Annotated in this window: 83 protein-coding genes, 1 tRNA gene and 1 other RNA gene; 52 read left to right on the top strand and 33 right to left on the bottom strand. The window is 64.0% G+C overall.

The window, feature by feature from the left end; translation table 11 throughout:
• Window positions 1–103: 103 nt before the first annotated feature.
• The 3 genes from AC097O_RS22545 to AC097O_RS22535 form a co-directional block, all read right to left on the bottom strand.
• Window positions 104–733 (bottom strand): hypothetical protein, encoded by a 630-nt coding sequence (locus AC097O_RS22545; protein ID WP_479595201.1) that lies wholly within the window; start codon window positions 731–733, stop codon window positions 104–106.
• 72 nt (window positions 734–805) lie between these two features.
• Window positions 806–1,216 (bottom strand): PIN domain-containing protein, encoded by a 411-nt coding sequence (locus AC097O_RS22540; protein WP_479595200.1) that lies wholly within the window; start codon window positions 1,214–1,216, stop codon window positions 806–808.
• Window positions 1,213–1,524 carry a DUF6364 family protein gene (locus AC097O_RS22535; protein ID WP_479595199.1) on the bottom strand — a complete coding sequence of 104 codons (312 nt, stop codon included), beginning with the start codon at window positions 1,522–1,524 and terminating at the stop codon, window positions 1,213–1,215. The genes AC097O_RS22540 and AC097O_RS22535 overlap by 4 nt, the downstream gene beginning before the upstream one ends.
• A 389-nt stretch (window positions 1,525–1,913) precedes the next feature.
• Between AC097O_RS22535 and AC097O_RS22530 the strand changes: the two genes are divergently transcribed.
• The 8 genes from AC097O_RS22530 to AC097O_RS22495 all read left to right on the top strand — a co-directional run bounded on the left by AC097O_RS22530 (window position 1,914) and on the right by AC097O_RS22495 (window position 16,536).
• Complete coding sequence (locus tag AC097O_RS22530; RefSeq protein ID WP_479595198.1) at window positions 1,914–3,779, top strand: Ig-like domain-containing protein; 1,866 nt, start codon at window positions 1,914–1,916, stop codon at window positions 3,777–3,779.
• Window positions 3,780–3,815: 36 nt separating this feature from the next.
• A complete protein-coding gene (locus AC097O_RS22525) occupies window positions 3,816–4,964 on the top strand; it encodes an OmpA family protein (RefSeq protein WP_479595197.1) in 1,149 nt (382 codons plus the stop codon).
• Between the two features lie 62 nt (window positions 4,965–5,026).
• Window positions 5,027–8,905 (top strand): ATP-dependent RNA helicase HrpA, encoded by a 3,879-nt coding sequence (gene hrpA, locus AC097O_RS22520; RefSeq protein WP_479595196.1) that lies wholly within the window; start codon window positions 5,027–5,029, stop codon window positions 8,903–8,905.
• Window positions 8,906–8,959: 54 nt separating this feature from the next.
• Window positions 8,960–9,748 (top strand): substrate-binding periplasmic protein, encoded by a 789-nt coding sequence (locus AC097O_RS22515; protein ID WP_479595195.1) that lies wholly within the window; start codon window positions 8,960–8,962, stop codon window positions 9,746–9,748.
• A 347-nt stretch (window positions 9,749–10,095) separates the two neighbouring features.
• A complete protein-coding gene (locus AC097O_RS22510) occupies window positions 10,096–12,378 on the top strand; it encodes a DUF6351 family protein (protein ID WP_479595194.1) in 2,283 nt (760 codons plus the stop codon).
• Window positions 12,379–12,401: 23 nt separating this feature from the next.
• Complete coding sequence (locus tag AC097O_RS22505) at window positions 12,402–14,285, top strand: sensor histidine kinase (RefSeq protein WP_479595193.1); 1,884 nt, start codon at window positions 12,402–12,404, stop codon at window positions 14,283–14,285.
• Entirely contained in the window at window positions 14,278–15,612 is a 1,335-nt protein-coding gene (locus AC097O_RS22500; protein ID WP_479595192.1) for a sigma-54-dependent transcriptional regulator, read from the top strand. The genes AC097O_RS22505 and AC097O_RS22500 overlap by 8 nt, the downstream gene beginning before the upstream one ends.
• Window positions 15,613–15,765: 153 nt before the next feature.
• The gene (locus AC097O_RS22495) at window positions 15,766–16,536 is read left to right on the top strand and encodes a 3-hydroxybutyrate dehydrogenase (protein WP_479595191.1); all 771 of its coding nucleotides are present in this window, start codon (window positions 15,766–15,768) and stop codon (window positions 16,534–16,536) included.
• A gap of 105 nt (window positions 16,537–16,641) precedes the next feature.
• Here the strand turns inward: AC097O_RS22495 and AC097O_RS22490 are convergent, their stop codons facing one another.
• From AC097O_RS22490 to lptF, 5 genes are all read right to left on the bottom strand, one after another.
• Entirely contained in the window at window positions 16,642–17,811 is a 1,170-nt protein-coding gene (locus AC097O_RS22490) for a pyridoxal phosphate-dependent aminotransferase (protein WP_479595190.1), read from the bottom strand.
• Entirely contained in the window at window positions 17,801–18,742 is a 942-nt protein-coding gene (locus AC097O_RS22485) for a CysB family HTH-type transcriptional regulator (RefSeq protein ID WP_315204741.1), read from the bottom strand. Before AC097O_RS22485 ends, AC097O_RS22490 begins: the two co-directional genes overlap by 11 nt.
• A gap of 103 nt (window positions 18,743–18,845) precedes the next feature.
• Window positions 18,846–19,220, bottom strand: coding sequence for a sirohydrochlorin chelatase (locus AC097O_RS22480; RefSeq protein WP_479595189.1), 375 nt, complete (start codon window positions 19,218–19,220; stop codon window positions 18,846–18,848).
• Window positions 19,221–19,383: 163 nt separating this feature from the next.
• Window positions 19,384–20,499 carry an LPS export ABC transporter permease LptG gene (gene lptG / locus AC097O_RS22475; RefSeq protein WP_479595188.1) on the bottom strand — a complete coding sequence of 372 codons (1,116 nt, stop codon included), beginning with the start codon at window positions 20,497–20,499 and terminating at the stop codon, window positions 19,384–19,386.
• Window positions 20,496–21,611 (bottom strand): LPS export ABC transporter permease LptF, encoded by a 1,116-nt coding sequence (lptF, locus tag AC097O_RS22470; protein WP_479595187.1) that lies wholly within the window; start codon window positions 21,609–21,611, stop codon window positions 20,496–20,498. Before lptF ends, lptG begins: the two co-directional genes overlap by 4 nt.
• A gap of 71 nt (window positions 21,612–21,682) precedes the next feature.
• Between lptF and AC097O_RS22465 the strand changes: the two genes are divergently transcribed.
• The 4 genes from AC097O_RS22465 (at window position 21,683) to AC097O_RS22450 (ending at window position 25,314) form a co-directional block, all read left to right on the top strand.
• On the top strand, window positions 21,683–23,254 hold the full coding sequence (locus AC097O_RS22465) for a leucyl aminopeptidase (protein WP_479595186.1): 1,572 nt from the start codon (window positions 21,683–21,685) through the stop codon (window positions 23,252–23,254).
• 16 nt (window positions 23,255–23,270) lie between these two features.
• Entirely contained in the window at window positions 23,271–23,705 is a 435-nt protein-coding gene (locus AC097O_RS22460) for a DNA polymerase III subunit chi (protein WP_479595185.1), read from the top strand.
• A complete protein-coding gene (locus tag AC097O_RS22455) occupies window positions 23,705–24,019 on the top strand; it encodes a hypothetical protein (RefSeq protein ID WP_315183250.1) in 315 nt (104 codons plus the stop codon). The genes AC097O_RS22460 and AC097O_RS22455 overlap by 1 nt, the downstream gene beginning before the upstream one ends.
• Window positions 24,020–24,180: 161 nt before the next feature.
• Window positions 24,181–25,314, top strand: a complete 1,134-nt coding sequence (locus AC097O_RS22450; protein ID WP_479595184.1) for a branched-chain amino acid ABC transporter substrate-binding protein — start codon at window positions 24,181–24,183, stop codon at window positions 25,312–25,314.
• 124 nt (window positions 25,315–25,438) lie between these two features.
• On the opposite strand, the gene AC097O_RS22445 is transcribed toward AC097O_RS22450, so the two are convergent.
• The 5 genes from AC097O_RS22445 to AC097O_RS22425 all read right to left on the bottom strand — a co-directional run bounded on the left by AC097O_RS22445 (window position 25,439) and on the right by AC097O_RS22425 (window position 28,632).
• Entirely contained in the window at window positions 25,439–26,542 is a 1,104-nt protein-coding gene (locus AC097O_RS22445; protein ID WP_479595183.1) for a nucleotidyltransferase family protein, read from the bottom strand.
• Between the two features lie 210 nt (window positions 26,543–26,752).
• Window positions 26,753–26,843, bottom strand: a tRNA-Ser gene (locus tag AC097O_RS22440).
• 20 nt (window positions 26,844–26,863) lie between these two features.
• The gene (locus AC097O_RS22435) at window positions 26,864–27,256 is read right to left on the bottom strand and encodes a DUF2237 family protein (RefSeq protein ID WP_479595182.1); all 393 of its coding nucleotides are present in this window, start codon (window positions 27,254–27,256) and stop codon (window positions 26,864–26,866) included.
• A 7-nt stretch (window positions 27,257–27,263) separates the two neighbouring features.
• Window positions 27,264–28,178, bottom strand: a complete 915-nt coding sequence (locus AC097O_RS22430; protein ID WP_479595181.1) for an SPFH domain-containing protein — start codon at window positions 28,176–28,178, stop codon at window positions 27,264–27,266.
• Window positions 28,179–28,206: 28 nt separating this feature from the next.
• Window positions 28,207–28,632 carry an NfeD family protein gene (locus AC097O_RS22425; RefSeq protein ID WP_479595180.1) on the bottom strand — a complete coding sequence of 142 codons (426 nt, stop codon included), beginning with the start codon at window positions 28,630–28,632 and terminating at the stop codon, window positions 28,207–28,209.
• 137 nt (window positions 28,633–28,769) lie between these two features.
• On the opposite strand from AC097O_RS22425, the gene AC097O_RS22420 reads away from it, so the two are divergent.
• Window positions 28,770–31,040: an Orn/Lys/Arg family decarboxylase gene (locus tag AC097O_RS22420; RefSeq protein WP_479595179.1), complete on the top strand. Its 2,271-nt coding sequence runs from the start codon at window positions 28,770–28,772 to the stop codon at window positions 31,038–31,040.
• 318 nt (window positions 31,041–31,358) lie between these two features.
• Window positions 31,359–31,925 (top strand): fasciclin domain-containing protein, encoded by a 567-nt coding sequence (locus AC097O_RS22415; protein WP_479595178.1) that lies wholly within the window; start codon window positions 31,359–31,361, stop codon window positions 31,923–31,925.
• Here the strand turns inward: AC097O_RS22415 and AC097O_RS22410 are convergent, their stop codons facing one another.
• Window positions 31,926–32,795 (bottom strand): DNA ligase, encoded by an 870-nt coding sequence (locus AC097O_RS22410; RefSeq protein ID WP_479595177.1) that lies wholly within the window; start codon window positions 32,793–32,795, stop codon window positions 31,926–31,928.
• Between the two features lie 143 nt (window positions 32,796–32,938).
• Between AC097O_RS22410 and ggt the strand changes: the two genes are divergently transcribed.
• Window positions 32,939–34,660, top strand: a complete 1,722-nt coding sequence (ggt, locus tag AC097O_RS22405) for a gamma-glutamyltransferase (protein ID WP_479595176.1) — start codon at window positions 32,939–32,941, stop codon at window positions 34,658–34,660.
• Between the two features lie 219 nt (window positions 34,661–34,879).
• Window positions 34,880–36,124, top strand: coding sequence for a TIGR03862 family flavoprotein (locus AC097O_RS22400; RefSeq protein WP_479595175.1), 1,245 nt, complete (start codon window positions 34,880–34,882; stop codon window positions 36,122–36,124).
• 72 nt (window positions 36,125–36,196) lie between these two features.
• Here AC097O_RS22400 and nhaA read toward each other — a convergent pair whose 3' ends face one another.
• The 3 genes from nhaA to AC097O_RS22385 form a co-directional block, all read right to left on the bottom strand.
• Window positions 36,197–37,546, bottom strand: a complete 1,350-nt coding sequence (nhaA, locus tag AC097O_RS22395; RefSeq protein WP_479595174.1) for a Na+/H+ antiporter NhaA — start codon at window positions 37,544–37,546, stop codon at window positions 36,197–36,199.
• Window positions 37,547–37,734: 188 nt separating this feature from the next.
• Window positions 37,735–38,760 carry a GGDEF domain-containing protein gene (locus AC097O_RS22390; RefSeq protein ID WP_479595173.1) on the bottom strand — a complete coding sequence of 342 codons (1,026 nt, stop codon included), beginning with the start codon at window positions 38,758–38,760 and terminating at the stop codon, window positions 37,735–37,737.
• A 121-nt stretch (window positions 38,761–38,881) separates the two neighbouring features.
• Complete coding sequence (locus tag AC097O_RS22385) at window positions 38,882–39,772, bottom strand: DMT family transporter (RefSeq protein ID WP_479595172.1); 891 nt, start codon at window positions 39,770–39,772, stop codon at window positions 38,882–38,884.
• A 163-nt stretch (window positions 39,773–39,935) separates the two neighbouring features.
• Here AC097O_RS22385 and AC097O_RS22380 point away from each other — a divergent pair, with 163 nt between their 5' ends.
• Window positions 39,936–43,655 carry a hypothetical protein gene (locus AC097O_RS22380; RefSeq protein WP_479595171.1) on the top strand — a complete coding sequence of 1,240 codons (3,720 nt, stop codon included), beginning with the start codon at window positions 39,936–39,938 and terminating at the stop codon, window positions 43,653–43,655.
• 29 nt (window positions 43,656–43,684) lie between these two features.
• Here the strand turns inward: AC097O_RS22380 and AC097O_RS22375 are convergent, their stop codons facing one another.
• The 3 genes from AC097O_RS22375 to ffs form a co-directional block, all read right to left on the bottom strand.
• Complete coding sequence (locus AC097O_RS22375) at window positions 43,685–44,032, bottom strand: addiction module antidote protein (RefSeq protein WP_479595170.1); 348 nt, start codon at window positions 44,030–44,032, stop codon at window positions 43,685–43,687.
• Window positions 44,029–44,358, bottom strand: a complete 330-nt coding sequence (locus tag AC097O_RS22370; protein ID WP_479595169.1) for a type II toxin-antitoxin system RelE/ParE family toxin — start codon at window positions 44,356–44,358, stop codon at window positions 44,029–44,031. The genes AC097O_RS22375 and AC097O_RS22370 overlap by 4 nt, the downstream gene beginning before the upstream one ends.
• A gap of 195 nt (window positions 44,359–44,553) precedes the next feature.
• Window positions 44,554–44,649: signal recognition particle sRNA small type (ffs, locus tag AC097O_RS22365), an RNA gene on the bottom strand.
• A 45-nt stretch (window positions 44,650–44,694) separates the two neighbouring features.
• Between ffs and AC097O_RS22360 the strand changes: the two genes are divergently transcribed.
• The 10 genes from AC097O_RS22360 to AC097O_RS22315 all read left to right on the top strand — a co-directional run bounded on the left by AC097O_RS22360 (window position 44,695) and on the right by AC097O_RS22315 (window position 55,457).
• On the top strand, window positions 44,695–45,723 hold the full coding sequence (locus tag AC097O_RS22360) for a LacI family DNA-binding transcriptional regulator (RefSeq protein WP_479595168.1): 1,029 nt from the start codon (window positions 44,695–44,697) through the stop codon (window positions 45,721–45,723).
• 138 nt (window positions 45,724–45,861) lie between these two features.
• Window positions 45,862–46,824: a Bug family tripartite tricarboxylate transporter substrate binding protein gene (locus AC097O_RS22355; protein ID WP_479595167.1), complete on the top strand. Its 963-nt coding sequence runs from the start codon at window positions 45,862–45,864 to the stop codon at window positions 46,822–46,824.
• A gap of 27 nt (window positions 46,825–46,851) precedes the next feature.
• Window positions 46,852–48,186, top strand: a complete 1,335-nt coding sequence (gudD, locus tag AC097O_RS22350; RefSeq protein ID WP_479595166.1) for a glucarate dehydratase — start codon at window positions 46,852–46,854, stop codon at window positions 48,184–48,186.
• A 166-nt stretch (window positions 48,187–48,352) separates the two neighbouring features.
• Entirely contained in the window at window positions 48,353–49,141 is a 789-nt protein-coding gene (locus AC097O_RS22345) for an HpcH/HpaI aldolase family protein (protein ID WP_479595165.1), read from the top strand.
• 192 nt (window positions 49,142–49,333) lie between these two features.
• Window positions 49,334–50,248 (top strand): 2-hydroxy-3-oxopropionate reductase, encoded by a 915-nt coding sequence (locus AC097O_RS22340; RefSeq protein WP_479595164.1) that lies wholly within the window; start codon window positions 49,334–49,336, stop codon window positions 50,246–50,248.
• Window positions 50,249–50,264: 16 nt separating this feature from the next.
• Window positions 50,265–51,533, top strand: coding sequence for a glycerate kinase type-2 family protein (locus tag AC097O_RS22335; RefSeq protein WP_479595163.1), 1,269 nt, complete (start codon window positions 50,265–50,267; stop codon window positions 51,531–51,533).
• A 42-nt stretch (window positions 51,534–51,575) separates the two neighbouring features.
• Window positions 51,576–53,291, top strand: coding sequence for a DNA polymerase III subunit gamma/tau (dnaX, locus tag AC097O_RS22330; RefSeq protein WP_479595162.1), 1,716 nt, complete (start codon window positions 51,576–51,578; stop codon window positions 53,289–53,291).
• Between the two features lie 26 nt (window positions 53,292–53,317).
• Window positions 53,318–53,650 (top strand): YbaB/EbfC family nucleoid-associated protein, encoded by a 333-nt coding sequence (locus tag AC097O_RS22325; RefSeq protein ID WP_315184245.1) that lies wholly within the window; start codon window positions 53,318–53,320, stop codon window positions 53,648–53,650.
• Between the two features lie 78 nt (window positions 53,651–53,728).
• Window positions 53,729–54,319 carry a recombination mediator RecR gene (gene recR / locus AC097O_RS22320; RefSeq protein WP_315184249.1) on the top strand — a complete coding sequence of 197 codons (591 nt, stop codon included), beginning with the start codon at window positions 53,729–53,731 and terminating at the stop codon, window positions 54,317–54,319.
• Between the two features lie 94 nt (window positions 54,320–54,413).
• Window positions 54,414–55,457, top strand: a complete 1,044-nt coding sequence (locus tag AC097O_RS22315; protein WP_479595161.1) for an ABC transporter substrate-binding protein — start codon at window positions 54,414–54,416, stop codon at window positions 55,455–55,457.
• Window positions 55,458–55,532: 75 nt separating this feature from the next.
• Here the strand turns inward: AC097O_RS22315 and AC097O_RS22310 are convergent, their stop codons facing one another.
• The gene (locus AC097O_RS22310) at window positions 55,533–57,113 is read right to left on the bottom strand and encodes a transglycosylase SLT domain-containing protein (protein ID WP_479595160.1); all 1,581 of its coding nucleotides are present in this window, start codon (window positions 57,111–57,113) and stop codon (window positions 55,533–55,535) included.
• Window positions 57,110–57,880, bottom strand: coding sequence for a hydroxyacylglutathione hydrolase (gloB, locus tag AC097O_RS22305; protein WP_479595159.1), 771 nt, complete (start codon window positions 57,878–57,880; stop codon window positions 57,110–57,112). The genes AC097O_RS22310 and gloB overlap by 4 nt, the downstream gene beginning before the upstream one ends.
• On the opposite strand from gloB, the gene AC097O_RS22300 reads away from it, so the two are divergent.
• The 10 genes from AC097O_RS22300 to AC097O_RS22255 all read left to right on the top strand — a co-directional run bounded on the left by AC097O_RS22300 (window position 57,879) and on the right by AC097O_RS22255 (window position 68,319).
• Window positions 57,879–58,652, top strand: coding sequence for a methyltransferase domain-containing protein (locus AC097O_RS22300; RefSeq protein WP_479595158.1), 774 nt, complete (start codon window positions 57,879–57,881; stop codon window positions 58,650–58,652). The genes gloB and AC097O_RS22300 overlap by 2 nt on opposite strands.
• A gap of 48 nt (window positions 58,653–58,700) precedes the next feature.
• Window positions 58,701–59,150, top strand: a complete 450-nt coding sequence (gene rnhA / locus AC097O_RS22295; protein ID WP_479595157.1) for a ribonuclease HI — start codon at window positions 58,701–58,703, stop codon at window positions 59,148–59,150.
• 8 nt (window positions 59,151–59,158) lie between these two features.
• Complete coding sequence (gene sbcB / locus AC097O_RS22290) at window positions 59,159–60,604, top strand: exodeoxyribonuclease I (RefSeq protein ID WP_479595156.1); 1,446 nt, start codon at window positions 59,159–59,161, stop codon at window positions 60,602–60,604.
• An 18-nt stretch (window positions 60,605–60,622) separates the two neighbouring features.
• The gene (locus tag AC097O_RS22285) at window positions 60,623–61,789 is read left to right on the top strand and encodes an extracellular catalytic domain type 1 short-chain-length polyhydroxyalkanoate depolymerase (protein ID WP_479595155.1); all 1,167 of its coding nucleotides are present in this window, start codon (window positions 60,623–60,625) and stop codon (window positions 61,787–61,789) included.
• Between the two features lie 197 nt (window positions 61,790–61,986).
• Window positions 61,987–63,624 carry an acyl-CoA synthetase gene (locus AC097O_RS22280; protein WP_479595154.1) on the top strand — a complete coding sequence of 546 codons (1,638 nt, stop codon included), beginning with the start codon at window positions 61,987–61,989 and terminating at the stop codon, window positions 63,622–63,624.
• A 7-nt stretch (window positions 63,625–63,631) separates the two neighbouring features.
• On the top strand, window positions 63,632–64,384 hold the full coding sequence (locus tag AC097O_RS22275; RefSeq protein ID WP_479595153.1) for an ABC transporter ATP-binding protein: 753 nt from the start codon (window positions 63,632–63,634) through the stop codon (window positions 64,382–64,384).
• Window positions 64,381–65,100, top strand: coding sequence for an ABC transporter ATP-binding protein (locus tag AC097O_RS22270; protein ID WP_479595152.1), 720 nt, complete (start codon window positions 64,381–64,383; stop codon window positions 65,098–65,100). Before AC097O_RS22275 ends, AC097O_RS22270 begins: the two co-directional genes overlap by 4 nt.
• 31 nt (window positions 65,101–65,131) lie before the next feature.
• Complete coding sequence (locus AC097O_RS22265; RefSeq protein WP_479595151.1) at window positions 65,132–66,346, top strand: ABC transporter substrate-binding protein; 1,215 nt, start codon at window positions 65,132–65,134, stop codon at window positions 66,344–66,346.
• 117 nt (window positions 66,347–66,463) lie between these two features.
• The gene (locus AC097O_RS22260) at window positions 66,464–67,348 is read left to right on the top strand and encodes an ABC transporter permease subunit (protein WP_315184282.1); all 885 of its coding nucleotides are present in this window, start codon (window positions 66,464–66,466) and stop codon (window positions 67,346–67,348) included.
• 17 nt (window positions 67,349–67,365) lie between these two features.
• Entirely contained in the window at window positions 67,366–68,319 is a 954-nt protein-coding gene (locus AC097O_RS22255; protein ID WP_479595203.1) for a branched-chain amino acid ABC transporter permease, read from the top strand.
• A 113-nt stretch (window positions 68,320–68,432) separates the two neighbouring features.
• On the opposite strand, the gene AC097O_RS22250 is transcribed toward AC097O_RS22255, so the two are convergent.
• Together AC097O_RS22250 and AC097O_RS22245 are read right to left on the bottom strand one after the other, a co-directional pair.
• Window positions 68,433–69,443 carry an AraC family transcriptional regulator gene (locus tag AC097O_RS22250; protein WP_479595150.1) on the bottom strand — a complete coding sequence of 337 codons (1,011 nt, stop codon included), beginning with the start codon at window positions 69,441–69,443 and terminating at the stop codon, window positions 68,433–68,435.
• A gap of 225 nt (window positions 69,444–69,668) precedes the next feature.
• On the bottom strand, window positions 69,669–70,277 hold the full coding sequence (locus tag AC097O_RS22245) for an AraC family transcriptional regulator (protein WP_479595149.1): 609 nt from the start codon (window positions 70,275–70,277) through the stop codon (window positions 69,669–69,671).
• Between the two features lie 258 nt (window positions 70,278–70,535).
• On the opposite strand from AC097O_RS22245, the gene AC097O_RS22240 reads away from it, so the two are divergent.
• Window positions 70,536–72,164: a methyl-accepting chemotaxis protein gene (locus AC097O_RS22240; RefSeq protein WP_479595148.1), complete on the top strand. Its 1,629-nt coding sequence runs from the start codon at window positions 70,536–70,538 to the stop codon at window positions 72,162–72,164.
• Between the two features lie 33 nt (window positions 72,165–72,197).
• The gene (locus tag AC097O_RS22235; RefSeq protein ID WP_479595147.1) at window positions 72,198–72,503 is read left to right on the top strand and encodes a hypothetical protein; all 306 of its coding nucleotides are present in this window, start codon (window positions 72,198–72,200) and stop codon (window positions 72,501–72,503) included.
• 113 nt (window positions 72,504–72,616) lie between these two features.
• Here the strand turns inward: AC097O_RS22235 and AC097O_RS22230 are convergent, their stop codons facing one another.
• Window positions 72,617–73,432, bottom strand: a complete 816-nt coding sequence (locus tag AC097O_RS22230; protein ID WP_479595146.1) for a class II aldolase/adducin family protein — start codon at window positions 73,430–73,432, stop codon at window positions 72,617–72,619.
• 131 nt (window positions 73,433–73,563) lie between these two features.
• Here AC097O_RS22230 and AC097O_RS22225 point away from each other — a divergent pair, with 131 nt between their 5' ends.
• Window positions 73,564–74,541, top strand: coding sequence for an ABC transporter substrate-binding protein (locus AC097O_RS22225; RefSeq protein WP_479595145.1), 978 nt, complete (start codon window positions 73,564–73,566; stop codon window positions 74,539–74,541).
• 99 nt (window positions 74,542–74,640) lie between these two features.
• Here the strand turns inward: AC097O_RS22225 and AC097O_RS22220 are convergent, their stop codons facing one another.
• From AC097O_RS22220 to AC097O_RS22195, 6 genes are all read right to left on the bottom strand, one after another.
• On the bottom strand, window positions 74,641–75,063 hold the full coding sequence (locus AC097O_RS22220) for a universal stress protein (RefSeq protein WP_315184291.1): 423 nt from the start codon (window positions 75,061–75,063) through the stop codon (window positions 74,641–74,643).
• A gap of 126 nt (window positions 75,064–75,189) precedes the next feature.
• Entirely contained in the window at window positions 75,190–76,089 is a 900-nt protein-coding gene (locus AC097O_RS22215; protein WP_479595144.1) for a DMT family transporter, read from the bottom strand.
• Window positions 76,090–76,212: 123 nt separating this feature from the next.
• The gene (locus tag AC097O_RS22210) at window positions 76,213–76,284 is read right to left on the bottom strand and encodes a 4Fe-4S dicluster domain-containing protein (protein ID WP_479595202.1); all 72 of its coding nucleotides are present in this window, start codon (window positions 76,282–76,284) and stop codon (window positions 76,213–76,215) included.
• 3 nt (window positions 76,285–76,287) lie between these two features.
• A complete protein-coding gene (locus AC097O_RS22205) occupies window positions 76,288–77,121 on the bottom strand; it encodes a hypothetical protein (RefSeq protein ID WP_479595143.1) in 834 nt (277 codons plus the stop codon).
• A gap of 28 nt (window positions 77,122–77,149) precedes the next feature.
• Complete coding sequence (locus AC097O_RS22200) at window positions 77,150–78,730, bottom strand: lysyl oxidase family protein (protein ID WP_479595142.1); 1,581 nt, start codon at window positions 78,728–78,730, stop codon at window positions 77,150–77,152.
• 108 nt (window positions 78,731–78,838) lie between these two features.
• Entirely contained in the window at window positions 78,839–80,536 is a 1,698-nt protein-coding gene (locus AC097O_RS22195) for an electron transfer flavoprotein-ubiquinone oxidoreductase (protein ID WP_479595141.1), read from the bottom strand.
• Window positions 80,537–80,686: 150 nt separating this feature from the next.
• On the opposite strand from AC097O_RS22195, the gene AC097O_RS22190 reads away from it, so the two are divergent.
• Both AC097O_RS22190 and AC097O_RS22185 read left to right on the top strand, forming a co-directional pair.
• The gene (locus AC097O_RS22190; RefSeq protein WP_479595140.1) at window positions 80,687–81,472 is read left to right on the top strand and encodes an SDR family oxidoreductase; all 786 of its coding nucleotides are present in this window, start codon (window positions 80,687–80,689) and stop codon (window positions 81,470–81,472) included.
• A 58-nt stretch (window positions 81,473–81,530) separates the two neighbouring features.
• Window positions 81,531–82,421, top strand: a complete 891-nt coding sequence (locus tag AC097O_RS22185; protein WP_479595139.1) for a DMT family transporter — start codon at window positions 81,531–81,533, stop codon at window positions 82,419–82,421.
• Here AC097O_RS22185 and mnmC2 read toward each other — a convergent pair.
• Window positions 82,402–84,141, bottom strand: coding sequence for a tRNA (5-methylaminomethyl-2-thiouridine)(34)-methyltransferase MnmC2 (gene mnmC2 / locus AC097O_RS22180; protein ID WP_479595138.1), 1,740 nt, complete (start codon window positions 84,139–84,141; stop codon window positions 82,402–82,404). The two genes, AC097O_RS22185 and mnmC2, sit on opposite strands and share 20 nt — an antisense overlap.
• Before the next feature lie 2 nt (window positions 84,142–84,143).
• Window positions 84,144–84,416: an oxidative damage protection protein gene (locus tag AC097O_RS22175; RefSeq protein WP_315184309.1), complete on the bottom strand. Its 273-nt coding sequence runs from the start codon at window positions 84,414–84,416 to the stop codon at window positions 84,144–84,146.
• Between the two features lie 228 nt (window positions 84,417–84,644).
• On the opposite strand from AC097O_RS22175, the gene AC097O_RS22170 reads away from it, so the two are divergent.
• The 10 genes from AC097O_RS22170 (at window position 84,645) to AC097O_RS22125 (ending at window position 92,963) form a co-directional block, all read left to right on the top strand.
• The gene (locus AC097O_RS22170) at window positions 84,645–84,881 is read left to right on the top strand and encodes a hypothetical protein (RefSeq protein ID WP_479595137.1); all 237 of its coding nucleotides are present in this window, start codon (window positions 84,645–84,647) and stop codon (window positions 84,879–84,881) included.
• Window positions 84,882–85,158: 277 nt separating this feature from the next.
• Window positions 85,159–86,088 carry a LysR family transcriptional regulator gene (locus AC097O_RS22165; RefSeq protein WP_479595136.1) on the top strand — a complete coding sequence of 310 codons (930 nt, stop codon included), beginning with the start codon at window positions 85,159–85,161 and terminating at the stop codon, window positions 86,086–86,088.
• Between the two features lie 52 nt (window positions 86,089–86,140).
• Window positions 86,141–87,166, top strand: coding sequence for a sulfate ABC transporter substrate-binding protein (locus AC097O_RS22160; RefSeq protein WP_479595135.1), 1,026 nt, complete (start codon window positions 86,141–86,143; stop codon window positions 87,164–87,166).
• A complete protein-coding gene (cysT, locus tag AC097O_RS22155; RefSeq protein ID WP_479595134.1) occupies window positions 87,163–88,032 on the top strand; it encodes a sulfate ABC transporter permease subunit CysT in 870 nt (289 codons plus the stop codon). Before AC097O_RS22160 ends, cysT begins: the two co-directional genes overlap by 4 nt.
• Window positions 88,029–88,985: a sulfate ABC transporter permease subunit CysW gene (cysW, locus tag AC097O_RS22150; RefSeq protein ID WP_479595133.1), complete on the top strand. Its 957-nt coding sequence runs from the start codon at window positions 88,029–88,031 to the stop codon at window positions 88,983–88,985. The genes cysT and cysW overlap by 4 nt, the downstream gene beginning before the upstream one ends.
• Window positions 88,986–88,994: 9 nt before the next feature.
• On the top strand, window positions 88,995–90,116 hold the full coding sequence (locus tag AC097O_RS22145; protein ID WP_479595132.1) for a sulfate/molybdate ABC transporter ATP-binding protein: 1,122 nt from the start codon (window positions 88,995–88,997) through the stop codon (window positions 90,114–90,116).
• A gap of 39 nt (window positions 90,117–90,155) precedes the next feature.
• A complete protein-coding gene (locus AC097O_RS22140; protein ID WP_479595131.1) occupies window positions 90,156–90,662 on the top strand; it encodes a disulfide bond formation protein B in 507 nt (168 codons plus the stop codon).
• Between the two features lie 44 nt (window positions 90,663–90,706).
• Window positions 90,707–91,285: a TetR/AcrR family transcriptional regulator gene (locus AC097O_RS22135; RefSeq protein ID WP_479595130.1), complete on the top strand. Its 579-nt coding sequence runs from the start codon at window positions 90,707–90,709 to the stop codon at window positions 91,283–91,285.
• Window positions 91,286–91,338: 53 nt separating this feature from the next.
• On the top strand, window positions 91,339–92,271 hold the full coding sequence (locus AC097O_RS22130; RefSeq protein ID WP_479595129.1) for an SDR family oxidoreductase: 933 nt from the start codon (window positions 91,339–91,341) through the stop codon (window positions 92,269–92,271).
• Complete coding sequence (locus AC097O_RS22125; RefSeq protein ID WP_479595128.1) at window positions 92,268–92,963, top strand: Rossmann-fold NAD(P)-binding domain-containing protein; 696 nt, start codon at window positions 92,268–92,270, stop codon at window positions 92,961–92,963. Before AC097O_RS22130 ends, AC097O_RS22125 begins: the two co-directional genes overlap by 4 nt.
• Window positions 92,964–93,120: the final 157 nt, after the last annotated feature.

Raw genomic sequence — 93,120 nt, 5'->3', positions numbered from 1 at the left:
TCTGCACGACTTGCAGCTTGAACTCCGCGTTGAATGTTCGTCTTTGCTTCTTGGTCATATTTCTCGTCCAGGTGGATTCCACCTATCGAGGTGTCCGGGGGAATTAGACCAGCACAACCTCACTAAGAGCCGTCAGAAATTTTTCAGAAGTTATACGAATCGCTGGCGGCATTAACCAATTTTTTTCATCTTCTTCATCTCTAGTTAGTAGTTCGCGCTCGTGATCATTGATGAAGAAGGGGTGTTTTATTTTCTTCAGGTCATCGTCAGAGTAGTACGTACTCAGGCTGATGATCGAGTCTGGATGTTGCACACGATTTCGTGCGAGTACTAGTTCTTCCAATAGTGTCAACTGGCACTGGCTATCTTCAAATTTGACACTGAAATGGTTCAAGAAATATTCCCTGTAACCATGAAACCAGCCTCGACTTTTAAAAGTCTGTGCGAGAGATTTGTCGACAGGAATTCCAAGTTGACGTTCCCATGCCTTGAGGTAAAGATGCAACGATGCACTCAGCATCGAAATGCATGACCCACCAAGAACTTGCAGTGACTCTTCCGCCTCTAGCCATTCGGAAATAAAGGCCGGTTCAGCGTCTTCGCTGTATGGCGGCACAAAGGGCTCCTCTTCCGCCTCAATTTTCCGCTTCCGCTCGATGAACGAAGCGGCGCTGTTGACGTACAACTGCCTAATGAAAATAAGTCGCTGATCGAGAAAGTAGCGAATATCCATTGCAATGCTCCTGACATCCAACGTGAAAAAGGTTTCATCATTTGGGCAGCGTTGGACTCAAATTCATGGAACTCACCCCAAAAACGGATTCACCAGCGTCAATCCGCCATACCGCTGCCCGTGCGTCATGTCTTCGGTGTACAAAATCTGCGCCCCGGCGCGCACGGCAGCCTCGACCACCATGGCATCCCAGATGGAGAGTTTGTGCTGGATGGCTTTGTCCATGGCGGCGCTGACCAGGGCGGTGTCGCTTTGCACCACCTGCCATTCGGTGTAGGCCAATGCCATGGTGCGGGCGGTGTCGGCGGGCATTTTTTGTTTGCGGGTCAGCACGTTGAACAGCTCAATCAGCACCTGGGTGCTGATCATCGCCTCGCCGTCTGCGCCGGCCTGGGCTACCAGTCGCCGTGCCTGGGCTTGCTTTACCGGTTCCTTGCTGTCGGTGCAGTAGACCAGCACATTGGTGTCAAAAAAGACGCTCACGGTTGGGCGCGGGCTTTGATGTGGTCACGGGCGCGGAAGTCGTCGGCATAGAGCTCGTCGCGCAGGGTTTTGCGCTTGGGTGCCGCTTTGCCCGCATCGGGGGTAGTTTGTGCCGTGGCGGCATCCATGGTGGCGATCAGCCGGGCGGTGGAGGCTTCACGTTGCTTCTTCAGCGCGTCGTCCGAGCCGTCCACGTATTGCTCCAAAAACTCACGCACCTTGGCGCTGAGCGAGGTGCCTTGCTGGATGGCGCGCACACGTGCTTTTTTGATGAGTTGGTCGTCCATCGAAATGGTCAGGTTGGACATGCTTTCTCCTGGATGGGGTTTCAATATAGCACGTGAACATGTGAACCTGTGTTTGAATTCGTTCTTCCCGGCCATTGCCTCACGGTAGATTGGGAGAATATTGGCCTCTAGCCTATATTCCATAAGCGCTAGCAGCTATAAATAGTGCAGCTATCGGCTTTTGCCAAGCGACTTCTCCGCCCACACCTATGGTTGGCGCGGTGGGGTCGCAGCGCTATTTATTTCGCAGCTGTGTGCGTCAGCGCACATACGTTGCCGCAACGGAAGCAAACACTCGGGCCATCCTGCATCGACGCTCCAGCGCATGCATGCAGGACTTCGGCCCGGTACTCCAAAGCTGGTTTGCTTACCTCGCCCGCCTTCAGCGTCAGCCCTCACAGAGACATCAAATGCATACATTACAAAATCACCCACGGGCCCTGCCGTGGGCCGTGGCGTTGGCGGTTGGAACCCTTACCGCCTGTGGCGGCGGCGGGGGACGGGATCCGATTTTGGGTACCGGCGGCACCGTGGGTGTGGCCCCGGTTGTGACCAGTGCCAGCCCGCTGCCGGGTGCCAGCCTGGTACCCATCAATACCAAAAAAATCATCGCGGGCTTCAGCAAGGCGATGGACGGCAGCACCTTGACGGCCAGCTCCTTCACGCTGGCCTGTCCCACGGGTACGCCGGTGGCGGGCGTGGTGGGATATGACGCGGTGGCCCGGTTGGCAACGCTGTCCCTTCCGTCCACGTCCACCCTGCCACCCAACGTGTTGTGTACCGCCACCGTGCGCACTGCCGCCAAGGACACGGCCGGATTTGCGCTGGCCAGCGACCATGCGTGGACCTTCACCACCGGTGTGACCAGCGACCTGACAGCGCCCACGGTGACCGGCACCATCCACGCCAATGGCGCCACCGGCGTGCCCACCAACACCCGCGTGGGAGCCACGTTCAGCGAATCGGTAGACCCCACCAGCATCAACGCCACCACCTTCAGCTTCATGCAAGGCGCTACGGTGGTGCCCGGCACGGTGTCGTCTTCTGGCGGCAACGTGGTCTTCACACCCACTAACGCATTGGCGGCCAACACCACTTACACCGCCACCTTGGGCACGGGAGCCATGGACCTGGCAGGCAACGCCCTGGCCAGCCCGTATGTGTGGAGCTGGACGACAGCCGCCACGGCGGACACCACCGCCCCCACGGTCAGCCTGGTGTTCCCGGTGGACAACGCCACCCAGGTGCCCAACAGCAGCGCACCCAGCGCCACCTTCAGTGAGGCTATGGATGCGAACAGCATCAACGCCACCAACTTCAGCGTGGCCGGCGTGCCGGGCCAGGTGGGCTTTAACGCGGTGAGCCAGGTGGCCACCTTCACACCTACCAACCCGCTGGCCAACAATACCTTGTACACCGCCACGCTCAAGGGCGGCACTGGTGGCGTGCAGGACATTGCAGGCAACGTGCTGGCCGCCGACAAGGTGTGGCGCTTCACCACGGCGGCGGTGACGGTGTTGCCACCCAGCATCAACCTGGGATCGGCGGCGACCTTTGGCACCTTTGGCGGTACTGCGGGCATGACCAATACCGGGGTGTTGACGCAGGTCAACGGCAACATCGGCACCATTGCCACCGGCACCTCGTCGATCCGCGGCTTCCATGACCGAAATGGCGATATCTACACCGAAACCCCGGCCAGCATCGGCGCGGTGAACGGCACCATCTTCACCTGCACCAACTCAGTCACCGGCCCCAACGCCGCAGGTCCGAATGCCGCCAACTGTGCCGTGGCCACCCAGGCCCGGCTGGATGCCCAAACCGCGTATCTGGCCTTGGTGGCGAAGCCGCCCGGTGCCAACCCCGGTGCGAATCTGGCCAACCTGACGCTGGCACCCGGCGTGTACACCTCGCCCAGCGGCTCGTTCATGGTGCAAGGCGGTGACCTGACGCTGGATGCCCAGGGCGATGCCAACGCGGTCTGGGTGTTCCAGATGGCCACCACCTTGACGGTGGGCGGACCCGGTGCCGCCTTTCCCCAGCGCATTGTGTTGGCGGGCGGCGCGCAGGCCAAGAACATCTACTGGCAGGTGGGCGCGTTTGCCACCATCAATGCGGCCGGTGGCGGCAGCATGGCGGGCACCATCATCACCCAGACTGGAGCCTCGTTCTCTACCGTGGGCAATACCGTGCCGGTGACGCTGAACGGCCGCATCTTGTCGCTGGGTGCCTCGGTGACGTTGGTGGACACGCTGATCAATGTGCCCGCTCCCTGATCCCGCCAGCACCCCCACACCCCCTTGGAGAACCCTATGAACTTTCAAAAAACCTCGTGCGCACTGGCCTGCGCGGCGGTGGCGGCCCTGGCCAGCCCGATGGCCCTGGCAGATAGCACCGGCTGGTATGGCGGCGCCAGCGTAGGCCCGACCCGGGCCGATATCGACGACGCACGGATCCGTAGCAGCTTGCTGGCCAACGGCTTTGGTTCGGTGTCGATTGCCGAAGATGGCCGCAGCACCGGCTACAAGGTATTTGGTGGCTACCAGTTCCACCCAAACTTCGCGCTGGAAGGCGGGTACTTTGACCTGGGCAAGTTTGGCTTTACCGCCAACACGGTGCCCGCGGGCAGCCTGCAAGGCGAGATCAAGCTGCGGGGCTTGAACCTGGACCTGGTGGGCACGCTGCCCATCACCGGCAAGTTCTCGGCGCTGGCCCGCGTGGGTGCCAACTACGCCCGTGCGTCCGACACCTTCTCGGGCACCGGTGCGGTGGGGGTGAATAACCCCAACCCCCGCAAGCACGACACCAACCTCAAGCTGGGCCTGGGCGTGCAGTACGCGTTCAGCGAGTCGCTGGCCATGCGTGCCGAGGTCGAGCGCTACCGTGTCAACGACGCGGTGGGCAACAAGGGCGATGTGGACATGGTGTCGGTAGGCCTGGTGTACCGCTTTGGCGGCCCCAGCTACGCGCCGGTGGCCCGCGCGGCCACGCCCGAACCCATGCGGGCGGCACCCGAGCCGCAGGTGGTGGCACCGGCCCCCATGCCCATGCCCGTGCCACCCCCCGCGCCCGCGCCTGCAATGAAGGTGACTTTGTCCGCCGATTCTTTATTCGGATTTGACCAGGCCACGGTGGCACCCGCAGGCCAACGGGCGCTGGACACATTCGCCGCCGACCTGAAGGGCCTGCGGTTCGATGCCATCACCGTCACCGGGCATACCGACCGCATCGGCTCCCATGCGTACAACATGAAGCTGTCTACCCGCCGCGCCGAGGTGGTGTCTAACTACCTGGTGCAGTCGGGGGGCATTCCGGCCGCCAAAATTGCCGCCAGGGGTGTGGATGGTTCTGACCCGGTAACCCAGCCGGGCGACTGCAAGGGCAACAAAGCCACCAAGGCCTTGATCGCCTGCCTTCAACCCGACCGCAGGGTAGAGATCGAAGTCACTGGCACCCGCTAGGGTGTAAGGGCGTGCGCCGGGCTGGCGTGGGGCAAGCCCTCCAGCCCGGATAATCCCCGGATATGTTGAAAATTGAGTTCCCCGAATCCCTGCCCGTATCCGCCAAGCGCGACGAGATCATGGAGGCCATTGCGCAGCACCAGGTGGTGATTGTGTGTGGCGAAACCGGCTCCGGCAAAACCACGCAGTTGCCCAAGATCGCCCTGGCCATGGGGCGCGGCAAGCTAAACCACCCGGGCGCTCGCGGCCATTTGATCGGCCACACCCAGCCGCGCCGTATCGCCGCCAGCTCGGTGGCCAAGCGTATTGCCGAAGAGCTCAAAACCCCGCTGGGCGAGGTGGTGGGTTTCAAGGTGCGCTTCCAGGACCGGCTGGGGCGCGATGCCTCGGTGAAGCTGATGACCGACGGCATCTTGCTGGCCGAAACGCAGACCGACCCTTTGCTACAGGCCTACGACACGCTGATCATCGACGAGGCGCACGAGCGCAGCCTGAACATCGACTTTTTGCTGGGTTACCTGCGCCAGATATTGCCGCGCAGGCCGGATCTGAAGGTGATCGTCACCTCCGCCACCATCGACGCCGACCGCTTTTCTAAGCACTTTGAATCGCGCAACGGACCGGCCCCCGTCATCATGGTGTCGGGCCGCATGTTCCCGGTGGAGCAGCGCTACCGCCCCTTCGAGGAAAGCCGCGAATACGGCCTGAACGACGCGATTGCCGACGGCGTGGACGAGCTCTGGCGCGACCCGCACAACGCGGGCGACATCCTGATCTTCCTGCCCGGCGAGCGCGAAATCCGCGAGGCCGCCGACCACCTGCGCAAGCACGTAAGCCACCAGCCGCTGTACCGCAGCGCCGAGGTGCTGCCGCTGTTTGCCCGCCTGAGCCCGGCCGAGCAGGACCGCATCTTCGACAACCACGGCGATCGCCGCATCGTGCTGGCTACCAACGTGGCCGAAACCTCGCTCACGGTGCCAGGCACGAGATACGTGATCGACGCAGGTACGGCGCGCATCAAGCGCTATTCATTCCGTAGCAAGGTGGAGCAATTGCTGGTGGAGCCGGTCAGCCAGTCTTCGGCCAACCAGCGCGCCGGGCGCTGCGGGCGGGTGGCCAACGGCATCTGCATCCGGCTGTACGACGAGGTCGATTTCAATGGCCGCCCGCGCTTTACCGACCCCGAAATTTTGCGCAGCTCGCTGGCCGGGGTGATTCTGCGCATGAAGTCGCTGCACCTGGGCGTGGTGGACGACTTTCCGTTTCTGGAGCGCCCCTCCAGCCGCGCCATTGCCGACGGCTACCAGCTGCTCAACGAGCTGGGCGCGGTGGACGATGTGAACGAGCTCACCGCCATGGGCAAAGAGCTGGCCAAGCTGCCGCTCGACCCCCGCGTGGGCCGCATGATCCTGGAAGCCCGCGACCGGCAAGCGCTGGACGAGGTGCTGGTGATTGCATCGGCCCTGAGCGTGCAGGACGTGCGCGACCGCCCCATGGACATGCAGGCCCAGGCCGACCAAGCGCACGCCAAGTTTGACGACGACCGCAGCGAGTTCAGCGGTTACCTGAACCTGTGGAAGTGGATCAACGACGCACGCGGAGGCGAGGGCGCACACAAGCTCAGCAACCGCCAGTACGAGCAGTTGCTGCGGCAAAACTTTGTCAACATCCGCCGCGTGCGCGAGTGGCGCGACATCTACAGCCAGCTGCACACTGTGGTGGCCGAGCACAAATGGCGCTTGAATGCGGCCCCGGCCAGCTACGAGCAAATCCATTTGTCGATGCTGTCCGGCCTGCTGGGCAACATCGGCTGGAAGACCGAGGGCGATGAGGTCGCGCAGACCGAGTACCTGGGCGCGCGCGGCATCAAGTTCCACCGCCATCCCGGCGCGCACCTGCGCAAGAAGCCGGGCCGCTGGATCGTGGTGGCCGAGCTGGTGGAAACCACGCGCCTGTTTGGCCGCGGCATTGCGGGCATCGAGCCGCAGTGGGTGGAGCAGGTCGCGGGCCATTTGCTCAAGAAGCAGCTGCTCGACCCGCATTGGGAAAAGAAGGCCAGCGAAGTCACCGCGCTGGAGCGGGCAACGCTGTACGGCATCGTCATCTACAGCGGCCGCCGCGCCAACTTTGGCCGGGTAGACCCGGTGGGGGCGCGCGAAATCTTCATCCGCGAAGCCCTGGTGCAGGGGCAGTGGGACTGCAAGTTCCCGTTTCTGGAGGCCAACCTCAAGCTCATCAAGCAGGTGGAAGACCTGGAGCACAAGGCCCGCCGCCAAGACGTGCTGGTAGACGACGAGCTGATCTACGCCTTCTACGACCAGCAGTTGCCCGCCGATGTGTACGGCGGCGCCAGCTTCGAGCGCTGGTACAAGGATGCGCTGCAGCACAACCCCAAACTCCTGCTGCTGACCCGCGAGGAGCTGATGCGCCACGAGGCGGCGGGTATTACCACCCAGTCTTTCCCCAAAACCATCCGCCTGGGCGGCGTGGACTGCGCGGCCACCTATCTGCACGAGCCGGGCGATGCGAAGGATGGCCTGACCGTCACCGTGCCGCTGTTTGTGCTGAACCAGGTGAACGACGAACGCTGCGAATGGCTGGTGCCCGGCATGCTCAAAGACAAGGTGCAGGCGCTGATCAAGACCCTGCACCAGCGGCCCCGCTCGCGCCTGGTGCCGCTGCCCGAAACCGCCCGCACCATGGCCGAGACGCTGAACACGCCCGAGCTATTCGGCCACGGCCCGCTGGTGGATGCAGTGCTGAAGCTGGTGCGCGCCGCCACCTCGCTGGACATCGCCCGGGCCGACATCAAGGCCGACATGCTCAGCCCGCACATGTTCATGCACTTTCGCGTGGTGGACGAACATGGCCGCCAGCTGGGCACGGGCCGCAACCTGGGCGCACTGAAGGCCGAGCTGGGCGCGCAGGCGCGTGGGGCGTTCCAGGCGCTGGCGGGTTTGAAGATGGCCCAAAATGCCGAGATTTCTAAGCCAAATCAGCCCGTAGCGCCCATTCCATCGGCGCAAGCAGCTATTAAAAAAGTAGCGACACCGGTGGCCCCGGCGAACCAGCGCTACACCGCCTGGACCTTCGGTGAGCTGCCCGAGCTGCTGGAAATCCAGAAGGGCGGCCAGACGCTGATCGGCTACCCCGGCCTGATCGACGCGGGCGATGCGGTGACGATTGAGGTGTTCGACGAGCCCGAAGTAGCCGCCGCCAAGCACCGTGCTGGCCTGCGCCGCCTGTTCTCGTTGCAGATCAAGGACGCGCTGAAGTATCTGGAAAAAAACATCCCCGACCTGCAAAAAATGGCCGTGGTCTATATGCAGGTGGGCAAGAACGCCGACGGCTCGGGCGGCGGCACGATAGAGGAGCTGCGCGCGCAAATCATCGACGTGGCGCTGGACCGGGCCTTTCTGCTCGACCCCCTGCCCACCGATGAATTCGCCTTCAAGCGCCGCATCGACGAAGGCCGGGGCCGCCTGACCCTGATCGCCAACGAGGTGGCGCGCCTGGCCCTGACGGTACTCACCGAGTACGGCACCGCCGCCCGCAAGATCAAGGACACCAAGAACGCCCCCGAGGCCACGGCCGATGCCGCCCAGCAGCTCGCCCGCCTGATCCCCAAGCGCTTTCTGGCCGCCACCCCCTGGCCTGCGCTACAGCACACCGCCCGCTACCTCAAGGCCATCACTGCCCGGCTGGACAAATACCGCGCCGACCCGGCCCGCGATGCCGCCCGCCTGCTGGAGCTGCGCCCGCAAGAGCAGCGCTACTGGCGGCTGGTGGCCGAGCGCAAGGGTGTGGCCGATGCGCGCATGCAGGAGTTCCGCTGGTTGCTGGAAGAGCTGCGCGTGAGCTTTTTCGCCCAGGAGCTGAAAACCCCGCAGCCCATCAGCGTGAAGCGGCTGGAAAAAGCCTGGAGCCAATTAGGGGCCTGAGCTTTACACTTGTATCTCCTGGATACATCTTGAATCCTGTGCGGGGGTCCAAAAATGTTGCAACGCATCTACGCCACCATGGCATTGGCATCCAGCATGGCCGCTGCGGCTGCAGATTTGCCGCTCTGCCCCGACCGCCCGATCCGCTTTGCCTACTTTGAGATGGGGGCCTTGTACAGCCGGGGCGTGGGCATCGACAAGGACCTGGTCGATGCGCTGCAAAAGCGCTCGGGCTGCACGTTTGCGGCGGCGGTGCAGCCCCGGGCGCGCACCTGGCTGGAGCTGGAGCGCGGCAATCTGGACATGACCGCCTCTGCGCTGCGCACACCCGCCCGCGACCAGTTCGCCTGGTTCGTGGATTACTTTACAGACCGCAACAGCCTGCTGCTGCGCACCGAGCTGCCCGCCACCCTGCAGTCGCTGCCCGATCTGCTGGCCGACAACCGGGTGCGCGTGGGCGTGGTGCGCGGCTTTGTGCACGGCGCGGCGCTGGATGGCTTTGTGCAGGAGCTGCGCAAGCAGGGCCGGCTGGAGGACGTGGAGGACCAGGAGACGCTGTACCGCATGCTGGGCGTGCGCCGCTTCGATGCCATCTTTGGCTACCCCTATGTGTACGTGCAGTACCTGGGCCAGAACCAGATCGCCGACAAGGTGCGGGTGGTGGAGCTGACCAGCTTGCCCACCACCCTGAACTACATGGCCTTGTCGCGCAAAGCTTTCACCCAGGCGCAGGCCCAGCGCTGGCAAGAGCTGCTCAACACCATGCGCGCCGACGGCAGCCTGCAGGCGATATTCCAGAAACACCTGGGTGCACCTGCCGCCCGTGCCCTGTTGAAATATTAGCCAAATCGGCCTCCAGCGCTTATTGCATAAGCGTGACAAGCTATCAAAATTAATTATTGCGGGCTTGCCGCCTCAGGGGAATTGCCGCGTAGTTCCCAGCTATTTTTAGCCAAATATTAAAAAAGTGTCTGATTAACCGCAAGCAGGCATTGGCAGCATTGCGGATTTCAAGACACACGGGCACTCCAGAGCTTTAATTTTGGTAAAAAACCTTTTTGAATCAGTGGTTTGCATTCCAAGGGTATCTCCTATGATGGGCAGGCATACCGCTTGCTGAAATGGGGATGGGCCCCGCCTGAGCAGCATCTTTTGCCGCGCAGAAGCCCATTTACATCCACGGAGACGGTATGCAATTAACAAAATTTAAAATAGTGTCGTATTCACTGGCCAGCCTGGCAGGCGCTGCCTTGGCGGCCTGTGGCGGCGGAGGCGATGGTCCGGGTCCATCGGTAGAGGTGGTCTCGTCCCAAGCCGAGCGCGTCAGCGGCGGCACTGCCTTGGTGGATATTGCCGTGGCGGGCAACACCGGGCCGTTGAGGGCCAAGCTCAATGGCACCGATGTGAGCGCCGTGTTCAAAGTCGACCCCCTGCGCACCGGGCACTTGCTGGGCGTGGTGCCGGGTCTGGCGCTGGGCAGCAACACCTTGGTGGTGGGCTTTGGCGGCACCGAAACACGGCTGGCGCTGACCAACTACCCGCTGACCGGCCCCATGCTCTCAGGCCCCCAAACCAGCCCGTACAACTGCCAAACCGCCAGCTTTACCCTGCCCGACGGCAGCAAACTGGGCGCGGCCACCGATGCCCAGTGCTCGGCCCCTACCCAGGTGCAGTACCTGTACCGCGCCACCAGCGGCGGTGCGCTGAAACCCATGCCAGTTACCACCGCCTTGCCCAGCGATGTAGCCACCGCCACCAATACCGCCGGTGTCGCCGTGCCGTTTGTGGTGCGGGTGGAAACCGGCACCATGAACCGGGGCATCTACCAAAATGCCGTGCTGCACGACCCCACGGCAGACGCGGCCCCCAGCCCCACCACGCCACCCAAAGGCTGGAATCGCAAGCTCATCGCCGTGCACGGCACGGGTTGCGCGGGTGGCTGGTACATCCAGGGCGCGGCCATGGGGGTCAGCCCGTACACCGGCACCAACCTCACACGCCTGGGCGAGGGCTACGCCGTCTTCACCAACACCCTGAACCACCCCACCAACAGCTGCAACGCCACCGTGGCGGGCGAAACCACGCTGATGGGCAAAGACCACTTCATCAAAACCTTTGGCGTGCCCAGCGCCACGGTGAGCGTGGGCACCTCGGGCGGTGCCTACACCAGCCTGCAGATTGCGGATGCGTTCCCCGGCCTGCTGGACGGCGTGTACATCGACGCCACTTTCCCAGACGCGCTGTCGATTGCCATGTCGGCCATGGATGCCAAGCTCTTGAACCGCTACTACACCGCCAACAACCTGACCGGCACCACCGAGGCACAGATGGTCAAGGTATCGGGCCACAAATCGGCCCGCGCCTGGTACGACCTGGCCGTGCAGTCGGGACGTACCGACCCGGTGTCGGGCCGCACCGAGACCATTCCCACCACCGGCTCGTTTGGCGGCGCGTATGCGGCAGGGCTGTTCAATGCCGCCGTGCCCGCTGCGCAGCGCTGGAACGCCAGCACCAACCCCACAGGGGCGCGTGCCACGGTGTTTGACATCAACCGCAACGTCTACGGCGTGGATGCCAATGGCTACGCGCTGCGGCCCTTTGACAACGTGGGCGTGCAGTACGGCCTGGCCCAGTTGAACGACGGCAGCATCTCCAAAGAGCAGTTTCTGGAGATGAACGAAAAGATGGGCGGCTATGACCGCGACGGCAACTACACCACCGCCCGCACCGTGGGCGATGCCGGGGCCATCGCCCGGGCCTACCAGTCGGGCCTGCAACTGGGCGGCAACGGCGGCCTGGCCTCCATCCCGGTGTTCGATTCGTCCAACTTCTACGACGAAGACATGTTCTACCACTACCAATGGTTCCACTTTGCGGTGCGCGAACGCATGCTGCAAGCCAATGGCAACACGCAAAACCACGTGATGTGGCGCGGCGGGGTGAGCTTTCCCGACCTGTTCGGCCTGACCACCCCAGGCAAAGCCGAGCGCGCTGCCGTGGCCGCCAAATCGGCTGCCGATGGCTGGCCGCTGTTTGTGCAGTGGGTCGATGCCTACAAGGCCGACACCTCCTCGGCCACCCAGCGCGCCAAGGTCATTGCCAAGAAGCCCGCAGCGGCGGTAGATGGCTGCTTTACCCAGTCCACCACACCCCAGTTCATGGCCGAGACCCAAACCCTGGCCAGCAGCGGCGCGGCGGGCACCTGCAATGCGCTGTACCCCTCGTGGACCTACCCCCGCGCCCAGGCCGGTGCCCCGGTGGCCGCCGACAAGCTGAAATGCCAGACCAAGCCGGTGGCCGCCGCCGACTACCTTGTGGCGTTGAGCGCCGGCGACCTGGCCCGCCTGAACGCGGCATTCCCAAGCGGCGTGTGCGATTGGTCCAAGCCCGGTGTAGGCCAAACTGCCTCGGTGGGGTATGCGTCGTTTGGCCCGTCGCTGGTCAACTTGGTGTTTGATATTTTGAAACCCTAAGGCTCGGGGCTTGAAAATGCCGCATGCCTTCTGAACTCCCGCCAGCGGCCCAGCGCCGCCCGACACCCCTGAAACGAACTGCCGCCGCCGCGCTGGCGGTGGTTTTGCTGCTGGTGGTGTGGGCGGCCTATGGCGTGGCCGAGCGGGTGGGTATTGCTACCCTGGGCATCGCCACGGGGCACCGGCTGGAGCTGTATGCGTCGGGCCTGCAGAGTGAGCTCAAACGCAACGAGTACCTGCCGCCCGTGGTGGCTTTGAACCACGACGTGCTGGCCCTGCTGGCGCACCCCGCAGACCCGGTGCTGCAAGCGGCGGTCAACCGCTACGTGCAAACCGTGACCGAGCAAGCGGGTACCGCGGCGATTTATGTGATGGATGCCAACGGCCTGACGCTGGCCTCCAGCAACTGGAACCAGCCCAGCAGCTTTGTGCACATGAACTTTGCCTACCGCCCGTATTTCCAGGATGCGCTGCAAGGCAAGCCGGGCCGGTTTTACGGGATTGGCGTGGTCAGCCGCGAGGCGGGCTACTACTTTGCCCATGGCATCCAAAGCCAGGGCCGGGTGGTGGGCGTGGTGGCGGTCAAGGTCAACCTGGACCGGCTCGACCGCGCCTGGCAGCAGCCGGGCGAGCGGATTGTGGTGGCCGACGGCAATGGGGTGGTATTTTTGTCGTCCCAGCCTGCGTGGAAGTTCAAAACCCTGGCCGCTTTGTCCGAAGCCACGCGCCAGCGCCTCAAAGCCACGCGCCAATACGCCGAGGCCGACCCGCTGGAGCCGGTGGGCTTCGAACATGTACGCAGCCTGGGCAACGGTGCCGCCATCGTGGCAGTGGCCGATAGTGCCGCCCCGGCCCGTGTGTCGTATTTGTCGCGCAGCAGCCCGGTTGTGGGCACCGACTGGCAGATTGCGGTGCTCAGCGATATTGCGGAACAGCGCGTATTCGCCCGCACCAGTGCCACCATCGCCGCGCTGGCGGTGGTGTTGTCGTATGTGGTGTTGCTGTACTTTTTGCAGCGCCGCAGGTTTGTGCGCGATACCTTGCAGACCCAGGCCGCGCTGCGGCAGGCCAACGAAGACCTGGAGCAAAAAGTCAGCCTGCGCACCAAAGACCTGCGCGGTGCCAACCAGCAACTGCAAACTGAAATTGGGGAGCGCAGGCGTGCCGAAGACACGCTCAAAGCCACCCTGAGCGAGCTGGTCCACGCCGCCAAAATGGCCGCCCTGGGCAAGATCGTGGCGGGCATCACCCACGAGTTGAACCAGCCCCTGGCCGCCTTGCAAACCTTGTCGGCCAACACCGTGGTGTTTCTGGCCCGCGGCCAGCGCGACATCGTGGATTCCAACCTGGCCCTGATTGGCCACCTGGCCCAGCACATGGGCAAGATCACCTCGCAGCTCAAGCTCTTCGCCCGCAAATCCACCGCCGAGCGTCGGCCCGTGGACGTGGCCTACGCCATTGGCAACGCCAGGCTGCTGCTGGCCCAGGTGGCGCGTGAGCGGCCCATCCCGGTGGCGGTGAACACCCCGTTGGATGCCGTGTACGCCCTGTGCGACAGCACCCGGCTGGAGCAGGTGCTGGTGAACCTGCTGGGCAACGCGCTGGATGCCGTAGCCGACACCGATGCGGGGCGGGTGGAGGTGGCTTGCCATGCCGACGGCGATAGCGCGGTGATCGAGGTACACGACAATGGCGCAGGCATTTCTGAAGCCGTAGAACCCCATTTGTTCGAACCGTTTTTCTCCACCAAGCAGCAAGGTGTAGGCCTGGGGCTGGGGCTGGCCATCTCGGCCGATATCGTGCGCGAGTTTGGCGGCAGCCTGACCGCCGGGCGCAGCCCTTTGGGCGGGGCCCTATTTACCGTGAAACTACCTTTGGCGCTGCCAGAACCCCATCCGCATGACTGAAGACCCGCTGATCCTGTTTGTCGAAGACGACCCCGCCGTGCGCCTGGGCAGCACCCAGGCGCTGCAACTGGCGGGCTACCGGGTGCGGGCGGTCAGCTCGGCCGAGCAGGTCATTCCCCACATTGCGCCGGGCTTTCGCGGCGTGCTGGTCACCGATGTCAAGCTGCCCGGCAAAGACGGCCTGCAACTGCTGGAGCACGCCCAACGGGTGGACAGCGGCATTCCGGTAATTTTGGTCACTGGCCACGGCGACATTTCGATGGCCGTGCACGCCATGCGCAGCGGGGCCTACGACTTCATTGAAAAGCCTTTTTCTTCCGAGCAACTGGTGGAGGTGGTGGGTCGTGCCCTGGAAAAGCGCCTGCTCAGCCTGGAGGTGGATGCACTGCGCGGCAAGCTGAAGAATTTTGAGGCGATCGAGGCCAAGATCATTGGCCGCTCCAGCGCCATCGTGGCCCTGCGCCGGGCGATTTTGAACGTGGCATCCACCCCGGCCGACGTGATGATCACCGGCGAAACCGGCACCGGCAAAGAGCTGGTGGCGCGCAGCCTGCACGACTTCAGCAAACGCGCGGCCCAGCCGTTTGCCGCCATCAACTGCGGTGGCTTGCCCGAAGCGCTGTTTGAAAGCGAGGTGTTTGGCCATGAGATGGGCGCGTTCACCGGGGCCGCCAAGCGCCGCATCGGCAAGATCGAACACGCGGCAGGCGGCACCCTGTTTTTGGACGAGATCGAAACCATGCCCGCCACGCTGCAGGTCAAACTGCTGCGCACCCTGCAAGAGCGGCAGTTCGAACGCCTGGGCTCCAACGACCTGCACGCCATGGACTGCCGCGTGCTGGCCGCCACCAAAACCGATTTGCTCCACCCCACCAAAGAGCACCCGTTTCGCAACGACCTGTACTACCGCCTGAGCGTGGTGGTGCTGAACATCCCGCCGCTGCGCGAGCGGCGCGAAGACATTCCCATGCTGCTGTCGCACTTCATGCTGCAAGCCGCGCTGCGCTACGAGCGGCCCGTGCCCGAGCTGGATGCCCAGCAAATGGGCGACTTGCTCAGCCGCCCCTGGCCCGGCAATGTGCGCGAGCTGCGTAACGTGGCCGACCGGCTGGTGCTGGGCATGCCCGACCAGGCCGCCGCCGGACCCACCCCGTCTACGCTGGACGAACAACTGCTGCACTTCGAACGCTACCTCATCACCGAGGCCCTGGCCACTTGCAACGGGCGGGCGGCGGCGGCCAGTGAACGGCTGGGTATTCCCAAAAAAACCCTGTACGACAAGATGAAGCGCCTGGAACTGTCACCCCAAGACTTTAAAGTGGACTGACGGTACAAATATTGCGTGCTTTACGGGGCGCTGCGGTCCGTACGCCAAGTTATATAAGCGTTGTGCAAAGAACGGCTTTGCAGGCCGCCTGGATGGGCGCATGGCGCTATAGTTTCCGCTAGTCTCCAATTTCTCAACCACAGGATTACTCACATGTTGAACGGAAAAACTGCACTCGTCACCGGCTCTACCAGCGGTATCGGTTTGGGTATCGCATTGGAACTGGCCAAGCAGGGTGCCAACATCATCTTGAACGGCTTTGGCGACCATGCGGCTCCCAAGGCCGAGGTCGAGGCGCTGGGCGTCAAGGTGGGCTACAGCGGTGCGGACATGAGCAAGCCCGCCGAGATCGCCGCCATGGTGGCCTATGCCGATGCCGAATTTGGCGGCGTGGACATTCTGGTGAACAACGCCGGCATCCAGTACGTGGCCCCGGTCGAAGAGTTTCCGATCGAAAAGTGGGATGCCATCATCGCCATCAACCTCAGCGCCGCCTTCCACGCCACGCGTTTGGTGATTCCGGGCATGCGCGCCAAAAACTGGGGCCGGGTGATCAGCGTGGCATCGGCCCACGGCCTGGTGGGCTCGGCCAACAAGTCGGCCTATGTGGCCGCCAAGCACGGCGTGGTGGGCATGACCAAGTGCGTGGCCCTGGAAACCGCCACCACCGGCATCACCGTCAACGCCATCTGCCCGGGCTGGGTGCTGACCCCGCTGGTGCAAAAGCAGATCGACGACCGCGCCGCCAAGGAAGGCATCACCGTGGCGCAGGCCACCAAAGAGCTGCTGCAGGAAAAAGAGCCCTCGCTGCAGTTCACCACCCCCGCGCAGCTGGGCGGCCTGGCCGTGTTCTTCTGCTCGCCCGCGGCCGACAACGTGCGCGGCGTGGCCTGGGCGAACGACGGCGGCTGGACGGCCCAGTAATGAGGGATTTAAGGCCGTTTTTCAGGCCTTGAATCACCCTCTAGCGCCTATTAGATGGGCGTAGGCAGCTCCTGTTTTTGATATCAAAAACAGGAGCATTTTTATTTATAGCTTCGCCAGGCGCTCCAGCGCTGCGTGCAGGGTTTCGTCTTTTTTGGCAAAGCAAAACCGCACCACGCGCTGGTCGAAGCCGTTGCCGTAGAACGCCGACAGCGGAATGGCGGCCACGCCGACCTCGCGGGTCAGCCACTGGCAGAAATCCGCCTCGCCCAGGTCGCTCACGTCAGAGATATCCACGCACTGGAAGTAGCTGCCTTCGCTGGGCAGCAGCTTGAATTTGGTGGCGGCCAGTCCGGCGCGGAACAGGTCGCGTTTGCGCTGGTAGAAGGCAGGCAGCTCCAGGTAGGGCGCGGGGTTGGCCAGGTAATGGCTCAGCCCGTGCTGCACGGGCGTGTTGACGGTAAATACGTTGAACTGGTGCACCTTGCGGAACTCGGCCATCAGCGGGGCGGGGGCCACCACGGTGCCGACTTTCCAGCCGGTCACGTGGAAGGTCTTGCCAAAGCTGCTGACGATGAAGGCGCGCGCGGCCAGGCCGGGGTAGCGGGCGGCGCTTTCGTGCTGTTGGCCATCGAACACCATGTGTTCATACACCTCGTCGCTGATCAGCAGCACCTCGGTGGGCTCCAGCAGGTCTTGCAGCGCCAGCATGTCTGCGCGTGACCAGATGGTGGCGCTGGGGTTGTGCGGCGAGTTGATGAGGATGGCGCGGGTGCGGGGCGTGATGGCGGCGGCGATTTTTTCGAAGTTGGGGCGGAAGGTACGGGGCGTCAGCGGCACCCGCACCGCCGTGCCACCGGCCAACTCGATGTTGGGCACGTAGCTGTCGTAGCAGGGCTCCAGCACGATGACTTCGTCACCGGGGCGCACGACGGCCAGGATGGCGGTGATGATGCCCTGGGTGGCCCCGGCCGTTATGGTGATCTCGGTCGCAGCGCTGTATTTGCGGGCGTGGAGTGCTTCAATTTTTGCAGCAACCGCCTCGCGCAGCGCCGGAATGCCGGGCATGGGCGGGTACTGGTTCAGGCCCTGCTGCATGGCCTCGGCCACGGCCTGTACCAACGCGGGGTCGCAGTTGAAATCCGGGAAGCCCTGGCCCAGGTTCACCGCGTTGTGCTGGGCGGCCAGGGCCGACATCACGGTGAAGATGGTGGTGCCCACTAACGGGAGCTTGGTTTGGATGGCAGGGGTACGAGGATGCATGCTAGAGCTCATAGTCGTTAACGTGTCCAGACATAGCCTGCGCCACCAAATTCCGGTCCAGCCGGTCGCTCAGCAGCTCGGCAAACTTATAAACGAAATTGCGCAGATACGCACTGCGTTTGAACGCCACGCGGGCGACGTTCACGCCAAACAAAATGCCGCCGGGGCGCACGATCAAATCCGAATTGACATCGTCGCGCACCGCCATTTCGGCCACGATGCCGATGCCCAGGCCCAGGCGCACATAGGTCTTGATCACGTCGGAGTCGATGGCTTCCAGGGCGATGCGGGGCACCAGCTTGCGGGCGGCAAAGGCCTGGTCGATCTTGGTGCGGCCGGTGAACGACGGGTGGTAGGTAATTATCGGCTCCTGCGCAATATCCTCCAGCGTGAGGCGCTCTTTTTTTGCGAGCGGATGGTTGGCCGGAAAGACGATCACATGCTGCCATTCGTAGCAGGGCAGGGTGACCAATTCGGTGTAGTTGGACAGCGATTCGGTGGCGATGCCGATCTCGGCCACTTCGTCGATCAGCATGCGGGCCACCTGGTCGGGGGCGCCCTGGTGCAGGCTCACGTTCACCTTGGGATAGGCCTCGCGCAGCTTGGCCACCGGCACCGGCAGCACGTAGCGCGCCTGGGTATGGGTGGTGGCAATCGACAGGGTGCCGCTGTCTTGCGCGCTGAACTGTTCGCCTATGCGTTTGAGGTTGCCCACCTCGCGCATGATGACTTCGATGCTGCTGAGCACGTGCTGGCCGGGCTCGGTGATGCGTTTGAGGCGCTTGCCGTGGCGGGCAAAAATCTCCACGCCCAGCTCTTCTTCCAGCTCGATGATGGCTTTGGAGACCCCGGGTTGGGAGGTGTGCAGGGCTTTGGCGGCTTCGGTCAGGTTCAGCCCGCGCCGGGCGGCTTCCTGCACAAAGCGGAATTGGTGTAGGTTCATATCGAATTTCAGCTTATATTGAAATTCATTATGCCCGAATCATCTATACCAGCTTTCATGGACTCGGGTGCAGAGCACCCCGAGCCATGAAAGTTGTTTCACGTTAAGGTTCCAATGCGATCTTGGCGAGCAGGGCGACCAGTTGCGGATTCTCGCCCACCGCCGCCTGCAGAACGATGTCTACGCCCGGGTGCTGCTGGCGCAGGCCGTCCATCAGCACCGGCAGGTCTTCGCGCACATGCCGGCCCACGCCCAGGAACATGGGCACCACGGTGAGTTGCTGCGCGCCCTGGGCGACGCATTGCGCGGCGGCGGTGGGCAGGTCGGGCGTGGTCAGCTCCAGAAATGCGCAGGCCACCTGCACCTGCGGGTCGGTGGCGGCCACCTGGGCGGCCACGGCTTCCATCGGCAAACGCCACAGCGGGTCGCGCGAACCGTGGGCAAACAAAATAACGGCACGTTGTGTTTTTTTAGGCATGTAGGTCGCTCCAGGAGTCGTATTTACATCACGGCGTTGATAAGAAGGCTATCTGCGCCAAAAACACCGTGGAACTGGCTCCGCCAGGCCACTGGTGTTGCCCCCTGCAAGGGGGTTGGCGCTGCGACACAAAGTGCGCAAGCCTGGGGGTGCTCTTAGCTATTCAACGTCTTAAAACCAGCCAGCCAAACGCGGCCAGCGAGAGCATGGAATAGATGAAGCCCGGCGCGGCTGCGGTCAGCCAGGGCTGCCAGTTTTGCAGGTTGCCGATGTAGCCAAACACGTTGTTCAGCAAAAAGAAGCTGATGCCCGCCATCACGCCGCCAAACACATAGGTGGTGATGCCCCCGGCGCGGAAGTGCAGGTAGGCAAACGGCAGGGCCAGCACCACCATCACCAGGCAGCTCAGCGGGTAAAACACCTTGCGCCAGAACTCGATCTCGTAGCGCTGGGCCGACTGGCCGTTGGCGTTGAGGTGGCGGATGTACTGGAACAGGTCCAGCGTGGCCATGCGGTCGGGCTTGAGCAGGGCGGTGGTCACCATTTCGTTGGTGATCTCGGTGGGCCAGCGGTAGCTGGGGAGGCGCTGGCGCTCCACGCTGGCGGTGTCGGTGGCCTGGGTGTCCTGGGTGTGGAAGCGGCTGCGCTCCACGTTGTTCAGCGTCCAGGCACCGTCGCCCGCGAATTCTCCGGATTCGGCGTGCATGAGTGCCACCAACAGGCCGTTCTGGTCGAATTCGAAGATGCGCACGCCCTGCATCCGGCCCTGGGCACCCAGCGCGCTGACGTTGGCGGCAAACGAATGGTCGGCCTGCTTTTCCTTCAGCCAGGCCCCGGTTTGCCCGATGGTGATGCCGCCCTGGTAGCGTGCCTTGACGAGCTGCGCAGCGCGGCCCGACACCGGGGCCAGGTAGTCGCCAATGGCAAAGGTCAGCACCACAAAGGCCAGCCCCAGTACCAGCAGGGTGTGCAGCGCCCGCCACGGCCCCAGGCCGCTGGTGCGCAATATGGTGTATTCGGAGCTTTGCGCCAGCCGGGCCATGACAAAGATGGTGCCAATCAGCACGGTGATGGGCAGCAGCTCGTACAGGTGGCTGGGCACCATCAGCCCCACCACCATCAGCGCATGGGTGACCTGGTAGCCGTTGGCGCCGCCCTTGCCCACCCAGCGCAATTCGTCCACAAAGTCGAAAAAGAAAAACAGCGCCAGGAAACCCAGCGTCACAAACCCCACGGCGATGAGGATTTCTTTGTACAGCAGTTGGCGGATGGTCTTCATGCTGCGGCTCCGGCAGGTTTGCGCGGCAACAGATTGCGCCAGGACCAGTGGTGGTGGCGCGCCAGCAGCCAGGTGGTGGCCAGCACCAGTACGCCGCCGTGCAGGCCCAGCATGAATGGGGTGAACCCGATGGCGCCGTTGGTAATCCAGTTCTGGCCCAGGTTGAGCAGGTTGTAGTACACAACAAAGGCAAACAGCGCAAACAGGATGTTGCCGCCCCGGCCTGAGCGCGGGTTGCCACCCGACAAGGCCAGCGCAATCACCACAAAGTTCATCGCCGCCAGCGCCAAGCTGAGCCGCCAGGCCAGCTCGCCCAGGTACAGCGGCGTGGGCTCGCGCACCAGGTCCATGCTGGAGAGTGCCCGCGAAGATGGGCCGTCCAGTGTGCCCATGGCATCGCCGCCGATGCGGGTGCCGTATTCCTTGAACTCGCTGACCTTGAGGTCGGGCTGGCCCAGGGTGGACTCCAGCCGCTGGCCGTTGCGCAGGATCAGAAACTGCTGCTCGTTGACGCGGTCGATCGAGGCGCTGCGGGCCGAGGTGACAGTTTCCTTGCCGCGCTCGATGGAGGAAATGAAGATGTTGTTGCCGCTGCGCTTGTCGGCGCCATCCTCGCCGGTTTGCTTGTCGATAAAAAACACCCGGTTGCCGTTGGCCGATTCCTGGAATTGCCCCGGCGCAATGCGGTCCAGGTCGCCGCGCTGCTCGTAGCGGTCTTTCATGCCCTGGATCTGCTGGTTGGACCACGGCCACACCACCAGCGCCAGCGCCGCCACCGCCAGCAGAATCGGCCAGGCAAAGCGAAACAGGGGCCGCAGCAGCCCTACCAAGCCTTGGCCGCTGGCGAACCAGATCACCATTTCGCTGTCGCTGTACATGCGTGACAGCGTGCTGACCACGGCCACAAACAGGCTCAGCGTGAGGATGGTGGGCAGGTAGCCCAGTACGGTGTAGCCCAGCACCATCATCACCTCGGACGGGTTGACCGAGCCTTTGGCCGCCTGGCCCAGGGTGCGGATCAGCATCATGGTCATGACGATGGTGACCAGGGCCACCAGCGTGGCGCCAAAACCGCGCGCCAACTCTTTACGTATAGAAGAATGGAATAACATCGTTGACGGATTGCAAGCTACCGTGTGGCGGCCATCTCTAGCCCCACCCACACGACAACACGACTAAATTTATGAACTTTGAACTGAAATCTCTGGACCTGGCCGCCTGCGCCGCCGAGAAATGCGATGCCCTGATTGTGCTGGTGTCCGAGGTCTTTGCGCCTGGCAAGGACGCATTGTCTCAGTTGATTGCCCAGGCCCGCGCGTCGGGGGATTTGGAGGCCAAGCCCGGCAAGCTGCTGCAAATGTACCGCCCGGCTGCGGCGGCGGCCACCCGGGTGCTGCTGGTGGGCGTGGGCGACGGCTCGGTGCGCCACGTGCGCCAGGCCGTAGCCACCGCCGTGGGCGCCGCCAAGGGCCCGACGCTGCGCAAGGTGCTGATCAGCTTTGCCGGTGCCCCCGCCCAGAAGGCCGTGCGCGCGGTGGTGCAGTGCGTGGCCGAGGCCACCTATGTCTACACCACCACCAAGTCCAAGCCCGAAGGCCGCGTGCTGGCCAACGTCTGGCTATGCGCCCCCGATGCGGCAGCGGCCCAGGCCGAGCTGGCCCTGGGCACCGCCACGGTAGCCGGAGTCGAGCTGGCCAAGGAATGGGCCAACCGCCCCGGCAACCACGCCACGCCCACGCTGCTGGGCACGGCGGCCAAGTCGCTGGCGCGCTTCCCCAAGATACGCTGCGAGGTGCTGGGGCCCAAAGAAGTGGCCGCACTCGGCATGGGCTCGTTCATGTCGGTGGCCCAGGGCTCCAAGGAGCCGCTGCGCTTCATCGTGCTGCACTACAGCGGCGCGGCCAAGGCCAACGCCCCTACCGTGCTGGTCGGCAAGGGCATCACTTTTGACACCGGCGGCATCTCCATCAAGCCTGCCGCCGAAATGGACGAGATGAAGTTCGACATGTGCGGTGCCGCCAGCGTGCTGGGCGTGTTCCGCGCGCTGGGCGACTTGAAGCCCGCCATCAACGTGGTCGGCCTGATCCCGGCCTGCGAAAACATGCCCGACGGCGGCGCAGTCAAGCCTGGCGACGTGGTCACCAGCATGAGCGGCCAGACCATCGAAAACCTCAACACCGATGCCGAAGGCCGCCTGGTGTTGTGCGATGCGCTCACTTACGCCGCCCGCTTCAAGCCCCGCGCCGTGATCGACATCGCCACCCTCACCGGTGCCTGCGTCGTGGCCCTGGGCGGCGTGCGCAGCGGCATGTTCTCGGCGGATGATGCGCTGGCGGCTGCCCTGCAAGCCGCAGGCGAATCCGCCATGGACCCGTGCTGGCGCCTGCCGCTGGACGACGAGTACGGCGAAGGCCTGAAGTCCAACTTTGCCGACATGGCCAATGTGGCCGGGCGTGCGGGTGGGGCCATTACCGCCGCCAAGTTCCTGCAAAAGTTCACCGGCAAAATGCCTTGGGCACACCTGGACATTGCCGGCACCGCCTGGAAGAGCGGCGCGGTCAAGGGCGCGACTGGTCGGCCTGTCGGTTTGTTGCTGGATTACGTGTTAAATCAGTCTCCAGCGCTTATTCCACCAGCGCAAGTAGCTACTAAAACGATAGTAAAACGCAAAACAGCAGCCCCTGCGGTGGCCGCCACGGCCAAGACTGCGCCCAAGGCTCCGACCAAAGCCCCGCGCAAGACGGTAGCCAAGTAAAGCTGTTAGCCCGCCCATGACCCACGTAGAGTTCCACTTCAACGCGCCCGACAAGATCGCCTACGCCTGCCGTCTGCTGCGCAAGGCCAGCCGCCAGGGCGGGCGGGTGGTGGTGGTGGCGGGGCCTGATTTGCTGCAGGCGCTGGACGCGGCCCTGTGGAGCTTCAGCGCCACCGACTTCGTCGCCCACACCCTGGCCACCCAGGATGCGCAGGTGTTGGCGGCGTCGCCCGTGCTGCTGCTGGAGTCAGCGCTGGAGGCCCCGCACCAGCAGGTGCTGCTGCAATTGGGCGACACCGTGCCCGCCGGGTTCGAGCGCTTTGAGCGGCTCATCGAAGTGGTCACCCTGGAAGAGGACGACCGCGTGCTGGCCCGCCAGCGCTGGAAGCATTACGCAGGCCGTGGCTACGCCGTGCAACGCAAGGATTTGGAACTGAAAGAGCCCGCATGATGGTTGATTCCCCCCGCCAACCCCCGCGTTTCGTGCCCACACTCACCGAAGTGGTGCAGCCCATTTCGGTGCCTGTCGCCCCTGCGACACCCCCCGGATTCATCTCTGCGGAGGCCCTGGAAGACCAAATCATCCACCGCGTGATGCAGCGCATCGACCTGTCGCTGGAGCGACGTTTGCGCGAGGCGGTAGCGGCCATGGTGCTGCAGCAAACCCAGTCTTTGGTTCCGCGTTTGCGCGAAGAAATCGAGTTTGTGGTGCGCCAATCGGTGTCCGATGCAGTGGCCGACGAGCTGGCTACGCGCATGCCTTAAACGGTAAAAATACCGGTTTTGTATGCCCCAAATGGGCGCAAAAACGGTTGTCCGCGTGTTCCCTATGTTTCGGGCCTAAAAATTGCGGTATGGTTCGGCCCGTGGATTTACCCATTCACTGTGTCTATCGCTATCCAGCCATTTTGTACATTGGAGTTTTTATGCAAATGAAGTTGAAATTGACCGTAGCTGCTGCCATTACTGCTGTGGCAGGTATGGCTTCTGCCCAGGACGTGCAGGTCGTAAAAATCGGCCACGTTGCGCCCATGTCGGGTGGTCAGGCCCACTACGGTAAAGACAACGAAAACGGTGCACGCATGGCCGTGGAAGACTTGAACACCCAAAACGTCGTGATTGGCGGCAAGAAGATCAAGTTCGAGTTGATGGCTGAAGACGATGCTGCCGATCCAAAGCAAGGCACGGCCGCTGCGCAAAAGCTGTGCGATGCCAAGGTCAACGGCGTGGTGGGCCACCTGAATTCGGGCACCACCATCCCCGCATCCAAGGTCTACAACGACTGCGGTATTCCCCACATCACTGGCGCGGCTACCAACCCCAACCTGACCAAGCCAGGCTACAAAACCACCTACCGCATCATTGCCAATGACAACTCGCTGGGTGCAGGGCTGGCCTTCTACGCTGTTGACGCACTGAAGCTGAAGAAAGTCGCCATCATTGACGACCGTACCGCCTACGGCCAAGGCGTTGCCGATGTGTTCAAGAAGACCGCCATGGCCAAGGGCATGACGGTTGTGGACGAGCAGTTCACCACCGACAAAGCCACCGACTTCATGGCCATCCTGACCTCCATCAAGGCCAAGGCACCCGATGCCATCTTCTTCGGCGGCATGGATCCCCAGGCTGGCCCGATGCTGCGCCAGATGGAACAGCTGGGCATGGCCAACGTCAAGTATTTCGGCGGTGACGGCCTGTGCACCAACGAAGTGGCCAAGCTGGCTGCCGGTGCCAAGACGCTGGAAAACGTGGTTTGCGCTGAAGGCGGTGCATCCCTGGTGAAGATGCCTGGCGGCGTGGAATGGAAGAAGAAGTACGATGCCAAGTACCCTGGCCAGTTCCAGATCTACAGCCCGTACACCTACGATGCCACGATGGTGCTGGTCGATGCCATGAAGCGCGCCAACTCCACCGACCCCAAGGTCTACACCGCCGAGTTGCTCAAGACCAACTACAAGGGCGTAACCACCACCATCAGCTTCGAGCCTAACGGCGAACTGAAGAACCCATCGATCACCCTGTCGGTCTACAAAGACGGCAAGAAGACCGCGCTGAACTAAGCAGTTCCAGCACCCCCAAAAAAGCCACCGCGAGGTGGCTTTTTTGCGTCTGGTGGTTTGCTACATATTCAGTAGCTTCTAGCGCCCATGCGATAAGCACGGGCGGCCTAAAAAGCATACAAATTTACGCCCGGGCGTCGCCCCAGCGCAGTTGCGCCATGTCGTCGCCGCGGTACAGGGTTTCACCGGCGCGGTCCACGCAGTAGTTGGGCGAGACGATCATCTCGAAGAAGTGCATGTCGGCGGCGATGCGGGTGTACTCGAACAGGATGCTGCGGGTGACCTTGGCACCCGAGCGGATCACGCTGCCATGGCCGATCCAGCACGGGCCGATGATGGTGGCACCCGGCTCTACCTTCACGCTGGAGCCCAGGTACACCGGGCCCTGGATGTTGCATTGGTCCCAGGCGATGGAGGTGTTCAGGCCCACCCAGATGCCGGGCTTGACCTCGCGGCCCGGAATGTTCATCTGCGCCACTTCGCCGCGCAGCACGCGTTGCAGCACCGACCAGTAGTCGCTGACTCGGCCAATGTCGATCCAGTTGAAGAAGCGCTTCTGGGCGTAGAAGGGCAGCTTTTCGGCCACCAGCTGTGGGAACAGTTCGGAGCCGATGTCGTACACCTTGTTGGCCGGGATCATGTCGATGACCTCGGGCTCGAAGATATAGATGCCGGTGCTGGCCAGGGTGGACTGGGCCTCTTCGGGCTTGGGTTTTTCCTGGAAGGACTGGATCTGCCCTTGCTCATTGGCCACCACAATGCCGTAGTTGGAGACTTCGTTGAGTGGCACGTCCAGCGTCACCACGCTGGCGATGGCACCCTTGGTCTTGTGTTCGTGCAGGGCCGCGCCGATGTCCAGGTCGATCAGTGCGTCGCCGCACAGCACCAGGGTGGGTTCGTCAAAAAAGCCGCTGAAATCCTGGATGCGCCGCATGCCGCCGGCCGAGCCAAAGGGCTTGGGAATCACGTCGCCATGTTCGCGCACGCCTTCGTAGGCATAGCCGATCTGCACGCCCCAGCGGTGGCCATCGCCAAAATACTGTTCGATCTTGTGGTGGTGGTAGGCCACATTCACCATGATTTCTTTGATGCCGTAGTTGGCCAGGTGCTCGATCAGGTATTCCATGACCGGCTTGCCCAAAATCGGCACCATAGGCTTGGGCAAGTCTTTCGTCAGCGGGCGCACCCGCGTACCTTGCCCTGCCGCCAAAATCATTCCCTTTGCCATGCTGGTATTTCCCTATTTAGTATGAGCTGAATGTCACGCACAGATTATGAGCGGTAAGTCTGAAGGTTCTAAGACGACCGTATTGCAGTGCAGCAATCTTGCCAGCGCATAGTGGGGGATCTCCAGCGGGTTGACTGTGCGGTGGCTAACACACGTAACACACGGAAACAAAAAAAAGGCCTGTCGTTGTAATAACGACAGGCCTTGTCTTGGCGGAACAGGCGGGATTCGAACCCGCGGAGGGCTATTAACCCTCACACGCTTTCCAGGCGTGCGACTTAAACCACTCATCCACCGTTCCTAAGCCCACAAGTATAGCAGTCAATGGGCCGCATTTCGGCCCGGCACCGCATGTTTCTCCAGATCTTCCAGCAGCACAAATTCCAGCGCCCGGATGTGGGTGGACTCCAGCACCACCTGCGGGGCCACGCCGGCCTCGAAGGCTTCTTTCCAGCGGTTGGCGCACAGGCACCAGCGGTCGCCAGGGCGCAGACCGGCAAAGCGCCACTGGGGGCGTGGCGTGGTGAGGTCGTTGCCACGGGCCAGCGAGAAGGCCAGAAACTCGGCGGTGACCTTGGTACAGACCACGTGGGAGCCGCTGTCGGTCTCGTCGGTGCTGCAGCAGCCGTCGCGGAAGTAGCCCGTCAGCGGGTCGTAGGAGCAGGGCACCAGTTCGTTGCCCAGCACGTTGTGTTCGATGGCAGGGGTGTCCATGGCGGTCCTAGGAAGCTTTGACGGTGTTGACCATCTTCATGGCGGAGCCGATCAGGGCCGACACTTCGGTCATGTTGCTGGGCACGATCAAGGTGGTGTGGGCGTTGGCGGCCACCTTGGCGTAGGCCTCCACGGCCTTTTCGGCCACCTTGAGCTGTACCGCCTGCTCGCCGCCCGGCTGGCGGATGGCGGCGGCCACCAGTTCAATCGCGTGGGCGTTGGCCTGGGCCACGGCGGTAATCGATGCCGCTTCGCCCTGTGCCTTGTTGATGACGGCCTGCTTTTCGCCCTCGGAGCGGGCGATGAAGGCCTCGCGCTCGCCGGTGGCGATGTTGATCTGCTCCTGGCGGCGGCCTTCGGAGGCGGCGATCAGCGCGCGCTTTTCGCGTTCGGCGGTGATCTGCGCCTGCATGGCGTGCAGGATTTCCTTCGGGGGTGTCAGGTCCTTGATCTCGTAGCGCAGCACTTTCACACCCCAGTTCAGGGCGGCCTCGTCGATGGCGGCCACCACCTGGGCGTTGATGATGTCGCGCTCTTCAAAGGTCTTGTCCAGCTCCAGCTTGCCGATCACGCTGCGCAGCGAGGTTTGCGCCAGTTGGCTGATGGCCATGATGTAGTTGCTGGAGCCGTAGCTGGCGCGCATGGCATCGGTCACCTGGAAGTACAGGATGCCATCCACCTGCAGCTGGGTGTTGTCGCGGGTGATGCAGACCTGGCTGGGGATGTCGAGCGGGATTTCTTTCAGCACATGCTTGTAGGCCACCCGGTCTATAAACGGCACCAGAAAGTTCAGGCCCGGGGTCAGCGTGCCGTGGTATTTGCCCAGGCGCTCGATCACCCAGGCGTGCTGCTGGGGCACGACCTTCAGGGTGCGGCTGATGAAGATGGCGGCAATAACGAGTACGACGATGGCAATTTCCATAAAGGCTCCGGTTAGATACTTGAGTGTTTCACAGTTTGTCGACCAAAAGCCGGTTGCCGATGACCTCGACCACGCGGTGCGGGCCGGGGGAGGGCGCGTTGCCGGGGCGGTGCAGCACCGTCCAGTTGGCCCCCCGGTAATGCACCTGGGCCGTACCGTCGGGGCTCCAGGTATCGACCTGCACGGTTTCACCGATGTCCAGATTCACATCCGGGTTGGCGTTGGCGGGCAGGCTGTGGGGGCGCTGGCTGCGGATGCGGTGCCACAGCACCACGGCACCGCCGCCCACCGCGCTGGCCACCAGCGTTTGCACCACGGTGCTGACACCCGCATAGGCCGCTAGTGCGGCTGCCGCAAAGCCCAGGGCCAGCATCAGCAAATAGAAGGTGCCGGTGAGCAATTCGGCCACGATGGCCCCGCCTGCCAGCAGCCACCAGATCGTCGATTCCGCCATAGAGTGCCTTTGCTTGTATTCGTATCGCCACATTTTGGGACCAAATCCGGGGGCCGCCCCAGAAGCTTCATACGAAGTCCTTACACTTCGCGCCTGTTTTGATCATTTAGCTTGCGTTTATTTGGCTGGAGGCCGGCATGAAGTTTCGTTTCCCTATCGTCATCATCGATGAAGATTTTCGCTCCGAGAACACCTCGGGCCTGGGCATCCGCGCCCTGGCCCAGGCGATAGAGACAGAGGGGCTGGAGGTACTGGGGGTCACCAGCTACGGCGACCTGTCCAAATTTGCCCAGCAGCAAAGCCGCGCCAGCGCGTTCATTTTGTCGATCGACGACGAAGAATTCTCGCCCGGCCCCGACCACGACCCGGTGGTGCTGAACCTGCGCCATTTCATCGAAGAAGTGCGCCGCAAGAACCTGGATGTGCCCATCTACATCTACGGCGAAACCAAAACCTCGCAGCACATTCCCAACGACATCCTGCGCGAGCTGCACGGCTTCATCCACATGTTCGAGGACACGCCCGAGTTCGTGGCGCGCCACATCATCCGCGAAGCCAAAAGTTACCTGGAGGGCGTGCAGCCGCCGTTCTTCAAGGCCCTGCTGGACTACGCCGAAGACGGCTCCTACTCCTGGCACTGCCCCGGCCATTCCGGTGGCGTAGCCTTCTTGAAGAGCCCGGTGGGCCAGATGTACCACCAGTTCTACGGCGAAAACATGCTGCGCGCCGACGTGTGTAACGCGGTGGAGGAGCTGGGCCAGTTGCTGGACCACAACGGCGCGATTGGCGAGAGCGAGCGCAACGCCGCGCGCATCTTCAACGCCGACCACTGCTTCTTTGTGACCAACGGCACCAGCACCAGCAACAAGATGGTCTGGCACCACACCGTGGCCCCCGGCGACGTGGTGGTGGTCGACCGCAACTGCCACAAGTCCAACCTGCACGCCATCATCATGACCGGCGCGATCCCGGTGTTTTTGAAGCCCACGCGCAACCACTTCGGCATCATCGGCCCCATCCCCAAGAGCGAGTTCGAGCCCGCCGCCATCAAAGCCAAGATCCGCGCCAACCCGCTGCTGCAGCACGTGGATGCCGACACCATCAAGCCGCGCATCCTGACCATCACGCAAAGCACCTACGACGGCGTGCTCTACAACACCGAAACCATCAAGACCATGCTCGATGGTTACGTGGAAAACCTGCATTTCGACGAAGCCTGGCTGCCGCACGCCGCCTTCCACCCGTTCTACGGCAGCTACCACTCGATGGGCAAGAAGCGCATCCGCCCCAAGCACGCCGTGGTGTATGCCACGCAAAGCATCCACAAGCTGCTGGCCGGTATCAGCCAGGCCAGCCACGTGCTGATCCAGGACTCGCAAAACGTCAAGCTGGACCGCCACCTCTTTAACGAGGCCTACCTGATGCACACCAGCACCAGCCCGCAGTACAGCATCATCGCCAGTTGCGACGTGGCCGCTGCCATGATGGAGCCGCCCGGCGGCACCGCGCTGGTGGAAGAAAGCATTGCCGAAGCCCTGGACTTCCGCCGCGCCATGCGCAAGGTGGACGAGGAATACGGTGCCGACTGGTGGTTCAAGGTCTGGGGACCCGACAAGCTGGTGGAGGAGGGCATTGGCCGCGCCACCGACTGGATCATCAAGGGCGAATCCAAGTCCAACGCCAAGGCCAACTGGCACGGCTTTGGCAAGATGGCCACCGGCTTCAACATGCTGGACCCGATCAAGTCCACCATCGTCACGCCCGGCATGGACCTGAACGGCAAGTTCGCCAAGACCGGCATCCCCGCCAGCATCGTCACCAAGTTTTTGGCCGAGCACGGCGTGGTGGTGGAAAAAACCGGCTTGTACAGCTTCTTCATCATGTTCACCATCGGCATCACCAAGGGCCGCTGGAACAGCATGCTGACCGCGCTGCAGCAGTTCAAGGACGACTACGACAAGAACCAGCCGATGTGGCGCATCCTGCCCGAGTTCTGCCAGAAGCACCGGCGCTACGAACGCATGGGCCTGGCCGACCTGTGCCAGCACCTGCACAACCTGTATGCCAAGTACGACATTGCCCGGCTCACCACCGACATGTACCTCAGCGACCTGACCCCGGCCATGAAGCCCAGCGATGCCTACGCCCACATCGCCCTGCGCAAGACCGAGCGCGTGGCCATTGACGACCTGGAAGGCCGCATCACCGTGGGCCTGGTCACGCCCTACCCACCGGGCATTCCGCTGTTGATCCCGGGTGAAGTGTTCAACAAGAAGATCGTGGATTACCTGAAGTTCTCGCGCGAGTTCAACACCCAGTGCCCTGGCTTCGAGACCGACATCCACGGCCTGGTGGAAGAAGTGGACGACAACGGCAAACACCACTACTTCGCAGACTGCGTAAGGTAGCGGCTCACCCCCAGGCTACAGTGCTTCGCATCTTTCGCCAACCCCCTTGCAGGGGGCGATACCTACGGCCCGGCAAAGCCGGTTCCGTGGTATCTCTGGAAGGGGCGTTTATGTCGTCAAGGGTGGCAGAAAGTGCTTAGGTGGTTAAACCACAAAGTTCAGTCTGCTATTGAATTAAGAGCTGCTCGTGCTTATTAAATAAGCGCTAGCGGCTCTTTTTATATAAATTTTGCTGGCACTTGAATCCAAAGCCCTGCCGCGCTCCGTATTGGTCTCAGCCGCATATTCGGCTTGTTTCCTAACTACCAGGAGCCTCGCATGGCCTCGATCCAAACCACCCGCACAATTGCCTCTTTCAGCCTGGCCGCCGTCATGGCCGCTGTGTCTTTTGCCTCCATGGCCGCCGACGTGATGGTCGGTGGCGCACCGATGATGGCCTCCAAGGACATCATCGACAACGCCGTTAACTCCAAGGACCACACCACCCTGGTGGCCGCCGTCAAGGCTGCGGGCCTGGTGGATACGCTCAAGAGCGCAGGCCCGTTCACTGTGTTCGCACCCACCAACGCCGCCTTTGCAGCTTTGCCTGCCGGCACGGTAGACACCTTGCTCAAGCCCGAAAACAAGGGCACGCTGACCACGGTGCTGACCTACCACGTGGTGGCCGGCAAATTTGATGCCGCTGCCATCAGCAAGATGATCATGGACGGCAAGGGCATGGCCACGATCAAGACGGTGAGCGGCGGCACCCTGACGGCCAAGGCCAGCGGTGGCAAGGTCATGGTGACCGATGAAAAGGGCGGCACCGCCACCGTGACCATCGCCGATGTGTACCAGTCCAACGGCGTGATCCACGTCGTGGACAAGGTTTTGTTGCCTAAGTAACTACAAGTCTGCGTCTTCGCGCAGCCGTAAAAAGCTCGCAAAGCGCGGAATCCCGCTGGGGTTGGTGTCCCGATACCGGTACGTCACCCAACTCCCCAGCGCAGGCGGATCGCGCCGCTGGGCATCGCTGAAACCGGTGCCCAGCTTGAATTTTTGGCCCTCGGGTGTTTCCACCTGCAGGGCCCCCAACAGGCCCGCATACTTGCCCCGGCCCGCCACATGGCCCACTACGCGGGCTTCGGCATCTTCAAACGGTTTCAATTTCAGCAGGTCGTCTGTGGTCGGGCTGGCCAGCAATGCATCGCCCCGGTGCAGCACCAGGCCTTCGCCCCCCGCCTGCACCGTCTGGCGCAGCAGCGCCTGCAAGGCCGCCTGGCTGGCCACGCGCATCTGGGCCACCGGCTGCACCCAGGCGGGTAGCGCCAGTTGCAGCAGGGCGGCCAGGCGCAAGTCGAAGATGCCGCTGTGCCCGGGCAGGTCAAACAGCCGGTAGCGCATCTGCCGCCAAGCCGCCTCGCCCGCATCTGCCTGCCGCACTGTGGACACCGCCGTGGCAAAAGCCCCGTGCCCGGCCCACAGCTCGCCGTCCAGCGCCACCGATGGCCAGCCTGCAGTAAACCACGCGGGCTGGCTGATGCGCTGGCCGCCCCGGGTCCACAGCTGGCTGCCGTCCCAGTAGCCGCGCACGCCGTCCAGCTTCTCGCTGACCCAGTAGCCCGCCAGCACCCTACCGGGGCGGTAGGCGGTGGGCCGCTGCAGCGCGGACGGGCTGGCGCGGCTGTGCAATGGGGTGGTGGCTGCAACGGCAAGTAACAGGCGTTGCAGCAGCGCCCGGCGGTGGAGTGGAGCGGGCGGTGCAGATGTAAGCATGCCGCCAATCTACGCCAAAGCGGTCGGTTCTGGGGCATTTTTGGACGCTTTTTGGCTACTCGCCGGTAGCCAGAACTTGGTACATTGGGCTGGGTTACTTCCTGACGTGACCGCACCCAACCTAATTTTGGAGACTCTTCCGCATGCCCATTTCCTACTTTCGCCCCGCGCTGATTGCCACTGCCGCTGCCCTGTGTTGCGCCGCCCAGGCCGCCTCTGTGGCCCCGGTGGCCGCCGAAAACGGCATGGTCGTTACCGCCCAGCATCTGGCCACCCAGGTCGGTGTGGATGTCCTCAAGCGCGGCGGTAACGCCATCGATGCCGCCGTGGCCGTGGGCTATGCGCTGGCCGTGGTCTACCCCGCAGCGGGTAACCTGGGCGGTGGCGGCTTCATGACGGTGCAGCTGGCCGATGGCCGCAAGACCTTCTTCGATTTCCGCGAAAAAGCCCCTCTGGCCGCCACCGCCAACATGTACCTGGATGCCGACGGCAATGTGGTCAAGGGTGCCAGCACCCATGGCTACCTGGCGGTAGGCATCCCCGGCTCGGTGGCCGGTTTTGAAGAAGCCCGCACCAAGTACGGCACCATGGGCCGCGCCAAGCTGCTGGCCCCGGCCATCCAGCTGGCCGAGCGCGGCTTTGTGCTGCAAGAGGGCGACATCGACATGCTGAAAACCTCCACCGAAGACTTCAAGAAAGACGCGCCATCCGCTGCCATCTTCTTGAACAAAGGCGAACCGTTCCAGATCGGCCAGAAGCTGGTGCAAAAAGACCTGGCCAAAACCTTGAAACTGGTCAGCCAGAAGGGCCCGGACGGCTTCTACAAGGGCACGGTCGGTGCCCACATCGTGGCCGCCAGCCAGGCCGGCAAGGGCATCATCACCCAGGAAGACCTGAACCAGTACAAGGTGCGCGAACTGGCCCCGGTGGAGTGCGACTACCGCGGCTACCGCATCGTCTCGGCCCCGCCTCCCAGCTCGGGCGGCGTGGTGATCTGCGAGATTTTGAACATCGTCGAAGGCTACCCGCTCAAGGAGCTGGGCTTCCGCTCGGCCCAGGCCGTGCACTACCAGATCGAGGCCATGCGCCACGCCTACCTGGACCGCAACAGCTACCTGGGCGACCCCGACTTCGTGAAGAACCCGCTGGAGCGCCTGCTCGACAAAGGCTATGCCGCCAAGATCCGCGCCGCCATCGACCCCAGCAAGGCCGCTGTCTCCAAAGACCTGAAGCCCGGCGTGGCCCCGCACGAAGGCAGCAACACCACCCACTACTCCATCGTCGATAAGTTGGGCAATGCCGTCTCCGTCACCTACACGCTGAACGACTGGTTCGGCGCCAAGGTCACCGCCGCCAAGACCGGCGTGCTGCTGAACAACGAAATGGACGACTTCACCTCCAAGGTGGGCGTGCCCAACCTGTACGGCCTGGTGCAGGGCGAAGCCAACAAGATCGAACCCGGCAAGCGCCCCCTGAGCTCCATGAGCCCCACCATCGTCAGCAAAGATGGCAAGCCCGTCATGGTGGTTGGCACCCCCGGCGGCAGCCGCATCATCACAGCCGTCACGCACACCATCCTGAACGTCATCGACTACGGCATGAACGTGCAAGAGGCCGTGGACGCACCGCGCTTTCACCAGCAGTGGCTGCCCGACATGACCAATATGGACACCTTCGGCATCAGCCCCGACACCCGCAAAATCCTGGAGGGCATGGGCCACAACCTGGGCGTGCCGCAGCCCGCCAACCACCTGGCCGCCATCCTGGTGGGTGCCCCGTCGCTGGAAGGCAAGCCGCGTGGCAACTTCCGCTTCTACGGTGCCAATGACCCGCGTCGCAATACCGGCTTGGCTGCCGGGTACTGAGTTCGCTGGAGGTAAGCGGCTACAGTTTTTGTAGCTGCTTGCGCTTATGTGATAAGCGCGAGGGGGTGTTTCGACTGCTTGGGCGGATGGGGTGCCATGGCGATCCTCGACCGGGCGCACCGCCCGGTCGAGGGCGCTGGCAGGCATCCACAAAACGCCAAAGCGCAAGCCTTGTATCCTCGCCCCCTCACACAAGCAACCGTAATCCAGAAAGAAGCAATGCAAAAAGAACAAAAGCCCACGGGCACCACCGCGCTGGTCATTGGCGGGGGCCCTGCGGGCTTGATGGCGGCGGAAGTGCTGGCCAAGGCGGGGGTGGCGGTGCAGTTGTGCGATGCCATGCCCTCGGTAGGCCGCAAATTTCTGCTGGCCGGCAAGGGCGGGCTCAACCTCACGCACTCCGAGCCGCCCGAACTCTTCGCCACCCGCTATGGCACGCGCCAGGAGCAAGTCGGCCCCTGGCTGCAAGACCTGGGCGCGGCGCAACTGCGCGACTGGGCCCAAGCCCTGGGCGTAGACACTTTTGTCGGCAGCTCGGGCCGGGTGTTTCCGACCGACATGAAATCGGCCCCGCTGCTGCGCGCCTGGCTGCACCGCTTGCGCGTGGCCGGGGTGCAGTTCCACATGCGCCACCGCTGGGTGGGGCTGGAGGGCAACACCTGGACTTTCGATACGCCCAAGGGGCTGGTGCAAATCACTGCCGATGCGGTGGTGCTGGCGCTGGGCGGCGGCAGCTGGGCACGGCTAGGGTCGGATGGCGCGTGGGTGCCTTTGCTGCAGGCGGCCAAGGTGCCGGTGGTACCGCTGCAACCCGCCAACTGCGGCTTTGACGTGGCGGGATGGACCGAGCATTTCAGCAGCCGTTTCGCCGGGCAGCCGTTCAAAACCGTGGCGCTGTCGTTCACCAACAGCCAGGGCGACACGTTCCGCCGCCAGGGCGAGTTTGTTGCCACCGCCAGCGGCATCGAGGGCAGCCTGGTCTACGCGGTATCGCACCTGGTGCGCGACGAGATTGCGCTGAACGGCCACGCCACCGTGCTGCTGGACCTGCTGCCCGACAAAACCCCCGAGCGCGTGCTGGCCGACGTGGCCCACCCGCGCGGCACCCGCTCGCTGTCCAGCCACCTGAAAAGCCGCCTGGGGCTGGAAGGCATCAAGGCGGGCATCCTGCACGAGTTGCTGGACAAGGCCACGTTCCAGAACCCGGCTGCGCTGGCCGCCGCCATCAAAGCCCTGCCGATCCGCCTGGTAGCCACCCGGCCCATCGACGAGGCCATCAGCACCGCCGGTGGCATCGCTTTTGAAGCCCTGAGCCCGGACCTGATGCTGGAGCCGCTGCCCGGCGTGTTTGCGGCAGGCGAAATGCTGGACTGGGAGGCCCCCACCGGCGGCTACCTGCTCACCGCCTGCATGGCCAGCGGTGCCCGGGCCGGGCAGGGCGTTTTAAGCTTTTTAGGCCGCTAGCGCTTATTCCATAAGCGTGAGCAGCTATTTATTCCATAGCGAATCAGTGCAGGGACCTGTCGGGTGCGGGGCTTAGGTGCGTAGCCCTCGGGCGTACACCACGCCCCAGCCCAGACCCAGCAGCGCCGCCACCAGGGAGCCCAGCAGCACCCCCAGCTTGGCCGCGGCGAGCAGGTTCGGGTCGGCAAAGGCGAGCATGGCAATGAAGATGGACATGGTGAAGCCGACACCGGCCAACAAGCCGGCCAGGCAGATGCCGCCCCAGGACACGCCCGGCGGCAGTTGGCACCACCCCAGGCGCACCACCAGCCAGCCCAGGCTGACGACACCCAGCGGCTTGCCCAGTGCCAGCGCCAGCGCCACACCCAGCATCACCCACTGCGGGCCCTCGGCCGACAGGTCGACACCGCCCAGGCCCACACCGGCATTGGCCAGCGCAAACAGCGGCATGATGGCAAAGGCCACCCAGGGATGCAAAGCCATCTGCACCCGAGTTACCGGGGGCAGGATGTCGCGCTGGGCCAGGCGGAGTTCGCGCAGGGGGTAGGCCAGGTCATCCGCATCTTTGGCAGCGCACGCCTCGCGGTCGAGCAAATCGTTGACCACCCGCGAGGCCACCTGCAGTGGGCTCTCGCGGGTGCGGGGCGGGTGCACGGGTGTCATCAGGCCCAGCACCACGCCGGCCAGGGTGGGGTGCGCACCGGTCACCAGCAGGCCGATCCAGACGATGGCACCCGGCACCACGTAGGCATAGGCCGAGCCTATGCCCATCTGCTGCAGGCCCAGCACCATCAAAATGCCCAGGGCCGCCACGGCAAAGCCGCTGTAATCCAGCCCGCCGGAATAGAACAGCGCGATGATCAGGACCGCCACGATGTCGTCGATGATGGCCAGGGCCAGCAGGAAAACCCGCACATTGCCGGGGATGGACCGCCCCAGCAGTGCCAGAATGCCCACGGCAAACGCGATGTCGGTGGCGGTGGGCACGGCCCAGCCGTCTTGCCGGATAGGCTGGGGGTTCAGCGCCAGGTAGACCAAGGCCGGCACCACCACCCCGCCGATGGCCGCCGCCAGCGGCAGTGCGGCCTGGCGCAGGCTGCTCAAGGCGCCTTCGTGGATTTCGCGGCGGATCTCCATGCCAACGACCAGAAAAAAGATCGCCATCAGGCCGTCATTGATCCAGAAATGCAGCGTTTGCGAGAACATGAAGCGCCCCACGCCAATCGACACCGGGGTGTGCCAGAGTGCGTGGTAGCTGCCTGCCAGGGGGGAGTTCGCCCATACCAGGGCGATGGCCGCCGCGATCAGCAGCACCACGCCACTGGCGGCTTCGATGTGGAGGAAACGGTCCAGGGTGGCAAAAGCGCGCTGGGCCACGCGCTGGGCACGCGGCAGTTTCTGCCGTGACGTGGAGGGGTTCATGGTCGGAGTTACTCCGCGTGGCGGCCCGACCAGCGCATAAACCTGTTTGGCTGCACCTGCAGCGAACACCCTGGTGCATTTTTACACACCGACCAGGGAAGGCCTTGTTTACAAGCCTTTCAGGCCGCTAGCGCTTATTCCATAAGCGTGACAAGCTATATTAAATATAGCTAATTGCTGCGCCTCGGCTACGGCAGCAACTGCTCTCGCTCCAGGCGGCGCAGGCGTTTGACGGCGTACATGGCGGCATCGGCCTGGGTCAGGGCGTTTTCTGCGGTGGTGGTGCGCGGGTCGATCAGCACCACCCCCACGCTGGCACCGCTGCCTTGGATTTCCAGCTCGCCCAGGTACAGGCGGGTGCGGCATTGCTGCGTCAGCCGCTCCTGGAAGATGCGCGCGGCGCTGCTGGGTTCGTCGTTCAGCTTGGGGCCACGCCCCACGGCAACAAATTCGTCCCCCCCGAAACGCGCCAGCACATCGCCTGCGCGCAGGCCGTCGGCCAGGCTTTCGGCCATGGCGGTGAGAAACTGGTCGCCCACCTGGTGGCCGTGGGTGTCGTTGATCTCCTTGAAGCCGTCCAGGTCGATGAAGCTGACCAGCACCCCGGTGCCGTCGCGCTGCGCCCGGGCCAGCGTGCGCACCAGCTCGGCGGTCATTGAGCGGCGGTTGGGCAGGCCGGTGAGGGTGTCGGTCAGCGCCTCGGTGGCCAGCTGGGTATTGGCTTTTTCCAGCTGCGCCAGCAGCCGTTCCCGCTCGATATGCTGGGCGATCAGGCGCGCAAACAGCTGCAGCATGTGGGCGGCGTGGGGTGCCAGCGGCAGCTTGGAGGTGCTGGCGGCGCACAGCGTGCCGTACACGCCACCGTCCCCCAACTTGATGGGGATGCTCAGGTAGGTCTGGATGCCCAGGGCCCGCGCGGCATCGGAGTCGCCCCAGCAGGCCGACACATCGTTGGTGAAGAAGCGCTCCTCCTCCAGAGCCCGCTTGCACAGGGTGTCGGTCCAGGCCACGCTGAGGCCTTCGGGGATCAGCAGCTCCAGCGAGTTGCGTGCAAACAGAATGGTCTGCACACCTTTTTCCGCGTCGATGGTGGTGAGGTAGGTGGATTCCAGCCCGGTCACGGTCTCCAGCATTTCCAGCAGCGGGCGCGTCAGATCTTCCAGTGTCCACGCCGAGGCCACGGATTGAGAAAGCCGCAGAAGCAAGGCATCCATAAAAAAAATGTCCCCAATGTTGCGGACATTTTGCCTTAATTACCCCATGTTACAGCTAGGATTTTAGGTATTGTGCGCGAAAGTGTGGTACGCAATTAAATGGTTGGTCTGCTGGCAGCAGTCAGGCAGCCCGCCCGCTGGGCTCCACAATCACCAGGGCAATGCCGCAGACCAGCAGGCCCGCTCCGGTCCAGAAGGCGGCGGCTGGGGTCTCGGCAAAGAACACATAGCCCAGCGTGGGGCTGAACAGCAGCAGCGAGAAGCTGCCCGCTTCCACCGCCGACGCATCGCCCGCGCGGTAGGCAAAAAAGTACGACAGGTAAATGCCCGATGCGGCCAGGCCCACGATAGGCAGCAGTACCCACAGGGCGGGCGGCACGCTGGGCAGGGTGAAGCCGCTGAGCACGCCAAAGCTGATCCAGCAGGCGGTCTGGCTCCAGGTGAGGATGGCGATGGGGTGCTCGTGGCCCGAATACTTTTTCAGCACCACGCCCAGCATGGCCTCCATCAGCGCGCCAAACAGCGCCACCAGCGCGGCGGGGTGGAAGGCGCTGGCACCGGGCTGCAGAATAGCCAGCACGCCGCCAAAGCCCACCGCCACGCCCAGCCAGCGCAGCCAATGCGGTCGCTCGCCCAGCAGCCATACGCCCAGCGGCAGCATGAACAGCGAGCCGGTCATCAGGTAGGCGCTGGCCTCGGCCAGCGGCAGGTGGGCCACGGCCCAGGCGGCGCACCCGGCCGAGGTGACGATAAAGCCCGCGCGCAGCAGGTGCATGCGCGGGTTGCGGGTGCGGATGACGCGCCCGCGCGTCCAGGCGATCAGCGGGGCCACCATCAGCAAGACCACGCTGGCCTGCAGAAACAGCACCTGCCGGGGCGGGATGCCCTCGGCCATCAGGCGCTTGTTGCAGGCGTCCAGCACCGCCCAACACAGCATGGCCAGCATCACCAGCAACACGCCCCGGGAGTTGCCCGCCAGGCCGTGCCAGCGGGTGGATAGAAACTTCAGCATGGTCAAGGGCCAGGTTTGCAAAGATTTTTGACTGCTCGTGCTGATGGGATGGGCACAAGCAGCTATATTTTGTGTAGTACTTGACTATACAGGCTCGTACTGCATAGTAGGGATGCAGGCTGCGGCGTAGCGGTCCAAAATAGGCCCATAGCCGGAGAACCGCATGCCCCCTGACCCCCATCCCGACAGCTTTGCAGCGCTGTGCGCCTCCGAGCGGGCGGCGTTGTTGGCGCGGCGGCAGCAGGTGCTGGGGTTGCCACCGGAGGCGGGGCCGGGCGACAGCAACGAGCTGGACCTGCCCCGCGTGGGCCTGGCCCTGTCGGGCGGAGGCGTGCGCAGCGCCACGTTTGCCCTGGGGCTGATGCGCGGCATGGCGCACAACCGGGGCCAGGGCGGGGCGGCCCGGGGCCTGGCGCGCGACGGTTTGCTGGGGCGGCTGGATTATTTGTCTACCGTGTCGGGCGGCGGCTACATCGGCGCGATGTGGGGGCGGCTGGTGGACACCTACGGCATCCGCGCGGCCCAGCAGCTGATGGCCGACGGGGCCTCGCCGGTGCTGGCCTGGCTGCGCCGCAATGGCCGCTACCTGAACCCGTCGGGCTCGCGCGACACCGGCACGGCGGTGGCCACCTACCTGCGGGCCTGGCTGGCCATCCACACCGAGCTGATGTTCACCTGCCTGCTGCTGGGCCTGGTGGTGCTGGCGCCGCACCTGCTGCAGCACCGCTTCCAGTGGTTCAACGGTTGGGCCGCCTGGTACACGCCGTGGTGGGTGCTGTCGCTGGCGGTGGCCCTGGCCACCGTGCCGGGCCTGATCGCAGGCTACTGGGCGGCGCGCGATGCGGGCGGGGACAAGGCGCTGGTGGTCCACCACCTGGGGTTGCGCGATGCCGTGTTTGTGCTGGTGGCCGGGCTGTGCACCGCGGTGCTGTGGGGCAGTGTGGGCAGGGTGGGCCTGGGGGTCTCGGTGGCGCAGGGGCCGGGCTGGCTCAACGCCTGCGCGCTGGGCATGGGCTCGCTCACCCTGGGCCAGGCCGGGGTGGTGCTGTGGCTGGCGTTGTCGCGCGATGCATCGCACTCGCTGCTGGTGGCCAGGATCCGCCACGGCCTGACCGGAGCCCTGCGCGGGGCCTTGGTCTTGGCGCTGGGCCTGCTGGCCCTGGGTGCGCTGGACCTGGTGAGCTGGTGGCTGCTGGAGGCCTGGCTGGAAGCCTTGGACAATAAGCGCGACGGTACGCCGTCGTGGCTCTGGGGCGGCCTGGGCGTAGGGGGCTTTGTGCTGCTGGTGCTGCGCAACCTGGTCCAGCCGCTGCAGCAGATGGCTGCCGAGACCAGCAAGCAATCGCAGAACTGGGCCCCCCGGCTGGTCAACCTGGCCAGCCTGCTGGCCTGCGTGGTGCTGGGCCTGGGCTGGCTGGTGCTGGTGCAGTGGTTTGTGTTTGCGCTAAACCCATTTGGGGTGTTTGTAGACGTGCCTGCGGTGCAGCGGGCCGCGCTGCTGCTGGCGGCCTGGGCCACCTGGGTGGTGTTGACGGCGGCGAATGCGCAGATGGCCAATTCCTCTTCGCTGCACAGCTTTTACCGGGCCCGTGTGGTGCGCGCCTACCTGGCTGCGGGCAACCAGAAGCGCCACATGAACGACCCCAGCCAACCGCGCTCCGACGTAACCCAGGTGGTGGACGGCGATGACATGCACATGTGCAGCTATGCGCCGGAACGCAAGGGCGGGCCCATCCATCTGGTCAACACCTGCCTGAACCAGACGCGCGACTACCGCAGCGGCCTGTACAACGCCGACCGCAAGGGCGCGGCGGTGACCGCCAGCTGGCGCGGCTTCGAGGTGGGGCCGGGGGCCTTCATTGCCCAAAAGAAGGGCCAGGACGTGGGCACCCTGGGCCGCTGGGTGGCGGTGTCGGGCGCGGCGGCATCGCCCGGGGCCGGGGCCTACACCTCGCGCGGCCTGGCGCTCTTGCTGTACCTGCTGGGCGTGCGCCTGGGCCACTGGATGCGCGCCCCCACCCGTAGCCCGGAGCTGAAGCTGGTCAGCTGGTTCGGCTGGCGTTGGTGCCCCAAGCCCATGATGCTGCTCAACGAGGCATTTGCCACTTTCTACGGGGTGGAGCGGCCCTGGTGGTACCTGTCGGACGGCGGGCACTTTGAAAACACCGGGGTGTATGCCCTGCTCAAGCGCGAGCTGGACTTCATCATCCTGTCCGATGCCAGTTGCGATACCGAATACGAGTTTGGCGATCTGGAAAACCTGGTGCGCAAGGCGCGCATCGACTTTGGCGCCGAGATCGACTTCTACAGCCACGCCGAAGCCGCCCGGGTGCTGACCCGGCTGTTTTCGCAAGAGCGCCGCGATGTCACCGTGCTCTCGCCCGAAGACATGCAGGACAACCATTCCTGCCGGGGCGTGCTGCTGGCGCGCATCCGCTACCGCCCGCGCCCCGGGCCGGGTGGGGCCGAGTTCAGGCCCGAAGGCACGCTGCTGGTGGTCAAACCGAATATGCACGACGCGCTGGACGTGGACCTGCTGGCCTACAAGCAAAAGCACCCCGACTTTCCGCACGAGTCCACCGCCGACCAGTCGTTTGACGAAGCCCAGTGGGAAAGCTACCACCGCCTGGGCGAAGACTTTGGCCGCGCCCTCACCGAAGAATGGCTGGCCCTGCTGCCCGGCTGGCGCAGCCCGGCCCACCACGGTATGCAGGTGGCGGCCCGCCTGGGTGGCACCAAGACCGGCGAGACCAAGGCATCCGAACCCCTGTGGCGGCGCGGTGCCCGGGCCACCGCCATCGGCACCACGCTGGGCCTGGGGGCTTCGGGCACGCTGGTGGTGTCGCTGTGGCAGGTGCAGGACCAGTTGCAGCGCAAGAGCACCGACCTGCAGAACGACACCAGCCAGTTGTATGCCAAGGTGGCCGAAAAAATCGACACCCTGGACGAAGCCTGCCCCAAGCTGCCCCAGCACATGCTGACCCAGACCGAAGACCTGCTGGGCCGCCGCGACAGCCCCGCCATGCGCCGGGTCGATGGCTCCGGGGTAGAGCGGCTGGTGGAGCAGATCACCGGCCAGTGCAACCGGCTGGAGAACTATTTCGTCTGCAGCAAGCCCATCCAGCAAAGGGTGCAAGACCTGTGCAGCCTGGTTAAAAAGCCGGTCATCCTGAGCAGTGCCATGGGCTATTGGGTCAACGGAGCCAGCCCCGCCGACCAGGCGCGTGCCAGCCAGAAGTTGCGCGACACCCTGGTGGAAAAATGGAATGCACTGGGCGTGATGGCCTTGTTCCAGCTGTCGGTGGCACCACCCAACCTGGGTTCGGTGTTTCCACCACCGCCTGCCGTACAGCCCCCGCCGACCGTGGTGCCAGTGGACCCCCGGGTGCCCGATGCCAGGGCCCTGGCGGTCGGCCTGGCCTGCACCCGCAAAACCACGCTGTACATCCAGGTGTACGACCCGGCCTCGTTTGCCGTGGCCAATGTGCTGCGCGACACCTTGAACCAGCAGGTCAGCGCCGTGGTGCAGGTGGCTCCGGTGGAAAACGTGGTGCGCAGCGCCGACCTGCGCCAACAGCGCCGCCCTGAGCCCTGGCCCAAGCCCACCTTTGTGCTGCATGACCGTACCAATTTCAACGCCAACATCGCCTCCAGCGACAACGGTGGCCAGGCCTGTGCCAAAGCCTTGTCGCAGTACCTCGGCGTGCCCTGGGTGTTGCCGGGCGCGCCCGACCAGGTATGGATCCGCAACCTGCCCGACGCGCTGAAAGCCACCCCTGGCGTGATCGAACTGTGGCTACCGTCCATCGCCAGCAAGAATGCCGAGCGCGGGATGGACAACGCCAACAACACGCCGATGGCGGTGGCGATGGTGGGGGAGTGAGGTTTTGAGGGGTAGGAGTGGCTGCTTGGTTATGCCGCCACGGAGCCATCTGGTTCACGGGCGGCGCTGACGGCGCTGAGGTGTAAGCCAGCGGCTCCCATGACGGCCAATAGCGTCTTGATGGTGGGATTCCCCCGTGGCGACAGGGCGCGGTACAGGCTTTCGCGCGGCATGCCTGCACGCTCCGCCACGGCTGCCATACCTTGCGCCTCCGCAATGTGGCGCAGGGCGGCCAACAGCGCCGTTTGCCCGCCCGGAAGATGGGACTCTTCCAGTGCTGTCGCCAGATAGACATCCGCCATGGAAGGGTCTGCCTTGAGCATTTCCACCACGGCGACATCGTTTTGGCGGTGTGCCGGGGATTTGGTTGTTGTCATGGATTCTTCCTTCGGTGTTGCCAGTCTGTCCAATAAGCCAGTGCCTCTGCGATGTCGGCCTGTTGTTTTCGTTTGTCGCCACCCACCAACAGCAGAATCAAACGCTTGCCCGCCTGCGCGTAATAAACCCGGTAGCCCGGCCCCCAGTCAATTCGCAACTCCCAGACACCTTCGCCCACGGGCTTACAGTCTCCAAAGTTGCCTGCGGCCATCCGGTTCACCCTCACCAGAACGCGCGCCCTGGCATGCCGATCCGCCAACCCGCTCAACCACAAGGCATAAGGGTCTTGGCCGCCCGAGGTCAGATAGTCTTGGACATCGAACATGGCTGTGGATTATAGGTTACAGGGGGTGAAATACCCCTGATTCATGCACAGGCCTTAGCGCACGGACACGCTATGCGCGGCAATCCTGGTGTTTTTTTGGGGGAGGTGACCTGACGCGGTCAAGTTACACAGTCGAGATGCTGGGGCCGACCTATTTGCCTAAGCCCGCGCCAGCATTGACTTTTTGGTGAATTAGTTGACGAACCTTACCCCGGCACTGGCTCCACAGTTAGGGCTGCTTGGTTCCCCACCTGACCCGGTTGGCCGCTTCACCATGCGGGAAGGTCCGTCACCTCCGATTGTAAGCCAGGATCGGCGGGCTTCTAGAATCGGGCGATGAATCCTGTTCCCCCTTTGAAGCGCGCCCGCCGGGGTAGTGGCGCAGTGACCTTGCATACCGTGGCCAAGCTGGCCGGGGTGGCGCCCATCACCGCGTCGCGGGCGCTGAATACGCCTGGGCAGGTGTCGCCGGAGGTGCTGCGCAAGGTGACCGAGGCCATTGCGCAGACCGGCTACGTGCCCAACCGCCTGGCGGGCGGGCTGGCATCGGCGCGCAGCCGCCTGGTGGCGGCGGTGGTGCCCACCATCTCGGGGCCGGTGTTTTTGCAAACCGTGCAGTCCCTGACCGAAGCGCTGGATGCCTGCGGTTACCAGCTCATCTTGGGCCAGAGCGGCTACGCCGATTCGCGTGAAGACGCGCTGCTGGATGCCATCATTGGTCGCCGCCCGGACGGCATTGTGCTGACCGGCATCCTGCATTCGCCCGAAGGGCGCAAGCGGCTGCTGGCCGCCGGTATCCCGGTGGTGGAAACCTGGGACTACACGCCCACGCCGCTGGACATGCTGGTCGGCTTTTCGCACGAGGCGGTGGGGCAGGCGGTGGTGGCGTTTCTGGTGGCCAAGGGGCGCACCCGCCTGGCGGTGGTAGCCGGGGACGACGAGCGTTCGCACCGCCGCCACGCGGCTTTCCAGGCGGCTGCATTGGCAGCCGGTTTGCGTCCGGTGACGGTGGTGACCGTGCCCGCGCCCACCACCATGAAAAGTGGTCGCAGGGCTTTGGTGGATCTGGTGGCCAGCGTGCCCGATCTGGATGCGGTGTTTTGCAGCTCGGACCTGCTGGCCCTGGGTGTGGTGACCGAGGCGCAGGCGCGGGGGCTGGCGGTGCCGCAGCAACTGGCGGTGGTGGGGTTTGGCGACCTGGCGTTTGCGGCTGATCTGCACCCGGCCCTGACCACGGTGCACATCGATGCCGATGCCATTGGCCGCACGGCAGCGCAGTGCCTGGTGGACCGCATCGAAGGCCGCCCGGTGGCGCACCCGGTGGTGGACATCGGCTTTTCCATCATCGAGCGCGACAGCACCTGAGCGCTGCTAGCAGGTCTGGCATACCCGCGTTTACCCCTAGATATTTTGTCTTGCCTTGGAAATTTGGTAGCGCTATCATTTGGCCATCAAGGTAGCGCTACCATTTGATTGCCTTGACCACATCTACAAAGGTTTTCCATGAAAAAAATATTGGCTTCTGCATTGCTCGGACTGGTTGCCACGCTCGGTGTGCATGCCCAGGCGTGGCCTGAAAAAACCGTCACCCTGGTGGTGCCGTTCCCGGCGGGCGGCTCCACCGACTCGGTAGCCCGCGCCCTCAGCCCCCGGCTGACCGAAAAATTCAAGCAAACCGTCATCGTGGACAACAAGGCGGGGGCTACCGGCACCATCGGTGCCACTTTTGTCAAACGTGCACCGGCGGATGGCTACACGCTGCTGGTCAGCTCGCTGGGCCCGCTGGTGATTGCCCCGCACCTGATCAAGGGCGTGCAGTACGACGCGCTGAAAGACTTTGACCCCATCACCGTGGCGGTGCAGGCCCCCAATGTGCTGGTGGTACCCGCCAATTCGCCGCACAAATCGCTGGCCGAGGTGGTGGCGTTCCAGAAGGCCAACCCCGGCAAGATGACCTTTGCCTCGTCGGGCAACGGCTCCAGCGACCACCTAACGGTAGAGCTGTTCTGGCAGCAAACGGCCACCAGCGGCCTGCACATTCCGTACAAGGGCGGCGCGCCCGCCATCTCGGACCTGCTGGGCGGGCAGGTGGATGCGTCGTTCCAGAACATCAACGCAGTGCTGTCGCAAATCAAGGGCGGCAAGCTGCGCGCCCTGGCCGTTACCAGCAGCAAGCGCTCCGAGGTGTTGCCCGAGGTGCCCACCATGGCCGAGGGCGGGGTGAAAAACGTCGAGGTCTATTCCTGGCAGGCCATCGTGGCACCCAAGGGCTTGCCCGCCGATGTGCGCGGCAAGCTGCACGCCGCCATCGTGGCCGCATTGGCCGACCCCGCCATCAAGCAGCAGTTTGGCGCGCTGGGTTTTGAAACCATCGCCAACACGCCAGAGCAGTTTGCCGCCTTCCAGTCCACCGAATTCGCCCGCTGGAAGCGCGTGATCGAGGCCGGCAAGATCACTGCCGACTAAGCCCACCCCATTTTGAAAGCACCAACCATGACTTCCCATTCCACCCCCGTCATCACCGCCTTGCGCGCCATTCCGGTCGCAGGCCGCGACAGCATGCTGCTCAACCTCAGCGGCGCGCACAGCCCGTTTTTTACCCGCAACCTGCTGGTCCTGACCGACAGCGCAGGCCGCACCGGCGTGGGCGAAGTGCCCGGCGGCGAGAAAATCCGCCAGACGCTGGAAGATGCCGCCGCCTTGGTGGTCGGCCAGCCCATCGGCGCGCACCAGCGCGTGCTGCAACAGGTGCAAAAGCAGTTTGCCGATCGCGATACCGGCGGGCGCGGGCTGCAAACCTTCGATTTGCGCACCACCATCCACGCCGTCACCGCCATCGAATCCGCCTTGCTGGATTTGCTGGGTCAGCACCTGGACGTGCCGGTGGCCGCCTTGCTGGGCGAGGGCCAGCAGCGCGACGCGGTGGAGATGCTGGGCTACCTGTTTTATGTGGGCGACCGCACCAAAACCGATCTGCCTTACGTCACAGACCCTGGTGCCGATAACGACTGGTTCCGCCTGCGCCACGAGGCCGCCATGACCCCCGAGGCCGTGGTGCGCCTGGCCGAAGCTGCCCGCGAGCGCTATGGCTTCAACGACTTCAAGCTCAAGGGCGGTGTGCTGCGCGGCGAGGAAGAGGTCGAATCCATGCACGCGCTGCACGCCCGCTTCCCCGAAGCCCGCGTCACGCTGGACCCCAACGGCGGCTGGCTGTTGAAAGACGCGGTGCGGCTGATGCGCGACATGCGCGGCGTGGTGGCCTATGCCGAAGACCCGTGCGGCGCAGAAGACGGCTTCTCGGGCCGCGAGGTGATGGCCGAGTTCCGCCGTGCCACCGGCCTGCCCACGGCCACCAACATGATTGCCACCGACTGGCGGCAACTCAGCCATGCCTTGTCCTTGCAATCGGTGGATATCCCGCTGGCCGACCCGCATTTCTGGACCATGGCGGGTTCGGTGCGGGTGGCGCAGACCTGCCGCGACTGGGGCCTGACCTGGGGCTCGCATTCCAACAACCACTTTGACGTGTCGCTGGCCATGTTCACCCACGTGGGTGCCGCTGCGCCGGGCAAGGTCACCGCCATCGACACCCACTGGATCTGGCAAGACGGCCAGCGCCTCACCAAAGAACCGCTGCAAATCCAGGGCGGCCTGGTGCAGGTACCGAAGAAGCCCGGCCTGGGCGTGGAACTGGACATGGTCGAGGTGGAAAAAGCCCACCAGCTCTACAAACAGCACGGCCTGGGGGCGCGCGACGATGCCATGGCCATGCAAACCATCATTCCGGGCTGGAAATTCGACCCCAAGCGCCCCGCATTGGACCGTTAAGCCCATCAGTCGTCATACAACTTGTGGTTAAAATAGGGTTTATTAGCGTAAACCCTCGGTTTTAAATCGAGTAAATCGGCGATAGTTGCCTTGTTATCAGACAACGTATGACTAAACACCAGCGTTGAAACCCGTTACTTGCACCATCCGCACCAAGGAGCATCCCATGCGCGAAAACCGTTTACGCACGTTGTGGAAATCGGGGGGCGCTGCCGTGAATGGCTGGCTGGCCATTCCGAACAGCTTTTCCGCCGAAACCATGGCCCACCAGGGCTGGGATTCGCTGACCATCGACCTGCAGCACGGCATGGTGGACTACCAGGCCATGGTGCCCATGCTGCAAGCCATCTCCACCACCGACACGGTGCCGGTGGTGCGCGTGCCCTGGCTGGAGCCCGGCATTCTGATGAAGACCCTGGACGCAGGTGCGTATGGCGTGATCTGCCCCATGGTCAACACCCGCGAAGACGCGCAAAAGCTCGTCGCCTACACCCACTACGCGCCACGCGGCACGCGCAGCTTTGGCCCGGTGCGCGCCACGTTGTACGGTGGGGCCGACTACGCCACGCACGCCAACGACACCATCGTCACCTTCGCCATGATCGAAACCGCTAAGGCGCTGGACAACCTGGACGACATCCTCTCGGTAGAGGGGCTGGACGCGATCTACATCGGCCCGTCGGACCTGTCGCTGGCGCTGGGCTGCCGTCCGGTGTTTGACGATGTGGACCCCAAAGCCGCCGAGGCCATCGACCATATCTTGGCCCGCGCCAAGGCGCACGGTGTGGTGGCAGGCATCCACAACGGCACCACCGACGGCGCACTGGCCCGCATCGCCAAGGGTTTCCAGTTTGTCACCGTGAGCTCGGACGCACGGCTGATGGCCGCCGGTGCCCAGCAGGTGGTGGCCAAGATGCGCGCACGGCCGGTGTCTAGCGGTGCAAGCGGATATTGAAGATCATTTTTCCAACGACGGCCCCCCCAGTTTCAGCCAGAACGAACGCTGCCAGAGATAGCTGGCCCCGGCTTTGCCGGGCCACTGGTATCGCCCCCTGCAAGGGGGTTGGAGGAGCGAAGCGGAGCCTGGGGGTGGGCCAATATTTCACCAAAAAGGGCGCTAGCGCCCATTCCATAAGCAGGAGCAGCTATGAAATTAGGATTTATCGGTTTGGGCATCATGGGCGTACCTATGGCCTTGCACCTCGTCAATGCCGGGCACCAAGTGTTTTATTACACCCTGCACAAGGCGCACGCCGACATCACCGCATCCAGCGCCACCGCGTGCGACAGCGGAGCAGACGTGGCCAGCCGTGCCGACATCGTCTTCACCATGGTGCCCGATACCCCGGACGTAGAAGCCGTGCTGTTCGGCGAGAACGGTATTGCCGCGGGCCTGGCTAGTTCACCAAAGAGCAGCGTGATGGAAGACGGCCACAGCCGCAAGATCGTCGTGGACATGAGCTCCATTTCGCCCATGGCCACCAAGGCCTTCGCGCTGAAGATCAACGCGCTGGGCGCGGACTACATCGACGCACCTGTTTCCGGTGGCGAAGTGGGTGCCAAGGCCGCGTCACTGACCATCATGTGCGGCGGCTCGGAAGCGGCCTTTGCCACTGTGCGCCCTCTCCTGGAATTGATGGGCAAGAACATCACCCTGGTGGGCGGCAATGGCGACGGCCAGACCACCAAGGTGGCCAACCAGATCATCGTGGCGCTGAACATTGCCGCCGTGGGCGAGGCCCTGTTGTTTGCCAGCAAAGCCGGTGCCGACCCGGCCAAGGTGCGCCAGGCGCTGATGGGCGGTTTTGCGTCCAGCCGCATTCTGGAAGTGCACGGCGACCGCATGGTCAAGCGCACCTTTGACCCCGGTTTCCGCATCCGCCTGCACCAGAAGGACCTGGGTCTGGCGCTGCAGGGCGCACGCGAGCTGGGCTTGTCCCTGCCGCAAACCGCCGGTGCGGCCCAGTTGATGCAAGTCTGCGCCGCCAACGGCATGGCCGACCTGGACCACTCGGCCCTGGTGAAAGCCCTGGAACTGATGGCGGGCCACGCCGTCGCCTGAACTTAAGATAGCGCCCATGACCTCCACCGACCGCACCCAACTGCTGCGCAGCATGTTCGATGCCGCCGTGGCCGCCGCCCAGCCCGCGCTGTGCCTGCCGCCGCACCTGCCGCCGCCGCCCAAGGGCCGCACCATCGTCATCGGCGCGGGCAAGGCATCGGCCGCGATGGCACGGGCGCTGGAAGACCACTGGAGCGGTCCGCTGGAAGGCCTGGTCGTCACCCGCTACGGCTACGACGTGCCCTGCGAGCGCATCGAGATCGTGCAAGCCGCCCACCCGGTGCCGGATGCGGCAGGGCTGGCGGCGGCGCAGCGCATCCGCCAACTGGTGACGGGCCTGACGGCGGATGATTTGGTGATTGCGCTGATCTCTGGTGGCGGCTCGTCGCTGCTGGTGGCCCCCGGCGAGGGCCTGACCCTGGCCGACAAGCAGGCGGTCAACACCGCGCTGCTGCACAGCGGGGCCAGCATTTCCGAAATGAACTGTGTGCGCCGCCACCTCTCCAGCCTCAAAGGCGGGCGGCTGGCGGCGGTGTGCCACCCGGCACAGGTGCTGACACTGTTGATATCCGACGTGCCGGGCGACGACCCGATCGACATCGCCTCCGGCCCCACCGTGGCCGACCCCACCACCTGTGCCGATGCGCTGGCCATCGTGGAGCGCTACCGCATTGCGGTGCCGCCCGCCGTGCGCAGCCTGTTGGAAAGCGGCGCAGGCGAAACCATCAAGCCCGGCGATCCGCGCTTGGCAGGCATCCAGACCCGCATGGTCACCGCGCCGCAAATAGCCCTGGAAGCCGCCGCCCAGGTGGCCCGCGAGGCGGGTATCACCCCGTACATCCTGGGCGACAGCCTGGAGGGCGAGGCCCGCGACCTGGGCAAGGCTATGGCCGGTATCGCCCGCCAGGTGGCCGTGCATGGCCAGCCGTTCCAAACGCCTTGCGTGCTCTTGTCAGGCGGCGAAACCACCGTGACCCTTCGCGGCCAGGGCCGGGGAGGGCGCAACGTCGAATTTTTGCTGTCGCTGGCGGTGGCGTTGAACGGCCTGCCCGGCATCTATGCGCTGGCAGGGGACACCGATGGTGTGGACGGAGCCGAAGAAATCGCCGGTGCCGTGCTCACCCCCACCACCCTGGCCCGCGCCTGGGCGCTGGGCACCAACCCGCGCAGCAGCCTGGACAACAACGACGGCCACGGCTTCTTCCAGGCGCTGGGCGACTCGGTGGTGACTGGGCCCACGCTGACCAACGTGAACGACTTTCGCGCCATCCTCATCGAGGGCTAGTCGCATCCCGAAAGGGCATAGCCAGCCCTTTAGAATCCCCGCATGTCTTATCTCGTGCTCGCCCGCAAGTACCGTCCGCGTAATTTCTCTGAAATGGTGGGGCAGGAGCACGTGGTGCAGGCCCTCAGCAACGCCCTGACCACCCAGCGCCTGCACCATGCTTACCTGTTCACGGGTACGCGTGGCGTGGGCAAAACCACGGTGTCGCGCATTTTGGCCAAGTCGCTCAACTGCCAAGGCCCGGACGGCACCGGCGGCATCACCGCCACCCCCTGCGGCGTGTGCAGCGCCTGTACCGATATCGACAGCGGCCGGTTTGTGGATTACACCGAGCTGGATGCCGCCTCCAACCGGGGCGTGGACGAAGTGCAGGCCCTGCTGGAGCAGGCCGTGTACAAGCCGGTGCAGGGCCGCTTCAAGGTCTTCATGATCGACGAAGTGCACATGCTCACCAACACCGCGTTCAACGCGATGCTGAAAACCCTGGAAGAGCCGCCCGAATACCTGAAGTTTGTGCTGGCCACCACCGACCCGCAAAAAGTGCCGGTCACCGTGCTGTCGCGCTGCCTGCAGTTCAACCTGCGCCCCATGGCACCCGAAACCGTGCTCTCGCACCTGACCCAGGTGCTGGCCACCGAGGGCGTGCAGGCCGACACCGGCGCGCTGCGCCTGCTGTCGCGCGCGGCCCGGGGCTCCATGCGCGATGCCTTGTCGCTCACCGACCAGGCGATTGCCTTTGGCAACGGCCAATTGCAAGAGGCCACAGTGCGCCAGATGCTGGGCAGTGTGGACCGCAGCTACGTGTTCCGCCTGATCGATGCGCTGGCCCAGGGCGACGGTAAAACCGTGGTCGAAACCGCCGAAGCCCTGCGCCTGAACGGCCTGAGCGCCGCCTCCACGCTGGAAGAAATGACCAATGTGCTGCAGCGCATGGCCGTGCTCCAGGCCGTGCCCGGCATGCCGGTGGATGAGGCCGACCCCGAAGCCGCCGACACCGCCCGCCTGGCCCAGGCCATGCCCGCCGACGAAACCCAACTGCTCTACAGCCTGTGCCTGCATGGCCGCGCCGAGCTGGGCCTGGCGCCTGATGAGTACGCCGCCCTGACCATGGTGCTGCTGCGCCTGCTGGCCTTCAAGCCGGGCAGCCCGGTGCGGCAATCGGCGGAAAAAAAAACTCTGAGTGAGCCCGTTCGGGCACCGATGCCGCTGCCTGCACCGGCTCCCGTGGCGGTCAAGCCGGTTGAAATACCACCGCCGCCACCGGTAGCTGCGCCTGTCATACCTGCCGTGCAGGAACTGCCGGTGCGCGTACAGGCCGAGCCCAGCGAACGCCTGCAAGCCCGCCCCGTTCCGGTGGCTGCACCCCCGGTGCACACGGTAGACGGCGATTACTGGCACGCCACGGTGCAGCAACTGATAGCGGCAGATGCCGTGGGCGGCCTGGTGCGCGAGCTGGCTTTGCAGTCGCAACTGCTGGCGGTGGACGGTGGCAATTGGCGGCTGCGCATCGAACGTGAATCTTTGAGCCAGCCCATGAGCCGCGAACGCCTGCGCGTGGCGCTGGAGTCGATCACCCCCAACGCCACGCTGGATGTTGAGGTCGGCAGCGTGGCCGACAGCCCGGCCAAGCGCAATGCTGCGGCGGCCAATGAAAAACAGCGCATCGCCGAAGAGATCATCCTGGGCGACCCGCTGGTGCAATCCCTGATGCGAGATTTTGGTGCGAAAATCGTGCCAGGAACGCTAAAACCTGTTTAATTTCAACCACTTACTTAGGAATCTCCATGTTCAACAAAGGACAACTCGCCGGCCTCATGAAGCAGGCCCAGGCCATGCAGGACAACATGAAAAAAGCCCAGGACGAACTGGCTTTCATCGAAGTCACCGGTGAGTCCGGCGCAGGCCTGGTCAAGGTGCTGATGACCTGTAAACACGATGTCAAACGCATCACCATCGACCCCAGCCTGCTGGCCGACGACAAAGACATGCTGGAAGACCTGGTCGCCGCCGCCTTCAACGCCGCCGTGCGCAAAGCCGAAGAAACCAGCCAGGAAAAAATGGGCAAGTTGACGGCTGGCATGCCCGGCCTGCCAGGCGGCATGAAGTTCCCGTTCTGATGGAATTGAAGCCTTTTAGGCCTCTAGCGCTTATTCCAAGGGCGCAAGCAGCTACTGAAAATATAGCAAAGGGCCTGCGTGGCTGACTCCAGCGCCCTGAACGCCTTGATCCAGGGTCTGCGCCGCCTGCCGGGCGTGGGCGTGAAGTCGGCCTCGCGCATGGCGTTCCATCTGCTGCAGCACGACCGCGAAGGCGCGCAGCTGCTCTCCCAGGCGCTGGCGCAGGCGGCGGGCAACGTCAAGCACTGCGCGCTGTGCCACACCTTTACCGAAAACGACATCTGCGACACCTGCCAGGACGAAACCCGCGACGCGACCAAGCTGTGCGTGGTGGAGAACCCGGCCGACCAGTCGGCGGTAGAGCGCACTGCGGCCTTCAAAGGCCTGTACTTTGTACTGATGGGCAAGATCAGCCCGCTGGACGGGGTGGGGCCCAAAGACATTGGCCTGCAAAAGCTCATCGACCGGGCCAGCAACGGCTTGGTACAAGAGGTGATTCTGGCCACCAACTTCACCGCCGAGGGCGAGGCTACGGCCCACGTGATCAGCGTGGCCCTGAAGGCGCGCGGCCTGCAGGTGACGCGGTTGGCGCGCGGCGTGCCGGTGGGCAGCGAGCTGGAGTACGTGGATCTGGGCACTATCGCGCATGCGTTTGTAGATAGACGTTAACCCTTAGCTCAAAACGTTACGGGCAAACCCCGACGGGGATGGTCCCAATGTGTAACAAATAGATGAGCCTTATGCTGGTGCAAACGCCACCCGCATGACCCACCATCCATTTCCCCGCCGTTCCTTTCTGGCCGCAGCCTTGCTGGGTGCGGGCCTGCATGCGACGGCTACACGCGCCCAGACCAAGCCGGAAAAAAGCCGGCTTACGCTGGCCGTGGACGGGGAAGCCGCGCTCTACCACCTGCCGCTGACCATTGCCGACCAGCTGGGCTACTTCAAGGCCGAGGGGCTGGAGGTGGACATCAGCGACCTGGTGGGCGGTGCCCGGTCGCCCGTGGCCATTCCCGGCAGCGTGGCCGATGTGTTTGCCGGTGCGTTTGAAAACACCATCCACAGCCAGGCCAAGGGCCAGATGTTCCAGTCGTTTGTGCTGCAGGGCCGGGCACCGCAGATTGCCCTGGGCGTGTCCACCCACAACATGCCCGACTACCGCGTGCTGGCCGACCTGCGGGGCAAGCGCATCGGCGTGGCTGCGCTGGGCGCGCCCTCGCACATGGTGGCCAACGTGGTGTTGGCGCGCGCGGGGGTAGGCCCGGGCGAGGTGCAGTTTGTCGGCATCGGCTCGGCGGGGGCGGCCTTGTGGGCCTTGCGCTCGGGCCAGATCGATGCCATCTGCAACAACGACCCGGTGATGGGCATGCTGGAGCAAAAAAGCGACATCAAGGTTGTGTCGGACACCCGCACCTTGAAAGGCGCGCTGGATGTGTTTGGCGGGGCCATGCCGGCGGCCTGCCTCTATGCGCCGCTGGAGTTTGTGCGCAAGAACCCCAACACCGTGCAGGCGCTGGCCAACGCCATGGTGCACGCGCTCAAGTGGCTGCAAACCGCCGGGCCCAGCGACATCGTGAAAATGGTGCCCGAGAGCTATTTTCTGGGCGACCGCGCCATCTACCTGGCGGCCTTCAACAAGGCCCGCGAAGCGATTTCACCCGACGGGCTGCTGCCCGACGGCGGCCCCCAAACCGCTCTGGCGGCCCTGGGCAGCTTCGACCCGCTGGTCAAGGCGGCCCGCATCGATCTGGGAAAAACCTACACCAACGACTTCGCCCGCCGCGCCAAAGAGCGTTTCAGGGCCTGACGGTATATTTGAGCTTTTTAGGCCTCTAGCGCTTATTCCATAAGCGCGGAAAGCTATTAAAAAAATAGCAATCTGCTATTTGTTGCGGGTGGTTTTGACCACCTTGTCTTTGCTGCTGCGGCTGGACTTGCGGGTTTCGGTGCTGCGGGTGCTGGCTTTGGCCACGGGTGCAGATTTGGCGCTGCTACGTGTGACGGCCTGGACCTTGCTGCGGCCCGCGCTGCGGGGCGCGGACATGCGCACCGGCAGGTACAGCACCACTTGCTGCCCGGCCTTGAAGCCCGCGTTCAGCTTCAGGTCGTTCCAGTCGGCCACGTCGCTGGCGCTCACGCGGTAGCGCTTGGCAATGCTGGCCACGGTGTCGCGCTTGCCGGCCTTGACGGCGGCCTTGCGGTTGACAATTTCGGGCGACAGACTGAGTTGGGCGGTGTCGGCCACGTGCTCGCTCACGTCCTGCATGGTGGCCGAGCGCGGCACGATCAGGGCCGAACCGGCCTTGATCAGCATGCGCGGCGGGATGTTGTTGACGCTGCGCAAGTCGTACTCGCTCATGCCCACCTGCTGGGCGGCGGCGCTCACGCTCATGGTGCTGGGCACCGTCCAGGCGGACCAGCTGGCGTATTGGCCCTGGGTGTAGGCTTCCAGATTGCGGGTGAACACGGTGGCGTTGTCCCAGGGCAGCAGGATTTGCGGCGTACCGGCGGCCAGAATCACGTTGCGGTGGGCCGAAGGGTTCAGCGCCTTGAAGTCGTCCAGCTTCACATTGGCCAGCTTGGCGGCCAGTGCCACGTCGATGTCGCGGGAGATGTCCACGCTCTGGAAGTAGGGGTGGTTTTCGATCAGCGGCAGCTCGGTGCGGAACAGGTCGGGGTTGGCGATGATGTTCTTCACCGCCTGCAGCTTGGGTACGTACAGCCGGGTTTCGGCAGGCATGTTCAGCTCGCTGTAGGTGATGCCCAGCCCGGCCTTCTGGTTGCGGGCAATGGCGCGGCTGACGCTGCCTTCGCCCCAGTTGTAGGCCGCCAGGGCCAGCTGCCAGTCGCCAAACATGCCATACAGCTTTTGCAGGTAGTCCAGCGCGGCGCGGGTCGAGGCCAGCACGTCGCGGCGGTCGTCGCGGAAGATGTTTTGCTTGAGCTCAAAGTAGTTGCCGGTGGCCGGCATGAACTGCCACATGCCGGCCGCCTTGGCGCTGGACACCGCCTGCGGGTTGAAGGCGCTCTCGATGTAGGGCAGCAGGGCCAGCTCGGTGGGCATGTTGCGGCGTTCCAGCTCTTCCACCACGTGGAACAGGTATTTGCTGGAGCGCTCGGTCATGCGCTGGATGTAGTCGGGGCGGGTGCTGTACCACTGCTCGCGGTCGGACACCAGGTCGCTTTGCAGATTGGGCATGGCAAAGCCGCGGCGGATGCGTTCCCACAGGTCGGCCGGGGCCTTGAGCTGGGCGACACCGCGTGACGCGGCTTCAGCGGCGGTGATGGGCTGCAGCACGCCACGCGGGTACACCGCCGTGTGCGGCAGGGTGGCTTGCTGGGGCGTTGGCACAGCCTGCGGGTTGGCAGGCACGGTGGCTGCGGCATCGGGCTTAGGCCCAACCGTGGCACAGCCGGTGAGCCACAACAGGGCGGACAGGCTGGCAAAGTGGATGAATTTCATGAAAACTGGTTTTTCCAGGTGCGAAGTGCGCCCAATACGCTGGCTTCGTCGAGGGTGGACGCATCAAACGCCAGCGCGGCCTGTTGGACCGACGCACAGCGGGTGCGTAAAAAAGGGTTGATGGCAAGTTCCAGCGTCATGCTGGAGGGCAAGGTGGGCAATTGGGCCGCACGCTTGGCGACACACTCGGCCTGGTATTGAGCCAGCGCGGCGTTGTCTGGTTCCACAACACGGGCAAATTTCAGGTTACCCAATGTGTATTCGTGGGTGCAGCATACCCGGGTGCTGCCGGGCAGGGCCGCCAAAGCGGAAAGCGACGCCAGCATTTGCGCCGGTGTGCCCTCAAAAAGCCGCCCGCAGCCGCCCGAAAACAGGGTGTCGCCGCAAAACAGCAGCGGTGCGCCGTCCCACTCGGGCGCAAAGTAGGCAATGTGCCCGGCGGTGTGGCCGGGAACGTCAAAAATATCGAAGGCAATGCCCAGGGCCGTGATGCGATCGCCCTGGCGCAGCTTGTGCAGCGGCGTGGGGATGTTTTCGCGCGCCGGGCCATAAACCGTGGCCCCGGTGGCGTCGCGCAAGGCATCCACACCGCCGACATGGTCCGCGTGGTGGTGCGTGACTAGAATGGCCTCCAGCTGCAGACCGTGCTGCTGCAGCGCGTGAAATACCGGCTGTGCATCGCCCGGGTCCACCACCAGCGCACGCTGTCCATCGTGCACCATCCAGATGTAGTTATCGGCAAAAGCAGGCAGGGCAAGCAAGTTCATGGGCAGCGAAATTATAAGTTTGCACGATTGGTTGAAGACCCCGCCGGGCCAGTATCTGCTGGACTGGGAGCGGGCGCGCTTCGACGAAGCGGTGGCCGATGTGTTTGGCTACCATGCGCTCCAGCTCGGGCTGCCGGAGTTGCCAGGGCTGCAGAATAACCGCATACCGCACCGTTGGCTGGCTACCGACGGCCCCATAGCGCCTTTGGCGACAGATTCCTATCCGGAGTCACCCACCCTGGCGTGCGATTTTGCCGCCTTGCCGTTCTCGGAAAACAGCCTGGACCTGCTGTTGCTGCCCCACGCTCTGGAACTCAGCCCCGACCCCCATGCCACCCTGCGCGAGGTCGAGCGGGTGCTGGTGCCCGAGGGCCGGGTGGTGATTGCGGGCCTGAACCCCATGAGCCTGTGGGGCCTGCGCCAAAGCCGCACCCGGCTGCTGCACCGCCTTGGCCTGGGCGAAAACTACCTGCCCGAGGTGGGCGAGGCGATTGGCTACTGGCGCTTGCGTGACTGGCTGCGCCTGCTGAGCTTCGAGGTGGAGTCGGTGCAGTTTGGCTGCTACCGCCCCCCGGCCCGCAGCGCCTCCTGGCTGGAGCGCATGCGCTGGATGGACCCCGCAGGCGAGCGCTACTGGCCGATTTTCGGCTCGGTCTATTTTGTGGTGGCGGTGAAACGGGTGCGCGGCATGCGCCTGCTGGGCCCGCGCTGGAAGGTGTCCAAGGCCCTAGCGAATGCGCCGGTGCCCATTGCCAACAAAGGACACCGCTAGTGCATCTGGTAAAAACGACGCTCTGTTTGATGAATTAGAAAGCTGTATTTGAACCACGTAGATATGTATACCGACGGTGCCTGCAAGGGCAACCCGGGCCCCGGCGGCTGGGGTGTTTTGCTGACCTGGGGCGGCACCGAGAAAGAAATGTTTGGCGGCGAGCTGGCCACCACCAACAACCGCATGGAAATGATGGCCGTTATCGAAGGCCTGAGCGCCCTCAAGCAGCCCTGCAGCATCACCCTGTACATCGACAGCCAGTACGTGCTCAAGGGCATGACCGAATGGCTCAAGGGCTGGAAATCGCGCGGCTGGCTCACGGCCTCCAAAGAACCGGTGAAAAACGTGGATCTGTGGCAGCGGCTGGACGCGCTGGTCAACACCGCCGGGCACAAGATCGACTGGCGCTGGGTCAAGGGCCATGCAGGCCACCCGGGCAACGAGCGCGCCGATGCGCTGGCCAACCGGGGTGTCGATCTGGCCCTGGGTAAACGGTAACTCCCGGCATGGCGGACCACAGCTTTCTTTGGCACGACTACGAAACCTTCGGTGCCAATGCCCGGCGCGACCGCCCCGCCCAGTTCGCCGCCATCCGCACCGATGCCGAGCTGAACGAGATCGGCGCGCCCATGATGCTGTACTGCCAGCCCGCGCCCGACTTTCTGCCCGACCCCCAGGCCTGCCTGATCACCGGCATCACGCCGCAAATCTGCCTGCAGCGCGGCGTGCCGGAAGTGGCGTTTGCCAATGAAATTGAACAAGCCTTCAGCCAGCCCGGCACCATCGGCGTGGGCTACAACACCATCCGCTTCGACGACGAGATCACCCGCTCCATGTTCTGGCGCAACCTGATCGACCCGTATGCCCGCGAATGGCAAAACGACTGTGGCCGCTGGGACCTGCTGGACGTGGTGCGCACCGCCTATGCCCTGCGGCCTGAAGGCATTGAATGGCCGACCAAACCCGATGGACAGCCCAGTTTTCGGCTCGAAGACCTGGCCCGTGCCAACGGCCTGCTGCACGAGGCCGCGCACGATGCCTTGTCCGACGTGCGCGCCACCATCGCCCTGGCCCGCCTTATCCGCACCGCCCAGCCGCGCCTGTTCGACTTCTGCCTGGGCTTGCACAAAAAAGACCGCGTGGCGGCGGAACTAGGCCTGCCCACCACGCTGCAGACGGCCAAGCCGTTTTTGCATATCTCCGGCATGTTCCCGGCGCAGCAGGGTTGTCTGGCGCTGATGTGGCCGCTGGCCATGCACCCGCAGCACAAAAACGAGCTGATTGCCTGGGACCTGGCCCACAGCCCGGCTGAACTGGGCCAGATGAACGCCGCCGACATCCGCCTGCGCCTGTTCAGCAAGGCCGAAGACCTGCCCGAGGGCGTGACCCGCCTGCCTATCAAGACCATCCACCTGAACAAGTCGCCCATGGTGGTGTCCAACCTGAAAACCCTGTCGCCCGCGCTGGCCGAGCGCTGGGGCCTGGTGGGCGACACGCTGCGCGCCCATGCCGCCGAGGTACGTGCACTGCCCGATATGAGCGCCATCTGGCCCGAGGTGTTCAGCCGCCCGCCGCAGGAGGCGCGTGATGTGGACGAAGACCTGTACGGCGGCTTCGTGGGCGATGGCGACCGCCGCCGCCTCAACGACCTGCGCGCCCTGTCGCCCGAAAAATTGGCCGGGGCCCGCGCCAGCTTTGACGACGAACGCCTGGTTGAGCTGCTGTTCCGCTACCGCGCCCGCAACTTTCCCGCCACCCTGAGCGCGGAGGAAGCCGCCCGCTGGGAAGCCCACCGCGCCGCGCGCCTGTTTGACGGGGAGGGCGGAGCCCGCACCATCGAAGGCCTGTTTGCCGAAATCGACACTTTGTCAGAGACGGCAGACGAGCGCGGCGAAGAAGTCTTGGGCGCGCTGTACGATTACGCCGAAGCGATCGCCCCCGACCGCGATTAACTTGGAACCCCACCAGCCATGGCAAGAAGTCTCAGCAGCCTATGGTTGAAAAGCCTCACCCGTATCGCCAAATCCCAGCAAAACCAGCTGGTCCGCAGCCTCACCTCGGCCACCAAAAAGGCCACCAAAGCCGCGGTGAAACAGGCGCTGGCACCGCCTAAACCTCCTCCCAAGCCCAAGGCCACGCCTAAACCCAGGGCCAAACCGGCGGCAAAACCAGCTTCCAAACCCGCTGCCAAGCCCGTCTCCAAACCCGCACCCCCCGCTGCGCTGCCCGGCAGCTGGACCCGCTCGTTTCACGCCGCGCCCAACGGCCAGCGCATGACCTACTGGCTGTACCTGCCGCTGCGTGACAAGGCGCAGGCGCTCAAACCCTTGCCGCTGGTGGTCATGCTGCACGGCTGCACCCAGACCGCGCCCGAGTTCGCCCAGGGCAGCCGCATGAACGCCCTGGCCCAGCGCAAGGGCTTTGCCGTGCTGTACCCGCAGCAGCTGGTGACCATCGATGCCCACCGCTGCTGGCAGTGGTACCAGCGCGCCACGCAACAGGGCGGTGGAGAAGCCGGGCTGGTGGCGGGCATGGTCACCCATGTGGTGGCCAGGCTGGGGCTGGATGCCAGCCGGGTGTACCTGGCGGGTATTTCGGCCGGTGCCGCGCTGGCCCAGATCATCGCGCTGCGTTACCCGTTTCGCATCGCCGCCGTGGGCCTGCATTCCGGCCCGGTGTTTGGCACGGCCGACAGCCGCATGACGGCCTTTGGGGCCATGCAGACCGGGGGCGGCACCCATGTGGCGCAGGCGGTGCAGGCCACCGTCGATGGCGGCGGCTTTCCGCGCATGCCCGCCATCGTGCTGCACGGCGATGCCGACAAGGTGGTGCGCATCGTCAACCAGCAGCAGGTGGCGCAGCAGTTTTTACGGGTCAACGGCATCGCCGACCTGGCCCCGGTCACCTTGCTCACCCCCGCCCGGCCCAAAGGCCGCAACCCGCGCCATGCCTTCCAGACGCAGGACTACCGTGTGGGCCGCAAACCCATTGTTTCGGTCTGCCGCATCGCCGGGCTGGAGCACGCCTGGAGCGGCGGCGACGGCACGCTGCGCTTCAACGACAGCGTAGGGCCGGACGCCAGCGCTTTGCTGTGGGCGTTTTTTAGCAAGCACCGGCGGCTGCGCACACTGAAGTAGTTTGCTATTGACTTTATAGCTGCTTGCGCCGATGGAATAAGCGCAGGAGCCCGATTTCTTATGAATCACCAACTAAGGGAAACTCCTGAGGAAGTTGGCTGTAACCCGTCAGTAACTTGTAAAAAACCCTGCCCATAATCCAGCCAACAAAATAAACCTGTCGCCGGATTTCGGTGCGCAGGCAACGGAGGCCGAACATGCGCAGTACGCACCCTTACCAGCAGGGCCTGGAGAAGAATTCCGCCAATTTTGTGGCGCTGTCGCCGCTGAGCTATATCGCCCGTTCGGCCCACGTCTACCCCGATCGGCTGGCCGTGGTGTACGGCACGCGCCGCCAAACCTGGGCCACCACCTACACCCGCTGCCGCCAACTGGCCAGCGCCCTGCAAGCCCGGGGCGTGGGCGTGGGCGATACCGTGGCGGTCATGCTGCCCAATGTGCCCGCCATGCTGGAAGCCCACTTTGGCGTGCCCATGTCGGGCGCGGTGCTCAACACCTTGAACACCCGGCTGGATGCCGAAGCCATCGCCTTCATGCTGCAGCACGGCGAGGCCACGGTGCTGCTGACCGACCGCGAGTTTGCCAGCGTGGTGGAAAAAGCGCTGGCCATTCTGGGTGACAAGCGCCCCTTCGTCATCGAGGTCGAAGACGATCTGGCCCCACCCGGCAAAGCCTTGGGCGATACCGATTACGAAAGCTTCATTGCCCAGGGCGACCCGCAATTCGCCTGGCAACTGCCCGCCGATGAGTGGGACGCGATTGCGCTGAACTACACCTCGGGCACCACCGGCAACCCCAAGGGCGTGGTCACCCACCACCGCGGCGCGTATTTGAACGCGGCCAACAACGTGCTGTCGTGGCAGTTGCCGCACCACGCGGTGTACCTGTGGACGCTGCCCATGTTCCACTGCAACGGCTGGTGCTTCCCCTGGACCATGGCCCTGGTGGCGGGCACCAGCGTGTGCCTGCGCCGGGTGGACCCGGCGGTGATCTTCCCGCTGATCCGCGAACACTCCATCACCCACCTGTGCGGCGCGCCCATCGTCTACAGCATGCTGGTGCACGCGCCCGCCGCCCTGCGCGAAGGCATTGAGCACATCGTGCAGGGCCTGATTGCCGGGGCCGCGCCGCCCGCCGCCGTGATCGAAGGCTGCGAAAGCATTGGCATCCGCATCACCCACGTCTACGGCCTGACCGAGGTCTACGGCCCGGCCGCCGTCTGTGCCCAGCAGGATAGCTGGACCGGCCTGCCCCCCGAAGAGCGCGCCCGGCTCAACGCCCGCCAGGGCGTGGCCTACCCGCTGCAAGAGGCCATGGCCGTGCTGGACCCCGAAACCCTGCAGCCCGTGCCCGCCGACGGCGTGACCATGGGCGAGCTGTTTTTTCGGGGCAACATCGTGATGGCGGGTTACCTGAAAAACCCCGCCGCCACCGCCGAGGCGTTTGCGGGCGGCTGGTTCCATACCGGCGACCTGGCGGTGCTGCACCCCGACGGCTACGCCCAGATCAAGGACCGCAGCAAGGACATCATCATCTCGGGCGGTGAAAACATCTCCAGCATCGAGGTGGAAGACGTGCTGCACCGCCACCCGGCGGTGATGCTGGCGGCGGTGGTGGCCCAGCCCGACGAAAAGTGGGGCGAGGTGCCCTGCGCGTTTGTCGAGCTCAAGCCCGGTTCACAGACCACCGAGGAAGACATCATCCTCTTTTGCCGCACGCTGCTGGCCCGCTTCAAGGTGCCCAAACGGGTGGTGTTCGGGCCTTTGCCCAAGACATCCACCGGCAAGATCCAAAAATTCGTACTCCGCGCGCAGACCCCTGGCGCAAAAAACTAGGAACCGCATGGCGAATGACACCATTTTGCAAACCCAAGGCCTGACCAAAGAGTTTTTAGGCTTTGCCGCCGTCTCCAAGGTCGACCTGAAGGTCCAACGCGGCAGCATCCACGCGCTGATCGGCCCCAACGGCGCGGGCAAGACGACAGTGTTCAACCTGCTCACCAAGTTCACCCAGCCCACCCAGGGGCAGATCCAGTTCAACGGTATCGACATCACCACCGACACTGCCATCCAGGTGGCGCGCCGGGGCATGGTGCGCTCGTTCCAGATTTCGGCCACCTTTGGCCACCTGACGGCGTTGGAAAACGTGCGCGTGGCCTTGCAGCGCAAGCGCGGCGACTCGTTCAACTTCTGGTCGTCGGTGCGGCGGCTGGACTCGCTCAATGCCCGTGCCATGGCCTTGCTGGAGGAGGTGGATTTGCAAAGCTTTGCCGACACCGTGGCGGTGGAAATGCCCTATGGCCGCAAGCGCGCCCTGGAGATCGCCACCACGCTAGCCCTGGAGCCCGAGTTGATGCTGCTGGACGAACCCACCCAGGGCATGGGCCACGAGGACGTAGGCCGGGTGGTGGAGCTGATCCGCAAGGTATCGAAAAACCGCACCATTTTGATGGTGGAGCACAACCTGTCGGTGGTGGAGTCGCTGTGCGACACCATCACCGTGTTGCAGCGCGGCAGCGTGCTGGCCGAGGGCAACTACGCCACCGTGTCCCAAGACCCGCGCGTGCTGGAAGCCTATGTGGGGGTGGAAGCATGAGCGACGTGAATACCGGCAAAGAAGTTTTACGCCTGAAAGGCCTGCACGCCTACTACGGCGAATCGCACATCCTGCACGGCCTGGACCTGCACGTGAACACCGGCGAGCTGGTCACCCTGCTGGGCCGCAACGGCGCAGGCCGATCCACCACGCTCAAGGCGATTCTGGGCCTGGTGGGCAAGCGCACCGGCTCCATCCAGTTCAACGGGCAGGAGATCACCGGCGTGGCCCCGCACCGCATTGCCCGCATGGGCATGGGCTACTGCCCGGAAGAGCGCGGCATCTTCGCAGGCCTGTCCACCGAAGAAAACCTGCTGCTGCCGCCCATCGTGTCGCCCGGCGGCATGACGCTGGACGAGATCTACACCCTGTTTCCCAACCTGCTGGAGCGGCGCAACAGCCCCGGCACCCGGCTGTCGGGCGGCGAGCAGCAGATGCTGGCCATGGCGCGCATCTTGCGCACCGGGGCCAAAACCCTGTTGCTCGACGAGATCACCGAAGGCCTGGCCCCGGTGATCGTCAAAAAGCTGGGCGAAGTGATCCGCCTGCTGAAAACCCGGGGCTACACCATCGTGCTGGTGGAGCAAAACTTCCGCTTTGCCGCCCCGTTGGCGGACCGGCATTACGTGTTGGAGCATGGCCAGGTGGCCATGGTGGTGCACAAAGATGAGCTGGCGGAGAAGACCAGCGCGATGCAAGCCCTGCTTGGGGTTTGAATTTTTAACTGTTGATCCAAGGAGACTTTCCATGAAACGCAAACTCAAACCTCTTGCCCAAGCGGTAGCCTTGTCCATCGTTTTGGCCACCGCCGCCCAGGCCCAGGTGTCAGACGGCACCGTCAAGATCGGCGTGCTGACCGATCTGTCGGGCACCTACTCAGACCTGGCCGGCAACGGCACCGTCATTGCCACCAAGATGGCCATTGACGACTTTACGGCAGCGGAAAAGCCCACGTTCAAAATCGAAATGGTCTCGGCCGACCACCAGAACAAAGGTGACATCTCCAGCAACAAAGCGCGTGAATGGATCGAGCGCGACAAGGTGGATGTGGTGACCGAGCTGGTCACGTCCTCCACCGCGCTGGCGGTGCAAAAAATCGGCAAGGAAAAGAACCGCATCGTGCTGATCAACGGCGCGGGCTCCACCGCTATCACCAACGAAGCCTGCAACGACGTGACTGTGCACTGGGCCTACGACACCTACGCGGTGGCCAATGGCACGGCCAAAGCCGTGACCAAGGCAGGCGGCAAGAAATGGTTCTTCTTGACCGCCGACTACGCCTTTGGCCACGCGCTGGAAAAAGACGCGTCCGACGTGGTCAAGACCAGCGGCGGCGAGGTGGTGGGTGGTGTGCGCCATCCGTTCCCCACCTCGGATTTCTCCTCGTTCCTGCTCAAGGCCCAGTCTTCGGGCGCGCAGATCATTGGCCTGGCCAATGCGGGTGGCGACACCATCAACTCGATCAAGCAGGCGGCTGAATTTGGCATCACCGGCAAGCAGCAGCTCGCGGGCCTGCTGATGTTCATCACCGACATCCATTCGCTGGGCCTCAAAACCACCCAGAACATGTACCTCACCGAAGGTTTCTACTGGGACCTGAACGACGAAACCCGGGCCTGGTCGAAGCGCTTCTTTGCCCAGCACAAGCGCATGCCCACCATGGTGCAGGCAGGGCAGTACTCGTCCACCATGCACTACCTGAAAGCCGTCAAGGCCATCAACAGCGACGACACCGCCAAGGTGATGGCGCAGATGAAGAAGACCCCGGTGAACGACTTTTTCGCCAAGAACGGCACCATCCGCGACGATGGCCGCATGGTGCACGACATGTACCTGATGCAGGTCAAGACCCCGGCCGAATCCAAGTCGCCATGGGACTACTACAAGGTCAAGGCCGTGATCCCGGCGGCCGAGGCCTTCCAGCCCCTGTCGGCCTCGCGCTGCCCGCTGATCAAGAAGTAAGCGAAATTTGCATGGCTCCTTCCCCCTTCGGGGGAAGGTTGGGATGGGGGCACCCCCACCCCGGCCCTCCCCCGGAAGGGGAGGGAGCGATACCAGACACCCCCACGAGACCTCTCCATGGAAATCTTCGGCATACCGTCACCCGCCTTCTTTGGCCAGCTCTTGCTGGGGCTGATCAACGGCTCGTTCTATGCCATCCTGAGCCTGGGGCTGGCCATCATTTTTGGCCTGCTCAACATCATCAACTTTGCCCACGGGGCGCAGTACATGGTGGGCGCGTTTGTGGCCTGGATGGGCTTTACCTGGCTGGGCATTGGCTACTGGTGGGCGCTGATTCTGTCGCCGCTGGTGGTGGGGGCGGTGGCCGTGGTGATCGAGCGCACCATGCTCAAGCAGCTCTACAAGCTCGACCACCTCTACGGTTTGCTGCTGACCTTCGGGCTGGCGCTGATGGCCGAGGGCGTGTTCAAGAACTATTTCGGCGTGTCCGGTGAATCCTACGAGGTGCCCGAGCTGCTGCAGGGCGGCATGAACCTGGGCTTCATGTACTTGCCGATCTACCGGGCCTGGGTGGTGGTGGCGGCCATGACCGTGTGCTTCAGCGCCTGGTACGCCATCGAGCGCACCAGCCTGGGGGCCACGCTGCGGGCAGCTACCCAGCGGCCCGACCTGGTGCAGGCCCTGGGCATCAACGTGCCGGTGCTGCTGACGGCCACCTACGCGGTAGGGGCCGGGCTGGCCGCATTTGCCGGGGTGCTGGCTGCGCCCATCATGCAGGTGAACCCGGTGATGGGCTCCAACCTCATCATCGTGGTGTTTGCCGTGGTGGTGATTGGCGGCATGGGCTCTATTTTTGGCTCCATCGTCACCGGGCTGGGCCTGGGTGTGGTGGAGGGGCTGACCAAGGTGTTCTACCCCGAAGCCTCGGCGGTGGTGATTTTTGTGGTGATGGTGCTGGTGCTGCTGGTCAAACCCGCAGGCCTGTTCGGCAAGCAAGCCTGAAAGACTGTATGAACGCTATGACTGAACGCCAGCGCACTTTTGCCCTGTTTACCGTGCTGATCGTGGTGGGCTGTATCGCACCCTTTGTGCTGTACCCCACGTTTTTGATGAAGCTGCTGTGCTTTGCGCTGTTTGCCTGCGCCTTCAACCTGCTGTTGGGCTTTGCCGGGCTGCTGTCGTTCGGGCATGCCGCGTTTTTTGGCGGCTCGGCCTACATCACCGGCTACCTGTGCCGCGACCTGGGCCTGAGCCCTGAGCTGGGTCTGCTGGCCGGGGCCGCGTTTGGTGGCGTGCTGGGGGCGCTGTTTGGCCTGCTGGCCATCCGCCGCGAGGGCATTTACTTCGCCATGATCACCCTGGGCCTGGCGCAGCTGGTGTACTTTGTGGCGCTGCAAATGCCGTTTACCGGCGGCGAAGACGGCATGCAGGGCATACCGCGCGGCAAGCTGTTTGGCGTGGTCGACCTGAGCGACAACATCGCCATGTACTTCTTTGTGTTTGCGGTGTTTCTGGGCGGCTTCTGGCTGATTCACCGCACCATCCATTCGCCGTTTGGCCAGATCCTGAAAGCCATCCGCGACAACGAGCCGCGTGCCATCTCGCTGGGCTACGACGTGGCCCGCTTCAAGCTGCTGGCGTTTGTCATCTCGGCCTCGCTGGCCGGGCTGGCGGGTTCGATGAAGTCGCTGGTGTTCCAGCTGGCTTCGCTGGCCGACGTGCACTGGCACACCTCGGGCCAGGTGGTGTTGATGACGCTGCTCGGCGGCCTGGGCACCATCCTCGGGCCGGTGGCCGGGGCCTTCACCATCGTCAGCCTGGAAAACCTGCTGGCCGACAAGGTGGGCTCCTGGGTCACGGTGATCATGGGCGCGATCTTTGTGGTCTGCGTGCTGCTGTTCCGCCGTGGTGTGGTGGGCGAGATCGGGGCCTTGTTCAGCAAGAAGCCAGCAGCGGGACCGGCAGGGCACTGAGCATAATTGCTCCTGTTTTTGACATCAAAAACAGGAGCTGCTCACGCTTATGGAATAAGCACAGGGGCCTTGTTTCATGCCTGAAACAAGGCCATTTTTTCCAGCGTGGTTATTTACGCTCGCCTGGCCCCGGTGCTGCGCCGCAGCGTGGTGGATGGCCGCTCGCCAAACGCGCGCACATACACCGCCGAAAACGACGACAACTGGGGGAAGCCCCAGGTGTAGGCGATGTGGGACACGGTGGCACCTGCGCCGCCCACCAGCAGCTCCGCCCGCGCACCATGCAGGCGCAGATTGCGCAAATACGCCATGGGCGACATGCCGCGAAACCGCATGAAGCCGCCCTGCAGCGAGCGCACGCTGGTGCCCGAGGCGGCGGCGATGTCGCTCAGTCGCAAAGGCCGGGCCGCATTGGCCGCCATGAAGTCGATGGCCCGCTTGACATGGCCGGGGCTGGGTAGGTGCGCCTGGCGCGACATCTGCGGGCCATAGCTGTGCGGAATGGATTCCAGCACCAGGTTCAGGATGGCTTCGCGCAGGCTGGTGAGTGCGGCGGGGTATTTGCGCAAGGGGGCTTCGTTCTCGTCGCCTTCCACGCCCTCGAACACCAGGCGCGATAGCGACGCAGCCAGGTGGGCGGCGGGCGTGGCCAGGTCCACATCGGGCGCAAACTGGATGCGGCGCAGCACCGGCTGGTCGATCAGTTCGGCCAGTCGGCTGTGCATCTCTTGGGTGGTGACGGTGATGCGGGGCAGCAGGGTGTCGGGCCCGAGGACGGCGTGGGTCACGCTGCTGTAGTCCATCATCATGCCCACGCCGGGCCGGGTCTCCAGGCTGCGGTGCCCCGCCATGCGCACGGCAAACGAGCCCACCGAGGGAAGCGCCAGGCAGTAGCCATCGAACACGCTGTCAAAAGCCCATTCCACCCCGGCGGGGCACAGCACCCGTGAAATACAAATGCCCCCCGTCATCACCGCCTGGGCCTGCACGCTGAACCCCACAGGGCTCACCGGCACGGCGCGCACCGGCGCGTGGTAGGCCGAGACAATGCTGCGGTACTCGTCGATATCGTGCGTCTGAAATTGCAGGCGCACCGGTTGGGTGGGGGCATCGGCTAAAGGCATGCGCCGAAGATACTAGCGCGCGCGCCCACCGCCACCAAAACCCCCCGGCACCCGAGGGAAAAGTTGCGTAAAAACGCAAAGCCATGCGCAATTGCAGCAGCGCGGGCGGTTGGCCGGGTGAAGGCCAGCAGTTACTGCTGTTTTTGATGTCAAAAATAAGAGCTGCAAACGCCTATGGAATAAGCGCAGGCACCGTATTGGCAGCCTGAAAAATAGCCTTTGTTTTCAGAAGCGGCCCGTACCGGCGCGCCGCAGGGTGGCCGATGGCCGCTCGCCAAAAGAACGCATGTACAAGGTGGAAAAAGACGATAGCTGGGGGAAACCCCAGGTGTAGGCAATGTGGGACACCGTGGCACCTGCGCCCCCCGCCTGCAGCTCTGCCCGCACCCCATGCAGGCGGATATGGCGCAAATACGCCATGGGCGACATGCCCTTGAAGCGCATGAAGCCGCTCTGCAGCGAGCGCACGCTGGTGCCCGATCTGACGGTGATGCGGTTCAGCGTGGTGCCCGCCCCCAGCACGGTGCGGGTGACAGAGGTGGAATCCACCAGCAGGCCCCCACCCGGCGCGCTCTCCAAAAGGCCCCGCTTTGCCAGGTGCACGGACAGGGATCCCGAGGCGGGCAGTGTCAGCCCATAGCCATCAAACACGCCGTCAAAGGTCAGCCCCATTCCCGAGGTGTGCGCCGAGCGCGACACGCAGACACCGCCCATCATGATGGCCTGGGTCTGCGCCGTGAACACCGCCGAGCCAAACGGCTCGACCCGCACGGCAGCATGGTGCGAAGACAGCAGGCCCTGGAACTCAGCCACATCCTGTGTTTGGTGGTTCAACCGAAAAGCCTGGTGCGGATCTGGTGGGGTGGCGTGCATTGTCAGGCCATGGTAGCGCCCAGGCTTTGAACGGGGGGCATCTGCCGACAGGCTGAAAAAAACTTGCGTGAAAACGAAAGCAGATGCGCAAATTCGTAAGTGGTTGTTGCTGGCGTGTCACTCGGCGCTAGGCGGGCTGTGTCCCTCTTGAGACACTGCCAACGCCGCATTCAGCCCCGCGGGAGACCGCATTTGCAACCCACTCAGAGCACCCACCACATGCATTTTTTCAGCAGCTTCGGCATCGCCAAGCGTCTCTACACCGTTGCCTTGGCCCTGGGTTTGGCCTTTGCCGGATTGGCGATTTTTACGCAAGTGGAGCTGTCTGCCGCAGCCAGCCTGGCCCACCGAACCGGCACCTTGCGGGTGCCGCAGCTGCAGCGCATGGCGGCCATGGAGCTGGCCGTGACGCGGGTGTCGCTGCAAATCCGCCATTCCATACTGGCCCGTACGCCACAAGAGCTGGCCACCACCCTGGCCGACATTGCGGCCAAACGCAAGTTTCTGGAAGACACGCTCAGCGATTATGAGAAAGACATCCTCGATGCCGCAGGCCGCGAGCGCTACGCCAAGATTGCGCCGCTGGTGGCCAGGTTCTGGCAGGCGGGCGAGCCCAACATCCAGCTCATCCAGCAGGGCCAAAAGGCCGAGGCTTTTGCCTTTCTGGTGGACAAAACTATTCCCGTGCGCAACGAGCTGCTGGAGGTGCTGCACGACACCGCGAAGTTCCAGGAAACCGCCTTGCGCAACGAGATTGGCGAGATCGAAAGCGGCACCGCCCGTGTAACCCAGGTGCTGGTGTCGCTGGTGGTGGCTGCCATCGTGTGCCTGGCGCTGTTTGCCTGGACCGTCGCCAGCACGCTGCGCCGGCGCATGGCGGTGTCGCAGGCGGTGGCCGAGCGGGTGCGCGATGGTGACCTGGCCACCGCCGTGCGCGACGATGCCAACGACGAGTTCTCGCCGTTGCTCGCGGCCATGGCGGACATGCAGACCTCGCTCACACGCGTCGTCAGCCATGTGCGCCAGAACGCCGACGGCGTGGCCACGGCCAGCGCAGAAATTGCCCAGGGCAATGCCGACCTGAGCCAACGCACCGAACAGCAGGCCAGCGCACTGCAGCAAACCGCGGCTTCCATGGAGGAGCTGAGTTCCACCGTGCAGCAAAACGCCAACAACGCCCGGCAGGCCAACCAGCTGGCCCAGGGTGCCAGCCATGTGGCGACCAAAGGCAGTGAGGTGGTGGGCCAGGTGGTGGACACCATGCGCGGCATCAACGACAGCTCGCAAAAGATCTCCGACATCATCAGCGTGATCGACGGCATTGCCTTCCAGACCAACATCCTGGCGCTGAACGCCGCGGTAGAGGCCGCCCGGGCCGGTGAGCAGGGGCGGGGCTTTGCGGTGGTGGCCAGCGAAGTGCGCAGCCTGGCCCAGCGCAGCGCCACCGCGGCCAAAGAGATCAAGGTGCTGATCGACAGCAGCGTCTCCAAGGTGCACCACGGCGCGCTGCTGGTGGGCACCGCAGGTACCACCATGGCCGAGATCGTCAGCGCCATCCGCCAGGTCACCGACATCATGGGCGCGGTCAGCCTGGCCAGCAACGAGCAAAGCCAGGGCGTGGCCCAGGTGGGCGAGGCCATTGTGCAGATCGACCAGGTGACCCAGCAAAACGCCGCCCTGGTGGAGCAAAGTGCCGCCGCTGCAGGCAGCCTGAATGCGCAAGCACAGCAGCTACTGCAGGCCGTGTCGGTGTTCAAGCTGGACCCGGCGGGTGGGCATGCGGTGGCAGCACGCCCCCGCCCCATACGGCCCCAGCTGCCTACCACACCGGCTTGGACCCGCATTTAGAACAAGAACAGACGCGGCCCCTATTTCTACGCCATGCCCATACGATCTCTCAACCTACACCACACCCACCACAAGGCCCTGTTTGACGCACTGACCCAATTGGTCCGCGATTTCGCCACCCTGGCGGCCGACTCCGACCCACGGCTGCTGCTGGAGCTGGACCTGCGCCTAGCACAAGGCTGCATGACGAGTTTTCAGTTCTCGATTGGGCGCTCAGGGGCCCTGGCGTGCAGCCTCTTCGTGATGCGCCAAGACGGCCACATCTACGAAGTCATGAACATCGACGCACCACCCACGGACAAGCCTTTCAGTTTTGTAACACCGGCTGAGCGAACCTAGTACAGCGGCCTGGCATGGGGCATAAATGCTCCTGTTTTTGATATCAAAAACAGGAGCTGCTACCGCCTATGGAATGGGCGCAAAGGCCTGATTTTGTGTCCGAAAAATGGCCTTCAATCCAATAACTCGGGTTCCGCCTCCACCAGCCCTTCGTACAGGCTTTCAAATGCATGCAGCGCCCCCTCGGGCTTGCCGATCTGGCGGTGGGTGTGGCGGGCGGTGGCCTCGTCGATTGGCTGCGGCGTGCCTGCGGCTTCGGCCAGCAGCTGGGTGTGGCAGGCGTTGTCCAGCGCGATGTACCACCACGCGGCGGCCTCTACCGTGGGCCCGGCGCTCAGGATGCCGTGGTTCTTCAGGATCGCGCCCTTGCGGTCGCCCAAAGCGCGGGCGATGCGCAGGCCTTCGCTTTCGTCCACCACCATGCCGGTGAAGTCGTCAAACAGCGCCACGTCGTCGTGGAACACGCAGGCATCCTGCGTCAGCGTGTCCAGCTTGCGGCCCAGGGTGGACCAGGCCTTGCCGTAGGTGGAGTGGGTGTGGGCGGCGGCGATGATGTTGGGGTTGTGCTCATGGATGGCGGCGTGGATGGCAAACGCGGCCTTGTTCAAAGGCCGGTCGCCAATCACCGTCTCGCCCCGGCTGTTGACCAGCAGCAGATCGGACACCTTGATGCGCGAGAAGTGCACGCCCAGAGGATTCACCCAGAAGTGGTCGGTCAGCTCGGGGTCGCGGGCGGTGATGTGCCCGGCCAGGCCCTGGGCAAAGCCGAAGCGGGCAAACAGCCGGAAAGCACCGGCCAGGCGCTCCTGCCGGTGGCGGCGCTCGGCGGCGATGCTGGTGCGCGGCGGGATGGGGTCGAACCAGAATTTTTGCTGCGGGTGCGGATTGAGTTGCAAGGCGTTGCGGTCAATGGATAAAACGGCGCTCATGGGGATCCTTGAAACAGAAAGGTGTGGCCACAGGCTAACCAGCCACCACCGGATTGCCAACGCAGGAAATCGGCTTTGCATATCTGGAATGCGTCGTTGGGGCGGTGGGCCGGGTTGGTTAACTTCGCAGCATGAAAAACTTTCCCTTATCCCTTTCCCGCCGCCAATGGCTGCAACGTGCCGCCGTACTGCCCACTATCGGCGCACTTCCGCTGTGGAGCGCAGCGCAATCGCAGGCCGCGCTGGTCCTGGGCGACCAGGCTGGCGGCCTACGCGCCCTGTTCGAGGCCTCCAAGGCGCTGGACGGCGCACCGTTTGCCTGGCGCTGGGCCAACTTCCAGGGCGCTGCGCCCTTGTTTGAAGCCCAGCGCAGCGGCGCGGTGGACACGGCTATGGCGGGGGACTTACCGGTGCTGGCGGCGGCGGTGGGCAAGACGGCGATGAAGATCGTGGCCACGCGCGTGGGCAAGGCCGATTCGCTGGGCATCGTGGTGCAGGGCGACTCGCCGCTGCGCAGTGTGGCCGACCTGCGCGGCAAGACCGTGGTGGTGTCGTCGGCGCGCGGCAGCATTTCGCAGTACCAGCTGTATGGCGCGCTGGAAGAAGCCGGGGTGCGGCGCGACGAAGTCACCGTGAAGTTTGTGCTGCCCACCGACGCGTCCACCGCGTTCTCGTCCAAGCAGATCGATGCCTGGGCGATATTTGACCCGTACTACACCATCGCGCTGCAAAACGGGGGCCGCATCCTGCGCGACGGGCGCGGCATCAACACCGCCCTGGGCTTCATCACCGCCAGCGAAGAGGCTCTGGCCGACCCCGGCAAGCGCAAAGCCATCGTGCAGTTTCTCGACCGGCTGGGCCGCGCGGGCGACTGGGCGCTGGCCCACCCCGAGGCCTATGCCCAGGCCTATACACAGCTCACCCGGTTGCCCATCGAGGCGGCGCGCACCATCACGGGCCGCGCTGCGGTGACCGGGCGGCCGGTGAGCGAGGCCGACATCAGCGCCCTGCAAACCGTGGCCGACCGCTCGGCCCGCGACGGGATTTTGCCGGTGCGGGTGGATGTGCGCGCCATCACCGACACCCAGCTCTGGCCGCGCCAAAGCTAAAACAAAAAGCTCCTGTTTTTGATGTCAAAAACAGGAGCTGCTCACGCTTATAGAATAAGCGCCAGGGGGTGATTCAGGCCCTGAAAAAGGCCTTGTTTTTTAACGTACCAGCAACACCGGCACATGGCAGTGCGCCAGCACCTGGGTGGCCACTGAGCCCATCACCAGGTTGGCCAGAGCGCCGTGGCCATGGGATCCCATCACCAGCAGGTCGCAATTTTCGGTTTCGGCGAACTTGGCGATGGTTTCGCCGGGGGGGCCCATCTTCCAGCTGGTCTTGGCATTGATGCCGTGGCGCAGCAGGAATTCGGTCACCGGGGCCAGCACCAGCTCGGCCTCTTCATTGGCATAGTTGTCTACCGCCGCCTGGCCCACCACCGAGCGCACCCGGGGCGGAATGCTGGGCTGCACCGTCAGCACGATGTAGTCGCTCACGCCTGCAAACAGTTCACTGTGGGTGGCCAAGTAGGCCAGCATTTTTTTGGTGTGGTCGCTGCCGTCCACGGCAAGAAGAATTTTCATGGTGTGCCTCCAAAGTTGTATGCAGCAGTGTAGGCCGTAGGTGCGCTCTGTGGTTGCGCTAGATCAAAGAACGGGGCCACCGCCTACACGGGTGCGGCGTGCAGGACTACCTGGCGGTTCACGCGCCTAACGCTTGCCCGCACGTGAGACCAAAAACACCCCCGGCAGAATCAGCGCGGCACCCAGCAGATGGTGCCAGCCCAGGCTTTCGCCCAACACCCACCAGGCCAGCAACGCGCCATACAGCGGGCCCAGGTACAGCGTGACGGCCACCTTGCTGGCCCCCAGAATCTTTTGCGCCCAGCCATAAATCCCGTAGGCCATGATGCCCGGCACCAGGGCCGCCGCCAGCCCCAGCGCCCAGGCCTCGGTGCCCAGCGGCGGGGTCTCGGGCTGGGCCATTTCCCAGGCGGTGCCCAGCAGCAAAACCGGCATGGCCCCCCAGCAGATGGCGGCCAGGCGGGCGGTGGCACCCAGGGTGCTGGGCCATATTTTTTGCAGCAGCGCATACAGCGCCCAGGACACCATGGCGGCCAGTATCCAGAGGTCGCCCACCACAAACTGCACCTGGCCCAGCGCCGTCCATTCGCCCTTCACGATCACATGCAGCACGCCCGCCAGCGCGATCGCCACGCCGAGAGCCTGCGACCCGCGCATGCGTTCGTGCAGCCACAGCACCGAGCCCAGGGCGATCAGCACCGGCGATGCGGAATAGATCAGCGCAATGTTCACCGCACCCGTGGTCTGCGCGCCCACATACACCCAGGCCCCGCAGACCACCATGCCGCAAAAGCCCAGCACCCCGTACTGGTACCACACCGCCGCAATGTTGCGCCATTCGCGCCGCAGCTCGGCACGCGCATGCAGGCTCAGCAGCAGCCCCGCCAGGCCCCAGCGGATGCAGGCCAGCGTGTAAGGCTCGATCACCCCCGGTGCCCGCCGCGCCACAAAATAGTTGACCGCCCACAGCAGCGGAATCAGCCAGATGGCTGACTGGGCCAGGCGGGTGGGGGCATCAGGGCGCAAGGGTGGCGTTCCAGGGGATGGACAAAAAAATGCTCCTGTTTTTAATATCAAAAACAGGAGCTTCTTGCGCCCATGGAATGGGCGCTAGTGCCTTATTTTAGGCCTGAAAATATGGCTTCAAAATCACATTCCCGCGTAATTCGGCCCGCCGCCGCCTTCGGGCGTGACCCAGACGATGTTCTGCGCCGCGACCATCCGTTAGGACTTGCCGGCGGACGCTGCGATGCGCGTCAACGCAGGGCGGTACGCGGGCAAGATGCCTGCCGCGTCCTTGCTGCCTTCACCCGCAGACCGGATGATCTCGATCCCTTGCTGGGTGTGCACCCGCTCCAACGCCATCAAGGCGAGGTCGGCTTGGCCCGGCACGAGCTGGCCGAGCAGATACTGAACGCCGTCCATGCTGCCGATATTGGCGATGCCGTACATCGCAGACATGACCAGCGCTGAACGCTTCTCGGTGGTGTCGGCGGCGGCAATGCGGGTCAAGCCGTCGACAGCGGCTGGATTCGCCATGCTTTCCAGGGTCTGGAGGATGCGCCCGCGGTTGTCGGGCGGCAGCACGCTGTACTCACCGGCCAAGGCCAGAATCTGCTCGGAGTTGGCAGAACGCGCGAGTGCCGCCATGGCGGAACGTTCGACCGCCGGGTTGTCGGCGTTCACGAGCGCTTGCACGTAGCCCGCGGCGTTCTCCGGGGTCATGCCTGCCTCGATTCGGCGGCCCAATGCAATCGCGGCGTCTCCAGGGACCATGCCCCGCAATTGATCGAACTGCTGCACCACGGCGCGGGCTTGTGCGTTCAACGGGGTGTCCACGCGAGGCATGGGTTTCGCGGACGCATCGTGGTCGTGCTGGTGGTCGTTCCCGTGCGCGTGCGGCACGCCATGGTCGTGCTGCTCCGACGGCGCTGCGGCATCTGGAGCCACCACCGTCCTGGCGGCCGATGGGGTCGCAGGTGCCTGGCCGTTGGCCATGTAGAAGTAGGTGCCTGCGACGCCAACAGCCCCTGCGGCCAATGCGATCTTCCAGTTCATGTCGATGCCTCTTTGCCAGGACTTGCCATCACGGGATTGTCACGTCGATACGTGTCACGTTGTTGGTTTCGTCGAGTTCGTCGATGACGTTCAATGGATCCATGGTGATTTCGAGGATGTAAGGCCCCGCCGGTACGGCCGTGACATCAATCCATTGGCCGGACAGGTTCGCACTGTAGATGTCAGCCCAACCGGCCTGGATACCCTGGTTGCTGCAGGTGTAGCGCGGCGACGGGTTGGCGGCGGTGTCGATCCGGGTGATGTCCATCAAGCAAAAGCCCACCTTTTTGCCAGTGCGCACCAGCGAGCCTGAGGGGGTGAGCAGGCGGTACTGGGCAAAGCTGCGGAAGTGGTAGTGGCCATGGCACGCACCCCACTCAAACGACGGACTGGAGGCCGGGTTGCCCAGCACCAGGTCGGCCGTACCGATGTTGCGGGACTGTGTCGTGAAGCGCATCAGCTTCTTGGTGCCGGCGGTGATCGTACCTTCCTCGATTTCACAGGAATTGCTGGCGAACGTCTCCGTGGTGAAGTAGGGGTTCAGCGCGGTGGGGTATATCGTGAGGTCGGGCTTGCCGGTGGAGGCGGTACCGCTGTAGGTGGCCTTGATCGTCAACCCCGAGTAGGCGGAATACCCGTGCACCATGATGAAGTAGTCCCCGCTGCGTGCCGGGTTGATGCTGACGGTCTCGTTGCTGCCACTTGCATAAGGACGCTGGTCATACACGGTGGTCGTGGCCAGTTGGCCGTACTTCACGTAGATGTCCGCGTCACCCGTAGTGCCGGTGATGCTGAAGGTCACGCTGGCGGCGCCTGTCGGCACCGCGAACCGGAAGTTCGCCACGCTGTTACTGGCACCCGACAAGCCGGTGATGGGGGCGTTGTTCGCCAGGGGCTGGATCGCATCGCGGATCGTATAGGTTGCGCTGGCCATGGCACTGGCGGCGTAGCCGGTCGCGAAAGCGGCTGCCTTCACCGTGGTGGTGGACGTGATCAGGATGGGCGCGACGTACACCTCCGAGCCTGTGGTGGGAGTCGCTCCGTTGAGCGTGAAGCGGATGACGGCGTTCGGTGTCGTCGATGCCAGCGCCGCGCTCACCTGCCCGGAATAGGTTCCCGCAGCGGGCGAAAATGTCGGCATGGCCGCAATGGCACTGCCACCCGCGTTGTGGCTCGCCTTCAAGCTGACGCCGGTATACGCGGTGTAGCCATGCACCATTACGTACCAGGTTCCGGCGGCGGGGTTGTTGACGGTGACGGTCTCGTTCGAACTGGAACTGTAAGGACGGTAGTCCCAGAGCGACTCGCTGGGCACGGCGCTGTACCTGACGTACAGATCGGCATCGCCCGATGTGCCGGCCATCGCAAAGACCGCTTGGCTCGCACCGGCTGGCACGGTGAACGCATAGTAGATTTTGCTGCCCGCAGCGACCGAACCCGGTCCGACGGCCACGCCATTGCCCAAAGGAAGCGGAGTGCTGGCGGTCTGCGCAAGCGCGGCACCGGAGAACAGACCCGTGACCGCAAAAATCCACGCAAGTACGACGGCGAAAACCGACGTTGACTGATGTTTCGACACCATGACCGGAAGCCCCTTTTTGAAAACCACGCCTAACCCTTCGGATGAAGAGGGCGTTGTGTATTCTACCGGAGCTTCTATTTATTTTGTATGCAAAATATGTTAAATAATTAACGGTACACGGTGGTTGCGGCGAACTTACATCCCTGCGTAGTTTGGCCCGCCGCCGCCTTCGGGCGTAACCCACACAATGTTTTGCGTGGGGTCCTTGATGTCGCAGGTTTTGCAGTGCACGCAGTTTTGCGCGTTGATCTGCAGGCGGTCCTGGCCGGTGTCGGTTTTCACGAACTCGTAGACACCGGCAGGGCAGTAGCGGGCCTCGGGGCCGGCGTACTTGTGCAGGTTGATGCTGACCGGCACGCTGGCATCCTTGAGCGTCAAATGTGCGGGCTGGTTTTCAGCGTGGTTGGTGTTGCTGATGAACACACTGCTGAGGCGGTCGAAGGTCAGCTTGCCGTCGGGCTTGGGATACACGATGGGTTTGCACTGCGACGCGGGCTTAAGGTAGGCGTGGTCGGGCTTGTCGCGGCGCAGCGTCCAGGGGATGTGGCCGCGCAGGGCGAATTGCTCCACACCGTTCATGATGGTGGCGGTGAGCAGGCCCTTCTTGAACCAGGCCTTGAAGTTGCGCGCCTTGTGCAGTTCGGTGTGCAGCCAGCTTGTCTCGAAGGCCTCGGGGTAGGCGCTGAGCTCGTCGTGCTGGCGGCCACTGGTAACGGCAGCGTAGGCGGCCTCGGCGGCGAGCATGCCGGTCTTGATGGCGGCGTGGCTGCCCTTGATGCGGCTCACGTTCAAAAAGCCCGCGTCGCAGCCCACCAGCGCGCCGCCGGGGAACACGGTTTTGGGCAGGCTGGACAGGCCACCGGCGGTGATGGCGCGGGCACCGTAGCCCAGGCGCTTGGCGGGCTTCACACCGTGCTCGGCATCGCCTTCCAGATACCAGCGTACGTTGGGGTGGGTTTTCCAGCGCTGGAATTCTTCAAACGGGCTGAGGTAGGGGTTGGCATAGTCCAGCCCGGTCACAAAGCCCAGCGTGACCTTGTTGCCTTCCATGTGGTACAGAAAAGCGCCGCCGTAGGTGCTGTTGTCCAGCGGCCAGCCGCCGGTGTGCATCACAAAGCCGGGCTGGTGGCGTTTCGGGTCGATTTCCCACACTTCCTTGATGCCTAGGCCGTAGGTCTGCGGGTCTTTGCCGTCGTCGAGTTTGAACTTGGCGATGAGCTGCTTGCCCAGGTGGCCCCGCGCACCTTCGGCAAACACGGTGTACTTGCCATGCAGCTCCATGCCGATCTGGAAATCGGCCGTCGGCTCGCCCTCTTTGCCGATGCCCATATTGCCGGTGGCCACGCCCTTGACCGATCCGTCGGCGTTGTATAGCACCTCGGCAGCGGCGAAGCCGGGGAAGATTTCCACGCCCAGGGCTTCGGCCTGCTCGGCCAGCCACTTGGTGAGCGCGCCCAGGCTGATGATGTAGTTGCCGTGGTTCTGGAAGCAGGCAGGCAGCAGGAAGTTGGGCGTGCGCAGGGCGGATTTTTCACCCAGAAAAATCATCGCGTCGTCGGTTACCGGCTGGTTCAGCGGGGCACCCATGGCCTTCCAGTCGGGGAACAGCTCGGCCAGGGCGATGGGGTCCATGATCGCGCCGCTGAGGATGTGGGCACCGGGCTCGGAGCCTTTTTCCAGCACTACCACCGACACGTCCGTGTTTTTTTCCGCCGCCAGCTGTTTCAGGCGGATAGCGGTGGCCAATCCCCCGGGGCCGCCACCGACCACGACCACGTCGTATTCCATTGCTTCACGGGGGCCAAACTGGGCCAGGATCTCTTCGTTTGTCATGTGGTTCTTTTCGGGTGGGGCGGTGGCCTGCGTACAGTTACCACGGGGTTACAAGCAGTACAAAATCGCCGCGATTTTATGCGGACTGTCCTGATACCGTTGTCACGCGCTGTCACAATGGTCGGGAACTACAGTGTGGAGACTCTCAGCATGGCATACAGCATGGATCTTTCGGGCCGGGTAGCCCTGGTCACCGGCGCATCGGGCGGCCTGGGGGCCCAGTTTGCCCGCACGCTGGCGCAGGCCGGAGCGGCCGTGGTGCTGGCCAGCCGCCGCGTCGACAAGCTCAAGGAGCTGCGCGCGCAGATCATCGGCGAGGGCGGCGACGCCACCGTGGTGGAGCTGGACGTGAGCGATAACGACTCGATCCAGTCCGCCGTGGCGCACACCGAAACCGAGGTCGGCTCCATCGATATCCTGGTCAACAACTCGGGGGTCAGCACCACCCAACGCCTGCAGGACGTGGGCGAGGACGACTTCGACTTCATGTTTAACACCAATGTGCGTGGCGCGTTTTTTGTGGCCCAGGCGGTGGGCAAGCGCATGCTGGCGCGGGCGCAGGGCTCGGCCCCCGGCAGCTACACCGGTGGGCGCATCATCAACATCGCCAGCATGGCCGGGCTCAAGGTGCTGCCGCAGATCGGCGTGTACTGCATGAGCAAGGCGGCGGTGATCCAGATGACCAAGGCCATGGCCGTGGAGTGGGGCAAGTACGGCATCAACGTCAACGCCATCTGCCCCGGCTACATCGACACCGAGATCAACCACCACCACTGGGGCACCGAGCAGGGCCAGAAGCTGGTGCAGATGCTGCCGCGCAAACGCATCGGCAAGCCGGAAGATCTGGACGCGCTGCTGGTGCTGCTGGCCAGCGGGCAGAGCCACTTTTTGAACGGCGCAGTGATTGCCGCCGACGATGGATTCGGGGCGGCCTAACTTTCATGGACTCGGGTGCAGAGCACGCCGAGCCATGAAAGTTGTGTCACGTTAAGCGTTGCTGAGCGGGATTCTGGCGGGCCTGGCAGCCGGGGCGCTGTGGGGCCTGGTGTTTGTGGCACCGCGCCTGCTCACCGGCATGGCGGCGGTAGACATGGCCATCGGGCGGTTCGTGGTGTATGGCGCGTTCTCGGCCGTGCTGGTGCTGGTGGGTTGGCGCTCGCGCCTGCGGCCCACCCGGCAGCAGGCTCGGGCAGCCCTAGGTTTAAGCGTGCTGGGCTTTACCGGCTACTACGGTTTGCTGGCGCAGGCTATTGTGGATGTGGGTACCGAGTTGCCCACGCTGATCATCGGCACCATTCCTATCTGGGTCATGTTGCTTGGCAAGCCTGCGCACCTGCGCTGGGCCGCGCTGCTGCCGGGCCTGGGGCTCACGGTGGCCGGGCTGGTGCTGATGTTCTGGGCCGTGCCGGTGGACGATGCGGCGGTGTATCCCCACGCGGTGCGTGGCCTGGCGTTTGCGTTGGCGGCCCTGGTGAGCTGGACGGTGTACGCGGTGTGGAACGCCGCCTGGCTGCAACGCCACCCCGAGGTCAGTGCCCGCGACTGGACCAACTGGCTGGGCATTGCCACTGGCCTGACGGCTCTGGCGGCGTGGCTGCTACAAGGTTTGGGGTCAAAAGAGCTGCTCGTGCCCATGGTATCGGCACAAGAAGCTATTGTATTTATAGCAATTGGCGTGGGCGCGGGCTGGTTGGCCTCTGCCTGCTGGAACTTCGCCTCGCAGCGCCTGAGCGCCAGCCTGTGCGGCCAGATGATCGTCAGCGAAACCCTGTTTGGCCTGTTCTATTCGTTCGTGTGGGACGGGCAGTGGCCGGGCGGTTTGCAGTGGCTGGCGGTAGCGCTGTTCACCCTGGGCATCGTGGCCTCTATCCGCGCCCACCGCTGAGGTAGCGCCGCACATCCAGCGCCGCCGCCGCTTTTTTCTCTACCGGCCAGGGCTCGCCGTGCAGTTGCGCCGCCAGCAGCTCGGCGCACAGGTGGGCAAACGACAGACCGCGCGAACCCATGGCTGTGCTGGCCCACAGGCCAGGGGCTATGGGGCCCACCATGGGCAAACGGTCTGGGGCCGCGCAACGGATACCGGCCCAGGCTTGGACGGTGCCGTCGTCAAATTGGCTTTGCAGGGCGGTGGCGGCTTCGGGCAGCAGCACTTGCAGGCGTTCAAAGTTGGCCTGGTGATCGGTTGCGGTGATGGTGGCCATGGCGTTGTCGCGGTCATAGCTCGCACCCATCACCCAGATACGGCCTTGCGGCGTGGGCAGGTCGGGGAGGAAGCTGCCGTGGCCGTTGACGGGGTAGGGCGGCAAGGTTTCAGCGCCACGTTGCCCTATGGACACCTGGCCGCGGATGGGCTGCAGAGGTAACTCCGTTCCAGTCATCGTCCGGCTGGCCATGCCAGCGGCCACCACGACCAGGGGCGCTTGTGCCAACACCTGGCCCTGCGCGTCCAGCACTTGCCAGCCTTCTGGCGTGGGTTGCAATTTATCTACCTGCGCCCCGCCTTGCCAGGTGATGCGTGGGTGGTCCAGCCAGGCTTGCACCAGGCGGCCGGGCTTTATCCAGCCCGCGTGGGCATGCCACAACGGTGCACCTTCGGCTTGCCATTCCTGCACGCCCGAGGGCTGCCAGTCCTGGTCGATTTCCAACAGCGCCTGCGCCTGCTGCAATGTGGACCGCACGCCGCAGCGCGACAGGCGCGAGGCCAGGTTGTCGTCTTTGGACACCAGCGGGGCCAGCAGCCCACCGGGCAGGCCGGAAGCACCTGCAGCCGGTGTGTCGGCGGCATCCAGCACTGTGACCTGCCAGCCGCGCCGCGCTAGGCTGGCGGCCACGGCGGCTCCGGCCAGGCCTGCGCCAATGACGATGCAGTAACTGGGCGACATGGAAATGGTGGCTTCCGCCTTGCGGGGCTCCCATGCGGGGTTGAACTGCCCTTGCAGATTGTCGCGCTTGGGCGGCACGCCCGGGGTTTTCTGCACCTCGAAGCCGCACTGGGCCAGGCCGTCGCGCACGGCGCGGGCGATGGTCCAGGTGGCCACACGCGTGCCGCGTCGGCAACGCCGGGCCACGGCTTTCAGGGTGTGCAGGCTCCAGATGTCGGGGTTGCGTTGCGGGCTGAAGCCGTCCAGGTAGACGCTGTCGGCCTCGAACGCCATCTCGCGCAGCATGGCCTGGGCATCGCCTATGCACAGCGTCAACACCACCTGGCCGCCCTCGAACACCAGGCGGTGAAAGCCGGGTGTCAGGCCCCACCATTGGGCGTGGAGCTGGGCCGCCAAGGGCTGGAGTTCGGGATCGGTAGGGAGGCTGCGCAGCAGATCGTCGGCGCTGGCGGGCCAGGCTTCGATGGACACGAAATGCAAAAGCTGGGGCCGCTGCGGGTCGGCCCGCCAGGCGGCCCAGGTGACCAAAAAGTTCAGGCCCAGGCCAAAACCGGTTTCCAGAGTGCGCCACTGCGGCTGGTCGGCCCAGGCAGCGGGCAGGCCGCAGCCCTGAAAAAACACCTCGCGGGCCTGCGCCAGCCCGCCGCCTTCGCTGTGGTAGCGGTCGTTAAAGCGTGGGCTGAACGGCGTGCCGTCGGGCAGCCATTCGATGGCCTCGTTCAAGATCAGGCGGTGGGGGGAACGTAGCCCTGGGCGGCATCGGCTCCGCTGCCAAAGAAGTGGTTTTCCATCTGGCGGGCCAGGTACTGGCGGGCGCGCAGGTCGGCCAGGTTCAGGCGGTTTTCATTCACCAGCATGGTCTGGTGCTTGAGCCAGGCGGCCCAGGCTTCCTTGCTGACGTTTTCCCACAGGCGCTTGCCCAGGTCGCCAGGGTAGGGTGGGAAGTCGAGGCCTTCGGCTTCTTTGTCGAGTTTGATGCAGTGGACCATGCGTGCCATGTGGGAGCCTTGTAGTGGTTATAGGACTTACGCAGCGCCCCTGTACCGCCCTTCGGGCTTACAGGGGGGACTTGCGTAATTCCTGGGTTGAAAAGTCAGGGCGCGACTTTAGCAATGTTTCTTACACGCCCGGGCCGTGGGTGCTTTACACAACTTCATGGAACCAAAGGTCGGCCAACCAGGGCGTGGCCCGTTATGGATAGACAGTTTCTTTTCAGGAGTTCACGTATGCAAGTTGCCAAATTGGCGGGTCCCACGGTGCTGATGGCCTGCGCCCTCTCTGGTTGCGTGGTTGCGCCCTACGGCCCCCGCGCCTATGGCCCCAGCGTGTACGTGGAGCCATCGGTCATGGTGGCCCCAGCCCCCGTGCTGGTGGTGCCGCGCCCTTACGACCGGCCCGACTGGCGCTACGGTCGCGGCGGCCCGCACTGGCGTGACCGCGATGGTCGCGACCACCGCCGCTGATTTCGCCATAGCGCCAATAACCCCATCCACACGGCCCGCCCAGCGCGGGCCAGCCATTCGCCTGCACCTCGCCAGGCATGATCCATGGCTTCGCGCCGCAGGGCCTGGGCTCTTTGCAGAGCTTGTTTGTGGATTTCGGCCCGCTTCTCCAGTGGTGTCGTCATAGCGTGTGCTGTTCAGAGTGGTGCCTCACTTTATTGGCATAAGCAAACGCCTGAAACCGCAAAATATGGCTATTGGTTTTGCATAAATTGCAAAGCCAACCACAATAGCGGCCATGCAACTCCAACTCGACGACCTGGCACTGTTCATCCGCATCGCCGAGCTGGGCACGCTTTCGGCCGCAGCGCGCGAGCGCGGCGTACCGGTCAGCCAGATCACCCGCGCGCTGATCCGGCTGGAGGCGGCCTGCCGCGTACGGCTGTTGCACCGCAGCACCCATGGCCTGAGCCTGACGGACGAGGGCGACACCTTTTTGGCCTACGCGCGGCGCATGCAGGACACCACAGCCGAGCTCGACAGCGCCCTCAGCGGCAAGATCAGCGGCCCCAGCGGCTGGGTGCGGGTGGGGGTAAGCGCCTTGATGGCAGCATCGGTCATTGCGCCCAGCCTGGCCGATCTGTACCAGCGGCATCCGCAGCTGCACCTGGACATCGCCGCCGACGACCGGGTGGTGGACCTGGCGCGCGACGGCATCGATGTGGCCATCCGCACCGGCAGCCCCGGCAGCGACAGCCTGGTGGCACGCCAGATTGGCAGCCACAGCCGCACCTTGTACGCGGCACCGGCTTATCTGGTGCAGTTCGGCATGCCCCAGCACCCCGATGACCTGCAGCACCACCGCCTCATCACCAGCAGCGTCAGCCTGGGTGTCCACCAGTGGGCATTGAAAGGCAAAAGCCATACCCGTTCCGACAACTCGGCGGTAATGACGGCCCTGGTGCAACACGGCGTGGGCATTGCGCGGCTGACCGACCTGATGGCTGCGCCCCTGGTGCGCAGCGGTGCGCTGGTGCCGGTGCTGCAAGAGCACTTTTCCGGGCCGCTCACCCCTATTTACGCGGTGATGCTGCAAGAGCGCCACCGCCTGCCCAAGATCCGCGCTTGCATCGACTTCTGGGCGGAATGGCTGGCTGCACAGGCGCTGCCGGGGTCCTATATTCAAAATCCAGCTAATCAAACAAAAAAACAGTCGTTTGATAACTAAGCTGGACACCAGACAATCGCAGTCAACCTCATTTTTACTGCCTGGTGACTGCATGCCTCAATCTGTTTCTCGCTCGAAATCCTCCGTTCGCACCCTGTTTGCAGGTCTGTTACTGGCCGCTGGTGGTATGGCCTCCGCCCAGCAAACCACGCTGCTCAACGGCTCCTACGACGTGGCGCGCGAGTTCTACAAAGACTACAACGCCGCCTTTGTGGCCCACACCAAGAAGACCAGCGGACGGGACGTGAAGATCGACCAGTCGCATGCGGGCTCCAGCGCCATTGCGCGCTCGGTGGCCGAGGGACTGGATGCCGACGTGGTGACCATGAACACCTCCACCGACATCGACTTCCTGGCCGAGAAGGGCGTGGTCGCCAAAGACTGGAACAAGAAGTTCCCCGGCAACGCTTCGCCCACCACCTCCACCATGCTGTTTCTGGTGCGCAACGGCAACCCCAAGGGCATCAAGGACTGGGACGACCTGGTCAAGCCGGGCGTGCAGGTGATTGTGGTGAATCCCAAAACCGGTGGCAATGGCCGCTATGCCTACCTGGCCGCCTGGGGCTACGCCCGCAAGAAGGGCGGCACCGACGCGCAGGCCGCCGACTTCGTAGGCAAGCTGTACAAGAACGTGCCGGTGCTGGCCCAGGGCGGTCGTGCGGCCACCACCACCTTTTTGCAGCGCAATATCGGCGACGTGCTGGTGACTTTTGAATCCGAAGTGGTGTCGATCGACCGCGAATTTGGCGCGGGCAAGGTCGATGCCATCCACCCCAGCATCAGCGTGGTGGCCGAGAACCCGGTGGCGGTGGTGGAGCGCACCGTGGCCAAGAAGGGCACGCAGGCCTTGGCCAAGGAGTATCTGGACTACCTGTATTCGGACGAAGCCCAGGAAATCGCCGCCAAGCACGCCTTGCGCCCGCGCAATGAAGCCATCCTGAAGAAGTATTCGAACGTGTTTAAACCTGTGCAACTGTTCACGGTGAATGAACTGTTTGGCAGCCTGGGCGAAGCGCAAAAAGTGCACTTCAACGATGGTGGCCTGTTCGACAAGATCTACACCCCGGGTGCCAAATGACGGCAGCGGTTTTCAACCCCCTGGCCCGCACTAAAACCGGCAAGGCCAAGCGGGTGCTGCCCGGCTTCGGCCTGACGCTGGGCTACACCCTGTTTTACCTGTGCGTGATCGTGCTGGTGCCGCTCTCGGCCCTGGTGTTCAACACCTTCAACCTGACCTGGGACCAGTTCGTGGCCGCCGTGACCGGCCCGCGCGTGATGGCCTCGTACCGCCTGACCTTTGGTGCCTCGCTGTTTGCCGCGCTGGTGAACCTGGTGTTTGGCCTGCTGGTGGCCTGGGTGCTGGTGCGCTACAGCTTTCCCGGCAAAAAGATCGTGGATGCGCTGGTCGACCTGCCGTTTGCGCTGCCCACCGCCGTGGCCGGTATCTCGCTGACCGCGCTGCTGGCCGGTAACGGCTGGATTGGCCAGTACCTGGAGCCCATGGGCATCAAGCTGGCGTTCACCCCGGCGGGCATCGTCATCGCGCTGATCTTCATTGGCCTGCCCTTTGTGGTGCGCACGGTGCAGCCGGTGCTGGAAGACGCCGAGAAAGAGCTGGAAGAAGCCGCCACCTCGCTGGGTGCCACCCGCCTGCAGATCTTTACCCGCGTGATCCTGCCGCACATTGCGCCCGCACTGCTGACCGGCTTTGCCATGGCCTTTGCCCGGGCGATTGGCGAATACGGATCGGTGATCTTCATCGCGGGCAACATGCCCCTGGTGTCGGAGATCACACCGCTGATCATCGTGGGCAAGCTGGAGCAGTACGACTATGCCGGTGCCACTGCGGTGGCCCTGGTGATGCTGGTGATTTCATTCGTTTTGTTGCTGCTGATCAACGCCTTGCAGGCCTGGCAGCGCCGCCACGCAGGAGCCCCGGCATGAGTGCGCCATCGACCCATTCCAATAAACCCGTGCGCCGCGCCAAAGCGGGCACCACCGAAGCCGCCTGGGTGCGCACCACGCTGCTGACCATCGCCCTGGTGTTCTTATTCCTGTTCCTGGTGTTGCCGCTGGCCGCTGTGTTCACCGAAGCCTTTCGCAAGGGCGCGGGCGCGTACTTTGAAGCACTGCGTGAACCCGATGCCTGGGATGCCATCAAGCTGACCCTGCTGGCCACCGCCATCGCCGTGCCGCTGAACCTGGTGTTTGGTGTGGCGGCAGCCTGGGCGATTGCCAAGTACGAGTTCTGGGGCAAGTCGTTTCTGACGACGCTGGTGGACCTGCCGTTTTCGGTGTCGCCGGTGGTGGCCGGGCTGGTCTATGTGCTGATGTTTGGCGCAAACGGCTGGTTTGGCCCTTGGCTGCAGGCGCATGACCTGAAGATCATTTTTGCTGTGCCGGGCATTGTGCTGGCCACGATCTTCGTAACCTTTCCGTTCATCGCCCGCGAGCTGATCCCGCTGATGCAAGCCCAGGGCAACGACGAAGAGCAGGCGGCGATTGTGCTAGGTGCCACCGGCTGGCAGACCTTTTGGTATGTCACCCTGCCCAACATCAAATGGGGCCTGCTGTACGGCGTGATCCTGACCAACGCCCGCGCCATGGGCGAGTTTGGCGCGGTGTCGGTGGTGTCGGGCCACATCCGTGGGCAAACCAACACCTTGCCGCTGCACGTCGAGATTTTGTACAACGAATACCAGTCGGTGGCCGCGTTTGCCGTGGCCTCGCTGCTGGCCATCCTGGCACTCGTCACCCTGGTGATCAAGTCGGTGGCCGAGTGGCGCATCGAGCGCGAGCTCAAGGCCATTGCCGAAGCGCCGCCCGAGCAGCCCCGCGAGGATGTGCCCACGCCCCCACCGCCACCCTTTAACGGCCAGTTGTCTGTGGCCCATTGAAAGACCCGCATGAGCATCGAAATCCGCAATATCCACAAGCAGTTCGGCAGCTTCACCGCCTTGGGTGATGTCAGCCTGGACATTGAATCGGGCGAACTGGTCGCCTTGCTCGGCCCCTCGGGCTGCGGCAAGACCACGCTGCTGCGCATCATCGCCGGGCTGGAAACGCCCGACGCGGGCAGCATCCACTTCTCGGGCGAAGACACCACCGACGTGCATGTGCGCGAGCGCCAGGTGGGCTTTGTGTTTCAGCATTACGCGCTGTTCCGCCACATGACGGTGTTTGAAAACGTGGCCTTCGGCCTGCGCGTCAAACCCCGCAACCAGCGCCCCAGCGAAGCCGTCATCAAGGCCAAGGTGCACGAGCTGCTGGGCCTGGTGCAGCTCGACTGGCTGGCCAACCGCTACCCCTCGCAGCTCTCCGGTGGCCAGCGCCAGCGCATCGCCCTGGCCCGCGCCCTGGCGGTAGAGCCCAAGGTGCTGCTGCTGGATGAGCCCTTTGGTGCGCTGGATGCCAAGGTGCGCAAGGAGCTGCGCCGCTGGTTGCGCCGTCTGCACGACGAGCTGCATGTGACCAGCATCTTCGTCACCCACGACCAGGAAGAAGCCCTGGAAGTGGCCGACCGCGTGGTGGTGATGAACAAGGGCAAGGTCGAGCAGATCGGCTCGCCGCAGCAGGTCTGGGACCACCCGGCCAGCCCGTTTGTTTACGGTTTCCTGGGCGACGTGAACCTGTTCCATGGCCGCGCCCACGAGGGCGAGGTGCAGCTCGAAGGCATCAAGATCCAGGCCCCCGAGCACGGTGAAGCCCAGGATGCCAAGGCCTTTGCCTATGTGCGTCCGCACGACATCGAAGTGCAGCGCCACACCAAGGGCGAGGGCCTGGACGCTGCCGGCAAGCCCCTCGGCATGGTGGTCACCCTGAGCCGCGCGCTGGTGATTGGCCCCATCGCCCGTTTGGAACTAACGCCCGTGGATGCGAACCAAGCGGGTGACAATACCCAGGACAAGCTGATCGAAGCGCAACTGACTGCGCAAGAGTTCCGCGACTTGGGTGTGCAAGAGGGCGACACGCTGGTGGTAACACCGCGCCGCGCCAAAGTGTTTATTGAAGAGGCCGCTGGCGTGTGACGTGATTGCGTCCATGGCTGGCATTTTTGAAAGCTATGGATGTTGTTGAAGTTGATAGATACGGCCCCGCGCCGCGTGTGGTTGCTGGTGTGCCTGGGCTGCATCGGCCTGCTGGCTTTTGGTTTGTACCTGCAGCACGTGGTGGGGTTGGAGCCTTGCCCGATGTGTATCGTGCAGCGTTATGCTCTCGTTTTGGTAGCTGCTCTCGCCGGTGCCATAAGCGCTAGTGGCCGAAAAGGCTTGCAAAATGGCGGCGTGGTCCTGCTGCTGCTGGTGGCAGGGTTCGGGGCCTTTGTGGCCGCCCGCCAAAGCTTTTTGCAGTGGTACCCGCCCGAAGTCGCCACCTGTGGCCGCGACCTGTACGGCATGATCGAAACCTTCCCCTTGAAGCGCGCCATCCCCATGATCTTCAAGGGCGGAGGCGACTGCACCGTGGTGGACTGGACGTTTCTGGGCGGTTCCATCGCCAACTGGTCGTTTGTCTGCTTCACCCTCATCTGCCTGCTGGCCCTGGTGTTTCTGGCCCGGACCTCTCACCGCCGTTAAAGCCGTTTATAATTGAGTGGATACTCAATTAATAACAGAATTCCATGGCCCGACCCCGCAGCGTAGACAAGCATGCCGCCATCCTGGATGCCGCCATCCAGGTGGTGGCCGAGCGCGGGCTGGCGGCCACTCCCACGTCGGCCATTTCCAAGGCGGCGGGGGTGGCCGAGGGCACGCTGTTCACCTACTTCAAAACCAAGGACGCGCTGGTCAACGCGCTGTACCTGCAAATCAAGCGCGAGATGGCCGATGCCATGGTGGCCGACTTTCCGCACCATGCCGCTATCCGCCAGCAGCTGCAGTACGTGTGGGACTGCTTTGTGCGTTGGGGCGTGGCCCATCCGGATAAAAAGCTGGTGATGGACCAGTTGAAAACGGCGGCGGCCATCACGGCGGAAACCCGGCAGGTGGCAAGTGCGCCGTTTGCAGGCATTGAGCAACTGTTCCGCGCCAGTGTGGCCAGCGGGGTGTTGCGCGACTACCCGGTGGCCTTCATCTGGGCCTGCATGGCCAGCCTGGCCGAAGCCACCATGGATGCCATGGCCCGCGAGCCCGAGGCCGCAGATGCGTACCGGCAGAGGGGGTTCGAGATTCTGTGGAACGGCATTTCCCTGGCGAAGTAGCGTTTTTTTTGTATATTTTAATTGCGTGATTACTCACGCATAAAGGAATGCGGATGGACTGGACTGTGCAAAATATTCCGCCCCAACACGGTCAGCGGGCGGTGGTGACCGGCGTGGGCGGCCTGGGGTTCGAGACTGCGCTGGCCCTGGCCGCTGCCGGGGCCGAGGTCATCCTGGCCGGGCGCAATGCGCACAAGGGCGCGGAGGCGGTGCGGCACCTGCTGCGCATGCTGCCCCAGGCGCGGGTGCGGTTTGAACTGCTGGACTTGGCCAGCCTGGTGTCCGTCTACAGCTTTGCCGACCGGCTGATCGCCGAGGCGCAGCCTGTTCACTTGCTGGTCAACAACGCGGGGGTCATGACCCCGCCACAGCGCCAGACCACGGCCGACGGCTTTGAGCTGCAGTTCGGCACCAACTACCTGGGCCACTTCGCGCTGACGGCCCGCCTGCTGCCACTGCTGTGTGAAGGCCGGGCGCGGGTGGTCAACCTGAGCAGCATCGCGCACCGCCGCGCGGCCATCCATTTCGACGACCTGCAGTGGGAGCGCCGCTACCGGCCCTGGGCGGCGTATGGCCAGTCCAAGCTGGCGATGCTGGTGTTCAGCCGGGAGCTACAGCGCCGCAGTCAGCAAGAGGGCTGGGGCCTGACCAGCTTTGCTGCGCACCCCGGCTTTGCGCGCACCGAGTTGATTCCCAACAGGCCCAAGCTCGGGCCGGTGCTGGCCCAGCTCAACCGCTGGGTTCAGCCCTTTGTAAGCCAGTCGGCAGCCCAGGGTGCTTTGCCCACGCTGCGGGCCGCCACCGACCCGGAGGCCGAGCCGGGGGCCTACTATGGACCGGGCGGCTTCTATGAACTCAAAGGCCCGCCGCGCCGGGCCACCGTGGCCGCGGCAGCACAGGATCTGGACGCGGCGGCCCGCCTGTGGGCGGTGTCGGATGAATTAACCGGGGCCCACTGGCTGCCGAATCAAGGAGTGAAGCGATGAAAGTTCTGATTTTTGGCACCTCGGGCATGGTAGGGCAGGGTGTGTTGCGCGAATGCCTGGCCGACCCTGCCGTCACCCAGGTGCAAACCGTGGGCCGCGCCCCGCTGGGCCAGCCGCACCCCAAGCTGCGCGAGCTGGTGGTATCTGACATGGAGGACTACAGCGCCGTTACCGCCGAGCTGACGGGCTTTGGTGCCTGCTTCTTCTGCCTGGGTGCCACCTCGTCCGGCCTGAGCGAAGCGCAGTACAGCCACATCAGCTACGACCTGACCCTGGCCGCCGCCGAAGTGCTGGCGCGCTGCAATCCGCAGATGGTGTTTGTCTACGTGTCCGGCGCAGGGACCGACAGCACCGAGCAGGGCAAAACCATGTGGGCGCGCGTCAAGGGCCGCACCGAAAACGCCCTGCTGCGCCTGCCATTCAAGGCGGTCTACCTGTTCCGCCCCGGCATCATCCAGCCGCTGGACGGCATCCAGTCTAAAACTGGCGCTTACCGCATGCTGTACAACTTTTTGAAACCGGTGTTGCCCCTGGTGCGGACGCTGCTACCTAACCAGATACTGACTACCCGCCAGATCGGCCAGGCCATGCTGGGCTGCGCCCAAACCGGCGCGCCCCGGGCCGTGCTGGAGACTGCGGATATTCGGGCGCAGGCTTCCGCATATAAACAGGGCTCTGCGCTGATTGAATAAGCACGAGCAGCTATTGAATAAATAGCGAAAATAGGGGTCTGACCCTCATGGCACTAGGATAAGAAGAATTGCCCTGCAAGCAAGGGGTGGGCAGAGCCGCTGACAGTGATAGTCTGGAGTTGCAAAACGAACCAGAAATCAAAAGGACTCAGCCCAG

The organism is Rhodoferax sp. LS1P39 (assembly GCF_056521425.1).
Note: the sequence above shows the minus strand (reverse complement) of the source record. Positions and strands in the feature narration are given on the sequence as shown.

What these genes read in the sequence shown, in the direction of transcription:
- AC097O_RS22255 (WP_479595203.1), top strand. Translation starts at nt 67,366, where the DNA reads ATGACTGAACGCCAGCGCACTTTTGCCCTGTTTACCGTGCTGATCGTG.
- AC097O_RS22450 (WP_479595184.1), top strand. Translation starts at nt 24,181, where the DNA reads ATGCAAATGAAGTTGAAATTGACCGTAGCTGCTGCCATTACTGCTGTG.
- AC097O_RS22125 (WP_479595128.1), top strand. Translation starts at nt 92,268, where the DNA reads ATGAAAGTTCTGATTTTTGGCACCTCGGGCATGGTAGGGCAGGGTGTG.
- AC097O_RS22495 (WP_479595191.1), top strand. Translation starts at nt 15,766, where the DNA reads ATGTTGAACGGAAAAACTGCACTCGTCACCGGCTCTACCAGCGGTATC.
- AC097O_RS22160 (WP_479595135.1), top strand. Translation starts at nt 86,141, where the DNA reads ATGCCTCAATCTGTTTCTCGCTCGAAATCCTCCGTTCGCACCCTGTTT.
- AC097O_RS22505 (WP_479595193.1), top strand. Translation starts at nt 12,402, where the DNA reads ATGCCTTCTGAACTCCCGCCAGCGGCCCAGCGCCGCCCGACACCCCTG.
- AC097O_RS22140 (WP_479595131.1), top strand. Translation starts at nt 90,156, where the DNA reads ATGTTGTTGAAGTTGATAGATACGGCCCCGCGCCGCGTGTGGTTGCTG.
- AC097O_RS22265 (WP_479595151.1), top strand. Translation starts at nt 65,132, where the DNA reads ATGAAACGCAAACTCAAACCTCTTGCCCAAGCGGTAGCCTTGTCCATC.
- AC097O_RS22530 (WP_479595198.1), top strand. Translation starts at nt 1,914, where the DNA reads ATGCATACATTACAAAATCACCCACGGGCCCTGCCGTGGGCCGTGGCG.
- AC097O_RS22375 (WP_479595170.1), bottom strand. Translation starts at nt 44,032, where the DNA reads ATGACAACAACCAAATCCCCGGCACACCGCCAAAACGATGTCGCCGTG.
- cysW (WP_479595133.1), top strand. Translation starts at nt 88,029, where the DNA reads ATGAGTGCGCCATCGACCCATTCCAATAAACCCGTGCGCCGCGCCAAA.
- AC097O_RS22480 (WP_479595189.1), bottom strand. Translation starts at nt 19,220, where the DNA reads ATGCCTAAAAAAACACAACGTGCCGTTATTTTGTTTGCCCACGGTTCG.
- AC097O_RS22515 (WP_479595195.1), top strand. Translation starts at nt 8,960, where the DNA reads ATGTTGCAACGCATCTACGCCACCATGGCATTGGCATCCAGCATGGCC.
- AC097O_RS22250 (WP_479595150.1), bottom strand. Translation starts at nt 69,443, where the DNA reads ATGCCTTTAGCCGATGCCCCCACCCAACCGGTGCGCCTGCAATTTCAG.
- gloB (WP_479595159.1), bottom strand. Translation starts at nt 57,880, where the DNA reads ATGAACTTGCTTGCCCTGCCTGCTTTTGCCGATAACTACATCTGGATG.
- AC097O_RS22240 (WP_479595148.1), top strand. Translation starts at nt 70,536, where the DNA reads ATGCATTTTTTCAGCAGCTTCGGCATCGCCAAGCGTCTCTACACCGTT.
- AC097O_RS22345 (WP_479595165.1), top strand. Translation starts at nt 48,353, where the DNA reads ATGCGCGAAAACCGTTTACGCACGTTGTGGAAATCGGGGGGCGCTGCC.
- AC097O_RS22220 (WP_315184291.1), bottom strand. Translation starts at nt 75,063, where the DNA reads ATGAAAATTCTTCTTGCCGTGGACGGCAGCGACCACACCAAAAAAATG.
- AC097O_RS22360 (WP_479595168.1), top strand. Translation starts at nt 44,695, where the DNA reads ATGAATCCTGTTCCCCCTTTGAAGCGCGCCCGCCGGGGTAGTGGCGCA.
- AC097O_RS22485 (WP_315204741.1), bottom strand. Translation starts at nt 18,742, where the DNA reads ATGAACCTACACCAATTCCGCTTTGTGCAGGAAGCCGCCCGGCGCGGG.
- AC097O_RS22390 (WP_479595173.1), bottom strand. Translation starts at nt 38,760, where the DNA reads ATGGATGCCTTGCTTCTGCGGCTTTCTCAATCCGTGGCCTCGGCGTGG.
- AC097O_RS22325 (WP_315184245.1), top strand. Translation starts at nt 53,318, where the DNA reads ATGTTCAACAAAGGACAACTCGCCGGCCTCATGAAGCAGGCCCAGGCC.
- AC097O_RS22435 (WP_479595182.1), bottom strand. Translation starts at nt 27,256, where the DNA reads ATGGACACCCCTGCCATCGAACACAACGTGCTGGGCAACGAACTGGTG.
- AC097O_RS22445 (WP_479595183.1), bottom strand. Translation starts at nt 26,542, where the DNA reads ATGGCAAAGGGAATGATTTTGGCGGCAGGGCAAGGTACGCGGGTGCGC.
- AC097O_RS22510 (WP_479595194.1), top strand. Translation starts at nt 10,096, where the DNA reads ATGCAATTAACAAAATTTAAAATAGTGTCGTATTCACTGGCCAGCCTG.
- AC097O_RS22195 (WP_479595141.1), bottom strand. Translation starts at nt 80,536, where the DNA reads ATGACAAACGAAGAGATCCTGGCCCAGTTTGGCCCCCGTGAAGCAATG.
- AC097O_RS22235 (WP_479595147.1), top strand. Translation starts at nt 72,198, where the DNA reads ATGCCCATACGATCTCTCAACCTACACCACACCCACCACAAGGCCCTG.
- AC097O_RS22130 (WP_479595129.1), top strand. Translation starts at nt 91,339, where the DNA reads ATGGACTGGACTGTGCAAAATATTCCGCCCCAACACGGTCAGCGGGCG.
- AC097O_RS22370 (WP_479595169.1), bottom strand. Translation starts at nt 44,358, where the DNA reads ATGTTCGATGTCCAAGACTATCTGACCTCGGGCGGCCAAGACCCTTAT.
- AC097O_RS22420 (WP_479595179.1), top strand. Translation starts at nt 28,770, where the DNA reads ATGAAGTTTCGTTTCCCTATCGTCATCATCGATGAAGATTTTCGCTCC.
- AC097O_RS22425 (WP_479595180.1), bottom strand. Translation starts at nt 28,632, where the DNA reads ATGGCGGAATCGACGATCTGGTGGCTGCTGGCAGGCGGGGCCATCGTG.
- AC097O_RS22500 (WP_479595192.1), top strand. Translation starts at nt 14,278, where the DNA reads ATGACTGAAGACCCGCTGATCCTGTTTGTCGAAGACGACCCCGCCGTG.
- AC097O_RS22400 (WP_479595175.1), top strand. Translation starts at nt 34,880, where the DNA reads ATGCAAAAAGAACAAAAGCCCACGGGCACCACCGCGCTGGTCATTGGC.
- AC097O_RS22310 (WP_479595160.1), bottom strand. Translation starts at nt 57,113, where the DNA reads ATGAAATTCATCCACTTTGCCAGCCTGTCCGCCCTGTTGTGGCTCACC.
- AC097O_RS22460 (WP_479595185.1), top strand. Translation starts at nt 23,271, where the DNA reads ATGACCCACGTAGAGTTCCACTTCAACGCGCCCGACAAGATCGCCTAC.
- gudD (WP_479595166.1), top strand. Translation starts at nt 46,852, where the DNA reads ATGACTTCCCATTCCACCCCCGTCATCACCGCCTTGCGCGCCATTCCG.
- AC097O_RS22525 (WP_479595197.1), top strand. Translation starts at nt 3,816, where the DNA reads ATGAACTTTCAAAAAACCTCGTGCGCACTGGCCTGCGCGGCGGTGGCG.
- AC097O_RS22300 (WP_479595158.1), top strand. Translation starts at nt 57,879, where the DNA reads ATGGGCAGCGAAATTATAAGTTTGCACGATTGGTTGAAGACCCCGCCG.
- AC097O_RS22190 (WP_479595140.1), top strand. Translation starts at nt 80,687, where the DNA reads ATGGCATACAGCATGGATCTTTCGGGCCGGGTAGCCCTGGTCACCGGC.
- AC097O_RS22465 (WP_479595186.1), top strand. Translation starts at nt 21,683, where the DNA reads ATGAACTTTGAACTGAAATCTCTGGACCTGGCCGCCTGCGCCGCCGAG.
- lptF (WP_479595187.1), bottom strand. Translation starts at nt 21,611, where the DNA reads ATGTTATTCCATTCTTCTATACGTAAAGAGTTGGCGCGCGGTTTTGGC.
- AC097O_RS22430 (WP_479595181.1), bottom strand. Translation starts at nt 28,178, where the DNA reads ATGGAAATTGCCATCGTCGTACTCGTTATTGCCGCCATCTTCATCAGC.
- AC097O_RS22170 (WP_479595137.1), top strand. Translation starts at nt 84,645, where the DNA reads ATGCAAGTTGCCAAATTGGCGGGTCCCACGGTGCTGATGGCCTGCGCC.
- sbcB (WP_479595156.1), top strand. Translation starts at nt 59,159, where the DNA reads ATGGCGGACCACAGCTTTCTTTGGCACGACTACGAAACCTTCGGTGCC.
- AC097O_RS22165 (WP_479595136.1), top strand. Translation starts at nt 85,159, where the DNA reads ATGCAACTCCAACTCGACGACCTGGCACTGTTCATCCGCATCGCCGAG.
- AC097O_RS22415 (WP_479595178.1), top strand. Translation starts at nt 31,359, where the DNA reads ATGGCCTCGATCCAAACCACCCGCACAATTGCCTCTTTCAGCCTGGCC.
- AC097O_RS22535 (WP_479595199.1), bottom strand. Translation starts at nt 1,524, where the DNA reads ATGTCCAACCTGACCATTTCGATGGACGACCAACTCATCAAAAAAGCA.
- AC097O_RS22280 (WP_479595154.1), top strand. Translation starts at nt 61,987, where the DNA reads ATGCGCAGTACGCACCCTTACCAGCAGGGCCTGGAGAAGAATTCCGCC.
- AC097O_RS22380 (WP_479595171.1), top strand. Translation starts at nt 39,936, where the DNA reads ATGCCCCCTGACCCCCATCCCGACAGCTTTGCAGCGCTGTGCGCCTCC.
- AC097O_RS22135 (WP_479595130.1), top strand. Translation starts at nt 90,707, where the DNA reads ATGGCCCGACCCCGCAGCGTAGACAAGCATGCCGCCATCCTGGATGCC.
- AC097O_RS22145 (WP_479595132.1), top strand. Translation starts at nt 88,995, where the DNA reads ATGAGCATCGAAATCCGCAATATCCACAAGCAGTTCGGCAGCTTCACC.
- hrpA (WP_479595196.1), top strand. Translation starts at nt 5,027, where the DNA reads ATGTTGAAAATTGAGTTCCCCGAATCCCTGCCCGTATCCGCCAAGCGC.
- AC097O_RS22490 (WP_479595190.1), bottom strand. Translation starts at nt 17,811, where the DNA reads ATGAGCTCTAGCATGCATCCTCGTACCCCTGCCATCCAAACCAAGCTC.
- AC097O_RS22410 (WP_479595177.1), bottom strand. Translation starts at nt 32,795, where the DNA reads ATGCTTACATCTGCACCGCCCGCTCCACTCCACCGCCGGGCGCTGCTG.
- AC097O_RS22385 (WP_479595172.1), bottom strand. Translation starts at nt 39,772, where the DNA reads ATGCTGAAGTTTCTATCCACCCGCTGGCACGGCCTGGCGGGCAACTCC.
- AC097O_RS22335 (WP_479595163.1), top strand. Translation starts at nt 50,265, where the DNA reads ATGACCTCCACCGACCGCACCCAACTGCTGCGCAGCATGTTCGATGCC.
- nhaA (WP_479595174.1), bottom strand. Translation starts at nt 37,546, where the DNA reads ATGAACCCCTCCACGTCACGGCAGAAACTGCCGCGTGCCCAGCGCGTG.
- cysT (WP_479595134.1), top strand. Translation starts at nt 87,163, where the DNA reads ATGACGGCAGCGGTTTTCAACCCCCTGGCCCGCACTAAAACCGGCAAG.
- AC097O_RS22340 (WP_479595164.1), top strand. Translation starts at nt 49,334, where the DNA reads ATGAAATTAGGATTTATCGGTTTGGGCATCATGGGCGTACCTATGGCC.
- AC097O_RS22230 (WP_479595146.1), bottom strand. Translation starts at nt 73,432, where the DNA reads ATGAGCGCCGTTTTATCCATTGACCGCAACGCCTTGCAACTCAATCCG.
- dnaX (WP_479595162.1), top strand. Translation starts at nt 51,576, where the DNA reads ATGTCTTATCTCGTGCTCGCCCGCAAGTACCGTCCGCGTAATTTCTCT.
- AC097O_RS22205 (WP_479595143.1), bottom strand. Translation starts at nt 77,121, where the DNA reads ATGAACTGGAAGATCGCATTGGCCGCAGGGGCTGTTGGCGTCGCAGGC.
- AC097O_RS22455 (WP_315183250.1), top strand. Translation starts at nt 23,705, where the DNA reads ATGGTTGATTCCCCCCGCCAACCCCCGCGTTTCGTGCCCACACTCACC.
- AC097O_RS22355 (WP_479595167.1), top strand. Translation starts at nt 45,862, where the DNA reads ATGAAAAAAATATTGGCTTCTGCATTGCTCGGACTGGTTGCCACGCTC.
- AC097O_RS22545 (WP_479595201.1), bottom strand. Translation starts at nt 733, where the DNA reads ATGGATATTCGCTACTTTCTCGATCAGCGACTTATTTTCATTAGGCAG.
- AC097O_RS22175 (WP_315184309.1), bottom strand. Translation starts at nt 84,416, where the DNA reads ATGGCACGCATGGTCCACTGCATCAAACTCGACAAAGAAGCCGAAGGC.
- AC097O_RS22225 (WP_479595145.1), top strand. Translation starts at nt 73,564, where the DNA reads ATGAAAAACTTTCCCTTATCCCTTTCCCGCCGCCAATGGCTGCAACGT.
- lptG (WP_479595188.1), bottom strand. Translation starts at nt 20,499, where the DNA reads ATGAAGACCATCCGCCAACTGCTGTACAAAGAAATCCTCATCGCCGTG.
- AC097O_RS22260 (WP_315184282.1), top strand. Translation starts at nt 66,464, where the DNA reads ATGGAAATCTTCGGCATACCGTCACCCGCCTTCTTTGGCCAGCTCTTG.
- AC097O_RS22275 (WP_479595153.1), top strand. Translation starts at nt 63,632, where the DNA reads ATGGCGAATGACACCATTTTGCAAACCCAAGGCCTGACCAAAGAGTTT.
- ggt (WP_479595176.1), top strand. Translation starts at nt 32,939, where the DNA reads ATGCCCATTTCCTACTTTCGCCCCGCGCTGATTGCCACTGCCGCTGCC.
- AC097O_RS22270 (WP_479595152.1), top strand. Translation starts at nt 64,381, where the DNA reads ATGAGCGACGTGAATACCGGCAAAGAAGTTTTACGCCTGAAAGGCCTG.
- AC097O_RS22285 (WP_479595155.1), top strand. Translation starts at nt 60,623, where the DNA reads ATGGCAAGAAGTCTCAGCAGCCTATGGTTGAAAAGCCTCACCCGTATC.
- AC097O_RS22315 (WP_479595161.1), top strand. Translation starts at nt 54,414, where the DNA reads ATGACCCACCATCCATTTCCCCGCCGTTCCTTTCTGGCCGCAGCCTTG.